The 112,637-nt window shown below is 71.9% G+C and carries 102 protein-coding genes and 1 pseudogene (1 of these 103 running past the window's edge); 53 read left to right on the top strand and 50 right to left on the bottom strand.

Annotation, left to right across the window (positions count from 1 at the left end; genetic code table 11):
• Both ACGFJ7_RS34110 and ACGFJ7_RS34105 read right to left on the bottom strand, forming a co-directional pair.
• Window positions 1-1,450, bottom strand: partial view of a diguanylate cyclase domain-containing protein gene (locus tag ACGFJ7_RS34110; protein ID WP_392645885.1) — the 5' portion only. It extends 413 nt beyond the left edge of the window; the window shows 1,450 of its 1,863 coding nt (coding positions 1-1,450); the start codon lies at window positions 1,448-1,450; the stop codon falls past the left edge of the window.
• Window positions 1,451-1,486: 36 nt separating this feature from the next.
• Window positions 1,487-3,079 carry a methyl-accepting chemotaxis protein gene (locus ACGFJ7_RS34105; protein ID WP_360257533.1) on the bottom strand — a complete coding sequence of 531 codons (1,593 nt, stop codon included), beginning with the start codon at window positions 3,077-3,079 and terminating at the stop codon, window positions 1,487-1,489.
• A 208-nt stretch (window positions 3,080-3,287) separates the two neighbouring features.
• On the opposite strand from ACGFJ7_RS34105, the gene ACGFJ7_RS34100 reads away from it, so the two are divergent.
• Complete coding sequence (locus ACGFJ7_RS34100) at window positions 3,288-3,878, top strand: TetR family transcriptional regulator (protein ID WP_360257535.1); 591 nt, start codon at window positions 3,288-3,290, stop codon at window positions 3,876-3,878.
• Here the strand turns inward: ACGFJ7_RS34100 and ACGFJ7_RS34095 are convergent.
• Window positions 3,850-4,644, bottom strand: coding sequence for an alpha/beta fold hydrolase (locus ACGFJ7_RS34095; protein WP_392645882.1), 795 nt, complete (start codon window positions 4,642-4,644; stop codon window positions 3,850-3,852). The genes ACGFJ7_RS34100 and ACGFJ7_RS34095 overlap by 29 nt on opposite strands.
• Before the next feature lie 191 nt (window positions 4,645-4,835).
• Between ACGFJ7_RS34095 and ACGFJ7_RS34090 the strand changes: the two genes are divergently transcribed.
• From ACGFJ7_RS34090 to ACGFJ7_RS34055, 8 genes are all read left to right on the top strand, one after another.
• On the top strand, window positions 4,836-5,081 hold the full coding sequence (locus ACGFJ7_RS34090) for a hypothetical protein (RefSeq protein WP_392645880.1): 246 nt from the start codon (window positions 4,836-4,838) through the stop codon (window positions 5,079-5,081).
• Between the two features lie 127 nt (window positions 5,082-5,208).
• Window positions 5,209-6,198, top strand: coding sequence for an efflux RND transporter periplasmic adaptor subunit (locus ACGFJ7_RS34085; protein WP_360257539.1), 990 nt, complete (start codon window positions 5,209-5,211; stop codon window positions 6,196-6,198).
• Window positions 6,195-6,875 (top strand): ABC transporter ATP-binding protein, encoded by a 681-nt coding sequence (locus tag ACGFJ7_RS34080; protein WP_392645878.1) that lies wholly within the window; start codon window positions 6,195-6,197, stop codon window positions 6,873-6,875. The genes ACGFJ7_RS34085 and ACGFJ7_RS34080 overlap by 4 nt, the downstream gene beginning before the upstream one ends.
• Window positions 6,872-8,149: an ABC transporter permease gene (locus ACGFJ7_RS34075; protein ID WP_360257544.1), complete on the top strand. Its 1,278-nt coding sequence runs from the start codon at window positions 6,872-6,874 to the stop codon at window positions 8,147-8,149. Before ACGFJ7_RS34080 ends, ACGFJ7_RS34075 begins: the two co-directional genes overlap by 4 nt.
• Before the next feature lie 401 nt (window positions 8,150-8,550).
• Window positions 8,551-10,812, top strand: a complete 2,262-nt coding sequence (locus ACGFJ7_RS34070; RefSeq protein WP_392645876.1) for a hypothetical protein — start codon at window positions 8,551-8,553, stop codon at window positions 10,810-10,812.
• 74 nt (window positions 10,813-10,886) lie between these two features.
• Complete coding sequence (locus tag ACGFJ7_RS34065; protein ID WP_392645874.1) at window positions 10,887-12,173, top strand: hypothetical protein; 1,287 nt, start codon at window positions 10,887-10,889, stop codon at window positions 12,171-12,173.
• A 66-nt stretch (window positions 12,174-12,239) separates the two neighbouring features.
• Entirely contained in the window at window positions 12,240-12,728 is a 489-nt protein-coding gene (locus tag ACGFJ7_RS34060) for an RNA polymerase sigma factor (RefSeq protein WP_392645872.1), read from the top strand.
• Between the two features lie 137 nt (window positions 12,729-12,865).
• Window positions 12,866-13,549, top strand: a complete 684-nt coding sequence (locus ACGFJ7_RS34055; RefSeq protein ID WP_392645870.1) for a hypothetical protein — start codon at window positions 12,866-12,868, stop codon at window positions 13,547-13,549.
• Window positions 13,550-13,600: 51 nt separating this feature from the next.
• Here ACGFJ7_RS34055 and ACGFJ7_RS34050 read toward each other — a convergent pair whose 3' ends face one another.
• On the bottom strand, window positions 13,601-14,983 hold the full coding sequence (locus ACGFJ7_RS34050) for a M20/M25/M40 family metallo-hydrolase (RefSeq protein WP_392645868.1): 1,383 nt from the start codon (window positions 14,981-14,983) through the stop codon (window positions 13,601-13,603).
• A 151-nt stretch (window positions 14,984-15,134) separates the two neighbouring features.
• Here ACGFJ7_RS34050 and ACGFJ7_RS34045 point away from each other — a divergent pair, with 151 nt between their 5' ends.
• The 3 genes from ACGFJ7_RS34045 to ACGFJ7_RS34035 all read left to right on the top strand — a co-directional run bounded on the left by ACGFJ7_RS34045 (window position 15,135) and on the right by ACGFJ7_RS34035 (window position 19,016).
• A complete protein-coding gene (locus ACGFJ7_RS34045; protein WP_360257559.1) occupies window positions 15,135-16,700 on the top strand; it encodes a diguanylate cyclase domain-containing protein in 1,566 nt (521 codons plus the stop codon).
• A gap of 143 nt (window positions 16,701-16,843) precedes the next feature.
• On the top strand, window positions 16,844-17,977 hold the full coding sequence (locus ACGFJ7_RS34040) for a hypothetical protein (protein ID WP_392645866.1): 1,134 nt from the start codon (window positions 16,844-16,846) through the stop codon (window positions 17,975-17,977).
• Between the two features lie 88 nt (window positions 17,978-18,065).
• Window positions 18,066-19,016, top strand: coding sequence for a serine hydrolase domain-containing protein (locus tag ACGFJ7_RS34035; RefSeq protein WP_392645864.1), 951 nt, complete (start codon window positions 18,066-18,068; stop codon window positions 19,014-19,016).
• Between the two features lie 3 nt (window positions 19,017-19,019).
• On the opposite strand, the gene ACGFJ7_RS34030 is transcribed toward ACGFJ7_RS34035, so the two are convergent.
• Window positions 19,020-20,213 (bottom strand): epoxide hydrolase family protein, encoded by a 1,194-nt coding sequence (locus tag ACGFJ7_RS34030; RefSeq protein WP_392645862.1) that lies wholly within the window; start codon window positions 20,211-20,213, stop codon window positions 19,020-19,022.
• Between the two features lie 214 nt (window positions 20,214-20,427).
• Here ACGFJ7_RS34030 and ACGFJ7_RS34025 point away from each other — a divergent pair, with 214 nt between their 5' ends.
• Both ACGFJ7_RS34025 and ACGFJ7_RS34020 read left to right on the top strand, forming a co-directional pair.
• On the top strand, window positions 20,428-21,054 hold the full coding sequence (locus tag ACGFJ7_RS34025; RefSeq protein WP_360257568.1) for a maleylpyruvate isomerase family mycothiol-dependent enzyme: 627 nt from the start codon (window positions 20,428-20,430) through the stop codon (window positions 21,052-21,054).
• Between the two features lie 70 nt (window positions 21,055-21,124).
• The gene (locus ACGFJ7_RS34020; RefSeq protein ID WP_392645860.1) at window positions 21,125-21,283 is read left to right on the top strand and encodes a hypothetical protein; all 159 of its coding nucleotides are present in this window, start codon (window positions 21,125-21,127) and stop codon (window positions 21,281-21,283) included.
• A gap of 3 nt (window positions 21,284-21,286) precedes the next feature.
• On the opposite strand, the gene ACGFJ7_RS34015 is transcribed toward ACGFJ7_RS34020, so the two are convergent.
• Both ACGFJ7_RS34015 and ACGFJ7_RS34010 read right to left on the bottom strand, forming a co-directional pair.
• Entirely contained in the window at window positions 21,287-23,221 is a 1,935-nt protein-coding gene (locus tag ACGFJ7_RS34015) for a protein kinase (RefSeq protein ID WP_392645858.1), read from the bottom strand.
• 13 nt (window positions 23,222-23,234) lie between these two features.
• Window positions 23,235-24,551 carry a cation:dicarboxylate symporter family transporter gene (locus tag ACGFJ7_RS34010; RefSeq protein WP_360257572.1) on the bottom strand — a complete coding sequence of 439 codons (1,317 nt, stop codon included), beginning with the start codon at window positions 24,549-24,551 and terminating at the stop codon, window positions 23,235-23,237.
• 108 nt (window positions 24,552-24,659) lie between these two features.
• Between ACGFJ7_RS34010 and ACGFJ7_RS34005 the strand changes: the two genes are divergently transcribed.
• Both ACGFJ7_RS34005 and ACGFJ7_RS34000 read left to right on the top strand, forming a co-directional pair.
• Window positions 24,660-26,135: a sensor histidine kinase gene (locus ACGFJ7_RS34005; protein WP_360257574.1), complete on the top strand. Its 1,476-nt coding sequence runs from the start codon at window positions 24,660-24,662 to the stop codon at window positions 26,133-26,135.
• Window positions 26,128-26,811: a response regulator gene (locus tag ACGFJ7_RS34000; protein WP_392645856.1), complete on the top strand. Its 684-nt coding sequence runs from the start codon at window positions 26,128-26,130 to the stop codon at window positions 26,809-26,811. The genes ACGFJ7_RS34005 and ACGFJ7_RS34000 overlap by 8 nt, the downstream gene beginning before the upstream one ends.
• 21 nt (window positions 26,812-26,832) lie before the next feature.
• Here the strand turns inward: ACGFJ7_RS34000 and ACGFJ7_RS33995 are convergent, their stop codons facing one another.
• Both ACGFJ7_RS33995 and ACGFJ7_RS33990 read right to left on the bottom strand, forming a co-directional pair.
• The gene (locus ACGFJ7_RS33995) at window positions 26,833-27,498 is read right to left on the bottom strand and encodes a class I SAM-dependent methyltransferase (protein ID WP_392645854.1); all 666 of its coding nucleotides are present in this window, start codon (window positions 27,496-27,498) and stop codon (window positions 26,833-26,835) included.
• Window positions 27,499-27,575: 77 nt separating this feature from the next.
• A complete protein-coding gene (locus tag ACGFJ7_RS33990; protein WP_392645853.1) occupies window positions 27,576-28,511 on the bottom strand; it encodes a LysR family transcriptional regulator in 936 nt (311 codons plus the stop codon).
• A gap of 171 nt (window positions 28,512-28,682) precedes the next feature.
• Here ACGFJ7_RS33990 and ACGFJ7_RS33985 point away from each other — a divergent pair, with 171 nt between their 5' ends.
• Window positions 28,683-29,744 (top strand): TDT family transporter, encoded by a 1,062-nt coding sequence (locus ACGFJ7_RS33985; protein WP_392645851.1) that lies wholly within the window; start codon window positions 28,683-28,685, stop codon window positions 29,742-29,744.
• 552 nt (window positions 29,745-30,296) lie between these two features.
• Here the strand turns inward: ACGFJ7_RS33985 and ACGFJ7_RS33980 are convergent.
• From ACGFJ7_RS33980 to ACGFJ7_RS33960, 5 genes are read right to left on the bottom strand one after another with little or no spacing between them, the layout of a single operon-like run.
• A complete protein-coding gene (locus ACGFJ7_RS33980; protein ID WP_392645849.1) occupies window positions 30,297-33,047 on the bottom strand; it encodes a DUF5682 family protein in 2,751 nt (916 codons plus the stop codon).
• On the bottom strand, window positions 33,044-34,156 hold the full coding sequence (locus ACGFJ7_RS33975) for an AAA family ATPase (protein ID WP_360257587.1): 1,113 nt from the start codon (window positions 34,154-34,156) through the stop codon (window positions 33,044-33,046). The genes ACGFJ7_RS33980 and ACGFJ7_RS33975 overlap by 4 nt, the downstream gene beginning before the upstream one ends.
• Window positions 34,157-34,167: 11 nt before the next feature.
• The gene (locus tag ACGFJ7_RS33970; protein WP_392645847.1) at window positions 34,168-35,448 is read right to left on the bottom strand and encodes a VWA domain-containing protein; all 1,281 of its coding nucleotides are present in this window, start codon (window positions 35,446-35,448) and stop codon (window positions 34,168-34,170) included.
• Window positions 35,445-36,773 (bottom strand): hypothetical protein, encoded by a 1,329-nt coding sequence (locus ACGFJ7_RS33965; protein ID WP_360257592.1) that lies wholly within the window; start codon window positions 36,771-36,773, stop codon window positions 35,445-35,447. Before ACGFJ7_RS33965 ends, ACGFJ7_RS33970 begins: the two co-directional genes overlap by 4 nt.
• Window positions 36,773-37,228 (bottom strand): hypothetical protein, encoded by a 456-nt coding sequence (locus ACGFJ7_RS33960; RefSeq protein ID WP_360257663.1) that lies wholly within the window; start codon window positions 37,226-37,228, stop codon window positions 36,773-36,775. Before ACGFJ7_RS33960 ends, ACGFJ7_RS33965 begins: the two co-directional genes overlap by 1 nt.
• Before the next feature lie 191 nt (window positions 37,229-37,419).
• Between ACGFJ7_RS33960 and ACGFJ7_RS33955 the strand changes: the two genes are divergently transcribed.
• Window positions 37,420-38,028 carry a hypothetical protein gene (locus tag ACGFJ7_RS33955; RefSeq protein WP_392645846.1) on the top strand — a complete coding sequence of 203 codons (609 nt, stop codon included), beginning with the start codon at window positions 37,420-37,422 and terminating at the stop codon, window positions 38,026-38,028.
• Here ACGFJ7_RS33955 and ACGFJ7_RS33950 read toward each other — a convergent pair.
• The gene (locus ACGFJ7_RS33950; RefSeq protein WP_392645845.1) at window positions 38,005-38,139 is read right to left on the bottom strand and encodes a hypothetical protein; all 135 of its coding nucleotides are present in this window, start codon (window positions 38,137-38,139) and stop codon (window positions 38,005-38,007) included. The two genes, ACGFJ7_RS33955 and ACGFJ7_RS33950, sit on opposite strands and share 24 nt — an antisense overlap.
• A gap of 1 nt (window position 38,140) precedes the next feature.
• Window positions 38,141-38,935, bottom strand: coding sequence for a hypothetical protein (locus tag ACGFJ7_RS33945; protein WP_392645843.1), 795 nt, complete (start codon window positions 38,933-38,935; stop codon window positions 38,141-38,143).
• 259 nt (window positions 38,936-39,194) lie between these two features.
• On the opposite strand from ACGFJ7_RS33945, the gene ACGFJ7_RS33940 reads away from it, so the two are divergent.
• Window positions 39,195-39,746: a VOC family protein gene (locus tag ACGFJ7_RS33940; protein ID WP_392645841.1), complete on the top strand. Its 552-nt coding sequence runs from the start codon at window positions 39,195-39,197 to the stop codon at window positions 39,744-39,746.
• 5 nt (window positions 39,747-39,751) lie between these two features.
• Here ACGFJ7_RS33940 and ACGFJ7_RS33935 read toward each other — a convergent pair whose 3' ends face one another.
• The gene (locus ACGFJ7_RS33935) at window positions 39,752-40,276 is read right to left on the bottom strand and encodes a GNAT family N-acetyltransferase (protein WP_360257601.1); all 525 of its coding nucleotides are present in this window, start codon (window positions 40,274-40,276) and stop codon (window positions 39,752-39,754) included.
• A 114-nt stretch (window positions 40,277-40,390) separates the two neighbouring features.
• Here ACGFJ7_RS33935 and aroA point away from each other — a divergent pair, with 114 nt between their 5' ends.
• From aroA to ACGFJ7_RS33920, 3 genes and pseudogenes are all read left to right on the top strand, one after another.
• Window positions 40,391-41,644: a 3-phosphoshikimate 1-carboxyvinyltransferase gene (gene aroA / locus ACGFJ7_RS33930; protein WP_360257603.1), complete on the top strand. Its 1,254-nt coding sequence runs from the start codon at window positions 40,391-40,393 to the stop codon at window positions 41,642-41,644.
• A 75-nt stretch (window positions 41,645-41,719) separates the two neighbouring features.
• Entirely contained in the window at window positions 41,720-42,058 is a 339-nt protein-coding gene (locus ACGFJ7_RS33925; protein WP_392645838.1) for a hypothetical protein, read from the top strand.
• Window positions 42,034-42,754 (top strand): annotated as a pseudogene (locus ACGFJ7_RS33920) (DUF6461 domain-containing protein). Before ACGFJ7_RS33925 ends, ACGFJ7_RS33920 begins: the two are co-directional and overlap by 25 nt.
• Before the next feature lie 134 nt (window positions 42,755-42,888).
• Here ACGFJ7_RS33920 and ACGFJ7_RS33915 read toward each other — a convergent pair.
• Both ACGFJ7_RS33915 and ACGFJ7_RS33910 read right to left on the bottom strand, forming a co-directional pair.
• Window positions 42,889-43,407 (bottom strand): DedA family protein, encoded by a 519-nt coding sequence (locus ACGFJ7_RS33915; protein WP_392645837.1) that lies wholly within the window; start codon window positions 43,405-43,407, stop codon window positions 42,889-42,891.
• Between the two features lie 41 nt (window positions 43,408-43,448).
• Window positions 43,449-44,153 (bottom strand): response regulator transcription factor, encoded by a 705-nt coding sequence (locus ACGFJ7_RS33910; RefSeq protein WP_360257611.1) that lies wholly within the window; start codon window positions 44,151-44,153, stop codon window positions 43,449-43,451.
• Window positions 44,154-44,202: 49 nt separating this feature from the next.
• Here ACGFJ7_RS33910 and ACGFJ7_RS33905 point away from each other — a divergent pair, with 49 nt between their 5' ends.
• Both ACGFJ7_RS33905 and ACGFJ7_RS33900 read left to right on the top strand, forming a co-directional pair.
• On the top strand, window positions 44,203-45,558 hold the full coding sequence (locus ACGFJ7_RS33905; protein ID WP_392645835.1) for a sensor histidine kinase: 1,356 nt from the start codon (window positions 44,203-44,205) through the stop codon (window positions 45,556-45,558).
• Between the two features lie 140 nt (window positions 45,559-45,698).
• A complete protein-coding gene (locus ACGFJ7_RS33900; protein WP_360257616.1) occupies window positions 45,699-46,931 on the top strand; it encodes a cation:proton antiporter in 1,233 nt (410 codons plus the stop codon).
• Between the two features lie 18 nt (window positions 46,932-46,949).
• On the opposite strand, the gene ACGFJ7_RS33895 is transcribed toward ACGFJ7_RS33900, so the two are convergent.
• Both ACGFJ7_RS33895 and ACGFJ7_RS33890 read right to left on the bottom strand, forming a co-directional pair.
• Window positions 46,950-50,609: a hypothetical protein gene (locus tag ACGFJ7_RS33895; RefSeq protein WP_392645833.1), complete on the bottom strand. Its 3,660-nt coding sequence runs from the start codon at window positions 50,607-50,609 to the stop codon at window positions 46,950-46,952.
• A 170-nt stretch (window positions 50,610-50,779) separates the two neighbouring features.
• The gene (locus ACGFJ7_RS33890; RefSeq protein ID WP_392645832.1) at window positions 50,780-50,977 is read right to left on the bottom strand and encodes a hypothetical protein; all 198 of its coding nucleotides are present in this window, start codon (window positions 50,975-50,977) and stop codon (window positions 50,780-50,782) included.
• Between the two features lie 129 nt (window positions 50,978-51,106).
• On the opposite strand from ACGFJ7_RS33890, the gene ACGFJ7_RS33885 reads away from it, so the two are divergent.
• Window positions 51,107-52,312: an MFS transporter gene (locus ACGFJ7_RS33885; RefSeq protein ID WP_392645830.1), complete on the top strand. Its 1,206-nt coding sequence runs from the start codon at window positions 51,107-51,109 to the stop codon at window positions 52,310-52,312.
• A gap of 56 nt (window positions 52,313-52,368) precedes the next feature.
• Here ACGFJ7_RS33885 and ACGFJ7_RS33880 read toward each other — a convergent pair whose 3' ends face one another.
• On the bottom strand, window positions 52,369-53,337 hold the full coding sequence (locus ACGFJ7_RS33880; protein ID WP_360257626.1) for a zinc-binding alcohol dehydrogenase family protein: 969 nt from the start codon (window positions 53,335-53,337) through the stop codon (window positions 52,369-52,371).
• Between the two features lie 74 nt (window positions 53,338-53,411).
• Between ACGFJ7_RS33880 and ACGFJ7_RS33875 the strand changes: the two genes are divergently transcribed.
• Window positions 53,412-53,777 (top strand): helix-turn-helix domain-containing protein, encoded by a 366-nt coding sequence (locus tag ACGFJ7_RS33875; protein ID WP_360257628.1) that lies wholly within the window; start codon window positions 53,412-53,414, stop codon window positions 53,775-53,777.
• Here the strand turns inward: ACGFJ7_RS33875 and ACGFJ7_RS33870 are convergent.
• Window positions 53,761-54,432, bottom strand: coding sequence for a carbonic anhydrase (locus ACGFJ7_RS33870; RefSeq protein ID WP_360257631.1), 672 nt, complete (start codon window positions 54,430-54,432; stop codon window positions 53,761-53,763). The two genes, ACGFJ7_RS33875 and ACGFJ7_RS33870, sit on opposite strands and share 17 nt — an antisense overlap.
• Window positions 54,433-54,499: 67 nt before the next feature.
• Window positions 54,500-54,952: a DUF6082 family protein gene (locus ACGFJ7_RS33865; RefSeq protein WP_360257634.1), complete on the bottom strand. Its 453-nt coding sequence runs from the start codon at window positions 54,950-54,952 to the stop codon at window positions 54,500-54,502.
• A gap of 477 nt (window positions 54,953-55,429) precedes the next feature.
• Here ACGFJ7_RS33865 and ACGFJ7_RS33860 point away from each other — a divergent pair, with 477 nt between their 5' ends.
• A complete protein-coding gene (locus ACGFJ7_RS33860; RefSeq protein WP_360257637.1) occupies window positions 55,430-56,791 on the top strand; it encodes a TrpB-like pyridoxal phosphate-dependent enzyme in 1,362 nt (453 codons plus the stop codon).
• A 43-nt stretch (window positions 56,792-56,834) separates the two neighbouring features.
• On the opposite strand, the gene ACGFJ7_RS33855 is transcribed toward ACGFJ7_RS33860, so the two are convergent.
• From ACGFJ7_RS33855 to ACGFJ7_RS33845, 3 genes are read right to left on the bottom strand one after another with little or no spacing between them, the layout of a single operon-like run.
• Entirely contained in the window at window positions 56,835-58,742 is a 1,908-nt protein-coding gene (locus tag ACGFJ7_RS33855; protein WP_392645827.1) for a TPM domain-containing protein, read from the bottom strand.
• A 9-nt stretch (window positions 58,743-58,751) separates the two neighbouring features.
• Entirely contained in the window at window positions 58,752-59,333 is a 582-nt protein-coding gene (locus ACGFJ7_RS33850) for a hypothetical protein (protein WP_360254770.1), read from the bottom strand.
• Window positions 59,330-59,863, bottom strand: coding sequence for a sigma-70 family RNA polymerase sigma factor (locus ACGFJ7_RS33845; protein ID WP_360254768.1), 534 nt, complete (start codon window positions 59,861-59,863; stop codon window positions 59,330-59,332). Before ACGFJ7_RS33845 ends, ACGFJ7_RS33850 begins: the two co-directional genes overlap by 4 nt.
• 1,117 nt (window positions 59,864-60,980) lie before the next feature.
• Here ACGFJ7_RS33845 and ACGFJ7_RS33840 point away from each other — a divergent pair.
• Window positions 60,981-61,382, top strand: a complete 402-nt coding sequence (locus ACGFJ7_RS33840; RefSeq protein ID WP_360254766.1) for a hypothetical protein — start codon at window positions 60,981-60,983, stop codon at window positions 61,380-61,382.
• Here the strand turns inward: ACGFJ7_RS33840 and ACGFJ7_RS33835 are convergent.
• Together ACGFJ7_RS33835 and ACGFJ7_RS33830 are read right to left on the bottom strand one after the other, a co-directional pair.
• On the bottom strand, window positions 61,373-61,768 hold the full coding sequence (locus ACGFJ7_RS33835) for a hypothetical protein (RefSeq protein WP_360254764.1): 396 nt from the start codon (window positions 61,766-61,768) through the stop codon (window positions 61,373-61,375). The genes ACGFJ7_RS33840 and ACGFJ7_RS33835 overlap by 10 nt on opposite strands.
• Window positions 61,769-61,770: 2 nt before the next feature.
• On the bottom strand, window positions 61,771-62,205 hold the full coding sequence (locus ACGFJ7_RS33830) for a hypothetical protein (protein WP_360254762.1): 435 nt from the start codon (window positions 62,203-62,205) through the stop codon (window positions 61,771-61,773).
• Window positions 62,206-62,461: 256 nt separating this feature from the next.
• Between ACGFJ7_RS33830 and ACGFJ7_RS33825 the strand changes: the two genes are divergently transcribed.
• Both ACGFJ7_RS33825 and ACGFJ7_RS33820 read left to right on the top strand, forming a co-directional pair.
• Window positions 62,462-63,073, top strand: a complete 612-nt coding sequence (locus ACGFJ7_RS33825) for a response regulator (protein ID WP_392645824.1) — start codon at window positions 62,462-62,464, stop codon at window positions 63,071-63,073.
• 105 nt (window positions 63,074-63,178) lie between these two features.
• Window positions 63,179-64,021 carry a GDSL-type esterase/lipase family protein gene (locus ACGFJ7_RS33820; protein ID WP_392645822.1) on the top strand — a complete coding sequence of 281 codons (843 nt, stop codon included), beginning with the start codon at window positions 63,179-63,181 and terminating at the stop codon, window positions 64,019-64,021.
• Here the strand turns inward: ACGFJ7_RS33820 and ACGFJ7_RS33815 are convergent.
• The gene (locus ACGFJ7_RS33815; RefSeq protein WP_360254756.1) at window positions 64,011-65,219 is read right to left on the bottom strand and encodes an alpha/beta fold hydrolase; all 1,209 of its coding nucleotides are present in this window, start codon (window positions 65,217-65,219) and stop codon (window positions 64,011-64,013) included. The two genes, ACGFJ7_RS33820 and ACGFJ7_RS33815, sit on opposite strands and share 11 nt — an antisense overlap.
• An 85-nt stretch (window positions 65,220-65,304) precedes the next feature.
• Here ACGFJ7_RS33815 and ACGFJ7_RS33810 point away from each other — a divergent pair, with 85 nt between their 5' ends.
• The 8 genes from ACGFJ7_RS33810 (at window position 65,305) to ACGFJ7_RS33775 (ending at window position 74,807) form a co-directional block, all read left to right on the top strand.
• Window positions 65,305-66,114, top strand: a complete 810-nt coding sequence (locus tag ACGFJ7_RS33810) for an ABC transporter ATP-binding protein (protein ID WP_360254754.1) — start codon at window positions 65,305-65,307, stop codon at window positions 66,112-66,114.
• Window positions 66,115-66,137: 23 nt separating this feature from the next.
• Entirely contained in the window at window positions 66,138-67,130 is a 993-nt protein-coding gene (locus tag ACGFJ7_RS33805; RefSeq protein WP_360254752.1) for an iron-siderophore ABC transporter substrate-binding protein, read from the top strand.
• Window positions 67,131-67,134: 4 nt separating this feature from the next.
• The gene (locus ACGFJ7_RS33800; RefSeq protein WP_392645819.1) at window positions 67,135-69,219 is read left to right on the top strand and encodes an iron ABC transporter permease; all 2,085 of its coding nucleotides are present in this window, start codon (window positions 67,135-67,137) and stop codon (window positions 69,217-69,219) included.
• 42 nt (window positions 69,220-69,261) lie between these two features.
• On the top strand, window positions 69,262-69,855 hold the full coding sequence (locus ACGFJ7_RS33795; protein ID WP_360254748.1) for a DUF4190 domain-containing protein: 594 nt from the start codon (window positions 69,262-69,264) through the stop codon (window positions 69,853-69,855).
• A 50-nt stretch (window positions 69,856-69,905) separates the two neighbouring features.
• Complete coding sequence (gene bluB / locus ACGFJ7_RS33790; protein WP_392645817.1) at window positions 69,906-70,547, top strand: 5,6-dimethylbenzimidazole synthase; 642 nt, start codon at window positions 69,906-69,908, stop codon at window positions 70,545-70,547.
• A gap of 360 nt (window positions 70,548-70,907) precedes the next feature.
• Window positions 70,908-71,396 (top strand): hypothetical protein, encoded by a 489-nt coding sequence (locus tag ACGFJ7_RS33785; RefSeq protein WP_392645815.1) that lies wholly within the window; start codon window positions 70,908-70,910, stop codon window positions 71,394-71,396.
• A 52-nt stretch (window positions 71,397-71,448) separates the two neighbouring features.
• The gene (locus ACGFJ7_RS33780; protein WP_392645813.1) at window positions 71,449-73,422 is read left to right on the top strand and encodes an AAA family ATPase; all 1,974 of its coding nucleotides are present in this window, start codon (window positions 71,449-71,451) and stop codon (window positions 73,420-73,422) included.
• A 29-nt stretch (window positions 73,423-73,451) separates the two neighbouring features.
• A complete protein-coding gene (locus ACGFJ7_RS33775; protein WP_392645811.1) occupies window positions 73,452-74,807 on the top strand; it encodes an NAD(P)/FAD-dependent oxidoreductase in 1,356 nt (451 codons plus the stop codon).
• Window positions 74,808-74,867: 60 nt separating this feature from the next.
• Here the strand turns inward: ACGFJ7_RS33775 and ACGFJ7_RS33770 are convergent, their stop codons facing one another.
• Window positions 74,868-75,254, bottom strand: a complete 387-nt coding sequence (locus ACGFJ7_RS33770) for a DUF4240 domain-containing protein (protein WP_360254738.1) — start codon at window positions 75,252-75,254, stop codon at window positions 74,868-74,870.
• A 688-nt stretch (window positions 75,255-75,942) separates the two neighbouring features.
• Between ACGFJ7_RS33770 and ACGFJ7_RS33765 the strand changes: the two genes are divergently transcribed.
• Window positions 75,943-78,393 carry a discoidin domain-containing protein gene (locus tag ACGFJ7_RS33765; RefSeq protein ID WP_392645809.1) on the top strand — a complete coding sequence of 817 codons (2,451 nt, stop codon included), beginning with the start codon at window positions 75,943-75,945 and terminating at the stop codon, window positions 78,391-78,393.
• 759 nt (window positions 78,394-79,152) lie between these two features.
• Window positions 79,153-79,611, top strand: a complete 459-nt coding sequence (locus ACGFJ7_RS33760) for a hypothetical protein (protein ID WP_392645808.1) — start codon at window positions 79,153-79,155, stop codon at window positions 79,609-79,611.
• 245 nt (window positions 79,612-79,856) lie between these two features.
• Here the strand turns inward: ACGFJ7_RS33760 and ACGFJ7_RS33755 are convergent, their stop codons facing one another.
• Genes ACGFJ7_RS33755 through ACGFJ7_RS33745 form a run of 3 tightly spaced genes read right to left on the bottom strand, consistent with a single transcriptional unit; the run spans window position 79,857 to window position 84,670 of the window.
• Window positions 79,857-80,759 (bottom strand): hypothetical protein, encoded by a 903-nt coding sequence (locus ACGFJ7_RS33755; RefSeq protein WP_392645807.1) that lies wholly within the window; start codon window positions 80,757-80,759, stop codon window positions 79,857-79,859.
• A 24-nt stretch (window positions 80,760-80,783) separates the two neighbouring features.
• Complete coding sequence (locus ACGFJ7_RS33750) at window positions 80,784-81,179, bottom strand: GNAT family N-acetyltransferase (RefSeq protein WP_360254730.1); 396 nt, start codon at window positions 81,177-81,179, stop codon at window positions 80,784-80,786.
• 59 nt (window positions 81,180-81,238) lie between these two features.
• A complete protein-coding gene (locus ACGFJ7_RS33745; protein ID WP_392645805.1) occupies window positions 81,239-84,670 on the bottom strand; it encodes a discoidin domain-containing protein in 3,432 nt (1,143 codons plus the stop codon).
• A gap of 208 nt (window positions 84,671-84,878) precedes the next feature.
• On the opposite strand from ACGFJ7_RS33745, the gene ACGFJ7_RS33740 reads away from it, so the two are divergent.
• Window positions 84,879-85,319 (top strand): hypothetical protein, encoded by a 441-nt coding sequence (locus tag ACGFJ7_RS33740; RefSeq protein WP_360254726.1) that lies wholly within the window; start codon window positions 84,879-84,881, stop codon window positions 85,317-85,319.
• A 2-nt stretch (window positions 85,320-85,321) separates the two neighbouring features.
• Entirely contained in the window at window positions 85,322-85,600 is a 279-nt protein-coding gene (locus tag ACGFJ7_RS33735) for a hypothetical protein (RefSeq protein WP_360254724.1), read from the top strand.
• Here ACGFJ7_RS33735 and ACGFJ7_RS33730 read toward each other — a convergent pair.
• From ACGFJ7_RS33730 to ACGFJ7_RS33710, 5 genes are all read right to left on the bottom strand, one after another.
• Window positions 85,588-85,785: a hypothetical protein gene (locus tag ACGFJ7_RS33730; protein ID WP_360254722.1), complete on the bottom strand. Its 198-nt coding sequence runs from the start codon at window positions 85,783-85,785 to the stop codon at window positions 85,588-85,590. The two genes, ACGFJ7_RS33735 and ACGFJ7_RS33730, sit on opposite strands and share 13 nt — an antisense overlap.
• A gap of 18 nt (window positions 85,786-85,803) precedes the next feature.
• Complete coding sequence (locus tag ACGFJ7_RS33725; protein WP_392645802.1) at window positions 85,804-86,097, bottom strand: hypothetical protein; 294 nt, start codon at window positions 86,095-86,097, stop codon at window positions 85,804-85,806.
• A gap of 82 nt (window positions 86,098-86,179) precedes the next feature.
• Window positions 86,180-86,497 (bottom strand): helix-turn-helix domain-containing protein, encoded by a 318-nt coding sequence (locus ACGFJ7_RS33720; RefSeq protein WP_360254718.1) that lies wholly within the window; start codon window positions 86,495-86,497, stop codon window positions 86,180-86,182.
• Entirely contained in the window at window positions 86,472-87,179 is a 708-nt protein-coding gene (locus ACGFJ7_RS33715) for a GNAT family N-acetyltransferase (RefSeq protein WP_360254716.1), read from the bottom strand. The genes ACGFJ7_RS33720 and ACGFJ7_RS33715 overlap by 26 nt, the downstream gene beginning before the upstream one ends.
• Complete coding sequence (locus tag ACGFJ7_RS33710) at window positions 87,176-87,478, bottom strand: hypothetical protein (RefSeq protein WP_360254714.1); 303 nt, start codon at window positions 87,476-87,478, stop codon at window positions 87,176-87,178. The genes ACGFJ7_RS33715 and ACGFJ7_RS33710 overlap by 4 nt, the downstream gene beginning before the upstream one ends.
• A 499-nt stretch (window positions 87,479-87,977) precedes the next feature.
• Here ACGFJ7_RS33710 and ACGFJ7_RS33705 point away from each other — a divergent pair, with 499 nt between their 5' ends.
• The 3 genes from ACGFJ7_RS33705 to ACGFJ7_RS33695 all read left to right on the top strand — a co-directional run bounded on the left by ACGFJ7_RS33705 (window position 87,978) and on the right by ACGFJ7_RS33695 (window position 91,381).
• Window positions 87,978-88,784 (top strand): alpha/beta hydrolase, encoded by an 807-nt coding sequence (locus ACGFJ7_RS33705; protein WP_392645800.1) that lies wholly within the window; start codon window positions 87,978-87,980, stop codon window positions 88,782-88,784.
• Between the two features lie 60 nt (window positions 88,785-88,844).
• Entirely contained in the window at window positions 88,845-90,752 is a 1,908-nt protein-coding gene (locus tag ACGFJ7_RS33700) for a BTAD domain-containing putative transcriptional regulator (RefSeq protein WP_360254711.1), read from the top strand.
• A gap of 113 nt (window positions 90,753-90,865) precedes the next feature.
• Window positions 90,866-91,381, top strand: coding sequence for a MarR family transcriptional regulator (locus ACGFJ7_RS33695; RefSeq protein ID WP_360254709.1), 516 nt, complete (start codon window positions 90,866-90,868; stop codon window positions 91,379-91,381).
• Between the two features lie 59 nt (window positions 91,382-91,440).
• On the opposite strand, the gene ACGFJ7_RS33690 is transcribed toward ACGFJ7_RS33695, so the two are convergent.
• The 3 genes from ACGFJ7_RS33690 to ACGFJ7_RS33680 all read right to left on the bottom strand — a co-directional run bounded on the left by ACGFJ7_RS33690 (window position 91,441) and on the right by ACGFJ7_RS33680 (window position 93,107).
• Complete coding sequence (locus tag ACGFJ7_RS33690) at window positions 91,441-92,310, bottom strand: alpha/beta fold hydrolase (protein WP_392645798.1); 870 nt, start codon at window positions 92,308-92,310, stop codon at window positions 91,441-91,443.
• Between the two features lie 52 nt (window positions 92,311-92,362).
• Window positions 92,363-92,860, bottom strand: a complete 498-nt coding sequence (locus ACGFJ7_RS33685) for a sigma-70 family RNA polymerase sigma factor (RefSeq protein ID WP_392645796.1) — start codon at window positions 92,858-92,860, stop codon at window positions 92,363-92,365.
• 70 nt (window positions 92,861-92,930) lie between these two features.
• The gene (locus ACGFJ7_RS33680; RefSeq protein ID WP_360254703.1) at window positions 92,931-93,107 is read right to left on the bottom strand and encodes a hypothetical protein; all 177 of its coding nucleotides are present in this window, start codon (window positions 93,105-93,107) and stop codon (window positions 92,931-92,933) included.
• Between the two features lie 127 nt (window positions 93,108-93,234).
• Here ACGFJ7_RS33680 and ACGFJ7_RS33675 point away from each other — a divergent pair, with 127 nt between their 5' ends.
• The 3 genes from ACGFJ7_RS33675 (at window position 93,235) to ACGFJ7_RS33665 (ending at window position 95,543) form a co-directional block, all read left to right on the top strand.
• The gene (locus ACGFJ7_RS33675) at window positions 93,235-94,548 is read left to right on the top strand and encodes a BTAD domain-containing putative transcriptional regulator (RefSeq protein WP_392645794.1); all 1,314 of its coding nucleotides are present in this window, start codon (window positions 93,235-93,237) and stop codon (window positions 94,546-94,548) included.
• 148 nt (window positions 94,549-94,696) lie between these two features.
• Window positions 94,697-95,287 carry a response regulator transcription factor gene (locus ACGFJ7_RS33670; protein WP_392645792.1) on the top strand — a complete coding sequence of 197 codons (591 nt, stop codon included), beginning with the start codon at window positions 94,697-94,699 and terminating at the stop codon, window positions 95,285-95,287.
• Window positions 95,288-95,345: 58 nt separating this feature from the next.
• Complete coding sequence (locus tag ACGFJ7_RS33665) at window positions 95,346-95,543, top strand: hypothetical protein (protein ID WP_392645790.1); 198 nt, start codon at window positions 95,346-95,348, stop codon at window positions 95,541-95,543.
• Between the two features lie 3 nt (window positions 95,544-95,546).
• Here the strand turns inward: ACGFJ7_RS33665 and ACGFJ7_RS33660 are convergent, their stop codons facing one another.
• A complete protein-coding gene (locus ACGFJ7_RS33660; protein WP_360254695.1) occupies window positions 95,547-96,275 on the bottom strand; it encodes an SDR family NAD(P)-dependent oxidoreductase in 729 nt (242 codons plus the stop codon).
• 861 nt (window positions 96,276-97,136) lie between these two features.
• On the opposite strand from ACGFJ7_RS33660, the gene ACGFJ7_RS33655 reads away from it, so the two are divergent.
• On the top strand, window positions 97,137-97,949 hold the full coding sequence (locus ACGFJ7_RS33655) for a hypothetical protein (protein WP_392645788.1): 813 nt from the start codon (window positions 97,137-97,139) through the stop codon (window positions 97,947-97,949).
• A 285-nt stretch (window positions 97,950-98,234) separates the two neighbouring features.
• Window positions 98,235-100,943, top strand: coding sequence for a helix-turn-helix transcriptional regulator (locus ACGFJ7_RS33650; RefSeq protein ID WP_392645787.1), 2,709 nt, complete (start codon window positions 98,235-98,237; stop codon window positions 100,941-100,943).
• Here the strand turns inward: ACGFJ7_RS33650 and ACGFJ7_RS33645 are convergent.
• Together ACGFJ7_RS33645 and ACGFJ7_RS33640 are read right to left on the bottom strand one after the other, a co-directional pair.
• On the bottom strand, window positions 100,937-101,647 hold the full coding sequence (locus ACGFJ7_RS33645) for an alpha/beta fold hydrolase (protein ID WP_392645785.1): 711 nt from the start codon (window positions 101,645-101,647) through the stop codon (window positions 100,937-100,939). The genes ACGFJ7_RS33650 and ACGFJ7_RS33645 overlap by 7 nt on opposite strands.
• Before the next feature lie 12 nt (window positions 101,648-101,659).
• On the bottom strand, window positions 101,660-102,862 hold the full coding sequence (locus ACGFJ7_RS33640; RefSeq protein ID WP_392645783.1) for a cytochrome c biogenesis protein/redoxin: 1,203 nt from the start codon (window positions 102,860-102,862) through the stop codon (window positions 101,660-101,662).
• Between the two features lie 107 nt (window positions 102,863-102,969).
• On the opposite strand from ACGFJ7_RS33640, the gene ACGFJ7_RS33635 reads away from it, so the two are divergent.
• Complete coding sequence (locus ACGFJ7_RS33635) at window positions 102,970-104,262, top strand: alpha/beta hydrolase family protein (RefSeq protein WP_392645782.1); 1,293 nt, start codon at window positions 102,970-102,972, stop codon at window positions 104,260-104,262.
• On the opposite strand, the gene ACGFJ7_RS33630 is transcribed toward ACGFJ7_RS33635, so the two are convergent.
• Window positions 104,259-105,863, bottom strand: coding sequence for a thiamine pyrophosphate-binding protein (locus ACGFJ7_RS33630; RefSeq protein WP_392645781.1), 1,605 nt, complete (start codon window positions 105,861-105,863; stop codon window positions 104,259-104,261). The genes ACGFJ7_RS33635 and ACGFJ7_RS33630 overlap by 4 nt on opposite strands.
• Before the next feature lie 150 nt (window positions 105,864-106,013).
• Here ACGFJ7_RS33630 and ACGFJ7_RS33625 point away from each other — a divergent pair, with 150 nt between their 5' ends.
• Window positions 106,014-106,772: a DUF3152 domain-containing protein gene (locus ACGFJ7_RS33625; RefSeq protein ID WP_392645779.1), complete on the top strand. Its 759-nt coding sequence runs from the start codon at window positions 106,014-106,016 to the stop codon at window positions 106,770-106,772.
• 6 nt (window positions 106,773-106,778) lie between these two features.
• Here ACGFJ7_RS33625 and ACGFJ7_RS33620 read toward each other — a convergent pair whose 3' ends face one another.
• The 4 genes from ACGFJ7_RS33620 to ACGFJ7_RS33605 all read right to left on the bottom strand — a co-directional run bounded on the left by ACGFJ7_RS33620 (window position 106,779) and on the right by ACGFJ7_RS33605 (window position 111,898).
• A complete protein-coding gene (locus tag ACGFJ7_RS33620; protein ID WP_360254679.1) occupies window positions 106,779-107,225 on the bottom strand; it encodes a VOC family protein in 447 nt (148 codons plus the stop codon).
• 92 nt (window positions 107,226-107,317) lie between these two features.
• A complete protein-coding gene (locus tag ACGFJ7_RS33615) occupies window positions 107,318-110,023 on the bottom strand; it encodes an AAA family ATPase (RefSeq protein ID WP_392645778.1) in 2,706 nt (901 codons plus the stop codon).
• A 1-nt stretch (window position 110,024) separates the two neighbouring features.
• Window positions 110,025-111,365 (bottom strand): dihydrolipoyl dehydrogenase family protein, encoded by a 1,341-nt coding sequence (locus tag ACGFJ7_RS33610; protein WP_392645776.1) that lies wholly within the window; start codon window positions 111,363-111,365, stop codon window positions 110,025-110,027.
• Window positions 111,366-111,439: 74 nt separating this feature from the next.
• The gene (locus tag ACGFJ7_RS33605) at window positions 111,440-111,898 is read right to left on the bottom strand and encodes a VOC family protein (protein ID WP_360254673.1); all 459 of its coding nucleotides are present in this window, start codon (window positions 111,896-111,898) and stop codon (window positions 111,440-111,442) included.
• A 202-nt stretch (window positions 111,899-112,100) separates the two neighbouring features.
• Here ACGFJ7_RS33605 and ACGFJ7_RS33600 point away from each other — a divergent pair, with 202 nt between their 5' ends.
• Window positions 112,101-112,610, top strand: coding sequence for a GNAT family N-acetyltransferase (locus tag ACGFJ7_RS33600; protein ID WP_360254671.1), 510 nt, complete (start codon window positions 112,101-112,103; stop codon window positions 112,608-112,610).
• Window positions 112,611-112,637 lie beyond the last annotated feature (27 nt).

Raw genomic sequence — 112,637 nt, 5'->3', positions numbered from 1 at the left:
GGGGCAGCTGGGCCTGCCAGGCGCGGCGGTTGGCCAGCCCGGTCAGCGTGTCGGTGTAGGCCATCCGTTCCAGGTGGCGCAGCAGCTGCTCGTGTTCGAGGGCCAGCGCCGTCTCGTCGGCCAGCAGGGCCACGGCCCGGGCCCGGCGGTCGCCCACGTCGTGCAGGCGGTGGGCCCACGACACGCACAGCACGGCGATGACCGAGCCGTCGGCGATGACCGGCTGCCACAGCAGCGAGCGGGCCCTGGTGAGCTCGAGCAGCGCCGGGGAGACGATCGGGTCGGCCGCCGGGTCGGCCCGGAATACCGGCTCGCCGGTGCGGTACACCTCGGCCGTCATCGAGGTCAGGGCCAGCGAGACGCGGGTGCCGACCAGGTGCGCGCGCGACGACGCGGTGACGACCAGCTCCTCGCTGCCGGTGGCCGGCTCCATCAGCATCACGCCGTCGGAACTGGCGAGCTCGCGGACCGCGTCGACGATGTTGGCGCGCGCGTCCTCCCCGGTGCGGATGCGCCGGGCGACTCCGGCCACGGCCGTCAGCAACCGCTCCGAGTCGCGGGTGGCCCGCTCGGCCTGATAGCGCGCGGTGACGTCCTGCATCTGCACGAGGGTCAGTTCGGCGTCGGTGCGGGTGAGCGTGATCCACACCCAGCGGGTGTCGTCGTCCGGCCGGCAGAAGCGAACCTCCATGCGGGCCACGCCGTCGGCGGCGGCCGCGATCCGGCGGGCGATCTCCTCGCCGTCGAAGCGGTCGTCCGGATGGGCGTACGCGAAGACGCCGGCCCCGACCACCTCGTCCTGGTCCCGGGCGAGCAGCCGGCACAGGGCCGGGTTGACCGTGATGAACCGGCCGTCCGGCCCGCACAGGCCGATGCCGGCCGGCGACGCCTCGAAGATGCCGCGGAAGCGCTCGGCCGCGGTGACCAGTTCGTCGCGCATGGCGCGGATCTGCCGGGTCCGGCGGACGAGGCTCGCCCGAAGCAGCGTGCCCATGGCCAGCGCGAGGCCGAACTGGATGGCGTAGAACGTCAGCTCGTCGGTGTGCGGGTCGTCTCGCAGCAGCACCGCGACGATCCAGCCCCCGACGGCGGTCGCGGCGGCCGCGACCGCGACGCCGGTCGAGGTCACGGCCACGCCCAGCCCCACCATGATCAGCATCAGCATGCTGGTCTGGTGCAGCTCACCGGTGACGAACAGCGGGGCCAGCCCGTTGAGGACCGGGATGAAGCAGAACAGGCTCAGTACGGCCGCCCGGCGTCCCGGCCGGGGCCGCCGCACAAGGGCCGCGCCGATGGCGAGGACGGCGGCGCTGCTCCCGGCGAACCCGGCCAGCACGACCTGTTGGACGCCGTCGAAGATGACCACGTCGACGACGGCCAGCAGGGTGAAGAAGGCGGCCAGGGACCCCAGCACCCACTTCGTGCTGCCGGCGTCCAGCGACCGCGTCACAACTACAAGGTCGGCCGGGGACCGGGCAATCTGACCTTAATAGCGGAACCGGGACACCAGGGCGCTCAGGTCGGTCGACATGGTGGCCAGTTCGGCGGTCGCCTCCCGGGACCGGGTGATGCCCTCGGTGGTGCGCCGGGCGGCGTCGGCCACGCCGGTGATGTTGTCGGCGATCTGGCCGGTGCCGGAGGCCGCCTCGGTGACGCTGCGGTTCATCTCGGCCGTGGTGGCCGTCTGTTCCTCCACGGCCGAGGCGATGGTGGTCTGGAAGTCGCTGATCCGGGCGATGACCCGGCTGATCTCCTCGATCGCGGTGACCGCTCCCCCGGTGTCGGCCTGGATCGTCTCGACCCGGGCCGAGATGTTCTCGGTGGCCCGGCCGGTCTCCTGGGCCAGATCCTTGACCTCGGAGGCCACCACGGCGAAGCCCTTTCCGGCCTCGCCGGCCCGGGCCGCCTCGATCGTCGCGTTGAGCGCGAGCAGGTTGGTCTGCTCGGCGATCGAGGTGATCACCTTGATCACGTCGCCGATCTCGGCCGACGACTCGCCGAGCTTGGTCATGGTCTGCGAGGTGCTGGCGGCCAGCCCGACCGCCTCGGTGGCGACCTGGGCCGCCTCGGCCGCGTTCTGCGAGATCTCCCGGATGGCGGCGCCCATCTCGTCGCTGCCGGCGCTGACCGCGTCGACGCTGCGGGAGATCTGCTCGGCCGCGGCCGACACCGTCTCGGCCTGCGCCGACGACTCGTCGGCGGACCGGGCGATATCGCCGCTGGCCTGCGACATCCGGTCCGAGGCGCTGCCCAGCGCGGCCGCCGAGGAGTCGATGGTCTTGACGGTCTCTCGCAGCCGGGCCATGGCCACGTCCAGCGAGCGGCCCATCTGGCCGGGCTCGTCGTTCGAGCTCAGCCCGGCCGTGCGGGTGAGGTCGCCCTCGGCCAGGCCGTCGCAGACGTGCTTGACCTTGGCCATCGAGCGCACGATCTGGCGGGCCACGAACCAGCCCATGGCCAGCGCGAGGACCGAACCGGCGACCAGCAGCGAGATGGTGACGGCCCGGCTGGCGCCGTACTCGGAGCGGGCTCCCTCGGCGTTGGTCTTGGCGTCCGCGTTCTCGGCCGAGCGCATCCGGTCGAGGTCGCCCGAGACCTCCTTCATCAGCGGGATGACCTCGCCGTCGCGGGCGTTCTGCCACGCGTCGAGGTCGTTCTTCAGCCCGGCCGGGAGCAGCTTGTCGACGACCATGGTGTGGTAGGAGTCGAAGTCCTCGCCGAGCTCGGTCAGTTCGTCCGCGGGCACGGCCGGGCCGCTGGACAGGTAGGCCGCGAGCGCGTCGGTCAGCGCCTCGTAGTCCTTGTCGAAGGCGTCGCTGTACTGCTGCTTCTGCGCGGCGGTGTCGGACAGCATGTGGTTGGTGACGTCCAGCCGGGACTGGGCCAGCTCGCTGCGGATCTCGCCGACCCAGTTCACGCCGGAGACGTTGCTGGTGTAGATCTGCTCGGCCGAGGCGCTGGTGTTGCTGAGCCCGACCAGGCTGCCGACGCCCACCACGACGGCGAGCACGATCGCCACGCACACGGCGCCCAGAATCTTCGTCTTGACGCTCAGGTCCGCCAGCACCGCGCTTGCCATGGACAAAAAATAGCGGTATTCCCGGCGAACCGTCACTAAACGTGAAACATAGGGCATGTACCGCCGCCGTCGGGGCCGCGGTGACGGCACCCCGGCCTGGCACCGATGTCCACGATGGACGCGACGGCCAGCACGCGGCTGGAGTCGCGGCTGGCCGGCGAGGAGCCCTCACGGGACGCTTCCGCTCGCTGACGGATAGGCTTCCGGCGTGGAAGCGCCCGAGCCAGCACCGCCGAAGCGCCGGGACGCGACCCGGACCCGGCAGCTGCTGCTCGACGTCGCGAAAAAGCGCTTCGCCCGCGACGGCTACTCGGCGACCACGGTCCGCGACATCGCCGACGAGGCGGGCGTCAACGTGGCGCTGATCAGCCGCTACTTCACGTCGAAAGAGGGCCTGTTCGAGGCGTGTCTGTCCAGCGCGGTCAACGAGCTGCGCCGCGACTCGGGCGCGATCGCCCTCGACGACGTGGCGGCCGACATCGCCCGGCGCATCACCACGTCCCGCGACGATCAGGGCATGACCGAGTCGATGCTCCTGCTGCTGCGCACCTCGGGCGACGAACGGGCCGAACAGATGCGCCGCGGCGTCATCCAGGCCATCAGCGAGCGGCTGGCCGCGGCCTGCTGCCCGTCCGCCGACGACGGCCTGCTGCGCGCGCAGCTGGTGCTGGCCACCTCGCTGGGCATCGTGGTGCTGCGCTCGTCGCTGCGCGTGGAGCCGCTGACCTCGGCCGGCGAGCGGGAACTGACCGCGCCACTGACCGACATGATCAACGCGCTTCTGCGCGAATCCTCCTGAGCCAGTCGGCGACCAGCGGGTTCACCACGTCCGGGCGTTCCAGGGGCGCGTTGTGCCCGGCCGCGTCCAGCACGGCGAACGTCGCCCGCGGATAGTCCTCCAGCACTCGCCAGGTGTCCCGGTAGCCGACGATGTCGTCCTGGCGCCCGGTCAGCAACAGCGTGGGACCGTCGTACCGGCCGCTTCCCGGTTCGAGCCGGACGCCGTAATCCGCCTCGATCCGCCGGGCCGCCGCCTCGTCCACCGCGAGGAGGCCGGGCAGCACGAACTCGCGGAACCGCTCCCAGTCCGCCGGCGACTCGACGACCGCCTCCGCCTGATAGAGCTCCCGCTCGGTGGCCGGCAGGGACGAGGTCAATTCAGGAGCTTGCTTGAGTACGGTACGAGGGGGCAGATCCCGGGCGCCGCGCTCCGCCACGATCGCCGGGCACAGCAGGCACAGCCCGAGCACCCGCGCCGGCATGCGGGCGGCGACCGCCCGGGCCAGCATGCCGCCCCACGAGTTGCCGACCAGCGCGAACGGCCGGTCGCCGAACTCGGCGCCGATGAACCGCACCAGCTCGCCGACCACGTCGTCGCTGCCACGCACGTCGTCGCGTCCCGGCGTACGGCCGAAGCCCGGCAGATCCGGATAGATCCGCTCCCAGCCCGGCTCCCCCGCGGCCCCTTCGAAGACCGCCTCGAGGGGCAGCAGGATCCGGTGGTCGACCCCGAACCCGTGCAGCAGCAGGACCGGCGTTCCCCGGCCACGGCGTTCCACGTACATCCGAAGATCGTAGACCGGGGTGTGAGCACGCCGTCGAGCTCGTTGCCGGTAGGAGTGCGCAGTTCGTCGAGGTTCGTTCCGTCTCCCCCGCCCGGCCGAGACCTTGAGCGAGCGTGCGGCGGGCAAGTCCCCGACTCGTCGTACCGCCTCGGGGATGCCGGATCGACGGCCAGCTCCGGAAGGCGCCGATCATGGTTTCCGGGGCGGCGTCGGCCGGGCCCGCGCCCATCCAGAGCGGGAAGTCGGCGAGCGGCCGGATCTCGTCGCGGTGGAAGGCGCTGAACGCCGCCACATCGACCGGCGGCGGATCGGGGCGGGGATCGGCGTGGTTCGTCCGGCGGGTCGAGGACATCGTTCATCGGGTCTCGTCTCTGGTCGTCGTTCCGACGTCGACGGTGAAGGTCACGTTTCCGTGGTGGGCGGCGGTCCTGGCGTGAAGCGCCACGTTCAGGATCTTCTGTGGACACTTACCGTGGCCGATGCGATACCGGGTTGCGTGATCCCGGTAAGGTTCGCCGCGCTGGGCGGGAATGTGCCCGGCCGGGGCGGAAAAGGGGACGTGGAGTGGACAGACGGGGGCTTGCGCTGGGCGGGGCGGCGGTGGTCACGGTCGCGGCCGCGCTGTCGGGGTGCTCGGCGAAACAGGAGGCCGCGCCGACGCCGGGGCTCGAGGACCGGGGCACGGTGCTGACCACTGTGAAACCGTCGCGGCAGAACCTGTCCAACCAGATCAGCCTGAACGGCAAGGTGGCCGTCAACCCGCTGTTCGGCATCGTCGCGCCGACCGGCGGGGAGATCCGCTACGTGCAGCGCAAGCCGAACAAGACGCCGGCCGCGCAGCCGCTGTGGGTGGCCACCGTGTGGGACGACGGCACGCCCCGGCGGATCAACATCCCGGAGGGGTCGATGCTGGCCGGCCGGCTCATGGACGACCGGGCCGAGGTCAGCGCGGGCATGCCGATCATCTCGGCCCGGCACGGCGGCTACGGCATCGTGGCCGACATCGACAGCGCGTCGGCCTACCGCATCTCCGGCGCCGCCAAGACCGTCACGGGTCAGATCAAGAACGGACCAGGACCCTTCCCCTGTACGGCGCTGGGCACCATCGCCGCGTTGCCGGCCGGCACGATTCCGGAGCCGCCCGCGCCCACCACCACGGCGCCGTCCGCCGGCCCGTCCGGTGAGCCCGTCCGCCAGTTCCCCACCGCCGGGCCCGAGGAGGGCAGCACGCCCGAGGGCTCCGAGCCGACCGGCATGCAACTGGTCTGCGCGCCGCCGGCCGGCGTCAAGCTGATCAACGGCGCCGACGTCACCCTGTCGGTCGTCACCGACCGGGCCGGCAACGCCATGGTGCTGCCGGTCGAGGCGGTGGCCGGCACGCAGGGCCGCGGCAAGGTCGACGTGCTCACCCCGGACCGCACCCGCAAGACCGTCGACGTGGTGCTGGGCCTGTCCGACGGCAAGGTCGTGCAGATCAAGTCGGGTCTGCGCGGTGACGAGGAGATCGCCGTGCCCGGCCCCGACCTGCCGGCGCCGGCCGAGGGCCCGAAGTGATCGAGCTGACCGGGATCACGAAGGTCCTCAAGGGGCAGTCCGAGCCCCGTACCATCCTCGACGGTGTCGATCTGTCGGTGGGCGCCGGGCAGAGCGTGGCCATCGTCGGGCGGTCCGGCTCGGGCAAGAGCACGCTGCTCAGCGTCATCGGCCTGTTCGACCGGCCCGACCAGGGCCGCTACGTGCTGGCCGGGCAGGACATCAGCCGGGTGCCGGAGCGCCGGGCGGCCACACTGCGCAGCTCGCACTTCGGTTTCGTGTTCCAGCGCTTCTTCCTGCTCAAGCATCTGACGGCCGCCCAGAACGTGGCGATGGCGCTGGTCAACGGCCAGGGCTGGCTGCCCCGCCGGGAACGCCGGGTCCGGGTGATGGAAGCCCTCGACCAGGTCGGCATCGCGCATCTGGCCAAGAACCGGCCGGCCAAGATGTCCGGCGGCGAGCAGCAGCGCGTGGCGATCGCGCGTGCCCTCGTACGCGATCCTCAGGTCCTGCTCGCCGACGAGCCGACCGGCGCGCTCGACACCGAGACGGGCACGCTCGTCATCGACGCGCTGCTCGGCGCCACCGAACGGGGATGCGCGCTGATCCTGGTGACCCACGACCGTGACCACGCGAACCGGATGGGACGCATCCACGACCTCGTCGACGGGGTTCTGAGCGAACGGGTGCGCGCATGAGGCGGCTCTCGGGCCGGTTCCGGTCCTCTCTGATCATCGGCGTGCAGGGCATCCGGGCCCGCAAGCTGCGCACCCTGCTGTCGATGGTGAGCCTGTTCCTGGGCGTGCTGGCCGTCGTGGTCGTGCAGGCCGGCGCCAGCATCGCCGAGCGGGCCCTGCTGGCCGACCTGGAACTGACGTTCGGCTACGACGGCACCCGCATGATCGGCATGCCGACGGAGCAGAAGGCGGCCGACGCCGTGCTCGCCTCGGTGAAGGGCAGTTCCAGCGCTGTCGCGTCGATCGGCATGCAGGGCATCATCGGCGAGCCCGGGGTACGCCCGGTCAACGAGGGCGGCTCGCCCATCGACCAGGACTGGGGCGGCTCGCAGGTCTGCTTCGCGGACGGGCACTGCGAGGGGCCGACCGGCCCGAAGGGTGCCGCGGTGGAGCTACGGCTGACCGCGCTGACCGGCGACATCCGGCAGTTCCGCCCGTTCCGCACGGTGTCGGGCACCTGGCTGGACTTCACCACGGTGCCGTCGATGGCGCCCCGGCTGGTGCTCAACAAGGAGGCGGCCAAGGGCTTCACGCGCTATCAGGTGCCGGCCGAGATGCGGGTGCGCGGCGCCAGCGCCAACCTGACGCCCCGGTTCATCGGCGTGGTCGACGACGGCAGCGGCGAACCCCGGGCCTACGTACGCTCGGACGAACTGGCCACCTGGCTGCCACCCGGCAAGCTGGTCGACCCGAACGTGGGCGGCGAGATCAACGTGATGCTCAAGCCGGGCTCCCCGGTCGAGCAGGTGCTGCGGGCCAAGCTGAAGGCGGCGGGCTTGGAGATGTACGTGACCGACGTGAACAACCGCAAGGAACAGGAGGACCAGCTGCGCCTGATGCGGCTGCTGTTCTTCTCGATGGCCGGCCTGGTGCTGCTGATCGGCGTGGCCGGCATCCTGAACGTCGGCCTGGCCACGGTCGGCGAACGGGTCGAGGAGTTCGCGCTGCGCCGCGCCGTCGGCACCCCACGCTCCCTGCTGGCCGGCATCGTCCTGGCCGAAACCCTACTGACCGGCCTGCTCACGGCGGCCGCGGCGATCGGGGCGAGCGCGCTGGCCCTGAAGGCGGTGGTGATGCTGGCCGGCAACTCCCACCCCATCCTCGACAACGTCCAGTTCCCGTGGCAGGCCGGTGTGGCCGGCATCCTCGCGGGCCTCGTGGCCGGCATCCTCGGCGGTTTCATCCCCGCTCTACGCGCGGCCGGCATCCCGATCGCCACGGTCATGCGCGCCTGACCACCTTCGTATCGAGCTCGATGAGTCAAGACGAACAGGATGCCGCACAGGATTGTGCGGCATTTTTGTTCCGGGGTGATTGAATTTCCGCCCGGATAGAGCTTATCGATCTCAACATCCGAACCGATCTCTGAAGAACCGAATTCGCATGTAAATGCCTTCCTGTCCGATTATTTTTTCGATTAGACCTTGATGATCTTGTGCTGTACCGTCCGCGATCGACACGCACTCAGGGAACTCACAGCTTGGGGGACCTGCGGCCGGGTGCGTGCGTTGTCCGGAATCGACCGGCACGGATCAGATCGAGACAGGGATACATGATCAGAATTCAACCGGATGAGGCGAAACGCCTCGCTCGGAGTCAGGTTTTCAAATCGGTGGCCGCGAGTACGGTCCTCACGATGGCAGTCGCGGCGGCCTCGGTACCCGCGCGTGCGGAGGCACCGGCGCCCGCTCTGGAACAGGCCGACGTGGCCTCGGCGATGACCGCCGCGAAGAAGGCGGGTGCACGGGTCAAGATCACCGACGCCACCACCGAAACGTCAGAATACTTCGCCACGCCCGACGGCAAGGTCACCGGAGTGATCTCCGCGGGCACCGTCCGATTCCGCCGGAACGGGTCGTGGGTACCGGTCGATCTGACGTTGCAGCGGCAAGCCGACGGCTCCGTGGCCCCGGCCGCGCATCCCCACCACCTGCGGATCTCCGGCGCCCGTGCGAGTGCCACCACGGACCTTGCGTCCCTGGGCGCCAACGCGGACCGCATCACTGTTGGCTGGCCGGGGGCGCTGCCGCAGCCGCGGCTGGATGGCGACAAGGCCACCTATGCCGATGTTCGCCCTGGTATCGACCTCGTCGTACAGGCCACCGCGACCGGTTTCGAACAGTTCACGGTGGTGAAGTCGGCCGCCGCGGCGAAGTACGTCAACGAGATCTCCCTCCCCATGCGCGGGGCCGGCGTCGCCTCGATCAGCGCGGACCAGCATGGCCGGATGCAGGTCAAGGGCGCTAAGGGACGACAGCAGGGCAAGCTCCCGACACCGATGATGTGGGACGCTCGCTCGGCTACCCGGGGCGGACCCCCCAAGCGCCGGCCGGTCACCACCGACGTCGTCGGCACCGCCACCGACGCCCCGGTGACGCTCAAGCTCAAGCCCGATACGAAGTGGCTGGCGAGTCCGGACACCGTGTATCCCGTGACCATCGACCCGTACTACGACTGGTCCACCACGGTGGCCAGCACCACGGTGGTCAAGGGCTACCCCACCGGCTGGCCCGACGCGGACTCGTTGTTCGTGGGAAGTTGGGACGCCACGGGCAGCGCGCGGTCGTTCGTCACCTGGTGGGCGACCTCGTTGCAGGGTATGCAGATCGATTCGGCCACGGCACACTTCGCCAACCCGTACTCGACGTCGTGTGACCCCAAACCCTGGGAGATGTGGAGCACCGCTCCCATCACGGACAAGACGTCCTGGGACAACCAACCGGCGTGGCTCCACAAGGAAGCCACGTCGACGGAGACGACCTGCCACGACGGCTGGGTGTCGGCCGACGCCACGAGCTTCTTCCGGCGCGCTGTCGCGAACAACGTCAGCACGCCGACCATGGGTCTGCGCGCGTCCGACGAGACGGACTACAGCCAGTACAAGCAGTTCTGGTCGCACAACTACAGGGACTCGTCGAAGGTCCCCTACGTCGAGGTGAACTACAGCAAGCCCGCGCCCGTCACGGAGTCGGTGGTGACCCTGCCGAACGCCGTGCTGAAGGCAGCGACGAACGACCCGGCGACGGCCACCGAGCGGGACGCCGCCGCCGACGCGTTCGTGGCCGAACAGGCTCAGTCGGGCAAGCTGGTGGACGCCGCGGAGACGAACGCTTCCGTGGTCAACGGAGTCGCGACGGTCTGGGAAGACGGCGTGGACCTGACCAGCGTGAAGGTCACCACCGCGGCCACCACCGGCTCGAACGACGTTGTCGCTCAGGGCTTCGAAGTCATCGGTACCGCCGACCCCAGTGACGAGGACATCTCGAACAAGGGCGACGAGGTTGTCATCGCCGACGATCGGGTGGCCTCGGGGCTCGGCCTGAGTGGACTGGCGTCGCCGAAGGGCGGCACGTTCCTCAAGGGAAACTGCACCACCACCGCGGCCAAAGGCAACAAGCTCACCAGCTGTTACGAGAAGTACAAGCTCAAGACCTCAACCTCGACGCGCGACTATTACTACTACGGCCGGTGGGGAACCGCGGTAGGCAAGGACTGCAGGCTCTGCCTCGATCCGAAGCCCACCCGCATCGACCTGCGGTCGAAGACGTGGAGCGGTTCTCAGGGCGCGGGCTTCGGGGCTCTGGTCGCCTATTGGCCCAAGGCGGGTGTCAAGAACTGCACCGACCACACGATCGAGATCAGCATCCTGAGCTTCGGCGGCAAGATCCCGATTCAGGACTGTGACGAGATCAACCCGGACCCGGGCAACACGTCCATGCGGGTCATCTACGACCAGGGCGCGACCTTCGGTGGCCGGACCCACGGCGTCGACATGGGCTTCGCCTACAGCACCTTCAAGGGTAAGAACCCGCAGCTCGCGGACTACAGCTACGCGAAGTTCTGCACGGGCACCTACGCGAACTGCGACGGTGTGGCGCGTCAGGACTCGGGTTGGTGAGATCGGCTCCAGTGGGCGGTGCCGCGGGGAATTTCTTCCCGCGGCGCCGTTCCGCCATCGCGGCGCTCGTTGTCATGGTGGTGCTTTCCGCGCTGGCCGGTTGCCGTTCCGGCACGACCAGCAAACCGGAGGACAACGCTGCCGATCCGCCTTCGGCGACGGCCGGCACATGCGCGGGCGTGCGTTCCCCCGAATGCCGGAGCGTCACTCTCGCATCGGGACGGCAGGTCCGGTACGCCATTCTGCGCCCAACGGCGGCCGGCCCGCAGACCACCGGTGCGGTCGTCGCCGACCTCGGCGGACCAGGTATCTCCCTGTTCGGCATGCACTGGCCGGGTGACGCCCTGCGTCAGCAGCTGCCGAAGCAGCTTCAGGCGTCGCCACTCCTGCTGATCGAGGAGCCGTGGGTCACGGCCGCCTACCCGCCCGAGTGCAAAGCTGCCGTCTCGTCCCTCTTCCACTCGGTGCACGTCCTGGCCACGACTGGGGAGACCGTCAGCACCTCATGCAAGTTGTACGACCACGACCAGCCCTGGGGGTGGACGCCGGAGACCTTCGCCGAGGCGGTGAAGGTCATCCTCGCCACCGAGGGTCTCCGCCTTGACGGCTATCTCGGGCTCTCGTTCGGCGGGCGCCGTCTCACCTACCTGCGAGACCTCGCGCCGAAGTGGGCGATCCTCGTCAATCCCGCGCCGCTGGACCTGTCCGCCCCTGAATATCTCTCCGGCCGGGTGAGCGCGCTGTGGCGATCGGTCGAGAGCAACTGCCCGCAGTGTCCGGGCCGCCAGGCCGGAACCCGCCTGATCGAGCAGGCGAGCAAGGCCCTGTCCGCCGCCCAGCCCGCGGTGCCCGGCCGATCGGTGCCGCTCGCCGGGGGCGACGTGGCGGCTGCGACGTTGGCGCTGAGCTACCGGGACACCGCCGTCATGCGTGCCTTCTTTACAGCGCTGTCCACGCCGGCGAAGGAAGCCAACCGCAAGCTCGTCGGCCGGCTCGCCGACGGGGTGTGGAGCCGGTACGGCACGGACCAGATCTCACCCGCGGTCCTGGCGTACTGGGCCGAGGTTTGCCCCAGCTATCCGGGCTGGCCGGCCACGCCGCCGGCGGACCCGCTCGGCACTTTCCTGACCGAATGGCACGGTCCCTGCACGGCGCTGACGCCGGCGGCCCGCCAGCGGTGGACACCCGGCCTGAACTCGAAGGTCGCGACCTGTGTGTCGATGCTGGCTGACGACCCGGTCGTGCCCGTCCAATCGGTGCGGACCTGGCGGAACGCGGGCGCCCAGGTGATCCAGCCGGCCAAGGGTGAGCATTCGGACCTCGCCGGAGCGCAGGGGTGCGCCGACCGTTTGAAGTTGTAGGGCCGACTTGTCAACCGGATGCGGTGCCCGCGCATCTGTAGTGCGAGCGTAAGGGCGGGGGAGAAGTTGAGTGACGACCGGGACGAGTTGGCGATCCTGTACGAGCGCGACTACGCGCGTCTGGTCAGGTTCGCGGCGCTCATGGTCGGCAGCGTGGGCGACGCGGAGGAGATCGTGCAGGACGCGTTCGTGGCGGCCTACCGATCGCTGTGGCGCATCCGGGACCAGGACAGGCTCGGGGCATACGTGATGCGATCCGTGATCAACGGCTGCCGGGGTTCGCTCCGGCGGAAGCGGCACGGCCGCCATCAGGTGATCTCCGAGGGGGTCGCCGGGCCGGACCAGTCGCTGTCGTCGGTGGCGGTTCGCCGCGACATGGTGGCGGTCCTGGCCAAGTTGCCGCAACGCCAGCGGGAGGTGATGTTCCTGCGGTACTACCTCGATCAGTCCGAGGAACGAATCGCGCGGGCCATGGGCATCACCCGTGGTGCGGTCAAGACCCACGCGGCCCGGGCCGCCGGAAATCTTCGCTCGCTGCTGGAGAGGGAGAAATGAAGCAGGTCGACGGCGGGCTGAGCGCCGCCGAGGAGCAGCAGTTGCGGACGCGGATCCACCGCCAGGCGGACTCGATACAGCTCAGCGGTGATGGATGGCAACGAATTGCGAAGCGAACCCAAGGGCGGAAGACAGTCATGCGGAAGCGTCTCCTGATACCGGCCACGGCGGCGCTGGGAGTGATCCTCGTGGTGGTCGCCGCGGTGGCGGTGAACCGCCGCGCGGACAGCGACGTACCGACGGCCGCGCCGCAGCCGACCGCGACCGCCGACTATCCCATCATCTGGCCGCAGGCCCTGGTGGGCGGGACGACCGGATCGGGACCGGCGGCCGGCGATCCGGTACCGACGGCCGAGAAGTTCCTCGGCGAACTCGGCGTCCCCACGTCCGGCCTGACCTTCTCGGCCGAGCCGGACGACGGGGGCGGCGCGCGGCTGGTCAAGGTCACGGCCCGGAACGGCAGCGTGCTCGGCACGATGAACCTGCGCCGGGGCGCCGGGGCGTGGGGCGTGCAGGCGATGCAGTCGCCACGTACCACCGTGCGCAACCCCGAGCCGAACGGTGCGGTCAACCCGCCGCTGTCGGTCAACTTCCGGACCGACAGCGACGGAACGGCGCGGGTACGCCTGCTGGACGCCCGCAACTCCAAAGAACTGACCAGATGGTCGGAGAACATCGACCCGAACCAGGACTGGCAGGCGAACGCCAACTTCACGAGGGAGCCGAACCCGTTCCCCGGATATCTGGTGCTGACCGTGCAGGACGGCGGCGGACGATTCAGCAGTGTCGTCGTGATGCCGCTGACCATCGGGGCAGCCTGACGGTCCAGGGCAGGAAGCGCGGCCCGCGTCGCCGGTGGGGCGGGCTGTCCGCTATCCCCGCACGGCCGTCGCGTAGGCGGCCGAGCCGATCAGTTCGAGCGACACCTGCAGCCGCTCCAGGCTGATGTTCTTGGCGATGGTGTCCTCGGGGCTGTGGTACGGCGGCTCCAGCAGCGCCGGCGACTCCTCGCCGCGCCACGAGAAGTTCGCCGCCGCGATGCCGACCTCCTGGAACGACTGGTGGTCGCTGGAACCGCGCAAGGTCACCGGCGAGATGCGCGGGGCGTACCCGAGACGTTCGGCCGCGGCCGCCACCTCGTCGGTCGCCCGGTTGGCCAGGCCGGTGTACGACAGCAGCCAGTACCGCGTCGCCGGATCCCAGCTCGTGGCCACCATGTCGTTCTGGAACACCGCCAGGATCCGGTCCCGCTCGGCCTGCGGCAGCTGCGCCACGTAGTACCGCGACCCGATCAGGCCCTGCTCCTCCGAACCCCACAACGCGAAACGCAGGCGCGCCTTCGTCGGCAGGTTCCGCAACACCCGGGCCAATTCCAGATTGAGTACGGTGCCCGAGCCGTCGTCGTTCGCGCCGGGCGCGCCGATGACGGTGTCGTAGTGCGCGCTCACCATGACGACCGGCTCGGTGCCGGTCGGCCGGCGGCGCGGGGCGTCCGCGATGACGTTGTGCGACGTCAGGTTGCGGTGCGCGCGCGTGGTGACGGTCAGGATCAGCCGGCGCTGGGCCAGCAGCTCCCGCAGCCGGTGCTTCTGGGCCTGGGCGACGCCGACGACCGGGATGGCGACGGCGGTGGCCAGGACCGGGCTGAACGCCGACGCGCGGCGCGGCTCGACCAGGTCGACCGGCAGGAAGACGACGGCGGCGGCGCCCTTCTCGACGGCGGTGGCCACCTGGGCGTCGCGGGACGCGGCCACGTAGTCGATCAGCACGATCTTGCCGGTGACGTCGGTGGTGTAGTTCTCCGGGGCGCCCGCGGCCACGTCGACCACCGAGGCACGCACCCGGGTGTCGAGACCACCCAGCGCCGACGCGCCGGCCTGCCAGTTCAGGTCGCGGGGCAGCCCGCTCGGCGAGTCGAGCTGGGCCAGGAACTTATCGGCGACCGGGAACGGCTGCAACGCGACGTCGTACCCCAATCGGTCCAGGGTCTTGGCGATGTAATCGGCGGCGATCTTCTCGGAGCGGGTGCCGCCGATGCGCGGGCCCAGGTCGACCGAGAGAACCTTGAGATGCCGCAGGGCACGCTCGGCCGACACCCGCCGGGCGACCTGGGTGTCGTGGCCGGTGAGCGCGGGCGGCCGCACGGCTCCGGGCCGCTGATCGGTGACGGCCCAGGCGGGGGCCGGCAGGGCCACGGTGGCCGCGCCGCCGAGCGCGACGGTCAGCATCCGGCGGCGGGTAACCGAGTTGTCCATGGGTCTCCTCCTCGTGGGGACGAGGACGGCGGCCTCGTGGGCCATCGTTCCCCGTTGCCGAAGAACCTAGGGGCAATATCAGCGATCTTCAATAGCTGCCGAAACCCTCAAGTAGCCCGCCCACTGCCGATTAACCCGGCAGGGAGGGCCGATGGACGACGTCACACGAGAGGCCATGCGCCTGCTCGAGGAGGCGCAGGCGGGCGGCACGCACGAGGCACTCGAGCGCGCCGAAACGCTGCTGCGCCAGGTCGGTGACCGCGCCTGCCTGCATTTCGTGCGCGCCGTCGCGTACGACGTGCTGGGCGATCCGGCCTCCTCCGAACAGGCCCTCGACGACATGCTGGCCGCCGCCGAACGGGAGAACAGCCCCGGCTGGCAGGCCTGCGCGCTGGGCACCCGCGCCTCCCAGCGGGCCCGCCTCGGCGAGACCCACGCCGTCGAATACGACCTCGACAGCGTCATGCGCGACCTGGTGCAGGCCGAGACGTACGCCGTCATCGAGACCGAGGCGGTGGCGGCCGTCCACGCCCAGGTCGCCATCGCCTTCGGCCTGATGGAACTGCGCCTGTACGAGCTGGTCGGGCCGCACTACGAGGCGGCCTACGAGATCTGCGCCCACGACGCCACACAGAGCGGCAAACGCGCCATGTGGCTGATCAACCTGGCCGAGCTCCACCTGCACTGGGCCCTCGAGCTCTACCAGGTCGGGCAGGTCAAGCAGGCCGAGGATCACACGGCACAGGCCGAGGTGTACGCCGTCCGGGCGGCCGCCGAGGTCAGCGGGCCGGCCGCCGACGTGTGGCGCAACTACGCCCTGCTCGCCGCCGCCTGCGCCAAAGCCGACCGGCACGACCCGGAGACCGCGGCGGTGGAGATCGCGCATCATCAGAGCCGGCTTCAGTCGTACGGGATGAGCGCCCTGGTAGTCGCCTTCTGCGAGCCCTTCCACGCGGTGGCGCTGCGCCGCACCGGCCGCCTCGACGAGGCCCTGGAACTGATCGGGCGGGCGGTCCGGGCGCTGCCCGGCGACGCCGGCGTGCTGATCACCTCGGCCACCCACCACACCCACGCCCTGCTGCTGACCGCGCACGGCTCGGCCGACGCCAAGGCGGCCCTCGCCTACGGCGCGACCCTGGCCGCCGCCCTGTGGCAGCAGCGGCAGCGCACCCTGCACTCGTTCACCACGATGAAGTCGCTCGACCAGCTGCGCCGCCGTCACGAGCAGGCGGCCCGCGCGGCCGACGTGGACGCGCTGACCGGCATCGCCAACCGGCGCGCCTTCGACGAGGCGGTCCGCCGCACCCAGGACGGCGACGTGGCGGTGCTGGTCATCGACACCGACAAGTTCAAACAGATCAACGACACGGCCGGGCACGAAGCGGGCGACGCGGCCCTGCGGGCAATTGCCATGACATTGACCGCAAACGTCCGCGACCAGGACTTCGTGGCCCGCCTCGGCGGCGACGAGTTCGCGGTCCTGCTCCCCGGCCTGGACACGGCGACGGCCTACGAAATGGGCCGCAGAATGGTCGACGCGGTACGGGCCCTACCGGATTGCCCGGCCACCCTGAGCATCGGCGTGGCGGGCGGCCCGGCCGGCGATCTGCAGCAGATCGTACGCCGGGCCGACGCGGCCATGTACCGGGCGAAAAGGCGCGGCGGGGACGACGTGGAAGAATGCGAGAACTTCGCCGAACAACGACCGGCGGCCTGACCGGATACCCGTGAAATCGGCGCCATAACCCATCAATCTTGCCCCAGGAACAACTTACGCCTAATCCGTTCGAGCACCGTATTCGAATGCGGCGGATATGTTGAGCTGACCGGGTCGTGACAAAGACCCGGGAGGAAAAAGAAATGCGTAAGACAAGCCGTCGCATGGCCCTGGCCGGCATGGGCCTGTTCACCGGTGCGGCCATGGCCCTGGCACCCGCGCAGGGCGCCCTCGCCAACGTCCCCGACGACCCGGCGGCATCAGCGGCCGGGGAGTACGCCCCGCCCCCCGAACACAGGTCCGGCATCTCCGGCATCGTGATCGCCATCTTCAACCTCGACGGCCTGCCCGGCCTCGACAGCCTCACCAGCTGGCCCATGCCGATGGGCGGCGCGGGCGTCCCGTGGACGGGCCAGCAGGCCGGCCAGCCCGGCGGCCCCACCACCACAACCGACCAGACCACCGCACCCACAACCACCGACCAGACCACCACCACTACCGGCACCGGCACCGGCACCACTACCGGCACCGGCACCGGCACCACTACCGGCACCGGCACCACTACCGGGACCGGGACCGGGACCGGCACCGGGACCGGCGCTACCGGCACGAGCACTGCCGCCACGGGCACGGGCGCTACCGGCGCCGGCACCACGGGTACCGCGACCACCGGCAGCGGGACCGGTACCACTGCGAGCGGCACCACCACCGGCACCACGGCTGGCACTGCGACGACCGGCGCCACCACGGGCGGTACCACCGCTGGTACCACGACCACCGGCACCACAACGACCGGCGCCACCGCGGGCGGCACCACCAGTGACGCCACCACTGGCACCGCCACCACTGGCACCGGCACCACCACCGGCGGCGCGACGACGAGCGCCACCACCGACACCGCGACGGGCGACGCCACCAACACCACGACCGGCGACGCGACCGCGGGCGTCACAACAGGCGACGCTACAACCGGCGCCACTGCCGGCGACACCACCGCCGACACCGGCACGGCCGCCGACACCACGACCGCCGGCGACACGACTGCCACCGATACCACCGCAGGTGAAGCCACCGCCGACACCACGACCGGTGACGAGGCCACCCCGGCCGACGCGACCGCCGGCGACTTCACCGTGGGCGACTCGACCGTTGACACCACCGCCGACACCAGCGCCGCCGGCGACGCGACCGTTGACACCACCGCCGGCGACGTGACCGCGGGTGACGCCACCGACACCGGCGCCGAGACCACCACCGGGACCGGCGAGACCGTCTGACCCGCCGCGCGATCAACCCGCTGCCCGCGCCGGGCAGCGGGTCGTCGCCGGTCCGGGGCGGCTTGCCCGAGCCACCCATCATGGAGCAATGACGGATCTTGGAAGCCTCGCTCAGCAGACCGCCGACGACCTGGTCCGTACCCGCGCCGGCGCCGTCGTCGCCGTCCTGTCCGGCGACCGCAGCGAGATCCGTGCCGCCGGCCGGGTGGTCCCCGGCGACGTCTTCGAGATCGGCTCGGTCACCAAGGTCTTCACCGCCCTCGCCCTGGCCCGCCTGACCGTCGCCGGCCTCGTCCGTCTGGACGAGCCCCTGGCCCAGCTGCTCCCGCCCGGCGCCACCGTCCCCTCCCGCGACGGCGCCGAGATCACCCTCCGGCATCTGGCCACCCACACCGCCGGCCTCCCCCGCCTGCCCACCGGCATGCTCAAGCGGCTGCTGCTGCACCCCAACGACCCCGACCCGTACGCCGATTGCACCACCGACATGCTTCTGGCCGCCCTGGCCCGCACCCGCCTGTCCGCCCCGCCCGGCAAACGCTTCCGTTACTCGAACTTCGGCGCCGGCCTCCTCGGCCTGGCCCTGGCCCGCCGCGCCGGCCTCCCGTACGCCGATCTGATCGTCCGCGAGACCGGCCTCCCCCGGCCCGACCCGTCCCGCCTCGTCCAGGGCCACACCCGCCGCGGCCGCCAGACCCCGCCCTGGCACCTGGCCGACCTGGCCGGCGCCGGCGCCCTGCACTCCACCGCCGCCGACCTGCTGGCCTTCGTGCGCCGCCAACTGGACAGCCCGGACGACCCCGCGATCCACCTGACCCGTTCGGTCCAGCACCGGACCAGCCCCGTCACCTGGGTCCACCTCGGCTGGATGGGCCGCCGGTTCCAGGAAACCACCCAGCTCTGGCACAACGGCGGCACCTCGGGCTTCACCTCGTTCGTCGGCTTCGACCCCGACCACCGCACCGCCGTGGTTCTGCTCAGCAACTCCCAGCGGCTCATGGACAAGGAGGCCGGCGACCTCCTGCGTACCCTCACGCCCTGATCGTCACCGCAGCGGCCGGAAGGCGGCGCGCAGCTGCTCCGCGAACAGTTCCGGCTCCTCCCAGGCCGCGAAGTGGCCGCCACGCGCGGCTTCGCCGAAGTAGTCGAGCGTGGGGTACGACTGTTCGGCCCAGCTGCGCGGCGTCCGCCAGATCTCGCCGGGGAAGGCGCTGAAGCCGACCGGAACCCGCGGATCCGGCAGCGGCGCGCGGCCGGCGGCGGGGGCGTCCGGCCCGTACGCCTCCCAGTACGAGCGGGCCGCGGAGGTGCCGGTCCCGGTCAGCCAGTACGCCGTGATGTTGTCGAGAATGTGGTCGCGGGTGAGGTTGCCCGAGACCTCGCCGCCGGTGAACGCGCGAGCGATCTTGTAGTACGCGTCGGTGTCGTGGTCGATCATCCAGGCGGCCAGCGCCACCGGGGAGTCCTGCAGCGCGTACCCGATGGTCTGTGGCCGGGTCGCCATCTCCACGAAGTAGCCGTTGCCGCTGCTCTGGAAGGTCTTGATGGCGGCCAGCGCGGCCCGTTCCGCGTCCGTGCCGTTCGGCAGCGACGCCGGATCGTTGAGCGCCGGCACGAGCAGGTTGGTGTGGATGCCGGCCAGGCCGTCCGGCCCGAGCCGGCCCAGCGCGTCGGTGACACCGGCCCCCACGTCGCCGCCCTGAGCCACGTACCGGTCGTAGCCGAGCCGGCGCATGAGTTCCGTCCAGGCCCGCGCCGTCCGTACCAGGTCCCATCCCTGTTCGGCCGGTTCACCCGAGAAGCCGTACCCGGGAAGCGACGGAAGCACGAGGTGGAACGCGTCCGCGGCGGTGCCGCCGTGCGCGGTGGGATCGGTGAGCGGGCCGACCGAGTCGAGCATCTCGATCACGGAGCCCGGCCACCCATGCGTCATGATCAGCGGCAACGCGCCCGGGTGGGCCGACCGGACGTGCACGAAGTGGATGTCCACCCCGTCGATCTCGGTGACGAACTGTGGAAGCGCGTTGAGCCGGGCCTCGACCCGCCCCGTGTCGTACTCGGTGGCCCAGTACTCCCGCAACGCCCGCACCACCGCCAGCTGCACCCCCTGGGACCGGTCCCCCACGATCTCCCGGGTCGGCCAGCGGGTCGCCGCCAGCCGCCGCCGCAGATCGTCGAGCGCGTCCTTGGGAATCTGAACGGTGAACGGCCGGACCGCTTGCTGATCGAGTGTCGTCATGCCTTCGAGCCTCATCCGGCTCGGCGTCGCACACACCGGTGAATCCCCCTGGTCGCCCGGTGGCCAGGGGAGCCCCGGCACGTCTCGTAAAGCGTCCTAGGAACCTAGCTTTCCGCCTCTCCAGGGCGACGGCGGGACTTTCCAGCGCGACGGCGGGACTTTCCAGCGCGACGGCGGGATCGAGCTGTGACGCCGATCTCAGTAGAGTCGGGTCATGACCATCGATGACCGGCTGACCACGCTCGACGCGCTCTGGTCGGTGTGGGCGGCGACCGGGCGCGGCCTGGACGACACGGACTGGGACCGCCCGACCCGCCTCGACGACTGGACGGTGCGCCACCTGTGGGCGCACGCGGCGCAGTGGCCCTTCGGCTTCGCCGTGCTGGTGGAGCAGTGGGTCACCGACGCCGCGCCCACCCACGCCTCGGCCGCGGCCCTGATGGCCGAGTTCAACGCCCCGGACGGCGTCGCCACCACGACGCGCTCCCAGGTGGCGACGGCCGGCCGCGAGGACTCGGCCAAGTACACCGTCGAGCAGATGGTGTCCCAGTTCGCCTCGACCGGCCCCACCGCCATCGAGGCCGCCCGCAAGCTGGGCCCGGTCCGCGTGAACTACTTCGGCCGGGCCGTCCTGCCCCTCGAGGAAGTGGTCAGCATCGGCGTCCTCGAGACCACGGTCCACCTGCTCGACGTGCAGCGCGCCCTCGGCCTCGAGCCCGACGTCCCACCGGAGAGCCTGCGGCACACGGCCGCCGTCCTGGCCCAGATCGCCCCGCCGGTCGACTTCATCGAGGCCACCACCGGCCGCGCCTCCACCGACCTGTTCCCCGTCCTGTCCTGACCCATGGCCGGCGGGTCCCCACTCACGCTGAGGGGGCCTCCAGGTCTTCCATCGGTACGATCCCACGACGGTGACCGAGCTCGGCGGGGTTATCCTCGGCCCCGGCCCCTCCCCCGAGGCGGCGGTACCGGGCTGGACCGACCCGGGAAAGCCGGCCGCCCAGATCCTGCGCGGCTGCCTGGACCGGATGGCCGGCCGAATGCCTGAAATGGGCGTCCGCTCGGGGTGACGGTCAGCCGCAGTGGCCGAAGTCGCTCTCGTAGTTGAAGTCGTCGATCGAGCCGCCCCACTTGATGCAGGTCTTGTCGGCCGACGCCTTGACCGGGCCGGCGAAGAAGTCGACCTCGCCGCCCTGGGTGTCGCGCTTCTTGTCCTTGACCTCGAGGAAGGCCGAGGCGTCGGCCTTCTCGTTCAGGTCGGTGCTGCGGAGCGTGACCACGCAGTTCTGCTTGTTGTCGCCCGAGAGGAGCAGGTAGACGCGGCCCACGGTGCCGGCGTCGCCCTTGAGGGTGGCCGTCTCGACGATCCGGTAGTCGCTGCCGCAGACCTGAGTCGCCGTGTACGGGTTGGTGACGTCGCCGGCCGGCGACTCCTCGTCCTCGGCCGGCTGGGAGGGCTCCTCGACCGGCTCGGTCTCGGGGTCGGTCGGCTTGGGGCTCTTCGTCTTCGCCGGCCTGGGCGACTTGGTCTTGCTCGGCTCCTCGGCCGGGGCCGGGGTGGCGCCCACGCCGGGGTCGACGGCGCCGTTGGCCACCGGGTTGTCGACGGGGTCGTTGCCCGAGCCGCTCGTGACGATGGCGAAGGTCACCGCGACCACGCCCAGAACGACGGCCGCGATGGCCAGGGCGATCACCGTGCCGCGCTTCTTGCCCTTCGAAGAGTCACCGGACGACGAGGAGCCACCCTCGTAGCCGCCCGTGACGACCGCGGCGGGCGGGCGGTTGCCGTAGCCGCCGCTCGATCCGGCGCCGCGACCCGGCGGGGACACGGACGCGGCACCGGCCGCGAAGCCGCCCGAGGACGGAACGGAGGCACTGCCCGAGGGGTAGGAGCCGCTACCGGACGGGTAGGAGGCGGTGCCACCCGGATAGCGGGCGGTGCCGCCCGGGTGACCCGGCGGCGGAACCGCGGCCGCGCCGGCACGGCCGGTCGGCCCCCCGGGGTAGGCGCCGCTCTGCGCCCGCCCCGGCGGGTAGGCCCCGGTTGCCGGGTTCCGGCCGGCGGGCGGGAAGGAGCCGGAGGCCGCGGCGCGACCCGAAGGGGGGAAGGCGCCGGAGTTCGCCGGCGGCTGCCCGCCGGGGCGCTGGTAGGGAGCGGTGGGCCCGGCCGGCCCGGCGCCGGGGCGGCCGGCGCCGCGGGCGGCCTGGGCCAGGGCGGCCGCGCTCGGGAACCGGTGCTGCGGGTTCTTGGCCAGGGCCCGGTTCACCAGGGCGGCCACCGCCGGCGGCACGTCCGGCGGGAGGGGCGGCAGTTCCCCGTACACCAGCTGGGCCAGAACTTGAAGGGGGTTCTCCCCGACGTACGGCGGACGGCCGGTCAGGCAGCAGTACGCGACCGCGCCCAGCGCGTACACGTCGGTCAGCCCCGACACCGGGTGGCCCTCGGCCTGCTCCGGCGCCATGTAGTTGGCCGAGCCCAGCACCACGTTCGTGCTGGTGATGCCGGTGACCTGGGTCGAGCGGGCCACGCCGAAGTCGACCAGCACCAGGGCGCCGTTGGGGCGGACCAGCAGGTTGGCCGGCTTCACGTCGCGGTGCACGATGCCCGCGTCGTGCGCCACCTGCAGCGCGTCGGCGACCTGGGCCACTATGCGCATCGTCTCGGCCGGGCTGAGCCGGCCCGCCTGCTGGATCTGCTTCGACAGCGGGGTGCCCTCGATGAACTCCATGACCATGTAGTCCATGCGGCCGCCCCCGACCGCCGCGTTCTCGCCGTAGTCGTAGACCTGGACGATGCCGGGGTGGCGCAGGGCGGCCATCATGCGGGCCTCGGAGCGGAACCGGGTGAGGAACTCGGGGTCGGCCATGAGGTTGGGCAGCACGACCTTGACCGCGATGGCACGGTGGAGCATGCGGTCGGTCCCGCGCCAGACCTCACCCATGCCACCGGCCGCGATGCGTTGAGTCAATTCGTAGCGCTCGCTGAGCAACGTCCCCGGGGAAAGCACCGGATCATGTTACTCAGACCGGCTGGGTGACCTCCGCGGGCCGATCGTCGAGCATCGTGGCCTCGTCGAACGGGTCCTGCCCGGCCAGCACGGCCGCCGTCTTCTCCCGGTCGATCTCGCCGGTCCAGGTGCCGATGAGCACGGTCGCCACCGCGTTTCCGGCGAAATTGGTCAGCGCCCGCGCCTCGGACATGAACCGGTCGATGCCGACGATGAGGCCGACCCCGTCGACCAGGTCGGGCCGGTGGCTCTGCAGGCCGCCGGCCAGCGTGGCCAACCCGGCCCCGGTGACGCCGGCCGCGCCCTTGGACGCGATGATCATGAAGACCAGCAGGGAGATCTGCTCGCCGATCGACAGCGGGTCGCCCATCGCCTCGGCGATGAACAGCGACGCCATCGTCAGGTAGATGGCCGTGCCGTCGAGGTTGAACGAGTACCCGGTCGGCACCGTGATGCCGACGACCGGCTTGCTGACGCCCAGATGCTCCATCTTGGCGATGAGCCGGGGCAGCGCCGACTCCGACGACGACGTCGACAGGATCAGCAGGAACTCGCGGCCCAGGTACTTGAGCAGCGCGAAGATGTTGACCCGGGCGAACGTCCACAGGATCAGCGCGAGCACCACGAAGACGAAGATGGCGCAGGTGACGTAGAAGCCGAGCATGATCTGGGCCAGGCTCTTGAGCGCGTCCACGCCGGTCGCGCCGACCACCGCCGCCATCGCGCCGAAGGCGCCGATCGGGGCCAGCCACATGATCATGGCGAGGATCTTGAAGACGAGCCGCTGGATCACCTCGACGGCCCGCAGGACCGGCTCGCCGCGGGTGCCCAGGGCCTGCACGGCGAAGCCGACCAGCAGCGCCACCAGCAGCGTCTGCAGCACCTCGCCGTCGGTCAGGGCGGACAGCAGGCTGGTCGGGATGATCCCGAGAACGAAGTCGTCCAGACCTTCCTTGGGCGCGTCACCGGCCGCCTTCTGGCCCGCCTCGGCGATCGACGGGTCCAGGTGCAGCCCGGCCCCGGGGTGGATGATGTTGCCGACGACCAGGCCGATGGCGAGGGCGACGGTCGACATGAGAAGGAAGTAGCCGAGCGCCAGCCCACCGACCCGGCCCACCTTGGCCGCCTGCCGGATCGAGCCCACGCCCAGCACGATGGTGCAGAAGATGACCGGCGCGATCATCATCTTGATCAGGTTGACGAAGGCGGTGCCGACCGGCTTCAGCTCCACGGCGAAGTCCGGGACGGCCAGGCCGACGGCGATGCCGGCCACGACGGCGGCGATCACCGCCAGATACAAATAGTGGGTACGGTCCCTCGGGGTCTTCATGACGGAGAATGTGGCCCGCGTCTCATCCCGGGGGCATCATTGCGTTCATTCTGTTTTCCGGCGCGTTTCGGTGACGATACGAGCTGGAGCATCGCGCGGCAGCTGTTCGTGCTTCAGGCGCTGGTCGTGGCAGCCCTGGTCGCCATCGGCACGGCCGGGACCGTCCTCATCGTCCTCGACGACGCCGAGCGGGCCGCGATCGACGACGTCGTGGACATCGCCGAGACCGTGGCCCGGTCCCCCATGGTCGTCGACGCGGTGCGGCGCCCGTCACCGTCGACGGTGCTGCAGCCGTACGCCGAAAGCGTCCGGGTCGCCACCGGCACCGACTTCATCGTGGTCATGGCCACCGACCGCACCCGCTACACCCATCGCACGCCCAGCCTGATCGGGCAGCCGTTCATCGGGACGATCGACAAGGCGCTGGCCGGCGGCACGGTCGTCGAGAAGAGCGTGGGCACGCTGGGCGAGTCGGTCCGGACCGTCGTGCCGGTGCGCGATGAGCAAAACCGGGTGATCGCTCTCGTTTCCGTCGGCATCACCACCGACGCCATCAATCACCGGCTTATCGGGCGTACGCCGGCCGTCGCCATCCCGACCGCACTGGCGCTGCTGCTCGCGGCGGCGGGAAGCTGGCTGCTCAGCCGCCGCCTCCGGCGCCAGACCCACGGGCTCGGCCCGGCCGAGATGACCCGGATGTACGAGTACCACGACGCTGTGCTCCACTCCGTACGCGAAGGGCTCGTGGTGGCCGACCGCGACGGGCACATCACGCTGATCAACGACGAGGGGCGGCGGTTGCTGGGCGACGACCTTCCCGCACCGGTACGCGATCTGATCGCGGCCCGGGCCGCGGTGGCCGACGAGCCGGTCCTCGCCGGCGATCGCGTCCTCGTGGCCAACCAGCGAGTGATCCATTCGGAGGGGCAGACCATCGGCACCGTACTGACTCTGCGTGACCACACGGAGCTGCGGGCTTTGACCGGAGAGCTTGATTCCGTACGCGGCCTGACCGATGCCCTGCGGGCCCAGGCGCACGAGGCCGCGAACCGCCTGCACACGGTGCTGACCCTGGTCGAGCTCGGCCGCACCCGGGAGGCGGTCGACCTGGCCACCGCCGAGCTGGCCGTGGCCCAGCAGCTGACCGACCGGGTGGTGGGCGCCCTCGACGAGCCGGCCCTGGCCGCCCTGCTGCTCGGCAAGTCGGCCCAGGCCGGCGAACGCGGCGTGGAACTGATCGTCGACGAGGCCTCCCGGATGGCCGGCACTCCCCTGCCGAGCCGCGACCTGCTCACGGTGGTGGGCAACCTGGTCGACAACGCGCTGGAGGCCGTGGCCGGCACGCCACCGCCGCGGAAGGTGACGGTCCTGGTGCTCTTCTCGGACGGCGTCGTCCTGGTCCGGGTCACCGACACCGGCCCCGGCGTCCCCGCGGGCGCGTTCCGCAAGGGCTGGTCGACGAAGGCCCCGGGCCGGGGCATCGGCCTGTCCCTGGTACGCCAGGTCACCGACCGCCACGGCGGCACCATCGAGGTGGCCGGTTCGGCGGTCACCGTGCGCCTTCCGGTGCCGCCTCATGACTGACATTCGCGTTCTCGTGGTGGAGGACGAGCCGCTGCTGGCGGAGGCCCACGCCGCGTACACGGAAAGAGTCGAGGGTTTCGCCGTCTCCGGCGTGGCCCACACCGGCCAGCAGGCGCTGGCGGCGCTGCGCTCCACCCCGATCGACCTGATCCTGCTCGACCTGCATCTGCCCGACATGTTCGGCCTCGACCTGTGCCGCTCCTTGCGCGGCGCCGGCCTCACCACCGACGTCCTGGTCGTGACCTCCGCCCGCGACCTGGCCGTGGTCCGCTCCGCGGTCTCCCTGGGCGTCACCCACTACCTGCTGAAGCCGTTCACCTACGCCGCTTTCCGGGAGAAGCTTCTCGGGTACGCCCGTTACCGAGCACAGGTGCAGGGCACAGCCCCCGTGGCCGCCCAACACGAGATCGACCGCGCCCTGGCCTCCCTCCGGGGCACGTCCCCGGTAACCCTCCCCAAGGGACTCGACCAGGGCACCCTGGACCTCGTCCTCGGCGTCCTGCGAGCCGGCGACGACACCACAGGCCTGTCCGCCACGGAGGTGGCCGCCCGCATGGGCGCCTCCCGGGTGACCGCCCGCCGCTACCTCGAACACCTGGCCGACACAGGCCAGGTGACCCGGACCCCGCGCTACGGCGGCCCCGGCCGGCCGGAGGTGGAGTACCGCCAGATCTGAGCCCCTTCTCGACCCTTCAGGTCATTCCCGCTGTCTCGGCACGAAGCTGAACAGCTGAGCCTGAGCGGTGAGCCGCCCGGGCGGCGGTGCGGTCGCGAGCCGGTGCAGGCCGACCCGGAACCGGGCATCGACCGGCCGGGTGAACGCGATCTCCTGGAACCCGTGGGCTTCGAGATCGGCCCGGACGCTCTCGCTCGGGTCCGCGTCCTGGCCGCCCCGGCCGCGCGTCCAGATCACGATGCCGTCCTCGGCCAGCAGCGCGGGCAGCGCCGCGATGGTCCGGCGCACATCGCCGTCACTGATGTTCCCGAACACTCCGCAAGCCATCACGATGTGTGCCGGTGCCGCATCGAGAAACGTGCCGGCGGAACCGGAGTCACCCGTTCGTACATCGACGCCCGGCAACCCCAGCCGGGTGGCCGTCGCGCGCGCCCTCGCCGCCAGCTCAGGGTCGAGCTCCGTCAACACGGCGTGCACCGCGCGTCCTCGATCGTGCCGAGCGAGAATCGGCAACACGTCTCGCCCGTCGCCGGCGCACAGGCTGATCAGCCGGCGGCGGCCGTCCGCCTCGGCGGGCGCCTCGGACAACGCACGCGTGAGATAGTCCCGAACGACCGTCAACCGTCGCGACAGCGACGAGTCCGGGTCGTCGTACTCGTCATGCCAGGCCAGCCAGTCAGTGGTCATCGGGACATGATGGCCCCCCGGCGCCGCCGGCCTTCGCATGCTGCTTCAGGCAGCCCGGGTGGTCGACGCCGGCGGTCCTAGGGGAGCGCGCCGATGTGGGCGAGGAGGGTGCGGACGCCGCCGGCCGGTGGGACTCGAGAGCCCGACCAGATGGCGCGCAGCGGACGGTGCAGGTCGAGGCCGGCGACGGGGACGGGGCGGAGGCGGCCGGCGCGGAGGTCGTCGGCGACGGCGAGACGGCTCAGGGCGGCTGGGCCGGCGCCGGCCAGGACGGCGGCGCGTACCGCGGCGGAGGTGGAGAGTTCCAGGGCTGGGTGGGCCGGCGTGTAGTCCCCGCCCAGGACTTCGCGCAGGGCGGCGGCGAGGAAGTCGCGGGTGCCGGAGCCGGCCTCGCGGGTGACCAGGGGCGTCTCCCCCAGTTCGGCGGCGTCGACACCGTCGGGGCGGCGGGCCCACCGGTGTGCCGGGGGGACGACCAGGACCAGGTCGTCGTGGGCGACCACGCGGCTGCGCAGGCCGCGCGGGGCCGTCGGTCCTTCGACGAAGCCCAGGTCGGCGGCGCCGGAGCGGACCTGCTCGATGACGGTGTCGCTGTTGGTGGCGGTGAGCACCACCTGCACCGGGGGCTCGCCGCGCCGTTCGGCGTCGGCCTGGAGGCTGACCAGCCAGCTCGGCAGCAGCTGCTCGGCCACGGTGAGGCTGGCGCTGACCCGGATGCGGCTGCGGCTGTCGTCCCGCAGCGACGCCAGCCCGGTGTCGACCTCGTGGGCGAGGGTGAGCAGCCGGTCGGCCCACTGCGCGACCACCGCCCCGGCCGGGGTCAGCTCGGCCCCGCGCGTGGTGCGGTGGGCGAGCCGGATGCCGGTCTGCGACTCCAGCGCCGCCAGCCGCGCCGAAGCCGCCTGCTGGGACACGCCGGTCTCCCGGGCGGCCGCGCTCAGACTGCCGGTCCGGGCGACAGCGAGGAAGAGTTCGAGAGCTGCCAGGTCGGGCATGCGCGCGCTGAGGGCCACAATGAGACATGGTAGCGGGGTACAACCCCAGGTTGTGAGACCACAAGATCAGGCCACCTACCGGCTGGTCCGGGCCGGCGTGATCGTGGACTCATGACTACAGCACCTTTGGTTGCCAGGCGGGCGGATGACGCCCCCAGGACGGTACCCGGCCGGCCTTTCGGGGCGCTGGTGGCGACTTTCGGGCCGAACTGGTTCGCGTCGGTCATGGGCACGGGCATCGTGGCGACCGCGGCGGTGTCGCTGCCGGTGCGCCTGCCCGGCCTGCGACCGCTCGCGGTGGGCGGGTGGGTGCTCGCGGTCGTCCTGCTGGTCGCCGTGACGGCGGCAACGGCCCGGCATTGGCGGCGGTACCCCGCCGTCGCCCGTCGCCACCACCTCGACCCGGTCATGGCGCACTTCTACGGCGCGCCGCCGATGGCGCTCATGACCGTGGGCGCCGCAACCCTGCTGGCCGGGCGGGACGTCATCGGCGAGACGGCCGCGCTCGCCGCGGACTGGGTGCTCTGGACGGCGGGCACCATCGGCGGCCTGATCACCGCGGTCGCCGTGCCGTACCTCCAGTTCACCCGCCACACCGGCGAGCGCGAGCCGTTCGGCGGCTGGCTCATGCCCGTGGTGCCGCCGATGGTCTCGGCGGCGACGGGCGCGCTGCTCATCCCGTACGCCCCGGCCGGCCAGCCCCGACTCACCCTGCTGGTCGCCTGCTACGCGATGTTCGGCGTCAGCCTGATCGCCTCGTTCGCCGTGATCCCGCAGATCTGGCAGCGCCTGGCCACCCGCGATGTCGGCCCCGCCCGCATGGTGCCGACCCTGTGGATCGTCCTCGGCCCCCTCGGCCAGTCGATCACCGCCCTCAACCTGCTCGGCGGCGTCGCCCACCTGGCCCTCCCCCACGAGTACGCCGACACGCTGCGCGTCCTGGGCGTCGTCTACGGCGTACCCGTGTGGGGCTTCACCCTGCTCTGGATGGCCTTGGCCACGGCCATCACCGTCCGCACGGCCCGCGCCCACCTGCCGTTCAGCCTGACCTGGTGGTCGTTCACATTCCCCGTCGGCACCTGCGTGACCGGCACGTCGGCCTTGGCCACGCACACCGGCTCGGACATGCTCGCCGGAGCCGCCGCGCTGCTCTACGCGGGCTTGCTGGCCGCCTGGACAGTGGTAGCCCTCCGTACCACCCGAGGCGCCCTCCGCGGAACCCTGTCCCTCCCCGCAGCACCGCAACGCTGAGACAGCTCCGGCGCACACCACAAGACGCCGCACCGCATCCGCCATGGACGCCCGCACCCCAGCTCCACACCCGCCGCACCGCCAAGACGCCCCAGACACACGCCGAGGGCCTGGCGCAAGCCGCCTCAGGCACAAGCCCGCAACGCTGAGGCGAGCCGCCCCAGAGCGTTGACGCACAGCCCCGGGCCACGCGGGAACAGTCCGCCGCGCAGCGATAGGCCAGGACGCCGCGCCGAGCAGAAGCACAGCGCGGCGCGGCGCGGCGCGGAGACACGGCGCCACGCAGAAACACAGCGCGGGGCGGCGTGAAGGCACAACAGCGCGGCGCGGAAGCACAGCGCGGCGCGGCGCGGCGTGAAAACTCAGCATGGCGCGAAGACTCAGCACGGCGCAGAAGCTCGGCACCGCGCAGAAGCTCAGCACCGCGCAGAAGCTCAGCGCGACGCGACGCGACGCGACGCGACGCGACGCGGGAGCACGACGCGACGCGGCAGCACGGCGCGGCGCGGCTCGGAGATGCGGCTCGGCGCGGAGATGCGGTGAGGGCTGCGGTCAACGTTCGCCGATAAGCGCCTCCACCGCGGTCGAGGACTCCGGGAACAGGGCGAGCAAGGCCGGGGTGGGCGGCGCGGAAGCCGACCACTCGCCCGCGCAGCCGAGCAGTTCGGCGACCGCGTCGGCCGTGGCGGGGTGGGACGCCAGCAGCGCCGCGGCCGGGCCCGCGCCGGGGCGGTTGGCCGCCCGTGCCGACGGCGGCGGCCGGTCCCAGGGTGGGGTCCAGGCGTCGAGGGCTTCCAGCGTGGCCGGGAACGTGCGGCCCGCCTCGCGGGTCAGGACCGGTACCAGCTCGGCCGCCTGGTCGCGCAGCGTGGTGATCAGGGTGGGCAGCCAGGGCAGCAGCACCGGGTCGGGCAGGCGGCCGAAGGCCTTGGACAGCGTCTCGACCACGAACGGGGCCAGGCGCGGCACCGGCTCCAGCGCCTGCACGAAACCGCTCACGTACTGCGGGACCGACGGCACCACCAGCGGATTGTCCAGCAGTTCCTCGACCCGCGAGCGCAGCTCGGGCAGCGGCAGGGCGCCGAGCTGGTGGCGGGCCGACCAGAGCAGGGCCAGTTTGGCCGGCGATTCCGGATGGGACTGGCGGACCGCCAGTTCGAGCTGGGCCCGGTCGCAGCCGAGCGACAGGGCCAGGCTCTCCATGCTGAACAGGAAGCCGAGCATCGCTCCGACCTGGCGCACCCCGGTCTCGTCGTCGACGAACGCGGTCGGCAGCAGGGTGCAGTAGTGCGCGTACCCCTGGGTGACGAACCGCTCGCACCAGGCCGGCAGCGCCGGGGCGGTGCTCCGGTAGTGGCCGAGCAGCCGCCGGACGCGGCGCAGGACGACCGGCGCCTCGTCGACCGTGCGCTCGCCCTTGAGCAGTTCGACCGCGCGGGCGCCCAGCTCGTCGGTGAGCCGGGGGCTGGCCAGGAACAGCAGCGAGTCCTCGACCGCCTTGAGCGCGACCGCCGCCGTGGCCGAGGAGTCCCAGGCGGCGCGGCGCAGCCGCTGTTCCAGCACCTGTTCGACGGTGACACCCTCGTACCCCAGCTCGATGATCGTCCGCTGGTGGCGGCCGAGGTCGAGGTCCCAGCTTTCCTGGAAGTGTTTCTCGCCCAGGCGGCGTGATCCCATGATGGGGCGGACCGCGTGGTCGGGCAGCAGGTAGCGCAACATCCACAGCAGCTGGGAGCAGGCCGCCAGTTCGGGCCGGGCGGTCAGGTCGAGCAGCGCCCGCTGGATCGTGCGCTGTTCGAGGTTGAGTTCGAGCGGGGCCAGCCGGTCGAACACGTCGCGGGCCAGCGGGGGCAGCGCGTCGTAGCCGACCTGGCCGATCCGGTCGCCGCCGAGCAGGATCTCGCACAGCCGCCGCACGTCGCGCCGCCCCGGCACGACGTCTTTCTCGATGCAGGTCACGGCGGCGTCGGCGAAGTCGTACGGGGTGGGCCGGGCCCGCCCGCGCATCCCGGCGAGCAGGACCGACGTCTCGAAGACGGCGATCGCGTCGGCCGTGCTGGCCAGGTATCCGTTGCGGCGGGCCAGCCGGACGATGTCGACGCACCAGCCGCGCAACTCGGCCTCGTCGAGCCCGTCGAGCGTGGGTGGCCCGGAGAGGTACCCGGTGAGCTGGTCGGCCGGCGGCGGGTCGGCCTGCGGCGGCGGCAGCGCCTTGCGGACCTTCTTGTTGCGGCCGCCTTTCTGCCCGTCGAGCTCGAACGGCGTGAGCCGGGACCTGGTCAGCCCTTTCTGCCAGGTGGCGGCCGCGATCGAGACCGAGCCGGGCGCGAGGCCGAACTGCGCCTCGATCGCCGAGTGGCTGGACGGGATGAGGCCGTAGAGCCAAGTCGTGCCGGTCCGCGGGCTGATCGCGAAGTCCGGGGTGCCGGGAGCCGAGCCGACCTCGGGGAGACGGCTCGCCGCGTGGAACGCCCCGCACACGTAGAGGCAGTCGGCCGGGTCGGTCCCGGTGGCGGCCAGGTGTTCGCGGATGCGCGTCCACATGTAGCGCTCGCGGTCCTCGTCGCTGCGCCAGCGGGCGCCGTCGTGCGGGGCCAGCCGCCGGAACAGACTGCCGATGAGGACCATGACCTGGCGGTACGTGTCGTGGTCGGCGCCGGCCAGCGGCTGTTCCACGTACTGGTCCCACCACTCCGACCAGTGCCGGACCCGGCCGTGGTGCAGCAGGTGCTCCTCCAGCTCGGCGAAGCGCGGCCGCAGGTCGCCGATCTCGACGCCGACCGCGTCGCCGTGCAGGTCCTCCTCGGCCGGCCCGGGCGGGGCCGGCTCGTCGCGCGGCGCCCACTGGAAGACGTGGTCGGTGGAGCGGTCGACCAGCACGAGCTGCACGCCGGGGGTCTCCAGGGCGTACGAGATGGCCTGGTATTCCGCCGAGCTCTCGGTGATCGGGGCGATGACGCTGAGCGGCGCCGACTCGACCGGGAAGCCCTCGAGCTCCGACGCGAACGCCTGCAGCGCCACCGGGAGCCGGCAGTTGCGCAGCTCGGTCAGGATCGGCGCCATGTCCTCGCACAATTCCAGGTAGATCACCCGGGGTTGTTTCTCCCGGAGCCGGCGCACCATGGCCAGCGCCGAGGCCGGCGAGTGGTGGCAGACCGGGAAGATCTCCAACGGCTCGCGCAGGGCGTGTTCGACGTCGTCGACCATGCCGGTGAGGATGTCGGGCAGGGCGGCCGGCCCGCCGGCCAGCGCCTCGGCCGCGCCCAGCAGCTGCGCCCGCAGCGGGTCGAAGGGCCCGCTCATGACAGGGTCGCGATCGCCTGGCGCCCGCCCTCGAGGAACCCGGTCCACTCGCCGCCGTCCTCCTTGCTGCGGGGCTCGATCACGCCGTGCCAGTACTTGTTCAGGATCGCCAGGTCTTCGGGGCTGCGCCGGGCCAGCGAGCCGACCAGCGATCCGGCCAGCGTCTCGGCGGTCAGCGTGGCGGCGCCGAAGAAGTTGCTGTGCAGGATCGCGTCCTCCAGCACGCCGATCTGCTCGGCGGTGGACAGCGCCGACTCCAGCTTCTCGTCGTCGCTGCCGGCCGAGCTCGCGGCCGCGCGCAGGTCGGCGAAGCTCTGCAGGAGCACGTCGAGCAGGGTGGGCGGCACCTCGAGCTCGATGTTGTGGCGGCGCAGCAACTCCTCCGTACGGAATCGGACGATCTCGGCTTCGCTCTTCTTGTTCGTCACCACGGGGATCCGGACGAAGTTGAAGCGGCGCTTGAGGGCCGAGGACAGGTCGTTGACGCCCCGGTCGCGGCTGTTGGCGGTGGCGATGATCGAGAAGCCGGGCCGGGCGAAGACGATGTTGTCCTCGTCGAGCTCGGGGATCGACACGTACTTCTCGGACAGGATCGAGATCAGCGCGTCCTGCACGTCGCTGGTCGAGCGGGTCAGCTCCTCGAAGCGGCCGATGACGCCACCCTCCATCGCCGTCATGATCGGCGACGGGATCATCGAGGCCCGGGACTGGCCCTTGGCGATGACCATCGAGACGTTCCACGAGTATTTGATGTGGTCTTCGGTGGTGCCGGCGGTGCCCTGCACGACGAGCGTGGAGTTGCGGCTGATCGCGGCCGCCAGCAGCTCGGCCAGCCAGCTCTTGCCGGTGCCGGGATCGCCGATGAGCAGCAGTCCGCGGTCGGAGGCGAGGGTGACGATGGAGCGCTCGACGAAGCTGCGGTCGCCGTACCATTTCTGGCCGATCTCGCGGTCGAGGCCGTCGGCGCGCTCGGAGCCGAGGATGAACAGGCGCACCATCTTGGGGCTCAGGCGCCAGGAGAAGGGTTTCGGCCCGTCGTCGATCGACTCGAGCCAGTCCAGCTCGTCGGCGTACTTGATCTCGGCCGGGGGCCGCAGCATCTCGCTCATCAGAAGTCTCCCTATGCCACGAAGTTCTTGAGCTCGACGACGAGCTTCTGGATTTTTCCGGAGATCACGGGGGTGCCGAGATCTTTGAAGCGCTGGCGGAACCACGGGTTCACGCTCTGGGTGCCGGAGCTGTTCACCGAGCCGACCGGGATGAAGCGCACCCCGGAGCGGTGCACCGCCTCGATGCCGTCGAACAGCGGCTGGGAGCGGTCGAACTCGTAGAAGTCGGAGATCCACACCAGCACCGTGTTGCGCGGATCGGCGATCTTGGGGCGGGCCATGGCCATCGCGACCGGCCCGTCGTTGCCGCCGCCGAGCTTGGTGCGCAGCAGCACCTCGAACGGGTCGTGCACCCACGGGGTCAGGTCGAGCGCCCGCGTGTCGTACGCGATCAGGTGCACGTCGACCTTGGGCAGGCCCGCGAAGATCGAGGCCAGGATCGTGCAGTTGACCATCGAGTCGACCATCGATCCGGACTGGTCGACCACCACGATCATGCGGGCCGGGGTGACCCGCTTGGCCGTCTGGCGGTAGAAGAGCCGGTCGACGTACAGCCGCTCGTCCTCGGGGTTGTAGTTGGGCAGGTTCTTCCAGATCGTGCGGTCGAGGTCGAGGTTGCGGAACACGCGTTTCGGCGGCACCGAGCGGTCGATCGTGCCCGCGCTGGCCTGCGCGACCTGGGTACGCAGGACCGCCGCCACCTCGTCGACGAACTGCCGGATCAGCCGCTTGGCGTTGGCCAGGGCGACGCCGTCCAGGTTGTTCTTGTCGCGCAGCAGCTGATCGATCAGGGACATGCTGGGCGTGAGCTTCGCGGCCAGGCGCGGGTCGGCCAGCACCTCGCGCAGCCGCATCCGCTTGATCAGGTCACCCTCGATGCCGGCCAGTACCTTGCCCTCGGCCCGGCCGCGCGACTGCCCCGGCTCGTGCCCGAGCGCCCGCTCGAACCAGCCGGCGTCGGCCTGCCAGCGCGCGAGCCGGCCGGCGCTGACGTCGCCCGTGCCGGTGTCGAAGACGTTGAGCAGCAGCTTGGACGCGAGCGCGGCCCGGCGCACCTCGCCCGTCCGATCGCCGTCCGGATCACTCATCAGGCCGTCGAGCTCGGCGGCCAGGTGGGGGTGGCGCTGCACCAGGTTGTCGATCGAGGTGCCCGGGTCGAGCAGCGCCGGCGGCAGACCGGCGTCGTCGACGATGGCGACGCTGGCCGACTCGAGCGCGGCCTGCTCCTCGGGGTCGAACAGGCGGGCCAGCAACCGCCAGTAGAGGACCTCGCGCCGGTTGTCCGCCGTCATTTGCGCAGCAGCCTTCCCGCTCGTTCCCGCAGCACCTCGACGGCGCCACCGGCGGCCGCCTCGGCCTTGGCCGCCTTGGCGTCGGTGGGACCGAGCGCCCAGTCGCCGCTGTGCGCCACGACCGGTTTCTTGCGCACCGTCGCCTGCACGGCGAGCGGCTGCACCACCCAGCGCACGCCGTCGAAGCGCAGCAGCCCCAGCACGGCGGAGGCCCCGGCGACCAGTTCCGGGGTGAGCGGCCCGGCCGCCGGCAGCCGGTCGGTGTCGGCCTCGAACTCGCCGCCCGCCAGCAGCACCGGCTCGGCGATCGCGGCCGGATGCCGGTCGAGCGGGGCCGTGGCCGACGCGACGGCGCCCGCCAGCAGGACCCGGGCCGTGGTGAACGGGTCGGCCGGCTCCCCCGGCGCCGCGCGGCTCTCGTCCCAGATCAGGTCGCCGCTCGCGGTGAGCGTCATCTGCGACACCTCGACGGAACGGTGCTCCGCGAGCGCGCCCAGCAGGATCGGGAAGGCGCCGAGCATCCGCCAGGCGGACGGGCCGCTGATCGTGTCGACCTTGGCCGCGGCCACGCTCGTGCGGACCAGGCGGACGCCGGCTCCGGTTTCCAGCAGGCCGTGCACCTGGCAGCGGAACACCGTCGGATGCTCGTGCAGGTCGGCGCCGAGGATCAGCAGCCGCCCACCGGCCGGGGCCGACGGCTCGGCCGGCAGGCCGTCCTGCGAGAGCACCAGCGCCCGGGTCCAGAGGTCGGCCCAGCGGCGGACCGGCACCCGCGGCAGCGTGGCCACCGGGGCGGCCGCCCGCAGCTCGGCCCCGAACCCGTCGAGCAGCACCGCCAGGCGGCGGCCGGACGGCTCGGCCAGCAACGCCCGCACCGTCGGGGCGCCGCCCGCGGCCAGCTCGTGGTCGACGCCACGCCAGCCCGCGATGGCCAGCTCGCGCAGCCAGGACCGGCTGCCCGCGACCGGATGGCCGGCCCCGGCCGGGCCGCCCGGGGCCGCCCAGGGCTCGCGGGCGCGGCCGCTCGCCGCGTCGAACCCGGCGACCAGCGCGTCGTGGGCGGCGCCGAGCAGCGCCACCCGGCAACCGGCGAGCGCGGCCAGATGGTCGTCGGTCACCGTACCGGCCACGATCTTGCCGATCGCGTCGGCGGCCCGGCCGGCCAGCGGTGACCCGTCGAAGGCGCCGGCCACGGCCTCGAGGGCGGCGGCCCGCTCGTCGTCAAGCCGGGCCAGCCCGTGCACGAGGGCGTCGTCAAGGCCGTCCACCAGGGAAAGGACCTCGTCGAGCCCGGCCGGGCGGGCCCGCAGCGCGTCGGACAGCATCAGCGCACCGCCGCACTGGCCGCCGGGAACCACTGGAGGTCGGGCAGCGGCTCGGTGGTCGGCGGCACCTCGAGGTAGGCCAGGTGGCGCAGGAAGCCGCTGAACACCTCGGCCGCACGCTGCGGCGCGGCCACCGGGCGCAGGGCGGGCCACAGGTCGGTCTCGCCGGACGGCGGCTCGACCTTGAGGTAGCGGGCCACGCGCTCCACCCCGTACTGCGCGACGGCGGCCTCGAGCAGCGCCTTCAGATGGTTGCAGGGGCGGGCGCCACCGCCGAGGCCCCCGCACGGACGGTTGTTGTTGGTGTTGCAGCTCAGCCCGTGCTCGGCCGCGGTGATCGACGAGACGTAGACCCTCTCGACGTCCGACCCGCTCGAGACCACACCCTGCAGCCGTCCCTCGGACAGCTCCACGAACGGCACCTTGGCCAGTTTGCGCGCCCGCACGGGCGCCATGACCGGGGCTGTGCTGCGCCGCTCGAACGCGGCGCCCTCGCTTGTCACAACCGATCCTCCTCACGAACAGGTGCGGTAGTTCTATCGGATGGGTCCGACAAAACCTCGCCACCAGGCTCAACTCGGCCGGCGAGCTGCCGATCTTCGCGGAACGGTCCCTCCCCCCGGGGCCGGTCTCGGAGGTACATGCCGTGAGCCTCGCTCGTTACGGCGCCCGCTCGGCCGGGTTCGCCCTGCTCTACCTTTTGGCCCTGTACGCCGGGCACGCGCTCGACGGCGCGCTCTGGCCGGCCGCCGCCGTGGGCGCGGTCTGGCTGGTCGCCCAGGGCGCGCACGGCCCGCGCCGCTTCGACGCCCTGGTGATGCTGGTGCTGGCCGCGCTCGTCCCCAGCACCGGCACCCTGCTCGACGGCGTGACCCAGGCAATCCCGCAGGTGGTACCGGCGGTGCTGTTCGCCTGGCTGCTGGACCGCTGGCTGCCGCTGTACTGGCACGGCGTCCAGGGCGATCTGAGCCGTCTCGTCGGCGCGTCCGCCGTCGCGGCGGTCGCCGGGGCGGTCCTGCAGGGCGTCATGTTCCCCGCCGACTTCACCTTCGGCACCGCCGGCTGGGCCGTGGTCCGCGACTTCCTGACCGTCGCCGTCACGGTCGTCGTGGCGAAAGGGCTGCTCAAGAAGGAGCCGCGCCAAAAGCCCGGCGAGAATTACCGCGAGACGTTGCGCCACCGCCTCGACGAGGTCTTCCACGAGGACGAGAAACCGGCGCCGCGCAAGCGTTCACATCTTCGGATCGTGAAGTGAGCTGACCACCGAAAGCGTCTCGTCGAGCCATCGGCGAGGCACGAAATGGCCGAACGTGTCGTTCGCGAAATAGGACACCCCGTCGATCGATCCGGCCTCCGCCACCAGCACCTCACGCTGATAGCGGTAGGTCCGCCGATCGTCGAGGTGCGTCCGGTACCAGTACCAGGGATCGACGAAAATCGAGCCCGAAGATGACCCGCGGCCCGCGGAGCGCCGCCTTGCTGCGCAAGTTCGGCACGATCTTCGTCCGCTCGACGATGACCGCGAAGGTCGACACCAGAACGGCGTCGAGATTGGCGTACGCCTCGTCGGTCATCCCCCACGCCGCGTGCTCGGTCTCCACGGGCCAGTAGGTGTGCATCCAATAGATGAGCCCCACGCCGATCTCGGCCCGCAGCCGAGTGAAGAACCGTGTGATGCCTTCGATCCGCTCCGGCGTGACGGGCGGCGCGTTCGACGGCCGCCAGAATCCCACCAGCCCGAACTGATTGCCCAGCAGTACGCCGTCGAGGCCGAAGTCGCTGACGAAGGCGCCGGTCTGTGCCGCCACGAAGTCCCCCGCCACGAGGCCGTCGGGAATGCCGCCGGGACAGGCGGCGTACTTGTGCGCATCGGCGGCCAGCGGCAGTGTCACGTCGATGACCCCGGGCACGATGTGCCCACCGGCGTCGGCCGTGGCAGCGGCCACCTCCGGGTGCCGTTCCGTCTTCCATTCGCTGCGGCAGAACTCGGGCCCCGGCTCCAGATATTCCAGCAGCCGCACGGAAAGCCCGCGCCGGGCCGCCGCCGAGCGGATCGCCGCGTAGATCCCCGCCAGCAGGTGGTAATCCATCTCCTGTTCGGAGAGGACGAACATCGGACCGGCCGAGTACGGGTTGTCCGACCGCTCGTCACCCTCGCGCACCCGCGACGCTGTCGTCGCCCGCGACGTTCTCGCCGCCGGTCGAGCATCCGGCCAAGGTCAGCAACCGGGCCGACGTGGCCACGGTGAAGCGTTTCATTCATTCCTCCGAATAGGGGGCCTCAGCCCTTCAGGCCGCCGGCGAAACCCTTGATGATGTCGGCCGCGTCTCCGAGGTCATGCTCGACCAGGCGGCCGCCCTGGCCGCCCGCCTCCGCGCGGAAGGCATCCGCTGACGTCCCCCGGCCCCTAGAGTCGAGCCATGGCCACCCCCGATCCCGCCGCCGCCCCCGATCCCGCCGCCTCCCCCGCCTCCGCCGCCGATCCCGCCGTCGCCGCTCGCGAAGCCGAGCGCGCCCGCCTGCGCGAGGCTCACCTCAAGCCGGCCGGCGCCCGGCCCGCCTCGACCGCCCGCGGCCTGCACCACACCGCCCTGATCAGCAGCGACGTCGAGCGCACCATCCGCTTCTACCAGGACGTGCTGGGCTTCCCCCTGACCGAGCTGATCGAGAACAGGGACTACCCCGGCTCGTCACACTTCTTCTTCGACATCGGCAACGGCAACCTCCTCGCCTTCTTCGACTTCCCCGGCCTCGACGTCGGCCCGTACGCCGAGGTCCTGGGCGGCCTGCACCACATCGCGATCAGCGTCGAGCCGGCCCGATGGCACGCCCTGGTCGGCCGCCTGACCGGGGCCGGCGTCGAGCACGAGGTGCACAGCGGCGTCTCGGTCTACTTCCGCGACCCCGACGGCGCCCGCATCGAGCTGATCGCCGACCCGCTGGGCGAGATGTACGGCCAGCACGTGCTCTGACCGGCTTACGGCGGCCGGGGCTGATCGCGCCCGACGGGCCGCCGCATGGTGACGCGGGGCCAGCGGTCGAGGCCGGCCGCGGCCTCGTGCTCCCGCACGGCCCGCAGGCCCGGCGTGAGCTCACCCTCGTCGACCACGGCGAACCCCCGCCGGCGGTAGTAGGGCGCGTTCCAGGGCACGTCGGCGAACGTCGTGAGCGTCAGCGCTTTCGCGCCGCACTCCACCGCATACTGCTCGGCCCGCTCCAACAGCGCCGAGCCGGCTCCCTCGCCCTGCCGGCTCGGATGGACCGACACCTGCTCCACGTGAACGTCGCCGTCGACGAGCCGCGCGAGGAGATAGCCGACCGGACCGCCATCGGCCGCGACCCACGCCCGCCCGGCCCGCTCGTAGTCCGTGAGGACCTCGATCGAGGGTGGATCGTCGTCGGCTATCGCGGCCATGCCGATCGCGCGGAAGCCCTCACCCGCGGCGCGCTCGATCTCTTGCAGGAAAGGAAGGTCGGCCGGAAGCGCTGCCCTGATTCGCATCGGGCCATTGTGGCGGCTCCGCGAAGATCATCGGAGTTGTCCACAGTTTCTCCGTTATCCACAGGCTGGGAAAATTTTCCGGCACGGCGCCGGCGATCCGGCAAGGATGGACGCGTGACCGATTCCCGCGCGATCCCGCCGCTCAGCCGTCCTCTCCACGCCGTCGTCCGCCCGCCGGGCTCCAAGAGCATCACCAACCGGGCCCTGCTCTGCGCCGCCCTCGCGCCCGGCACCTCCACCCTGACGGGCGTGCTGTTCGCCGACGACACCCGCGCGATGATGACGGCGGTGGGCGCGCTCGGCGCGTCGGTCGCGGTCGACCCCATTTCCCGTACGGCGTCGGTCACCGGCGGTGGATCGCCCGCCGAGGGAGCCGTCGTCGACGCCCGCCAGTCGGGCACGACGTCGCGCTTCATCCTTCCGGCGGCGGCCCTGTTCGGCCGCCGGACGGTCGTCGACGGCACACCGCAGCTGCGCGCCCGCCCGTTCGGCCCGGTGCTCGACGCGCTGCGCCAGGTCGGCGCGAAGGTCGAGGAGCTGGGCGAGCCCGGCTACCTGCCGGCCGCGGTCAGCGGCCCCATGCACGGCGGCCCGGTCCACGTCAGCGGCCACATCTCCAGCCAGTTCCTCTCCGGCCTGCTCATGGCCGGCCCGCTGATGCGCGACGGGCTCCAGGTGGCGCTCACCTCGGAGCTGGTCTCCGTTCCGTACGTGGAGATGACCAAGGCCGTGATGGCCGCCTTCGGCGCGACGGTGGAGGACCTGACCGTCCGCCCCGGTGGGTACACGGCCCGTGCCTACGACATCGAGCCCGACGCCAGCGCCGCCTCCTACTTCCTGGGCGCGGCCGCCATCGCGGGCGGCCGGGTCACCGTGAGCGGCCTCGGCACGGCGAGCCTGCAAGGTGACGTCCGCTTCGCCGACGTCCTCGAGCGCATGGGCGCGACCGTCACGCGTACGCCGGATTCCTTGACCGTGAGCTCCTCCGGCGCCCTGCACGGCATCGACGTCGACATGGCCGACATCTCCGACACCGCCCAGACCCTGGCCGCCGTCGCCGTCTTCGCCGACTCACCCACCCGCGTCCGCGGCATCGGCTTCATCCGGGGCAAGGAGACCGACCGCGTCGCCGCCGTCGTGACCGAGCTCCGCCGCGCCGGCGTCGACGCCGTCGAGGACGAGGACGGCTTCACCATCAACCCCGGCGAGCCGCGCCCGGCCACGTTCGAGACGTACGAGGACCACCGCATGGCGATGAGCCTGTCCCTGCTGGGACTGCGCGCTCCCGGCATCGAGGTCCGCGACCCCGGCTGCGTGGCCAAGACCTATCCCGACTTCTTCGCCGACCTCGAAGCTCTCCGGGACTAGCCAGGCACGAAGCATGGCTGGCGGTGACGCAGCTGACGATGCGTTCGCGCGGCGGGCTGTTCTATTCTCCGCCTCATGATTGAACGTGTTCAAGTATGGCTCCGGTGGGCGCGGGCGCACCCCGTGGCGGTCGGTTACGTCAGTGTCGCGTTCGCGTTGAGCGTCGCGCAGAACTTCGACATCAAGGCCCGGCTGGTGCTCTGGTTCGCCTGCGCTCCGCTGAGCGTGGTCTCCGGGCCGTACGAGCTGCTTGCCGTCTCGATCACGGGAGACCTGCTCGGCGACACCGTCGCGCGCATCGCGGACACCCTCTGGTGGGTGATGCTCGCCGGCCTGCAAGCGCTCGCCGTCTGGGGAATCCGGGCGCTCCTGTTGCAGGCCCTGGCGAAATGCCGCTCTACAGTTCAGCCGTGATCTCAAGGTTGGCGGGGACGGCGGTGCGATACAGCCGGAAGTTCCTGGTGACGGCCACGCTCGGCGCCGTTCACCTGCGCCGCTCGCGACCCTGGAGCCATGGTTTGATGATCGCCATGAACGACTACGGGTGGTTCGAGATCACGGGTCCAGGCCTCTCGGTGGGATCCTGCCTGACCTTCGTCAAGGGCCGCACCAGCGACGAGGTCGCACACGCTCTCGGCGGCTCGGTCATCGGGCGGATCGTCGGGCTTGACGATCTGGACGAGCACAACTTTCTCCGTGGCCGTCACCGAGCTGACGGGCGGAGCGCTGATCGTCGAGCAGTACAGCCAGCTCGGCACCGACGAGGAGATCCTCGAGACGCTGTCGCGGGGTACCGACGTCGCCACCGTGTACCACTCCGAGCACAACGACGAGCTGTTCATCTGGGCGAAGGACGGGGATGTCCGGGTTTCCTTCGATTTCCGGAACGCGTCGTGGCGCGAAGGCAGCGAACCGGACGCCCTTCTGGACGTTCTCCGGGCGATGGGATTCAACCTCGGTCCCGACGATCCGGACGATCCGGATTACGTGTTCGACGAGCAGGCCTCCGGGCGGGCCTTCGATCTCGCGGAGCACGTCACCGGTGTCCGCCTGACCGAGGCGGTGCTCACGTCCAGCTTCTCGCTCGTACGGGTTCCCGCGTTGGCGTGATGCAGTCGTCGAAGAGGGCGCCCACGGCCCCGCCCATCCCCCGGGCCGCTGTCGTCGCGCTCGCCCGTCAGGGCAACGCTGTCACGCGGTGCTCCAAGGCTTGACCCACCCAGCCGTCCACCTGCCCCATCCAGTCAACGGCGTGGGCTACGGTGAATGCCGGCGTCTTCGAGGGTCCACCCGAGGGTGCTGAAGGCGCCGATCGTGTTGTGGAGCAGGAAGCGGCGCCACGACATGGCGGTGATGCCGGCCAGGACACCGTTGAACTGGCGCAGGCCGTCCAGGAAGCGGGCGACCACCACCACGTAGCTGCCGCGCCGGGCGAAGAACGCCTCGATCTTGGCGAACCGGGGCGGGGTGAGGAACACGTAACGGCCCCACCGATGGACGGCTCGACGGCCGCCGCGGGCGCCGAGCCAGTAGCCGAGGTTGTCGCCGAGGACCGCCGCCGTGAAGGACAGGGCCGCGACCAGCCACACGTCGAGCCGGCCCCAGTGCGAGTAGATCGCGGCGGCCACCATCAGGGTCTGTCCGGGGGTGGGCAGGCCGAAGCTCTCCACGAAGATGATGACGAACAGGGCGATGTAGCCCCAGTTGTCGAGGAGCGGCGCGAGGTCGCGCAGCAGCGGCGGCAGGCCTTCGTGCGAGTGCATGACGGCCATGCTGAGGGGCCGAACCTAAGGATTGGCTGAATTCAGCGGCTCTTCAGGTCGCCGGCCGTAGCGTCCGCCGCGTGTTCAGCCACCCGATATCCGGCGCCGCGTACGGTCTCGATCCGCTCCCGGCCGATCTTCTTGCGCAGGTAGCCGATGTAGACCTCCACGATGTTGGGATCGCCGTCGAAGTGGGCGTCCCACACGTTCTCCAGGATCGCGGTCTTGGTCATCGCCTGCCCGGGGTGGCGCATCAGGAACTCGAGCATGGCGAATTCGCGTGGGGTGACCGAGACGGGCTGATCGCCGAGGCGGATCTGGCGTTCGGCCGGGTCGAGGGTGAGGTCGCCGGAGCGCAGCACGGCCGGGCGTTCGGGCGCGCCCCGGCGGATCAGCGCGCGCAGCCGGGCGATCAGCACGACGAACGCGAACGGCTTGACCAGGTAGTCGTCGGCGCCGAGGTCGAGGGCGTCGGCCTGGTCGTAGTCGCCGTCCTTGGCGGTGAGCATGAGGATGGGCGTCCAGACGCCGCGACCGCGCAGTTGCCGGCACACCTCGTAGCCGTTGAGCCCGGGCAGCATGATGTCGAGCATGATCGCGTCGTAGGCGCCGTGCGGGCTCTCGGTGGCCGCCCACAGGCCGTCCACCCCGTCGTGCACGAGGTCGACTGTGAAGCCCTGCGCGGCGAGCCCGTCGCGGATCGTGTCCGCCATCGTGACCTCGTCCTCGACCACGAGCACCCGCATCTCGCCTCCCTCAACCCGCACGATCAGCTTAAAAGCTAGCGTGTCCGCTATGCCCCTTTTCCTGAGGCTGCGGCGGCGGCTCGGCGTGCGGATGCGCTCCGCGCTGGCGGCCGGCGTCGTCGTGGCGGTGGCCTCGGTCATCGCCGGCGGCATCCTGCTGGTCACCGCGCGCGGCCTGCTGCTGGAGGACGTCCGCGCCGCCGCCGACGACCGGGCCGATCAGGTGGCGGCGGCGGTGGCCTCGGGCGACAGGTTCGCGCTGCGGTTCGCGCTGCGGGAGGACTCCTGGGGCAGCCGGGTCCAGGTGGTGGACCCGACCGGCACGGTGATCGCCCGGTCCGGGGTCTCGCGCGTGGCGATCTCCACGCTGCGCCCGGCCGCGGGACACGACGCGTACGAGAAGACCGCGAATTTCTGGATCCAGGCGACCGGGGTCTCGACGCCGTCGGGTGAACGGATCGTCGTGGTCGCGGTGTCGCTGGAGCTGGTGCGCTACGGCACGCGGGCCATCCTGACGGCGCTGCTGGTGGGCCTGCCGATCCTGGCGGTCCTGGTCGGTGTGGCGGTGTTCTTCTTCGTGGGCCGTACGCTGCGGCCGGTGGAGGCGATGCGCGGGCGGGCGGCGTCGATCACCGCGACGAACCTGCACGCTCGCCTGCCGGTGCCGGTCGCCGAGGACGAGATCGCCGCGCTGGCCCGCACCATGAACACGATGCTCGACCGGATCGAGGCGTCGGCGACGGCCCAGCGGCGGTTCGTGGCCGACGCCAGCCACGAGCTGCGCAGCCCGCTGACCACGATCCACGCCAACGCCGACCTGCTGGCCGGGGTGGCCGGGCTGGGCGAGACGCCGGCCCGCTCGGTGCGGCGCATCCACCAGGAGAGCGCGCGGATGTCGCGCCTGGTCGACGACTTGCTGCTGCTCGCCCGGTCCGACGATCAGGAGCTTGCGGTACGCCGGGAGGACGTCGACCTCGACGATCTGGTCTACGCCGAGCGGGACCGGATCGCCGTCGAGCATCCCGGCCTGCACATCCAGGGCACCGTCGACCCCGCGCGCGTCTGCGGCGACCGGGATCAGCTCGCCCGGGTGCTGCGCAATCTGACCGACAATTCCCTTCGGTACGCCCGGAGCACCGTCACCGTCAGTTCGGCGGCGGGCCGGGACTTCGCGGAGATCGTGGTCGGCAACGACGGTCCCCCGATCGCGCCGGAGAACCGCGAGCGGGTCTTCGACCGGTTCGTCCGGCTCGACGACAGCCGGTCGCGGGGCAGCGGCGGCACCGGCCTCGGCCTGGCCATCGCCCGCGAGATCACCCTCGCCCACGGCGGCACGCTGGAGGTGCTGGACCTGCGGGAGGGCGCCGCCATGCGCGTGCGCATCCCCACATTCAACGAATCTTAAGGTCGGCCTCCCTACCGTCTCGGCCATGACTGTCTCGACCACGACGCGGCCGCTCATGAACCAGCCGCTGACCCTGTTCGTGCCGCCTCGCCGGCGGACTTCGGCCCGGAGCCACGTCTGACCATGCGACGCTCAGCTTCATGATCGCGACCCTCGTGGTGATCGCGGCGGTCACCGGCGCGTGGTCGCTCGTGGCCGGCCGGCTCGAACGGTGGCACGTCCGCGTACCCCTGGTGATGGTCGTGGCCGGCATCGTGACGGCGATCTTCACCGACGCCTTCACCGGCACCGTGAACTCGACGGTCGCCCAGCACGTGGCCGAGGTGATCCTGGCCGTCCTGCTCTTCGTCGACGCCACCGAGGTGCGCGGCGGCCGGCTCTTCGGCGACGAGCCGGGCCTGGCCGCCCGCGCCCTGCTGATCGCCATGCCGCTGAGCCTCGGGCTCGCCGTGCTGATCGGCTGGCTGCTGCTGCCGCCCAGCCTGTCCTGGGCCGCCCTGCTGGTGATCGCCTGCATCGTCGTGCCGATCGACCTGGCCCCGGCCGAGTCGCTGGTCCGCGACCGCCTGGTCCCGGCCCGCGTCCGCGAACTGCTCAACGTCGAGAGCGGCTACAACGACGGCATCATGTCGCCCGTCTTCCTGTTCGCGCTGATCCTGGCGGGTACGTCGTCGACGGCGGACACGCCGCTGGAGGCCCTGGGCGCGGCCGTACCCAGCGCGATCAAGGCGATCCTGGCCGGGGCCGGGCTCGGCCTGCTGATCGCCGCGCTGATGAACCTGGCCGACCGGCACGGCTGGACCACCGGCCAGTCCCGGCGCATCACCGTGGTGGCCGCCCCGCTGCTGGCCTACACCGCGACCGCGGCGATCGGCGGCAACGGCTTCGTGGCCGCCTTCGTCTGCGGCCTCGCGTTCCGCTACCTGCGCCACGTACGGCCGAACCATCCGGTCAAGCACCGCGCGCAGACGCCGGACCTGCAACTGCTCGAGGACACCGCCGCCATGGCCACCATCGCCATGTGGTTCTACCTCGGCAACGCCGTCGTCCTGACCGTCCGCTACGGCGTCGGCTGGCAGCTGGCGGTCTACAGCCTGGCGGTGCTCACCGTCGTCCGCGCCGGCCCGATCCTGCTGTCGCTGCTCGGCTCCTCGATGACCTGGCGTGAAAGACTCGTCGTGGCCGCCATCGGCCCGCGCGGCACCACGTCGATCGTCTTCGGCCTGCTCGCCTTCAACGACCTCCCGGACGGCGAACTCGCCGAGACCGCGCTGGCCACCATGACGATCACCGTCCTCGCCAGCGTCCTGCTGCACGGCCCGGGCGCGGTGGTGGCCGGCCGCCTGCCCGGCCGGCGCCGTCCCGCGCTCTAGGGTCTGTCCTGCCGAGGGCTAACTCCGCAGGTATTTCGCGCGCTCCTCCGGCGTGAAGTCGCGGGTGGTGCGCTGGGCGGCCAGCGCCAGCACCTCGCCGATCGGCCCGCACACCTCGCACGGCGTGATCCGCAGGTGGTCGTCGTGCACGGTGATCAGCTCGCGTCCATCCGCGCTGAAGGCGAGATCCCGGGCGTCGGCCGGCGGGGCGAAGGTGAGGGCTTCGCCGCTGCCGTCGGTGTTCCACACGCGCAGCACGTCGTCGGTGCCGATGCCGGCGATCAGCCGGCCGTCCGGGCTGAAGCCGATCGCCGTGGTCTGCCCGGCCGTGCCGGTGAGGACGACCGGGCCGGCGTCACCGGCGACCGTCCACACCCGGATCGCCCCGTCGTCGCCCGACACCGCCAGGAGCCGGCCGTCCGGGCTGAACCGCGCGTGGTCGGGGTTACCGCCCGGGATGCTCAGCGACCGCACCACCCGGTCGGCCGCCGGGTCCCACAGCACCACGACCGGGCCCTGCTGGATCAGCGCCAGCCGAGTGGCGTCGGGACTGATCGCGATCGGCCCGTTGCCCTCGACGCTCGCGGCGGGTTTCGGGTTCCCGGCGTGCCACACGCGGACCTCGTAGTCGCCGCAGTCGAGCGCCAGGACCCGCCCGTCGCCGCTCAGGGCGGCCGTGTACCCGATCGGTCCCGGGGGCTGGGGTCCACAGTCGACCGGCCCGGGTGGGCCGCCGTCCCCGGCCGGCCACCAGCTGAGCCGCTCGCCGGCGCGGGCGGCGACGGCGCGCCCGTGCGCGCCGACGGCCAGGATCCGGGTGTCCGGCCGGGCACCGGGCAGCGTGGTCGTGGTGCGCGGCGGGTGGAACCCCAGGACGGAGACGGTGCCGGGATTCACCGACGCCACGGCGCTGCCGTCGCCGCTGAGCAGGGCCGGGCCGCGGGACGCCGGAAGGGGTACCGCCTCGGGGTCACCGGCGCCCGTGACGTCCCAGACGCGGGCGGTCGCGTCGTCGCTGCCGGAGACGAGGCTGCGGCCGTCCGGAGTGAACTGCACGTCGCGGACGGCCCCGTGGTGGCCGCGCAGGATCAGGCCCCGGCTGCCGTCGGCCACGTCCCAGATCCGGACGGTCCGCTCGTACGCGCCGGCGGCGACGCGGCGCCCGTCCGGGCTGAAGGCGACGCTGATGTACGTGAACTCGGGGTCCAGCAACGTCTGGGGCATTCCCCGCCCGTCGGCCGACCGGACCGTCACCTTCCCGCTGCCGCCGACGGCGATCCGGCGGCCGTCGGGGCTGAACGCCACCGCCGCCGGGAAGCGGTCCCCGGGCTGGCGGATCACGACCGGTGGCGACGTCGTGGCGACATCCCAGATCCGTACCGTGCCGTCGTCCGAGGCGACGGCGAGCCGCCCGCCCGGGCCGAAGGCGAGGCCGCCCGGAACGCCCGTGAAGGGCAACGACCGCAGCACACCGTCGCGGGTGGTGTCCCAGACGTACGCGTGGGAATCGTCGCCGAGCATGGCGGCCCAGCGCCCGTCCGGGCTGTACGCCACGGCCATCGCCGACGCGGCGATCGCCGGGTGGAGCGGCCGGGCCGCCTCCCCGGGCTTCCAGAGCACGACCTGATGGCTGCGGGTCGACGGATCGCTCGTCGCGATCGCCATCCGCCCGTCGGGCCCGAAGTCGGCGTACGTGCCGCGGACCGGCGCGGTCACCGCCGGGGACCGGCCCCGCGGGTCCCACACCTTGAGGTCGCCGGACAGGTCGGCGCTGACGGCCTGGGATCCGCTCACGCCGACCGAGTAGATCTCCGTTCCGTGCGCGTCCATCGTGTACGTGGTGCGGGTGTCGGCCGTGGCCTGCCGCAGCACCGACTCGGTCTCGTCGTCCGGGTGGAGCCGGTAGGCCCGTGAGGCGAGCAGCAGGGCCAGCTCGGGGTCGGTCATCCGCTCGGCCCGGGCGCCGGCCGCCAGCTCCCGGGCCACCGCCCGGTCGCGTTCGGCCGAGGCGCGCCGCGCGGACAGGACCGCGCCGGCGGCGAGAACGCTGACGACGGCCAGAACCGCGACGAGCCCGGCGAACAACCGGCGGGTACGGCGCTGGCCGAGCCGCGCCTCACGGTCGCGTAACGCCCGGCTCGCCTCCAGGAACTCCCGTTCCGGGCCGGTCAGGCCGACGGTCTCCGCGTCCAGCGCCTCCACCGCGTTCGACAGCCGCAGACCCCGGTAGAGCGCGCCGTCGTCGCGGCCCAGCGCCTCCCAGGTGGCGGCGGCCTCGGTCAGCCGCCGGTGCTGGCGCAGCCCGGCCCGGCTCTGCTCGACCCAGCCCCGCAGCCGCGGCCAGGCCCGGATCAGAGCCTCGTGGGCGATCTCCACGGTGTCCCGGCCGGTGCTCACCAGCCGGGCCCCGGCGAACGCCTCGACCACGGCCGGCGCCCGCTCGATCCCGTCCAGTTCGGCCCGGTCGAGCCGGCGGCGGATGATCACCCCGTCCGGCCCGACGTCGACCATCCGCAGCAGCACCCGCCGCGCGGCGGCCCGCTCCGGTTCGGACAACCGGTCGTACGCGGCCTCCGCGGTGTGCGCCACGGCCCCGGCCACCCCGCCGGCCGCCTCGTATCCGGCCAGCGTGACCATCGCGCCCTGCCGGCGGCGCCACGCCTCGCGCAGCGCGTGCGCGGCCAGCGGCAGGGCGCCCGGCGAGCCGGTCACCTGGGCCACGATCGTGGCCACCAGCGCGCCCTCGACCCGGGCGCCGCGCCGCTCGGCCGGTTTCGTCACCGCCTCGCGCAGCTGGGCCGGGCTCATCCCGCCGATCAGCACCTGGGCGTCGGTCAGCGCGGCCAGCAGCTCCGGATGCTCGGCGAACCGGGCGTAGTGGTCGGCCCGCACGGCCAGCACCACCCGGGCCCGGCCGTCCGGTTCCCGGCACATCGCCAGCAGGGCCGCGACGAAGCCGGTCCGCTCGACGGGATCGGCGCCGCCGGCGAACACCTCCTCGAACTGGTCCACCACCACCAGCAGATCACCGGCCGCCGGCAACCCCTGTCGGACCAGCAGAGCGGCCCGCCCCGGGTCCGCGCGCAGGTCGTCCAGCACCCCGCCGGCCGCCACCCCGGCCCGCCGGGCCAGGTGCACCGCGAGTTCCGCCAGCGGGTGGGTCCCCGGGGTCAGCACCACGGCCGGTCCACCCCAGGCGGGCACCAGGCCGGCCCGTACCACCGACGACTTGCCGGCGCCCGACGCGCCGAACACGGCCAGGAACCGCCGCTGCCCGAGGCGGGACACCAGGTCGTCGACGAGCGCGTCGCGGCCGAAGAACAGGTCGGCGTCCTCGGGCCGGAAGGTCGCCAGCCCCGGGTAGGGCGACCGCCCGTCCCCGTCGGCGGCGGCCGGCTCGTCGGCCGGCGCCACGGTCAGCCGTTCCGCCTGCCGCCAGCGCCGCTCCCAGTCCCCGGGGTCACCGTCACACGCGGCGACGTACGCCAGTGTCACCTCCAGCGTCGGCAGCCGCCGCCCCGACGCGGCCGCCGACAGGGTGGCCACCGAGTAGTTGACCCGCGCCGCCATCTGCCGGTACCCCGGCTTGCCGGCCTTGTCCCGCAGCAGCCGCAACTCGGCCGCCAGCTCCTCGACCGGGCCGCCTCGCCCGTCCAGCGGTCGTTCCGGCCTCGGCATCCTCCGGCCCCTCTCCCCCGCGAACCCCACGGTCCATCGTCGATTGTCGCCGCGTTGTCCAGCGTTGTTTGTCTGACGGCCGCCACCAGGGGCCAGACAACGCGCGCCCGGCTAGACAGGTAGGCAGTGACGCGGGGATCCCTGGACAACGGGGGGAGGGATCCCCGCGCTCATCCGGCGGTGACGTAGGCCGGCGCGAAGCCGGCCGCCGGGATCCCGAACAGCACCGGGACCATGACCAGCTGCGGGGTCAGCGTGGAGCGGGGCACCACCAGATCGAGCGCGGCGCAGCCGAGCGAGACCGGCCAGAACCAGGGCCGCGACACCGCCACGGGCAGCGCGGCGGGCCGGTGCGACAGCGTCGTCATGCTCCGCATCGTCGGCCCCGGCCCCTGTGCCGTCGCTGAGAACGCCGTGCGGGAAATGCCTGGCGGGCATGATGGAGGGGCTGACATCATCCGCCGGTGCGCGGGTTCGCGCGCGGGAGAGGATGATCCATGGCACCACCTGCCGCGAGCCGACGGGCGTGGGCGGCCGTCGTCGCGCTGTCGCTGGCCGCGCTCGCGTTCGTCACCACCGAACTGCTGCCGATCGGCCTGCTCACCCTGATCGCCGACGACCTGGACCGGTCGCGGTCCCAGGTGGGGTTGCTGGTCACCTGGTACGCCGCGGTGGTGGTGCTGTTCTCGGTGCCGCTGACCCGGCTCACCCGCCGGATCCCGCGCCGGAGGCTGCTCGGCGTCACCCTGGGGGTGTTCGCCGGGGCCAACCTGATCGCCGCGTTCGCCCCGTCGTTCCCGGTGCTGGCCGGATCGCGGCTGCTGATCGGCCTGTGCCAGGCGCTGTTCTGGTCGATCGCGGCGGCCGCCGTCAACGATCCGTTCCCGCCCGCCGCCCGGGGGCGGGTGGTGGCGCTGTTCTCGGTCGGAACGGCCCTGGCCCCGGTGATCGGCGTCCCGGCCGGCACCTGGCTGGGCCAGCAGGCCGGCTGGCGGGCCGCGTTCGCGGCGGTGGCCGTGGTCGGCGTCCTGGTCGCGATCGCGGTGGTCGTGCTCGTCCCGTCCTATCCGCCGCAGGCCGGCGGCGCGGCCCGGGGCAGCGCGCCGGACCGGGCCGCCTTCCGGTGGCTGGTGGCCGCCACCACGCTCGGCGTCTGCGGTTATCTGACGTTCACCACGTACGTCGGGCCGTTCCTGCTCGACGTCACCGGCCTGAGCGAGGGCACGCTGGCGCCGGTCCTGTTCGCCTCGGGCGCGGCCGGGGTGCTCGGCACGATCATCGTCGGGCAATTCCTGGACCGCCGGCCGGTCGCGGCCCGGCTGACCCCGCTGGCGGTGGTGGCGTTCGCGTTGCTGGCGCTCTATCCGCTGGGCGCGCTGCCGGTGGCCGCGGTGGCGCTGATCGCGCTGACCGGCGGCGGCTACTCGGCCTTCCCGGCGGCCGCACAGCACCGGATGCTGCAGGTGGCGCCGGCCAGCACCGACATGGCGTCGGCCTGGCTGAGCACGGCCTTCAACGTGGGGATCGCCGGCGGGTCACTGCTCGGCGGGGCGGTGTTGCCCGCGGCCGGCGCGCGGCCACTGGCCCTGATCGGCGGACTGCTGGTGCTGGCCGCGCTGACCGTCCTGACCGTCACCGCCCGCTCCGGCCGGGACCGCCCCGAGCGTCACACAGAGGCGAACACCGCTCGCATGACGCCATGAGCTGGCCGGTGCCGGCGGCGCGAGCGGCTTGCTGACCTACCGCCTGGCGCGCCGCCTCATTCGGGGCGCTTGACCACGACTGTCTTGCCGATGGCGGAGCCCGCCTCGACGATGGCGTGGGCCTCGCGCAGGCCGGCGGCGTCGATGCCCTCGACGCGCGTGGTCAGGGTGGTGTGCAGGACGCCCTTGTCGACCAGTTCGGCCACCTGGCGCAGGATGTCGTGCTGGGCGTGGCTCGTGGGGTCGTAGAGGGAGCGCGTGAACATCAGCTCCCAGTGCCAGGCGATGCTCTTCGACTTCAGCGGGAGCAGGTCCAGGCCCTCAGGCTCGTCGATCGCGACCACGGCGCCGAACGGGTGGACGATGTCGGCGAACGTCTCGACCATGCCGGCGGAGTGCGGGGTGAAGACGTAGTCGACGCCGTCGGGCAGGGCCGCGCGCAGGTCACCATGGTGGTCGACCACCCGGTGGGCGCCGCGGTCGAGCACGTACTGCCGGGATTCGGGCCGGGACGCCGTGCCGATGACCTCGAGGTTCGTCAGTTGCCGGGCGAGCTGGACGAGGATCGAGCCGACGCCGCCGGCCGCGCCCATCACCAGGATCGAGCCGGTGCTGTCCGCCGTCAGGCGCAGCCGGTCGAACAGGGCCTCCCACGCGGTCAGCGCGGTCAGCGGCAGGGCGGCCGCCTCGCCGAAGTCGAGCGAGGCCGGCTTGGGGCCCACGATCCGCTCGTCGACGACGTGGAACTGCGCGTCCGTGCCCTGGCGGGCGATCGAACCGGCGTACCACACCTGGTCTCCGGGCGTGAACAGCGTGACCGCCGCACCCACCGCGACGACGACGCCGGCCGCGTCGTACCCGAGCACGCCGGGGCCGCCGCCGCGGCGCACCTTGACGTCGACCGGGTTGACCGAGACGGCCTCGATCCGGACGAGCAGATCGTGCTCGCCGGGCTCGGGAACGGGCAGGGTGATGTCCTCCAGGACGTTGTCGCGGTAGCCGACCGCGCGCATCGTTTCGCTCATGACGAGGACGGTATTCCGAAGGCCCTAGTTACCGGCAAGGGATCTTAGTTCCCTTTGGGTACTACGATGGGGCCGTGACGACCGATTCCTGCTCCCGCCAGCATGACGTCTACGACGCCTCGTGCCCGTGCCGCCAACTGCTGGATCTGCTGGCCAACAAGTGGAGCGCCCTCGCGCTGGGCGCCCTCGAGGACGGCCCGCGGCGCTTCGGCGCGCTGCGCGACCGGCTCGACGGCGTCAGCCCGAAAGTGCTCACCGCCACACTGCGCCGCCTCGAAGAACAGGGGCTCGTCGACCGTACGGTCTACCCGTCCGTCCCGCTGCACGTCGAGTACGAGCTCACCGCGCTCGGCCAGGACGCGTGCGCGCCGCTGGCCGCCCTGCGGCAGTGGGCGGTGGCCAACATCGACCGCTTCCCGGCCCTCACCGGAGCAGCGTGACCCGGCCGCTGTCGAGGTCGTAGCGGGCGCCCACGACCCGCAGCTCACCGGTGGCCACATGCCCGGCGATGAGATCGCTGCGCGCCGTCAGCGCCGCCACCTGCGCCAGCACGTTGGCCCGGACACCGCGCTCGACGACGTCGCCGGGTCCCCCGGCGAGCGGTTCGACGATCGGGCGCAGCGCCTCGACGATCGCGCCGATGTGGCCCGGCGCCGTGCCGCCGCTCTCGATCGCGTCGACGGTGGCGCTGATCGCGCCGCAGCGTTCGTGGCCGAGCACCACGATGAGCGGGCAGCCGAACTCCTCGACCGCGAACTCGATGCTGCCCAGCAGCAGGTCGTCGACGATGTTGCCGGCGACCCGGTTGTCGAAGACGTCGCCGAGGCCCTGGTCGAACAGAACCTCGGGCGGCACCCGGGAGTCGGCGCAGCCGATCGTGACCACGAACGGGTGCTGCCCGGCCGCGACCTCGTGCAGCCGGTCGAGGCTCTGATGCAGATGATAGGCGCGCCCCGCGACGAACCGCCGGTTGCCGGCCAGCAGCCGCTCGAGCGGATCGTTGGGGTGAGCGGCGGCGGACGTGGGCACGGCGGCCGCCCCGACCAGGCCGGCGACGGCTCCCGAGATGAGCAGGGAGCGACGAGAAAGATCCATGAGCCTCGACATTAGCCAGCGGAGGCGATCGATGCTCGGACCCGTCAGGTGTCCGACACCCGGGCGGTCATCTCGCGCCGGTCGGTGCGACCGTGCGGTTGGACGCGGCCACCTGGCACTCCTCGTTGACGATGGTGATGAAGCGGCGTTCGCGCCGGTTGGCCTTCGTCGACCAGCCGTCGCTGACCTCGGTCCACCACTTCTGCGCCTCGGACTTGCGGAACAGGTCGGCGAGGTTGAACCGCAGTGCCTTCTCGTCCATCTGTCCCATGTGCCACAGCGTGTTCCAGTGCGCGACCCAGATGCTCATGCCGATGGCCGTCATCCGATCGTCGCCGGCCGCCCGGCCGGTCGCGTTGTAGTCCAGTTCGGGGTGATCCAGCATCAGTTTGATCAGTTCGAAGTGCCGTTCGCGGATGTCGGTCATCTGCGTGGCGCGGATCTGCTGTTGCTGGGCCGCGAGGAAGATCGCGACGGCGAGCAGTGCGGCGATCGACGCGATTGTCGGTAGATCGATCATCTCGACTCTCTGTTCGTTCGGGCGCCGTGCGGCCCCGTCGTCCGGGTCTCCGGCTGACGCGAACGGCAAGTCACGGCTGGGGGACCTCGACGGAAACTCTCACGCGATCGAGGTCGCCACAAGCCGTTGTCGCACACCCTGTCCGTCACCCCCGGCCTGACTAGCCTTCGGCAGTCAAGTGCTTGATTGTGTACGGAGCGTGCGCGAACCGGACACTGTCGGCTGAACGACACCCAGCTCATGCTCTCGCCGCTCAAGCTCCACAGTAGACAGACCGGACACCTGTCTTCCGGCGCGATCGCACCGGAGGTCTGTTCCGGTAACCGTAAGCCGGGGATAATGGCGAAGTACGCTATAAGGACTTATAGGACTTCCGAGGCGTAGCCTTCGAGGCTAGTTAACCTCACGCAAGGTGACCCTGTAAACACATTGGGTGAATGGCTTATGGGAACGGGCGCGGCCGGGCAGAATCCGGGCATGACCGACACGAAGATCCTGTTGTCCGAATCGGAGATGCCGCGGAACTGGTACAACCTCGTGCCCGATCTGCCCAGCCCGCCGCCACCGGTGCTGCATCCCGGAACGCTGCAACCGGTCGGTCCCGGCGACCTGGCCCCACTGTTCCCGATGGCCCTCATCGAACAGGAGGTGACCACCGAACGGTACGTGCCGATCCCCGACGAGGTGCTCGACGTCTACCGGCTGTGGCGGCCCTCCCCGCTGTTCCGCGCCCACCGCCTCGAAAAGGCCCTCGGCACCCCGGCGAAGATCTATTACAAGTACGAGGGTGTGTCGCCGGCCGGCTCGCACAAGCCGAACACCGCGGTGCCGCAGGCCTTCTACAACGCCGCCGGGGGCATCCGCCGGCTGACCACCGAGACCGGCGCCGGGCAGTGGGGAACGGCCCTGGCCTTCGCCAGCGCGCAATTCGGGATCGAATGCGAGATCTGGCAGGTGCGGGCGTCGTACGACCAGAAGCCGTACCGCAAAATGATGATCGAGACCTTCGGCGGCACCATCCACCCCTCACCGTCGGTCCTGACGTCGGCCGGCCGCGCCGTGCTGGAGGCCCATCCGGATTCCCCGGGCTCGCTGGGCATCGCGATCAGCGAGGCGGTCGAGGTGGCCGCCCAGAACGCCGACACCAACTACGCGCTCGGCAGCGTCCTCAACCACGTGCTCCTGCACCAGACGGTCATCGGTGAGGAGGCCCTGCTGCAACTGGCCAAGGCCGGCGCGACGCCGGACGTGATCGTCGGCTGCACCGGCGGCGGCTCCAACTTCGCCGGCCTGGCCTTCCCGTTCCTGCGCGAAAAGCTGGCCGGCCGCATGAACCCGGTGATCCGCGCCGTCGAGCCGGCCGCCTGCCCGTCCCTGACGAAGGGCGTCTACGCCTACGACTTCGGCGACACGGCCGGCATGACCCCGCTGATGAAGATGCACACCCTGGGCCACGACTTCATCCCCGACCCGATCCACGCGGGCGGCCTGCGCTACCACGGCATGTCCCCACTGATCTCCCACGTCTACGAGCTGGGCCTGATCGAGGCGGTGGCCAAGGACCAGCGCGAGTGCTTCGAGGCCGGCGTGACCTTCGCCCGCACCGAGGGCATCATCCCCGCCCCCGAGCCGACCCACGCCCTGGCCGCCTGCGTCGAGGAGGCCCTGCGCTGCAAGGAGACCGGCGAGGAGAAGGTGATCCTCACGGCCCTGTGCGGCCACGGCCACCTGGACCTGCCGGCCTACGGCCGCTTCCTGTCCGGCGACATGGTCGACCACGAACTCTCCAGCGACGCCGTCAAACAGGCCATGGCCACGCTCCCCACCATCCCCGCCTGACCCCGCGCGGGCGCGCTGCCGGCCGGCTTCGGTGTGGTGGCGGTCAGAAGCGGCCGCCTCCGCCTCGGCGGCCGCCTCCGCTGGAGTGGCCGCCTCCGCCGCCTCGGCGGCTGCTGCCTCCGAAGCCACCCGGGGAGCGGCCGCCGCCGGCCAGGATGCCGCCCAGGACGGCGCCGGCGAAAGCGCCGGCGTCGAAGCCGCCCGGGCGGCCGTAGGGGCCGGCGCCGCCCCAGCTCTGGACGTCGACGCGGGCGGACTGGCCGGCTTGGGAGGCCAGCTGGTGCGCCTGCTGGGCCTCGGACAGGGCGGTCACCGGGTCGGAAGCGGCCAGGCTCTCGGCCCGGGACAGGTGGCGCTGGGCCTCGGAGAGGGCGGCGCGGGCGCTGTAGTCGACGGCGCCGCGGCGGGTGGTGATGAAGTCGTTGGCCGCGAAGACCTCGGCCCGGGCCACCGGCAGGGCCTGGGCCAGCATACTGCGGGCGTGGGCGCTCCGCTCGGCGGCGTCGCGGGCGGCGGCCAGCGCGGCGTCCAGGGCGGCGTCGGCGCTCTGCAGGCGGGCCACGGCCGCGACCGGGTCGGGGCGGTCGGCGGCCAGGGCGGCGCGCACCTCGGCCAGCACCTGCTCGCCGCCGGTGACCGCGGCGGCCAGGCCCGGGGGCACCTCTCCCCCGCCGGTCAGCGCGGCGCGGCCGGCGGCGGTCTCGGCGGTCACCTCGGCCAGCAGGCCGTCGGCGGCGGACCGGGCCGCGGGCAGCTCGGTGGCGGCCCGCTCGATCGCCCGCACCAGGTGGTCCGCCTGATCGACGGCCTGCTCCCCGCCCCGTACAGCAAGCGCCGCCTCGGGGTTTCTGCCCTGGGTGAGAGCCTCGCGGGCCTGGCGCGCGGAGTCGGCGGCGAAGGCCAGGCGCTCGCGGATCTGGTCGGCGTTGCCGGTGATCGCGGTGACGGCGCCGCCGGAGAACCGGGCCTGCAGGTCGCGCACGGTCGCCTCGGCGCCGGGCACGGCCGCCTCGATCCGGGCGCGGCGGCGGTCGACCTCGTCGGCGACCTCGGCCGCGCGGGACTCCAGGTCGCGCAGGCGATCGAAGGCGTCCGACTCGTCGTCGAGGCGCTTGTCGGCGGCCTCGCACAGCTCGATGATGCGGGTCAGCTTGGAGCGGTCGCCGGGGGTGGGCTTCTCGTCGAGCGTCATCCGCAGCTGGAAGGCCTCGCCCACGTTGCGGCGGGCCTCGTCGAGGGCGGACCGGAACTGTGCGGTGGCCGGCTCGCCGTACTGAGCGGTGGCCAGTTCCAGTTCCCGCTCGCTGGCCCGCAGGTCGTCGTCGAGCTCGACCAGCAGCGCGTTGGCCCGGCTCGACAGCTCGGCCTCGGTCGGACCGGCCGGTGCCGGCGCGGGCGCGGCGGCACGGCGGCGGCGCCGCAGGAAAACCCAGGCCAGGCCGGCCACCACGACGAGCAGCACGATGAGGACGGCCCAGATCAGGCCGCTGCCGCCGGAGGCGGCGTCCTGGTAGCCCTCGGCGGCGGCCACGACGGCGCCGGACCAGTCACCCTTCCTGAGCGCGGGCTCGATGTCCTTCTCGGCGACCTCGGCCAGCTCTTTGTCGGAGATGCGCGCGTCGTCGGGGAACGAGTAGGCGTACGACCGGTCCTCGACCGCGATCGCGAGAAGCGCGTCCCGGTCGCCGAGGTCGCTGAGCCGCGCCGTCTCGTCGGTCCAGCTCTGGGCCGGGGTGCCGTCGAACGAGTCGACGAGCACCACCCAGAGCTGGATGCCGGTCTTGTCCTGCAGGTCCTGGACCGCGTTCTCGGCCGGCGCCCGGTTGTCGATCCAGCCGGAGGCATCGGTGAACTGGTTGTCGAGCCGCTGCGGCGCCTCGGCACGGGCCGGTGACGCCGCCAGCAGGACGGCCAACAGGGCGATCAGGAACGAGACGGCACGGCGCGGCATGCCTCCAACTTAGGCGAACGCCCGGTCGTACAGGCCCTGGAGGCCTTCGGCGTCCGCCTCGCCGCTGTAGCCGCAGATCAGCATGCTGGTCTCGGCCGACGCGACCAGGTACTTCTTGCCGTTCTCGAACTTGCCGCTGCCCATCATCTGCTCGGAGGAGTCGCCGGCCTGCGCGATCCGCACCTGGTCGGCGGCGGAGCCCCGGTAGACGCGGGTGACGTCGAGCGTGACGGTGGTGCCCTCGACGGCGGTGACGGTGCCGGCGAAGGCGAAGTCGGCCTCCTCGGCGAGGACTTCGGCGGTGGGTTCGACACACTTGGCCTGTACGCCCGTGGCGGTCAACTGGACGGTTCGCAGTTCCTGGGTGGTCACGGTCGGTGTCTCCTCGGGTCGAAGCGTCAGCCAGCCGATGCCGGCGGCCACCAGCACGAGGGCCGCCGCGGCCAGCGCGATGAGCGGGCGTTTGCGGGGCGGCGCGGGCGTGGCGGTGGTCATGATTTCCTCCAGCGGGAAGCGGTGCGGGGAGGCCGGCGCGATGTCCCGGGCCGGATCGGCGCGGCGCAGTCGCGCCCGCAGCTCGTCGTCGGTCATGGCCGGCTCCCCTCTGTCTCCCCCTCATGTCCGGCCGCCGCCGCGGCCTTTCGCAATTCCTCGCGCAGTTTCTCCTTGGCCCGGTGCAGCCGGATGGAGGCCGCGTTGGCCGAGACGCCGAGCACGACGCCGATCTGCGGGGGCGTGAGGTCTTCCCAGGCCCAGAGCCGCAGAAGCTCGGCGTCGGCGTCCCGCAGCCGCGCCATGGCGGTGGCGAGCTCGTCGTCCTCGGGCTCGGGCCCGTCGGTCACCGGCCGGGGCGGATCGATCGTCGCGATGCGCGCGAACAGCCGGGCCTGCCGCCGGCGGCTCCGCTCAGCGTTGGCCAGGCAGTTACGGGCGACCCCGTACGCCCACGGCAGGTGCTCCTCGGGCATCTCGTCCAGCCGCCGCCAGCACACGAGCAGCGTCTCGGACAGCACGTCGTCCGCGGTGGCCGCGTCGGTGCGCCGCACCAGATAGCGCCGCACCGCCTCGATCACCGCGGGGGCCAGGGCCTCGAACCGCCGCCGGCGCCCCTCCACGTTCACAGGGTCCACCCTCACACATGTCCGGGAGCCCCCGGCCCCTTTCACGATCGCCGAACGCGACGGTAGACCATCGGCCACGAGACACAGCGGAACCCTCGGATGAGCCTCCGAGGGTTCCCGCGTTATGTCTTCTCACCCCCGTTCCGGCCGGGGCCTCGTCCGCGCCTGCGCGCGGCCTTCGGGGGTGGTAACTCTTCCTGCGTGGAGACCGTCGACGCCGCACCGCTGGCGTCGACAACTAACGGTTGGTCGTCATCCCTCTGGGCGGAAACCTGACCAAGGTTCCCTGGCTCTATGTGGAATTCGCCTTGTTTGGTGACCCTGACATACGTCTTTACGCCTTTCCATGCCGCGAAGACCATCGCAACGACGCAGAGCAGGAAAAGCGCGAGCAATGCCAGGAGGGATGAGGCCGCCACTGCGATTATGGTCCACAGGGTGATCTCTCCCATTCCCGCTTAGAGCTAGATGGCGATGTTCGCCACGCCGCATCCTTTCTTTGGCAGTCGAACCTGACACGAAGTCGCGTGACCCTCTCGCGTATGGGATCGCCAAGTACGAGCGAGCAGCAATCCTGCCGGCGGATCGATGACGCCGCGATGAAGACGCCTGACTCGACCGGTCAGCAGGGCACGGCAGTCAACGAAGACGATCGCGTCGCCTTCGAACACTCCTGCCGATCATCTCGCCGAGCCAGTTGGTGGCGGATGACGTCGAAAGTCTAGGTGATGATCACCGCGGCCGGCTCGATCGTCACCCGTTCGTTGGCACGTATCCGTGATTCGCCGGGGGCGGTGAGCCGGAATGCTGACTCGGGCAAGAGGAACCCACGGGGAAGGACATTCCGATGCGTCGTCTCGTTCAGATCTTTGGTGCTACCAGCCTGGTCGTCCTGGCTGCCGCCTGCAGCGACACCACAACGCCGAGCGGGCAGGCCGCTCCCACGACTCCTGCCTCGGCTCCTGCTTCGGCGCCGGCCACGACTCCGGCCACCGAAGCTCCGGCGGCCACGCCGACTGGCCGGCCGACGGAGACCGGCCAGCCGACGGAGGCGGGGCACACCGATCCGGCCAAGTTCACGATTCGGCCGGATCGGATCGGGCCGTTGAAGGTGGGGATGAGTTTGAAGGCGGCCAAGGCGACCGGTCTCATCGTCGTCAACGCCGAGCAGCACGGTTCCGGGCCCGACGCCTGCGTCTCCGCGCACTGGAAGGGGCAGTCGGACGAGGACTGGATGATCTTCAACGGCAAGTACGGGCTGCGGGCGATCGACTCGTTCGGCGGCCAGAAGACGGCGGAGGGGATCAAGCCGGGCAGTACGCTGGCCGCGGTGCGCCAGGCGTACCCGCAGCTCACCTGGCGCGGCGACGGGGACGAGACGCCCCCGGCCAAGCGCACCGCCGGTGACGCGCTGGTCGACGTCGTGAAGGGCGACGGCGCCCACTACCGGATCAACATCGAGAAGAGCAAGGTCGTCTACGTGCAGGTGGAGAGCGACCGGCGCGGCTGCTACGAGTGACCGCCGGCGGCGTAGGCGTCGAGGCCGATCTGGACGACGCGCGTCAGGCCCGCGCGGTCGGTGGCGCGCAGCGTGCCCGGCGGCGGGCCGGACGCGAGGCCGAGGGCGACGATGCGCCGCGCGGCCCGCGTGTCGCGGCCGTCCAACGACGACCAGTCCAGTGACTCGTGGGACAGCAGCGCGTAGGCCACCCGGCGCCCGGCCGAGCGCAGCGCCTCCGGCACGAAGCCGTGGGCGGTCAGGTGCCAGGCCAGGCCGCCGGGGCAGCGGTAGACGGTGACGGTCTCGCCGTACGCCCGGGTGTCCTCGGCCGCGGCGGCGAGCGCCGCTTCCTCGTCGCGGTAGCGCTTCTTGCCGCAGGAGCAGTTGTAGCGCCGGCCCGCCATGGTCAGCGGCGAACCAGGGTGACCAGGAACTGGCCGGCGCCCGGGTCGACGGTGGCCGACACCGGCCGGGTGGGCAGCAGGCGGGAGAAGCGGTCCACCAGCCAGTCGGCGGTGGCCTGGGCGTCCTTCCGGGTCGGGCACCGGGCCACCAGTTCGCGGCCGCCCTTGCGTTCCAGCCGGTCGGCCACGGCGATCAGCGGGGCCGGCTCGGTGACGTGCAGGTGGCCGGGCCAGGCGATGGTCACCTTCACCGCGCCCTTGCGGGTGTTGCAGGCCCGGTGGGCCAGGCGCTCGGGAATCTTCGCCTTGCGGTCGGCGGTACGGGCGTCGACGCTGGGCCCCCGGGGGTCGTTCACCGGCATGTCGGGGTCCACCGGCTCGTCGCACACCCAGCAGCGCCAGCCATCACGGGCGGCCACGTCCTCAAGCTGACTCATCGCACCAAAATACCGTCGTTCGAGTCCGCTTCCCGTCGGGGCGGTTCCGGCCGCGCCACCTTCGGCGTATCAAGGGCGGAGCGGCGGCGGTGACCGATGTGTGCCGTCACTCCGGTGCCCGGTCGGCCGTTGGGCGGCTGGTGGTCGAGGTCGGTGATGACGGGCGGAGGCGGACCCATTGCGTACGGCCGGGGGTTGGGCTGACATCCATGCGGGACGGAGCCGAGAGGCCCTGGCCCGCGCGGGAGGGACTGCGGTGACGGAGCCGATCCGGGCGCTGATCGTGGACGGCCACGCGGCCTTCCGACAGGGGCTGCGGGCGCTGCTGGAGACGTCCGAGGACATCGAGGTGGCCGACGACGCGGCCAGCGGTGAGCAGGCCCTCGTCATGACGCCCCGGCTGCGGCCGGACGTCGTGCTGATCGACCTGGCCATGCCGGGGACGGGCGGTGTCGCCGCCGCCGAGCGGCTGGTGCGGGCCGTGCCGAACGTGCGGGTGCTGGTGCTGAGCACGGCCGATGACGACGACTCGGTGTTCGCGGCGATGCGGGCGGGCGCCCGCGGCCACGTGCCCAAGGGAGCCCGCAAGGCGGAGCTGCTGCGGGCCGTACGGGCGGTGGCCGCCGGGGAGGCGATTTTCGGGGCGGCTCTGGCCGTACGGCTGATGGGGTACTTCCCGGGACCCGATCGGCGCCAGGAGGGGGCGTTGCCGGAGCTCAGCGACCCGGAGCGGCAGATCTTGAGCCTGGTCGCGCGGCATCTGACCAACCAGCAGATCGCCGAGCGGCTGGGGCTCAGCCCGAGGACCGTACGCCATCACGTCTCCAGCGTCGTCGCCAAGCTCCAGGTCGCCGACCGGGCTCGGTGAGACCACCCGAACGGTGTCCCGGGGCGCGTGGGTCACGGACCGGGTGGAATGCCCCGGCACTGTAGAGTGGCCGTGTCGTCACTCTCGGTGAATCTTGGGGATGGGATGCGTCGCTGGCACCTCGCCGTACTCGCCCTGCTCGGTGTGTTCGCGCTGGCCTGCGAGGAGGGCACGGGCGCGGCCGATCCGAAGCCGACCGGCTCCTCGAAGTCCTACCCGTCGTCGATGGCCGCCCTCGGTGACTCGATCACCGTCGGGTTCGCGAGCTGTTTCGCGCTGGTCGCCTGCGAGCGCCGGTCCTGGGCGACCGGCAGCGACTCGGCGGTGGACAGTCACTACCGGCGCATCCGGGACAAGAACGCGGCCATCAAGGGCAAGGCCTACAACTTCGCCCAGTCCGGCGCCGACTCGGCCGACCTCGCGGCCCAGGCCCGCAAGGCGGTGAACGTCAAGGCCCAGTACGTGACGATCCTGATCGGCTCGAACGACGCCTGCGCCGCCAGCGTGCCGGGCATGACCCCGGTCGCCACGTTCCGGCAGCGGGTCGGTGCCGGGCTCGACCGGCTCAAGAAGGGCCTGCCCAAGGCGCGCGTGCTGATGGTGAGCATCCCCGACCTCTACCGGCTGTGGGACGTCGGGCACGGCAACGAGAAGGCCGTACGGGCGTGGAACGCCGGCATCTGCCCGTCCCTGCTGGCCCGTCCCACCTCCACGGCGGAGGCCGACGAGAGCCGTCGCCGCCAGGTCGCCCGGCGCATCGACGGGTACAACGACGCGCTGGCGGACGCCTGCCGGGCGTACGGGAAGAAATGCCGTTGGGACTCGGGAGAGGTGCACAACGTGCGCTTCGACCTCGAGCTGGTCAACCGGATCGACTACTTCCATCCGAGCACCGAGGGTCAGGCGCGGCTGGCCGAGGTGAGCTATCCGGGACGTTTCACCTGGTGAAGGCGGCCATGTCCATGAGGTGGCCGAGCACGTCCTCGCCCGAGGTGCGCAGGCCGTCGTGCTCGTGCTCGTTGGTGATCCAGGTGCGGACGTTGCCGACCGCGGCCGCCGTCTCGAGCGACAGGCCCAGGTCGACGTACATGTCGTCGGCGTAGACGGCCGCGTAGACCGGCACCTCGTTGGCGGCCAGCATCGTGGGGTCGTAGAGCAGCGGCCAGTCGTCGACGGCGGCCAGCTGTTCGGCGACGGCGGCGTAGGGGCGCAGCGCCCGGATCTGCTCGAACATCCAGGGGTACATCATCTCGCCGGTGAACAGCAGCGGGTCGGCGCCGGCGGCGAATTCCGGCCTCGTCGCGAGAGCGCGGGCGGCCGCCCAGTTCGTGGCGCCGGAGCCCTGACCGTAGATGTACTCCTGCAGCGCGTACAGCGGCTGGCCGACGAAGCCGGTGAGCTGCATGACCTCGTACCGGAAAGAGTCGGTGAAGGCCTCGTCGAGCAGCCAGTGCACCTGGGCGTAGCCGTAGCTCATGCCGAACGCGCTGCCCAGCGTCCGGAAGCGCTCGACGGTGAGCCGGTCGCCGTCGGGCAGCCGGACGTCCTCGGCGGCGAGCCGGTCGGCGATCGCCCGGACCTTGGCCCGGTCCTCCGGGAACGCCCGGTAGTACTCGGCGTTCTTGGCGGCCACCCGCGGATACGTGCGGGCGTAGACCTCGTCGGCGGTGGCGGTCAGGCCGGGCAGGCCGCCGGTCACGTAGGCCGTGCGGATGCCGTGCGGCGCGTGCGACAGGTAGGTCATGGTGACGAAGCCGCCGTAGCTCTGGCCGAGCGTGTCCCAGCGCTGCCCGCCGGCCAGCCGGGCCCGCAGGATCTCGCAGTCGGCCACGATGCTGTCGGCCCGGAAGTGCTTCACCGAGTGCGTGCCGAGCGGCGTGCTGCGGCCCGTTCCGCGCTGGTCGAGCAGCAGCACCCGGTGGGTCTTGACCGCGCGGGCGATCCAGCTGCCGGAGCGCGGCGGCCGCGGTGACTTGCCGCCCGGACCGCCCTGCAGGTAGAGCAGCCAGGGCAGGTCGTCGGCGGCCTTGTCGGAGGCGACGACCTCGCGGGCGAAGACCTCGATCGTGCCCCGGCCGGCGTCGCTGTGGTCGAGCGGCACGGTCACGGTGTGGTCGGTGAAGCGGAGCCCGGGGTGCGCGATCATGACCTCACCCTAAACACATACATGATCTTGATTCGTTATGACCCGTGATTCGAGCCGCGCTCGGATTTAGGTTAGCCTCACCTTCATGACCAGGGATGCGGCGCTCACCGGAGCCGATCTGACGCTCGCCTACGACGGCCGGACCGTCGTGCACGGCGCGGGCATCGAGTTGCACGCCGGCACCGTCGTGGCCCTCGTGGGGCCCAACGGTTCCGGCAAGTCCACCCTTCTGCGCTCGCTCGCGCGGCTGCACACCCCGCAGTCGGGCACCGTCGCGCTGGACGGCGCCGACGCCGCCGCCCTCAAGCCGAAGGACTTCGCGCGGCAGGTCACCCTTCTGACGCAGTCCAGGCCGACACCCGGAGGCGTTTCCGTACGCGACGTGGTCGCCTACGGACGGCACCCCTACCGGGGACGCTTCGGCTCGGGTGACCCCGACGGCCCGGCCCATGTGGACAAGGCGATGGCCATGACCGGCGTGCACGCCATGGCCGACCGCGCCGTGGACGAGCTGTCCGGCGGCGAGCTGCAGCGCGTCTGGCTCGCCACCTGCCTGGCCCAGGACACCGGCGTGGTCCTGCTCGACGAGCCCACCACCTTCCTCGACCTGCGCTACCAGGTGGAGATCCTCGACATCGTCCGTGAACTCGCCGACGAGCACGGCGTGGCGGTCGGCGTGGTGCTGCACGATCTCGACCAGGCGGCCGCGGTCGCCGACCGGATCGTGCTGATGTGCCAGGGCGTCGTGCGCGCCGACGGGCGGCCGGCCGAGGTGCTCACCACCGACCTGCTCAGTGACATCTACGGCCTGCGCATCGAGGTGTCCGTCGGCGACGACGGCCACGTCCGCACACGCCCCATCGGCCGGCACACCAGCCGGTCGCTCGCCTCCTGATTATTGAAAGGGACATTTTTCTCATGGCTCTCACCCGCCGAGCTTTCGCGGCCGGCGTCGCGTTCAGCGCCCTGCTGATCACGGCCGCCTGCGGCACCACCGAGGACCCGGCCGACGAGGCCGCCGCGGCCCCGGCCGTCTCGAGCGGACCGGTCGACCTGACCGACGAGCGCGGCGCCGTCCACCTCGACGCGCCCGCCAAGAACGTCGTCTCACTGGAGTGGGGCCTCACCGAGAACCTGGTCGCGCTCGGCGTGAAGCCGGTCGGCCAGGCCGACGTCAAGGGCTACAACAACTGGGACAAGAGCGCCCCGATCGACGCCTCCACCCCGGACGTCGGCCAGCGCGGTGAGCCCAGCCTCGACTCCATCGTGGCCCTCAAGCCCGACCTGGTCGTCACCACCAAGGACCTGCCCGAGAACGTGATCGCCTCGATCGCCAAGCAGGCGCCCGTCCTCACCCTGCGCGGCTCGGACGGCGCCGACCCGATCGGCTACATGCGCAAGACGGTGAACACCCTCGCGCAGGCCACCGGCACCCAGGCCAAGGCCACCGAGCTGCTGGCCGGTTTCGACGCCAAGGTCGCGGCCGGCAAGGACGCGCTGGCCAAGGCCAACAAGTCCGGCGCCGCGTTCGCCATGGCCGACGGCTGGGTCGACGCCGGCACCGTCTCGCTGCGCTTCTACACGCCGACCTCGTTCTTCGGCGCCATCGCCAACGAGCTGGGCCTGAAGAACCAGTGGACCACCGGCGGCGACAAGGACTACGGCCTGGCCCAGACCGACGTCGAGGGCCTGACCAAGCTCAAGGACCCGTCGACCGCCTTCCTGTACGTGGCCAACGACGCGGACGGCGGCGACTTCACCGACTCGCTGAAGACCAACGCGGTGTGGAAGCAGCTCCCGTTCGTCACCGCCAACCAGGTCAAGCGCGTCCCGGACGGCATCTGGATGTTCGGCGGCCCCGCCTCGGCGAACGCTTACATCGACGCCCTCACCAGCGCCCTGACCGCCTGAGTCGATGACCAGCACGATTTCGCCGGTGACGGCGGCGCCGCTGAAAAAGGTGTACGGCGTGGTGGCGGTCTTCGCCGTGGCGGTCGTGCTGCTCGCCGTCCTGGCCGCGGTGCACCTCACGCAGGGCACCGCGGCCATGGGCGTGGGCGAACTGCTCAAGGCGATCAACCCGTGGGCCGGCGAGAACGACGAGGCGGTGGCGGTCCTCGTGGCCAGCCGCCTCCCCCGGCTCGCGGCGGCCCTGCTCGTCGGCATCGCGGTCGGCGTCGCCGGCGCGGTCCTGCAGTCGGTGGCCCGCAACCCGCTGGCCTCCCCCGACACCCTCGCCGTGAACGCCGGCGCCTACGTGGCCGTGGTGGCCGTGGCCGCCTTCGGGGTCGCGGTGCCGTTCGTGGTGGGCGGGCTCGTCGCCTTCGTGGGCGGCCTGCTCGCGGCCGGTGTCGTCCTGCTCGTCTCGCGGGGCGGCGCCTCCGGGCCGACTCGGCTGGTGCTGGCCGGCTCGGCCGTCGCGCTCGCGCTGAACGCGCTCACCTCCGTACTCCTGCTGCTGTTCCAGCAGAACACCGTCGGCCTGTTCGCCTGGGGCAGCGGCACGACCGTCCAGTCCGGCAGCGAGAACGTCAAGCTGACGGCGCCGGTGGTCGCGATCGGCGTGCTGGCCGCACTGCTGCTGGCCCACCGGCTCGACGTGCTCGGCCTCGGCGACGACTCGGCCCGGGTGCTCGGCGTCGACGTCCGCCGCACCCGGGTCCTGTCGGTCGTCACGGCGGTGCTGCTGGCCGCGATCTCGGTGACCGTGGCCGGCCCGATCGGATTCGTCGGCCTGTCCGCCCCGGTGATCGCCCGGCTGGCGGCCCGGCGCGTGCCCGGGCTCGGCCGGCACCTGCTGCTGCTGCCGTTCACCGGGCTGTGCGGCGCCCTGATCGTGGTCGGGGCCGACGTGCTGCTGCGGCTCGCCCTGCCGGCCGACGTGGCCATCTCGGTGCCCACCGGCATCGTCACCACCCTGGCCGGCGCCGTCGTGCTGGTCTGGCTGGCCCGCAAGCTGCGCGACGGCGGCCCGGCCGCGGCGCCGGCCCGCGGCGCCCACGGCACCGTCCACTCCCGCCCGTGGGTCGTCACCGTCTCCGTGCTGATCGCGGTGCTCCTGGTCGCCGCGCTGATCGCCGGCCTGCTGCTCGGCGACCGGATCGTCCTGCTCGGCGACGTCCTGAACTGGATTAGCGGCAACGCCGGCCGGCAGGTCGGCTTCGTGCTCGACCAGCGCTGGCCGCGCGTGCTGGCGGCCCTGCTCGGCGGGGCGGCGCTGGCCCTGGCCGGCGCCATCGTGCAGGCGGTCTGCCGCAACCCGCTGGCCGAGCCCAGCCTGCTCGGCGTGACACCGGGCGCCAGCGTCGGCGCGGTCGCGGTGGTCCTGCTCTTCCCCGGCATCGGCGCCTGGCCGGTGATGGGCGTGGCCACGCTCTTCGCGCTGGGCACGTTCGCCCTGGTCTACTGGCTGGCGGCCGGGCGCGGGCTCGCCTCCGACCGGATCGTGCTGGTCGGTGTCGGGGTCAGCGCGGCCGCCACGGCGATCACGACCCTGGTCGTGGTGGTGATCTCCCCGTGGAACGTGAGCACGGCGCTGACCTGGCTCGCCGGGTCGACGTACGGCCGCGGTATCGGGCAGGTCGTACCGGTCGCGCTGGTGCTGCTGGTCGCGCTCCCCCTCACCATGGTCTCCAGCCGTACGCTCGACCTGGTCTCCCTCGACGAGGACGTGCCGAGGCTGCTCGGGGTGCCGCTCAACCGGGCCCGGCTCGGCCTGCTGACGGTGGCGGCGGTACTGACCGCGGCCGCGGCGACGGCGGTGGGTGCGCTCGCCTTCGTCGGCCTGGTCGCCCCGCACGCGGCCCGCGCCCTGGTCGGCTCCCGCAGCGCCCGGGCGGTCCCGGTCGCGGTGGGCCTGGGTGCCGTGCTGGTGAGCGTGGCCGACACCCTCGGGCGTACGGTCATCGCGCCCTCGCAATTGGCGGCGGGACTGGTGACGGCGCTGATCGGCGCCCCCTACTTCGTCTGGCTGCTCTGGCGGAGCCGTCCCACCAGCTGATCGGGGCAGCGCCGGCCGTCGATGGCCGGTACGGTGGCGCCGGTGGATCTTCAAAGCCCTCCGGCGCCGCCGCGCACCAACGGTTTCTCCATCGCGGCGCTGGTCCTGTCGCTGTTCGGCTGCGTCGGCCTGATCAGCATCATCCTGGCTATCGTGGGCCTGCGGCAGAGTCGGCGCAACGGCGACAGGCGCGGCCGGGTCATCGCCATCGTCGCCCTGTGCGTCTGCGGCCTGTGGCTCTCGGCCATCGCGGTGTTCGCGGGCATCGCCATCGCCCGGGACGCCGCCGACGGCCCCGACCGTGACGCCACCGGCGTCCTGCGCGGCGAACGCAGCATCAGCACCCGCGACCTGCGCCCCGGCGACTGCCTGAAAGACCTCGACCAGTCGTCGGACGACTACGTCACCGCGGTGCCCTGCTCGGCCTCGCACGACAGCGAGGTGTTCGCCACCTTCGGCCGGTCCACGGCCACCGCGGAGCAGGACGACCTGACCTGCCGGGACAAATTCACCGCGTACGCCGGCCATCCGCGCCCGGCCGACGCGGACTACCTGCTGTTCACCGCCCGCCTGGAGTCCCGCGTCCTCTGCCTGGCCGTCACGACCGAACCCGGCACGGGATCGCTCAAGGGCTGACCGGTAGCCTGCCCGGTGGCACGAACTCGGAGCGAGGGGCCCCGCCGTCCATGAACCTGTACGACGTCATCCACACCCGCCGCGACGTACGCGGCCAGTTCACCGGCGCCCCCATCGCCCCGGAGACCCTGGACCGCGTGCTGGCGGCCGCCCACGCCGCCCCCAGCGTCGGCCTGTCCCAGCCGTGGGACTTCATCATCGTCCGCGACCCTCTTGTCCGCCAGGCGTTCCATGCCCACGTCCAGAGTGAGCGCGACGTCTTCGCGGCCACCCTGGCCGAAGACCCGGAGGCGGCGGCCCGCTTCGCCCGCATCAAAATCGACGGCATCCTGGAGTCCACACTGTCGATCGCGGTCACGTACGACCCGTCCCGGGGCGGCCCGGCCGTCCTGGGCCGCCACGCGATCGCCGACGCCGGCCTGTACTCGGTCTGCCTGGCCATCCAGAACCTGTGGCTGGCCGCCACCGCCGAGAAGCTGGGCGTCGGGTGGGTGTCCTTCTACCGCGAGGACTTCCTGAGCGACCTGCTCGGCATCCCGGCCGGCGTACGCCCGGTCGCCTGGCTCTGCCTGGGCCCGGTCACCCACCTGGAACAGACCCCGGACCTGGAACGCCACGGCTGGCGCACCCGCCGCCCCCTGCACCTGGCCCGCCACGAGAACCGCTGGACCCCGGCCTCCTCCACGGACTGATCACCACGGTTCGACAGCATCGGCCGGCCGAACACCAAGACGAAGCGAGCTCGGAAAGGCCGCGGTGCCACGACCGCCCAGCCCGGCGCCGCCGCTCGACCTCGAATGCCGGCCCTCGTGCCACTGCCGATGTTCGACTCCGAGCCGGAGTAAGCGCGGCGGCGGCTCCCGAAGCGACGCGGGGCCGCCCAATTGGGCGACCGTGGACGGCAACGCGCCGCACGGAGGAGGTCGCCGGTTTGACGACCCCGTACGGGATCGGTCGGGTTGGTGGTTTTGTCGGGCATTTACGGTGATGGTGCGAGAAGGGCGATGGTTCCTACGGTGAGGCGGTCGTAACCCCTTGTCGGAGGAGCACGCATGCTCAGGAAAATTGGTGTGGCCGTGGTGGCCGCCGTCGTGATGGTGCTGGCTGTCGCGGTGCCGGCCCAGGCCAGTACGGCCCGCTACTACAGCGGGAGTGATGTCGATCAGATCGTGGAGAACTTCGCCGAGGCGTCGGCGGCGGCGAAGATGCACTGCTTCGTGTCGGATGCCGTCAAGAAGGTGAAGAAGGCCAAGAAGGCGGGCGGGCTGGCCGGAGTGGCCGCGCTGTCGGCGGAGATCAGTGCCAAGGTCGCTGACACGAAGGGCGCCTGCAAGGGGGTCTGGCAGTTCCTCGGGGCGGCCGTCTACACCGCCTATCTTGGGCAGGGCGGACGGTCGGTGTGGATCGAGGACGCCTCGTACGCCGACGATTGCGGCATCATCAGCAAGAAGCTCAACTTCATCTACCGGATCGGGCCGTCGCCGGAGCAGACGACCGAGTTCACCGGTGGGGTCAAGGTGATGTGCACGTTCTCCTTCTAGACCTGTCGGGTGGGTGACGGCGGCCCGCGCCGCGAGCCCACAGACTGGCGGGATGCCGAAGCTCGGCGATGTCGTCGAGGACGTGCGGTGGCGGAGCTTCGCCGGGCGGGACACCGAGGTGGCCTGTTTCGACGAGGCGCTCGCCGGCCGCACGTCGCGGCGCGTGCTGTTCGTGTACGGGCCCGGCGGGATCGGCAAGACCACCCTGCTGTTGCATCTGCGGGAGCGCGGGCGGCGGGCCGGGCGCCGGGTGGTCTACGTCGACGGGCAGGATCTGCGGCCCACCGCGGAGGACTTCGTGGGTGCCGTCGGCGGAGCCGAGCCGCAGGTCCTGCTCGTCGACGGGTACGAGCATCTGGCCGCGCTCGACGGCTGGCTGCGCCGCGACCTCGTGCCGGCGCTGCCCGACGACGGGATCGTCGTGCTGGCCGGTCGCGACCCGCCCGTCCAGGCGTGGCGGTGTGATCCGGGCTGGCGCGGCGTCGTCGCCGTACATCAATTGTCGGCTCTTGATCCGAACGCCAGCGCCGACCTGCTCGAGCGGGCCGGCGTCGCGGCCGGGAACCGCGAGGCGATCATGCGGCTGGGCCGCGGGCATCCGCTGGCCCTGGCGCTGCTGGCCGATGTGGTGTCGGCCGGCGGTGACGTGCCCGGCAGCCTGGCCGAGGCGCCCGATCTCATCTCGGCCCTGACCGCGTCGGTCATGCGTGACGCCCCGTCCGAGGCGCACCTGCTCGGGCTCGCCACCTGCGCCAAGGCTCAGGTCACGACCGAGGATCTGTTGCGCCGTACGGTCGGTGACGCCGACGCTCCCCGCGTGTGGCAGTGGCTGCGGGACCGCCCGTTCGTCACGGCCCGCCCGCAGGGGCTGTTCCCGCACGACCTGACCCGCGAGGTGCTCGACGCCGAGTTCGAGCGCCGCTCGCCCGACCGCTACCGCGAACTGCACCGGATCATCCACGACTATGTGGTCACCGGCCTGCGGTCGGCGACCGGCATGCACCGGCAGCTTCTGGCCCAGCAGCTGGCCTATCTGCATCGGCGCGGGCCCTTCAGTGCCGAGTTCCGGGCCGTACGGGCACACGGATCGATCGCCGTGGTGCCGGCCCATCCGGGCGAACTGGCGGCGGTTGCCGTCCACATCGGGCACCAGCTCGGACCGCGTTCCGAGGCGCTGGCCCGGGAATGGTTCGCCGCCCGCCCGGAGGGCGCGAGCGTCATCGCCGGCGGGTCCGGCTTCGCTTACCACGCGCTCGTGCCGGCCGGTCTCGCTCTGGAACGGGAGGACCCGGTCGTCCGGGCGATCCTCGAGCACGTCGGCCGCACCGCGCCGCTGCGGCCGGGCGAGCAGGTCGACATCGCGCGGTTCCTGCTCGGCGAGGACGGATCGCAGAGCGACCGGAACGCGGTCTTCGCCGGCTCGGTGTCGTCGATCGCCGAATGGTGCGGGCGGCCGCTCGCCTGGGCGTTCGTGGCCACAGTGGACGACCGGTTCTGGGGCCCGTTCTTCGACTATCTCGGCTTCCGCGAGCTGCTGTCGGTCGACTGCGACGGGCGGCGGCATGTGGTCTACGGCAACGATTGGCGGCGTTTCCCGGTCGGCGCCTGGCTCGAGATGATGAACGAGCGCGAGCAGACCGGTGGCAGCGGGCCGCCGCCGGCCGAGCTGACCCGGCCGGCGCCGATGGGCAGGGACCAATTCGCTTCGGCCGTACGGGCGGCGCTGCACCGGGCCGACGCCGGTTCCCTGGCCGGCACGGCGCTCGGCGGCGACCCGGCGACGGTCCGGGCGGCCCTGGCCAAGGCGGTGGACGCCCTGGGCGAGGAACCGAGGGGCGAACGTCTGCGGGCGGTGCTTCACCGTACGTACCTCAAACCGGCGGCCTCGCAGGAAGCCGCGGCCGAGGCGCTGGGGTTGCCGTTCAGTACCTACCGCCGGCACCTGGCCAAGGCGGTCGAAACGCTGACCGACCGGCTGTGGGAGGCCGAGACCGGGCATCGATTGGGCAGCGAACGACCTGGCTAGTGAGCAGTCCCCGGGCGCAGTCTGCGGGCATGGCGAACATGACGATCCTGGGTGCCGGCCTGGCCGGCCTGAGCACCGCGATGATGCTGCGCGGCGACGGCCACGACGTGACCGTCCTGGAACGCGACCCGGCCCCGCCCGGCTCACGGCTGTGGGAGACATGGCAGCGGCCGGGCGTGAACCAGTTCCGTCTGCCCCACTTCATGCTCCCCCGGTGGTGGCAGACACTCTCGGCCGACCTGCCGGCGGCGGCGGCCGAGGTGCTGGCGGCCGGTGGAAGCCGGTTCAGCCTGGTGCCGCCGTCCCAGCGGGAGGGCGACGCCCGATTCGAGACGGTCACCGCCCGGCGGCCCGTCCTGGAGGCCGCGATGGCCCGGGCCGCGGAGAGATGCGGGGTCGTTCTGCGTCGAGGGGTGCGGGTTTCCGGCGTACGGCTGGAAAGCGAGACCCGGGTGATCGGCGTGACCACCGACGGCGACCCGGTGAGCAGCGACCTGGTGATCGACTGCTCCGGGCGCCGGTCGGCGATGCCGGCCTGGCTCGCGGCGGCCGGAGTCACGCCGCCGGCCGAGGAGAGGGACGACGCCGGTTTCGTGTACTACTCCCGGCACTTCCGGGGCGACCGGCCCGGCCTGCGGGTGATGGTGCAGCAGCAGTACGCGTCGGTGACAGTGCTGACCCTGCCGGCCGACGACGGCACGTGGAGCGTCGTGCTGATCGGCAGCACCCGCGACCACGCGCTGCGCGTCCTGCGCGACCCGGCGACGTGGACATCGGTGGTGCGGCGCTATCCGCTGGCGGCCCCGTGGATCGACGCCGAGCCGATCACCGGCGTCGACGTGATGGCCGGCATCGAGGACCGCCTCCGGCACTACGCCCCCGGCGGCGCCCCACTGCTCACCGGCATGGTCCCGCTCGGCGACGCGTGGGCCTGCACCAACCCGTCGCTGGGCCGCGGCGCCGCCTTCACCCTGATCCACGCCCGCGTACTGCGCGACACGCTGCGCGACACCGACCCGGCCGACCACGACAAGGTGGCCCGCCGCTTCCACGAGGCCACGGCCCGCACGGTGCTGCCCTTGTACCGCGCGACGAACGGCTTCGACAAACACCGCCTGGCCGAAATGGACGGCGACGTGACAGGCGCCCCGTACCAGACTGACGACCTGCGCTGGATAGGGGCGAAGGCTTTGTACGCGGCCGCCCTGCGCGACCCGGACATGCTGCGCGCCTACCTGACGGTGGCGGGCTTCCTGGAGACCCCGGACGAGGTCTTCGCCAAACCCGGCGTCCGCGACCGCGTCCTGGCCCTTGGGGTGTCGGCCCCGCAGTACCCACTGCCGGGTCCGGACCGCGCCGAACTCCTCCGCCTCTGCACAGCCTGACCGCGGACGCCGGCCTCCCCTCAACGCGACGGCGGCTCGACGCGCTTGCCGGAGCCGCCGTTAGCGTTGACATGAGCCTCGATCATCGCCGAGGTCTCCCCCGGCTGCGACGTTGCTGCCCGTCTCGTAGCTGAGCGGCGACTCGTGCTCCCACAGCAGGCCGGTGGCCCGCTCGTAGGCCTGCCTGCACACGGTCAGCAGCACCTCAGCCTCCCCGTCCACGAACCCGCTCAACGCCGACGGTGTGCGGGCCACCCGCTCGTACGCCTTTCGCCCGGCGGCCACCACGGCGCAGCGCACGTGGAGGAACCCGTCCCCACCGATCGGCCGCGCGGCCGCGAAATGCGCCGGCGTGTCGAGCGCCCACAGCAGCGCCGCCAACCGGTCCTCGAAGCCGGTGATGTCGACCTCCGGCCGCTCGGCCAGCCGAGCCGCAGCGACCCGCACACGCCCCTGGCAGCACGCGACCATGCGGCTCCGCGGACGTCACGCTCCTGCCGGCAGTACAACCACCACTGCCGTTTCGTCGCCGGGCCATTCCAGGCGCACTGGATAGGTCTTGCCCATCCGGGACGACTCGGTCAAGGCATGACGGCGCCGTGGATCATCGATGGTTCGAGCTTGCGCAGCGTCAGGTCCGGTCAGCGATAGACGGTGGATTTCCTTGCCGCTCGCGGCGTCAAGGGCAAGGAGCTCCTGTGTGTCGGCCAGCCTGACCCCGAGGACGCCTTCGGCGTCGAGGTGGACGTCGAGGTCATCTTTGAGGCATCGCCGGTGAAGCGATACCAGGCGCTTCGCCAGCCGAGTTTCCCGGTGACAACCCAACCCAGCCCGAGCATGAACGATACGGCAGACCGCCGAGCGAAGGCCTCCACCCGGCATCGGCCCTCAGCCACGACTGCGAGGGCGCGCCTTGAATCGCCCCGGCCGCGCTCGTGACCGGAATCCGGATGGCCGGAAACAGGGCAGCGGCCGGGACGCGTCGTTGATAAGTTCCCGTGCTGCAAAAGATCATCGATTTACGGGGAGCAGTGTGACCATCTTTCTTCGGCGCGCTTTGACGGCCGCCGCCTGTCTCGTGCCCAGCCTTGTGGTGATACCTCTGTCTTCGGCTCCGGCCCAGGCTGCCTGCGGCGTGCCCACGACCATCCCGGCCGCGGCCGGTGCGCCGTGGCCCGCCGGGCCGGTGCTGGCCGCCAACGGGATCTACACCTTCCACTCCGGGGGCGCCGGCAATGCCCCCGACGCCTCCGAGGTCATCGCGGCGCAGCCGCGCGGATTCGGGGTCGACGTCGTCAAGCGTGACCCCAGCACCGGTGCGGATGTCCAGAACAAGCAGATCACCGTCACGTATTCGACGCACCGCGATGTGACGAACGTGAAACAGACCTACAAGGCCTTCGTCTCGGGCGATTCAGGTGCCACCTTCGCTCCGGACGACAACATCGGCCAAGACGACTTCCTCGAGGTCGGACAGCTTCTCGACGGTCGGCTCCTCGGTGTGCGGTTCGAAGCGAACACGGACTTTATTTTCAACAGCGCCAAGACCGCCATCACCTTCGATCTCATCCTCAGGACCTCGGCCGACAAGGGCAAGACCTGGGTCAGGCAGAGCGCCGTCACGACCATCACCGACAACGACCTGCCGGCGAACCTTCCGACGCGCAAGGTCGAGTCGATCTTTGGTGTGAACGCGATCGGCCGGCCCATTCAGATGACCAACGGGGCCGTGGTGCTGCCGATCTCCTTCAACATGGGTGCCGTCTCGTTCCAGTCGGTCATGGTGGCCACACCGCCCGCCGGATCCGGTTCGTCGGGCACATCGGCGCCGTGGGTCTTCACCATGCGGCCCGTGACTTCCCACGGGACCTACTCGTTCGGCGAGTCCGCGGTCGTCGAGCGCCAGGACGGCGCGCTGCTCGCGGTCGCGCGCGGCGACTACGGCAGCATGACCAGCAAGCTGTCCTATAAGGTCTCCACCGACCTCGGCCAGACGTGGTCGCCGTTCGCCGACGTCACCTTCGACGACCAGCCCGGCTGCGCGGTCTATGGTGTGTCGCCGCGTCTCGCCTTGATGCCCAACGGCCTGCTGGTGCTCAGCAGCGGCCGGCCGGACAACTGGATGGCCATCTCGACCGACCCGTCCGGTACCAAGTGGACTCAGGAGCAGACGACCTACCGCAACCGCAACAACGCCACAGCTTCAACGAACTGGTGGTGGGGCTCGTCCGGTTACACCTCGCTGGTGACGACCGGAGCCAACAAGCTGGTGCAGTTCACCGACAACTGCGCCGCGCCCAACGCCAAGACCGGCGGCAGCAACGGCTGCAAGTCCAACACCAGCGCCGATTACGACCGCACCAACGTGTACCGCCTCGTCAACCGGCAGATCTCCACCCTCACCCCCGATCTCGGCAAGATCGATCTGGTGACGAAGCTCCGCCGCGGTACCGTGAAGCTGACCACCGACATGACCGGTGCGCCGCCGGCGACCGCGGTCACCCCGCCCACCCCGTACGGCCAGGCGCCGTCGGCGGACGACGCGACCCGCACCAACTACTGGTCCAAAGCCGAAGGCGCCACCGACGGCAGCAGCGCCTTCTGGTCGGGCGCGCTTTCCGGCGCCGGCGACGGCACCGGCACCTACCAGCTCGAACTGGACCGGACGTACACCTTGACCAAATTGGGCCTGGCCCTGCTGCCCGGCGCCCGTACCGGAGCGCGGGTGGAGACGTCGGCCGACGGCGCCACCTGGACCCCGGCCACCTTGGACTACCCCACCGGGGTCCCCGCCTCGAGCACTCCGGGCCGGATCGACACCCCCGGTGACCGGGCCCTGCGCTACTACGGCCTGAACGCCACGGCCCGCTTCGTGCGGATCACGACCGACGCCACGACGTGCGCCGTGGCCGGCGGACCAGACAAGTGCAGCATGATCAATGAGCTCGAGCTGTACTCGACCGTCAACTCGTTCGAGAACGACGCGGCTACCCCGCACGGCATGTCCGACGTGACCTGTGCGCGCTTGACCCAGCCGGCCGGCACCGGCGACCCCTCGCACGACAGTCAGTACGCGATCCGGATCAAGGACCAGATCGATCCCGGCAACTGCGACGGCGCGAACAAGAAGGCCGGCTTCACCTATCCGGGTCCCGGCGTGAACCTGCCCGCAGAGACCACCCGCACCCTGCAGGCTGGCATCTACCCTGTCAGCAACGTCAACGGCCTGCTCGTCGACATCTTCGGTAAGCGTGCCGACGGTGGCACCGGCACCGTCTACCACCTCGGCATCAACAACGCTGGTCGCTGGATTGTCCACTCCGGGGGCGTCTGGACCGGTCTTGGCGGCGCCGTCGTCGGGCTCAAGACGTGGACGACCTTGAAGGTGGTCGCCACGACCACCGGGGCGACGCTCTACACCGTCGGCGCCGACGGCCAGTCGACCCGGATCGGCACACTGCCGCAGGAAGACGCCACCACGTCCTTCAGCGCCATCACCGGATACGCCTTCACCAGCGGATCCAGCCCGCGTACGGGCGACGAGGCGGTCATCGACGACATCAGCTTCGACCGACCTGACGCCTGAGCCCTGACGGCCCACCGGACCGCTTGGGTGCCGTGAGCCGTCGCAACACCCCAGTTGAGGGGAGGCGATGGACTTCGAGATCCCGGACCGGTCGGTTATCCCGGGCCGTCGACGTCTGACCCGCGAGCGCGAGGCATATCTTGCGCTCGTGGGTCAAGGCGTTGGAACAGTAGAAGCGTGCCGGATCGTCGGGATCAACGTCCGGACCGCCCGACGGTGGCGTAACGGTCGTACCCGACCGGCCGCGAGACAGCGGAAGCGCCGATGACGACCGGGGCGTCACCGGCGGCGCCAGGCCGGTAGGCCGAGCCGTTGTCCGACAGCACCCGATCGACGGTGACACCGCGCCCGTCGACGTGCAGCGGAGCCGGTCCATGCGGCGGCGGGTAATACGGCGTGCATGGTCGAGGTGACCAAGTCGAATTGATCGACGATCGGAACCGGGCCGAAGCGGTGTTTGCGGCGTACGTGCACCATCTTGCGCACCCTCAGCGCATCGGTGCGGTTCGGCTGCCGATGCGGTTGTGACGAACGGTGCCCGCTTCGGGCCACGCTCGCCACCTTCGTCGCAACCCAAATGGTCCGAACGGTGGCTGTCCGCCGCACGATGCAGGATGTGAACTCCCACCTCGGCCCCATGGTCTTCGCAAGCACCGTGCTCCAACGCGCGCCCCGGAGGCGATGCGCAGGACGGATACACCGTCGATGCTGCGGACCAGGGTCCGGGAAGCGGACAGAATCAAACTTCTCCTACTCGACATGCACTGGTTGCTGACTTCCTCATCGAATCCCGCTCTGATAACGAGTGTCGCTCCCGTGGTCACGGTTAGCGCGACCGGCGAACTCGACTTTTCTGGCCCGGTACTTCTCCCGGAGCTGCACGAGGTACACATGCCGGTCACCCCCTCAAGGTTGCTCACCATCACACCCATCCAGCCCTTGGGCGCCTCACCGGCCGTCCTAACCACCGAGCAGACCACGCTCGTGAACCACGCGATCGTGCGCAATTGCTGGGACATGCTGCCGCGTCCGCCTGCGATGCCGTTTCCAGCCGACTTGCTTCTTCCACGTCAACGGGCCAGCGTCAGGCAGCTGAGAATTACGGTCCGAGCAAACGAAGGTCAGCCTGCTGCGTCCCTGACTTTCCCGCCGATTGTTGATGCGGCCTTGGCGGACGCCCTGAATATTTTGGGCGGAGATCCCGCAACGCCCGTATGAAATGGACTGCAAAAGTCATGCAGGAAGGCACGTTCGTGCACTCACATCGACAGAAGAGTGCGCTTGATCTTGGGGTTATGCATCCCCCATGACCGAAAGTGGCCAGCGATACCCTGGGACGGCGGCGTGGTGGGGCAACGCCTACGTTACGGCGAACGTGGAACTTGAACGGGCGGTCCAGACGGCAGCCGACGTGACGGGCCACGCCGGCCGGCCGTTGGCGTGCTGCCGAGGTGTTCGACGAGCTACGCGCGGCCGCCCGGCGTTCGTGACGGGTTGTGTCCGAGGCCGTAGGCTGCGTGGATCTCCAGAGCGGTCACTCCGAGGGCGTCGAGACCCCTATTTAGGGCACGGCCGGCGCTGAACTCTGCCGTCACGTACTGCTCGCCTTCGACCGCGGTCACCGGAGCCCAGCCACTGCGGCCCAACGCGGTCATCGCCGTCTGCACCGCCACCCACGGCCGCTGTTCGGTGACTCCGACCAGCGCGTACACCCGGGTGAAGGACACCGGACGGCTCACCTCGACCGGGCCGGGGGTGTCGCCGGTTCGCCGGCCGACCCGTTCGGCCAGCTTGGTGGCCACCTCGACGGCGCGCCTGGCGTCGCTGTCCGGCATGTCGACGACGAGAGCGACGCGTACGGTCTCCTGTTCCCGGATGGCAACCAGCAGCCCTTCGGGAAGCTCCTCCAGCTCGTCGTCAGCGTCGGCGCCGGGACCGCTCCCCGCGCTGAGTTGAGGGCCGGTCGCCGCGCCGGAACTGGGGCTGGTCTCCGCGTCGGGTTCGGTCGCCGGCTCGGCGTTGGTCGCCGCGTCGGAGTCGCGCCACAGTCCGGTTTCGCGGAAACGGCTGGCGGCGTTGCTCCAGGATAGGTAGGCCGGATCGGTGGAGGCGGCGGACTCCGGCGGGGGCGGCTCGCTGCCGGACAGGAAACCGCGGACGAAATAGCGGGTCTGCTCGGAGCAGTCCCGGATCTCCGCTTTGGATACTCGGGTTCGGATGCCCTGTTCGGGGCAGTAGGCGTCCATGCGCCCGGGGAAAGTGTGCGGGTTACCGTCGAGCAGGTAGTGCCGTCCGCATCGCTCGGTGTCGAACCACAGGTCGGGGTCGACGTCGGGCGGCAACGGCGGATGCTCGGGGAAAGTCACCGGACGACGGTAACGGGATCCCGGTCATCTCAGGGCGATGAGCCCGGCCCGGGTCGGGCGGAACCCGCAGCGGTCGAGGTAGAAGTGCGCCAGGTGGGGCTCGAAGTCGACGTGGAGCCATTCGCAGCCGGCTGCCCGTGCTTCCGCGGTGGCCGCCTCGACCAGCGCGACCCCGATCCCCCGATGCTGGTGGGCCGGGTCGACGGCAGTGTCGAGGAGGAAAGCGTGGCTGCCGCCGTCCCAGCAGACCTGGACGAAGCCGATGAGCGCGCCGCTGTCGAAGGCGCCGATCCAGGTCAGGGCGTGACGTTCGAGCCGCCGCGCCCATGGTGCCTCGGAACCAGTGCCGAACGCGCGGGCGTGCAAGGCGTTGAGGGCGCCGTCCTCAACCGGGAATCGGGGTATCAGCTCGATCGTCACCTTGTGACATTAGGGGCCGCGGCCGGCGCTCGGGGGGCAAGGCGCCGGCCGCGGGGCTTTCAGGAGTTGTACGCCGTGGCCGTGACCTTCAGGCCGTGCGGGCGGCCGAGCCGGGACGGCCAGGTGACGGCCACCTTGCGGGATTCGCCGGGGAGCAGCCAGAAGTAGTTGTCGCTGTACTCGGCCGGCAGGACCCGCTCCCCCGCGCCGTCGCGCAGGGCGACCCGGACCAGCGCCGCCACCACCCCACCGCGATTGGCGATCGTCGCCGTGAGGCCGCAGCCGGATGGGCTCGTGCGTACGTCGAGTGTCGTACTCGCCATTGTCGACAGGGCCCGCATGTCGGAGGGTTTCGTGTACCGCCAATAGGTGTTCTCCGACAGGAGTTCGCCCTTGGCGGTGCGCATTTCCAGCCGTACCACATGAAGCGGTTGACCCTGCGGCGCGGCAACCGTGAACGCCGGAGTTGTCGCGGAAGCCGCCACGGACAGTGTCTGCTTTTGCTCCCGGCCGAGCGTCTTTCCCGCCAGGTCGTACGCACGCGCCGTCACCGTCACGTTCGTCAACGCCGACGGAGTGTGGTTCACCGCCCGCACCCGCCACGTACCCGGATCCGCCTGCACGTGACGCGGCGCGCAACTCTTCCGAGCGCCGTAGTACGCGCCATTGACATCCAAGTCATAGTCATACGTCTGCCACACCGTGCTGTACCAAGCCGGATGCGACATCCACAGCAACAACCCGGACGCGTTGTCGAACAACGACGAGTTCCACGCCTCGAACATCGCCCGATGGCTCTCGTAGTTCACGAACTGAGCGCGAGCGCTGAACTCCTCCAGCGACGACGCCACCCCCAGCCGCTCCTCGATCGCCTGCTGGTAACCGCCGACGTGCTGGTTTCCGCTGGTCGCCCAGTCGTGGTAGCCCCACACCTCGCCGATCGGCCAGGCCGGTTCGGCGCCGGCCAGGTTGCGCATCGTCTCGGCGTGCGGGACGACCGGCATGCCGATCTCGGTGTGGAAGCCGAGGGTGCCGGCCTCGTAGATGTCCGGGTCGGCGTACGTGGCGGGATCGATCCAGTGCCATGGGCCGTTCCCGCTGACGATGCCGGCGTTCGACGACGGCACGTACGCGATCTCCGGGTCGAGCTCGGCCACCGCCCTACGCAGGCCGGCGTCGATCGCCGGCGGCGGGAACTGCTCGTTCGCCCCACACCACACCGCGATGCTCGGATGATGCCGATACCGGCGAATCGTGTCGGCGACGATCGCGTCGTACGTGGCCGACTCCTCGATGAACGGCCCGGCCTCCCAGAAATCGTTCCAGACCAGAATCCCGTACTCGTCGCAAGCCGCGAAGAACTCCTCACGGGTACTGCTGCCGATCCAGTTACGAATCATCGTGAAGTTCATGTCCCGATGCATCGCCACCGCCTCGCGCAGCAAATGCGGCTGAGTGCGGCGCAACAACTCGTCCCAGCCCCAGTTACCGCCACGGCAGAACACCGGCACACCGTTCACGCTGATCTTCAGCTCCGTGGCACGGTTGTCGACCGCCTTGACGTCCTTCCACGCCGAGCCGTCCGGCGACGCTTGGATCACAAAGTCTTTGGCGTACGCGGTCTCCCACACCACCTTCACCCGGTCGAACGTCGCGGCCGCGCCGAGGTCGACCTGGATCCACTGGCCGTCAGCGTGCTCCGCGGAGGCCCACCGGGTACGCGGGTTGCCGTCGGTGACGTTGCCGGGCGGGTTCGACGACTCGCTCGAGGAGGCCGTCGCCGGTTTGCCGAGGGCGAGGTCGGTGTCGCCGTTCAGGACCGAAAGCGTCCACAGCGACACGCCCCCGCCGGTGGCCCCGCGGCCGGCCTGGAGGCGGACGTAGCGCGCGGTGGCCCGCGGGACGTCGACGGTCTGCGGGCCGTACCCGCCCAGCGGCGGCTCGGCCGGCGGGCTGATCACCACCGGCTGGAACGTGTCGTACGAGAACTCGCGCAGGCCGTAGCGGACCTGGCGGGAGTCACTGACCGTACGGTCGATGGTCGCCGTGACGGTGAGGTCGTGCAGATGCGGTTCGCCGTACCCGTTGGGCCACCACAACTGAGGGTCACGCAGGTGGACGGTGGCGAAGACGACGTCGGTGGTCGCGCCCGCGGCCACGGTGACCGTTTCGGATCCGCCGAGCGAGGTCGTGAGGGTCACGGTGGTCGCGGTGGCGGCGGCGTTGCGGACCGGGACGGTCACGGTCACCTCGGCCGTACGCAAGTCGGGCACCTTGGTCGCGATGTGCGGGTCGCCGATGACGATGTCGCCCGTGCTGCGCAGGCGGACGTGGTTCCAGATGCCCGAGGCGCGGTCGCGGACGGCCGGCATCCAGTCCCAGCCGGACACCGCGAGGTAGGTCGGCGAATCCTTGTACATCGAGCCGCCGTGCAGGAACGTCCAGCTCGCCAGCGACTTGTCGCCGGGCGTGCCCGGGTGCGGCATCGGCGAGATCTTCACCCGGACGGTGTGCTCGGTACGGCCGTTCAGCGCCTCGGTGATGTCGAAGGCGGCCCGCGCGAACGGGTGCGTCACGGTGCCCACCTCGACCCCGTTGACCCAGGTCGTGGCGGCGTGGTTGACGCCGTCGAACTCGAGCCACACCCGGCGCGAGCCGTCGAAGCCGGGCGGCAGCTCGAACGCGCGGCGGTACCACCACGCGTGCCGGGACAGCGCCTCGGGAATGCGCAGGTTCTCGAAGCCGGCGACCGGGTCGGGCAGGTGGCCCTGCTCGACGAGACTGGCCAGAACCGTACCGGGAACGGTGGCGGGCACCCAGTCGCGCGGGTCCGAGTCGGCGAAGTCGTCCATCGTCAGCGCCCAGCCGGATTCCAGCGGGACGGTGCCGTCCGCGGCGACGCTGAGCGCGGGCGCGGGCTCGGTGTTGCCGCCGGCCCAGTCGGTCCAGCCGGTTGTCGCGGGCCGGGGGCCGAGCTCCCGCCCGTACACCTGAAAGCCGTTGAGACCGGCCGGATTGGTGTTGTGCTGCTTCAGCACGCTCAGCCGCACATGCCGCGCCCGCACCGGCTGCGCGAGAGTGATCTGCTGGACGCCGCCGGCGCCCTCGACCGTCTCGTAGGCCCCTGCCCAGCTTTCGCCGTCAGAGCTGACTTCGATGGTGTACGCCGTGGCGGCACTCGACTGGATCTCGTCCCCGTCGGTCGCGTTGTACTTGCCGTCGAACGGCTCGTCGGCCGGCGTCGCCTCGAAGGTCAGGGTGATCCGCTCGATCTCGCAGGGCCCCTGCAGATCCACGGCGATCCACTGCGCACCGTCGTCACCGGCTCGCCAGCCCGACCCTTGAACACCGGTCTGCGCCAGCCGGTCGACGGCGAACGAGGGCTGGGCCGGCCCGTACGCGGTGGACGACGCGGTGACCGGCCGGTGCAGGGCGAGCTCGCCCTGATTCCCCGGAACCTTCTCGCTGGAAACGTTCCTTGAATCGGCCATGATGACTCCAGAGACGATGACAACGTTGTCATCCAACGGTTCGCCTCCCCTCCCGTCAAGACCACGTTTCGGGACCTTTACAAGCCGCGTACGGGGACTCCCGGCCGGTAGCCGCGCCGGAGCGGTGGGTCAGCGCTGGTCGCGGACGGCGACCCTCGACCGCTCGCCTGCGTGATCGGCCGGGAATCCAGCGCCGTAGATTGACGCCGTGGCTCTGACCAACGTGGTGCTCGCCTCCGGCCGCGACATCGACCTGTCCGACATCCATCTGAGTTCGACCTACGGCGGCCTCATCGAGGGCTACCCCAACGCGCGGATCAACGACTACATCGTCGAAGGGCTTGCCCGCCGGGCCGGGCAACTGTTCCCGCTCGGGCCCGTGCACGTCGTCACGCCGGCTCGCACGGAGTCCGAGGTCGATCCGGGCGAGCGGTGGCCTTTCGGGCCGCCGCAGCGGCTGCAGCCGGTCACCTGCGTCGGGCTTTTCTCGTCGCATCCGGTCGATCCGGAACTCGACCCGGTGCTGCACTTCTCGCGGCTCGTCGTGGCCTGGTTCCAGGACGACGTGTCGCTTCCGGCCGGTGATCTGGCGCCGGCCGGCCTGCGGCAGCTGCGCTGGGACGACCTGGCCACGGATGGTGAGGTGTAGGCATGGGGCTTCTGCTGATCGCCGTCGTGGACATGGCCGACGGGCACGCCGCGGCCGGGCGGGCGTACGAGGACGCGGTTCTGGCACTGCTCGGGCGGCACGACGGCCGGGTCGAGCGGCGCTTCCGGCAGGAGGACGGCGCGGCCGAGGTTCATGTGATCCGGTTCGCGGAGCGGGCCGGGTACGACGGTTTCATGGTCGACCCCGAGCGGCTGGCCCTGCGGGAGCGGCTGGGTGCGGCCGCTCCGGCGACCCGGGTGCTGGAGGTCTACGAGGTCTGAGCCTCGCGGGCGACCCGGGCCGCGATGCGGGCGACCTCCTCGACCGTGATCGCGATGATCGGCTCGTCGGGGCCGCCGGCGGCGAGGCCGCGCTCGACGTGCGGAGCGTGGATCTCGGCGGCGACCCGCTGGTCGAGGGTCTCGTGCAGGCGGTCGGCGATGAGCTTGGCCAGGTCGTTCGTCACGGACGCCAACCTAGCCGATCAGGCGGCGACCGCCTCCCTCGCCGCCGGTGAGGTCGCCGCCGGTGAGGTCGCCGCCGGTGAGGGTTCGTAGACGGTGACGACGACCCCGCGGGCCCAGCGCATGCGCGTGGCCGCGTTCTCCGGGTAGTCGCCGTACGCGGCGGCGAGGTCGGCCACGCAACCCCGGGTGCCCCGCGTGCGGACGGCCCGGGCGATGGCGGCGTCGACCGCGCCCGGCGTGGGGCGGGTGCCGGACGGCAGGTCGCTGCTGAACAGCGCGGCGGCCCGGGCGGCGAGCAGCTGACTTCGCATATCGATCATCCCTCACGGTGTGGTATCGACTCAGGTACTCAGAGTGAACCCTCGATGCCACTTCCCGCCTCAGGAGATCTACCTAGGGCGAGTCCGAAAACCGACGGAAGGCGTTGAGGACCATTTCCGCGTACCGCTGCCCCTCGCCCTCCAGCGCGGCCCGGGTCCGCTCCGCCAGCTGCCGGAACTGTTCCCGCGCGACCGCCACGACCACGTCCTGCTTGGCCGGGTAGCTGCGGTACACGGTCGCCTTGCCGACTCCGGCCCGCTCGGCCACCTGCGGAACTGTCACCCCGAGGCCCTGCTCACTGAAGAGCTCCCGGGCCGCGGCGATGACCCGCTCGTGGTTGCGAACGGCGTCCCGCCGGCGGCCCTCATGCACGCTCTCGGTCTGACTCACGCCGATTTCCGGGTACGCGGGCGGCCAGGAACCCGGTGGTGGCGCGCTTGCTGAACCCCATCTGCTCGTACAGCCGAAGCGCCCCGGCGTTGCCCTGGTTGACGTGCAGGAACGCCTCCTCGCCGCGGGCGCGGATCAGCCCGATCAGCGCCCTGACCAACCCCGAGGCCAGCCCTTGACGGCGGTACGAGTCGTCGGTGCACACCGTGCCGATCTCGGTCCAGCCCGGCACCCGGATCCGCTCCCCGGCCATCGCCACGAGCTTGCCCTCGCGCCGGACGCCGAGGAACGTGCCGAGCTCGACCGCGCGCGGCGCGAGCGGCCCCGGCTTGGTGCGCTCGACCAGGTCCAGCATGTCCGGCACGTCCGCGGGCGCGAGGCGCTCCATCCCGTCGAGGCCGGCGGCCGCGACGCCCGAGGCGGTCATCTGATAGCCGTCGCCGCCACCGAGCGACGTCCAGGTCGAGGGCACCCGGGCGCCGACCCCGGCCAGGGTCACCACCGCGCCCGGCCCGGCCAGCGAGGCCAGGTCGTCCCAGGCCTGCTCGTCGCCGAAGTCCCGCACCGCCACCAGCGGCGAGTATCCGGGCCGGTAGCGCCCGGCCCCGCCGCGGATCTCGGCGAAGTCGTGCTGCGGGCCGGTGAGGGCGGCCCAGACCAGGTTGTCCGGTACGGAGTTCATGCCGTGGTCCTTTCCGAGTCGACGGTGTCACCCGCTGCGACGCCGGCGGCGAGGGCGGAGTTCACCCGTGGGATGCGGGTCGCAACGATCGCCGCCAGCAGCGTCGCCACGGCACCGAAGACGAAGGCCGGTGAGACGGCTCCGATCCCGGCCATCACCTGCGTGCCGACCGAGGAGCCGACCGAGCGGATCAGCGAGCTCACCCCGGCCATCTCCGCCGCGCGCGCGGCCGGGACGGCCTCGACCACGATGACCGGGATGACCGCGAGCGCCAGGCCGACCCCGAACAGGGCCAGCAACGACCAGGACCGCCGGCCGCACCAGCAGACCCAGATCGACCAGCGGACGCGCGGTGCGCCGCTGGGCGAGGCCGAACACGGCGAGCACGACCAGGCCGGCCGCGATCAGCCCCAGGGTCAGCGGGGAGGTCCAGCCCCAGACCGACCCGCGTCCCACCGCCGGCAGCGGCAGCGTCACCCCGGCGCCGAGCAGCAGCCCGAGGCCGCTGCCGACGCCGAACACGGTCGAGATCAGGCCGGCACCGATCGCGCTGAGCACGGATCCCGCCGCGAACAGGGCGAGGACCACGACGAGCAGCCGGCGCCGCCCGTAGAGGTCGCCGAGCCGGCTCAGCACCGGGGTGAGGACGGCCGAGTCGATCAGATAGGCGGTCAGCGTCCAGGTGACGGTCGGCCGGTCGGTTGTGGCGGCGCGCACACGTGGCCGAGACCACGCACAGATTCGCCACTAGATGTCCACTGGCGATTTCTAACTTCGGCTCGAACGAAGGAGAAGGCAATGAACAAAAAGGTCCTCAGTCTCGTCGGTGCCGGTGCGGTCTTCGCCGCCGGTCTCACCGGCACCGCCGCCTACGCGGGCGGCAACCACCACGCCGCCAAGAAGCCGACCGTCGTGCTCGTGCACGGCGCGTTCGCCGACTCGAGCGGCTGGAACGGGGTCGTGCAACGGCTCCAGAAGGACGGCTACCCGGTCGTCGCGGCGGCCAACCCGCTGCGCGGCGTCGCCTCCGACGCCACCGCCGTGCGCGCCCTGCTCGACAGCATCGACGGGCCGATCGTGCTGGTCGGTCACTCGTACGGCGGCAGCGTCATCTCCAAGGCGGCGGCCGGCGACAAGAACGTCAAGGCACTGGTCTACGTCGCGGCCTTCCTGCCCCAGGCCGGCGAGAGCGCGGCCGACCTGTCCGGCAAGTTCCCGGGCAGCACGCTCGGTGACACGCTCAAGCAGGTGCCGCTGCCCGGCGGCCACGTCGACCTGTACATCGACCAGGCCAAGTACCCGCGGCAGTTCGCGGCCGACGTCCCGCTCAAGGACGCCAAGCTGTCCGCCGTCTCGCAGCGCCCGATCGACCAGGCGGCGCTGGCCGAGGACGCGGCCGGCGCCCAGGCCTGGCAGACCATTGCGAGCTACGACCTGATCAGCGGGGCCGACAAGAACATCCCGCCGGCCGCCCAGCAGTGGATGGCCGAGCGGGCGCACGCCAAGGTGCGGACGGTCAAGGGCGCCTCGCACTCGGTCTTCGTCTCGCACCCCGGCACCACGGCCTCGTTCATCGAGAAGGCCGCGCGCGAGACCGTACGGTAAACAAGGAGAAAGACCACCTGAACCGGGTCGACGGCGCGGCGCCGGGGTTCAATGGCGAACGTGGCTGCGACGACGTTACGGTTCAGCGTTCTGGGCCCGGTGCGGGTCCGCAACGGCACGGTGGACCTCGAGCTCGGCGGGCGCCAGCAGCGGTTGCTGCTGGCTCTCCTGCTGGCCCGGGCGGGCACGGTGGTCGGCCTGGCTGAGCTGGTCGACGCCATCTGGGGCGACGACCCGCCGGCGAGCGCGGTGAACAGCATCCACCGCGCGGTCGGCACGCTGCGCCGGCTGATCGAGCCCACCCTGCCGGTACGGGCGGTCGGTGAGCACCTGGTGCGGCACTCGGCCGGTTACCGGCTCGAGGTCGACGAGGACGCGCTCGATCTGCTGCGCTTCCGGGCCCTCGTGCGGCGGGCGCGGCAGGCGGCGGGCGAGGCCGAGGCGGTGCACCACTACGCCGAGGCGCTGGCGCTGTGGCAGGGTCCGCCGGCGGCCGGGCTCGAGCCGGTGTCCCGTACTCACCCGGCCTTCATCGCCCTCGAGGCCGAGCTGGCGCAGACCGTCCGTGAGGCGGGCGACGTGGCCCTGCGGGCCGGTCACGCCCGGCTGATCCTGCCCACGCTGCGGCGGATCGGCGGATGGCGGCCGTTCGACGAGGCACTGCAGACCCGCGTCATGCTGGCCCTGGCCGCCGAGGGCCGCCAGGCCGAAGCCCTGGAGGCCTTCCAGGAGATTCAGCGCCGCCTCTCCGAGGAGCTGGGTCTCGATCCCGGCCCCGAGCTCCGCGCCGCCCGCGACCGCGTGCTGCGCCAGCAGCCGGCCGCGGCGCCCGCGCCCGACGATCGGGCCGCGCCGCCGCGGGCGTTCGTTCCGGCTCAGCTGCCGGGCGACCATCCCTACTACACCGGCCGGGCCGACGTGCTCGCCCGGGCCGAGGCGATTCTGGCCGACGACCGCCGGCAGGGCCGCCCGACCGTGGCGCTCGCGTTCGACGGCATGCCCGGCGTCGGGAAGACCACCTTCGCCATCCACCTGGCCCATCGGCTCGCACCGTCCTATCCGGACGGGCAGCTCTACGCCGATCTCCGCGGCTTCGCCCCGGAGGGACCGATGACTCCGATCGAGGCCGTGCGGGGGCTGCTGAGTTCCCTGGGGGTACGCGGTGACGACCAGCCCGCCGAACTCCAGGCCGCGGCCGGGCTCTTCCGGAGCCTGCTGGCCGGCCGGCGGATGCTGCTCGTGCTCGACAACGTCCGCGACTTCGAGCAGATCCGCCACCTGCTGCCGGGCACGCCGGGCAGCCTCGTGCTGGTGACCAGCCGGGCCCGGATCACCGACCTGATCACGGCCGGGGCCCACCCGCTGCCGATCGAACTGCCCTCCACCGCCGAGGCCCGGGAGAACCTGGTCAGCCGCCTCGGCCGGGCCCGGGTCGGCGCCGAGCCGACCGCCGTGCAGGCCCTGATCGAGCGCTGTGGCCGGCACCCGCTGGCCCTGGCCATGGTGGCGGCGCGGGCGATGGCCCGGCCGGACACCCCGCTCACCGAGATCGCGGCCGACCTGGGCGTGAGCCCGGACCACCTGGACGGCTTCGACGACACCCTGACCGCCGTCTTCTCGTGGTCGTACCGGGCCCTCTCCCCCGCCGCGGCGGCCCTGTTCCGCCTGCTGCCGCTCTATCCGGGCCCGGAGATCACCGTGGACGTGGCGGCCGCCCTGGCCGGCACCGGCGAGCGGACCGCCCGGTCGCTGCTGGGCGAGCTGGCGCAGCAGATGCTGACCCAGGTCCGCGGTGGCCGCCACCAGGTGCACGACCTGCTGCGCGCGTACGCGGCCGATCTGAGCGCGGCCGAGGACACGCCGCGGAGCCGGGACGCGGCCGCGTCCCGGCTCTACGAACACCTGGGCTGGATCGATCAGCCGCGTCGCGTGCCCGCTCGGCGAGAAGCCGCCCGGCCGCCCGGATGATGCGCCCCCGCGTGTTCCCTGCCACGGTCCGCACCTAAACGACCCCTTTCCTGAACCCGGGCGGGACAACCACCGTCGTATGGGTGACTGTGCAAAAAGAAAGGACCGGGACAATGGCCGATAATTGGCTTCCGCAACGCCAGGGACCGCGGGTCGCCGAGCAGGCTCTGTCGGCCGAGGAGATCGCGTTCCTCGACGCGTTCCTCAGCGCCGCGGTCACCGTGCAGCGCAACCTCGACTCCGACCTGAAATGTGAGCAGAACCGCACCCTCAGCGAATACATCACGCTGCGCCGCCTCGGTGACGCGCCGGATCGCCGGATGCGGATCAACGAGCTCGCCGCCACCGCCTTCCTGTCGCTGAGCCGGATGAGCCGCATCGTGGAGAAGCTCGAGCAGCAGGGCCTGGTCACCCGGGAGCAGGTGCCGGACGACCGGCGCGGCTGGAACGCGGTGCTCACCGAGGCCGGCCTCGAGTGGCTGCGGCGCGGCGACCGGGCGTACGCGGCCAGCGTGCACCGCCACGTCCTGGACCAGCTCGACCAGCGGGACCTGCCGGCGCTGACCAGCGTCGCCCGCGTGCTGGCCAACCTCCCCGACCGCAAGCCGGCCTTCATGCGCGCCGCCTGAGCGTTCCCCCCGCGAGAAAGGGCCGGCGCAGCGCCGGCCCTTTCTCGTGAAGCGGGCTACTACTCCCGGTGGGCGGCGATGAACTGCAGCACGCTGTCCTGGAAGCGCTCGGGCTCCTCGACATTGCCGAGGTGACCGCTGTGCTCGAGGATGACCAGCCGCGAGCCCGGGATCAGGTCGTGCATCTCGCGGGCCCAGCGCTCGCCGCAGATGATGTCGTAGCGCCCGGCGATGACCAGGGCGGGCACCGCGATTCCGGCCAGCAACTCCCGGTCGTCGATCGGTTCGGCGTGCCCCTCGGCGTCACGGCCCGAGATGTAGTTGACCCGGATGTGCTCGCGGAACGGCTCGAACTCGGCCTCCCGGCCCCAATAGTCGGCCAGGTACGAGGGCAGCAGCCCGCGCAGCGCGAGGGTCAGCTGCGCGTCGTCGGTGATCGAGCCGACCGCCTGCAGCGACTGGAGCACCGCCGGCACCTCGGGGTTGCCCTCGTTGCGCTTGACGAACAGCTCGACCTGGCGCCCCACCTCGGCGCCCTGTTCGGCCCCGGTGACCGGGGCGCTGTCGTACAGGATCACGCCGGCCAGGCGCCGCGGGCGGGTGGACGCGTAGTACTGGGCGACGAAACCGCCGTACGAGTGCCCCAGCAGGAAGACCTTGTCGGCGCCGAGGTCGTCGACGATCCGGTCGATCGCCGCCGAATAGAGCTCGCGTGTGTAGCCGTCCGGGTGGGTCGGCAGCCGGCCCGACTCGCCGGTGCCCAGCGCCTCGACGTACGCGACCCGGGCGTGCTCCTCGACGGCCGGGATCCGCAGGTAGTCCCAGAAGACGCCGGGGCCGCCGGGCATCGCCACGACGACCGCCGGCCCCCGCCCATACACGTGATATCGCTGCTCGACGCCGTTGACGTCGACGGTGTGAATGGCCATGTCCGGTACAACGCGGCGGCCCCGGACCAGCTCACCGGTGTGACCGGCGGCATCACGCCAGCGCCTCGCGCAGCGACCGCAGGGCGTAGTGCGCGCGCGATTTCACCGTCCCGGCCGGCACGCCCAGGCCGCGGGCGATGTCGGCCACCGAGCGGCCCTTGACGTACAACTCGTCGAGGATGGTGCGATGGGCCTCGCTGAGCGCGCGCAGCCCGTACCGCAACTGCTGAATCGCCACCGCCGTCTCCGCGGTGTCCTCGGCGTCCGGCATGGCGGCCAGGTCGAGGTTCTCCACCTCGGCCGGGCGGGCTTTGCACATCCGCAGGGCGTCGATCGCGGTATTGCGCGCGACCGTGTAGAGCCACCGCCGCGCCGACTCGCCGTCCGCCGGCATGGCGTCCATCCGGCGCCAGGTGCGCAGCATCGTCTCCTGGAGCAGATCCTCGGCGAACGACCGGTCGCCCCTGGTGAATCCGCGCAGATAGCTCAGCAGGGCGTCACCGTGTTCCGCGTGCAGCGCTGTGAGCCGGGAACTGTTCTCGTTGGCCACGAGACGAAAGCTAGGTCGTGGCGATGGAGAAACAGTGGGGTTCGAATGGGCCGGCCGCGGCGGCGGAGGTTCAGTCGCCGCGACGGTAGAGGTAGACGGTGGGCCGCTCCGGCGCGGGCTTGCTGTCCGGGCCGGGCGCGGTGACGGCGGCCGCGTCGGCCGCGGTCCGCTCCTCGCCGCAGGCCGACGCGAAGGCGAGGCCGAAGCTCGCGACGATCGCTAGGGGTGCTATCCGGGCGAGACGCATGGTGGAACTCCTTCGATAGGTGCCGTAACTCCTCCACAACGGCTCGGGAACGCCCGGGTTCACCGGGGGCGACTATCTCTCAGAAGAGTTCGGTACGCCCGTACGGGCCGCTATCTTTGGCGCCGTTGTGAGCCAGAACCCGATCCGATTCACCGTGCTCGGGCCGGTACGGGCGTTCAGCGGTGACCGCCGCTACTCCGTCTTCCTCTCCATCGACGCCGAGTACGCGACGGTGGCCCGGGACGCGGCCCGCGCCGCCGTCGCCTTCGACCGCGTCGGCCAGATCCTGCCCGCCGTGCGCCGGGCGGCCGAGAGGAACCCGCTGGACGAGTCGCTTCAGGCCCGGCTGATGCTCATGCTGGCCGCCGACGGCCGGCAGGCCGACGCGTTCGCGCTGTTCCAGTGGGTCCGCGACACGCTCGCCCGGGAGCTGGGCGTGGACCCGGGAGCGGAACTGCGGGCCGCGTACGACGAGGTGCTGCAACCCCGGCCGCGGGCGGCCGAGCGGGCGGCGCTGGACGCGATCGTCGAGGCGTGCGGGCGGTTGCCGGCCGCCCTGACGGCGGTCGCCACCGAGACCTGTAGGCGCCTGGACGGACTGGCCGCGCGCCTGCGCCGGGACAGCCTGGACGCCCTCGGTGGGCTGCGGACGGCCTTCGCCGGGTCGTACGAGGCGTTGCCCGAACCCGCGGCCCGGCTGTTCCGCCTCCTGTCGCTGCACCCGGGGCGCGACCTGACCCCGGCCGCCGTGGCGAGTCTCGCCGGGCGGCCGGAACGGGAAACCGTACCCGTGCTGGCCCGTCTCACCGGCGAGAACCTGCTCCTGACCACACCGTCGCAACGACTCGCCTCGCATGCGCTGCTGACGGCGTACGCGAAAGAACTCTCGCCCAAGCGGGACCAGCCGGCCGAGCTCGACGCGGCGGAAACGCGCCTGTTCGCCCATTACCGCCACACGGCGTACGAGGCGAACCGGCTCCTCTGCCCTTTGCTCGAACCCCCGGATCCGGGTGTACGGCCGGAGGGCGTGACCGTCGAGGAGTTCGGCGACCACCGCGGGGCGTTCCGGTGGTTCCGCACCGGGCATCGCGTGCTGCGGGCGCTGATCGAACGCCGGGACGGGCCGGGCGTGTGGCAGTTCGCCACCACGATGGTGCCGTTCTATCAGGGCAGCGGGCTGCGGCACGAATGGCTCGCGCCGGCACGGGCGGCGCTGGTCTCGGCCGAGCGGACCGGCGACCGGCTCGGCGAGGCCCACATGCAGCGCTGCCTGGCCGGCTGTCTGCGCCTCGGCGACCGGCGCGGAGTGGCCGGCTGCCTGCTCGGCCTGGGCCAGCTGCGGCAGCGGCCGGTCAGCCCGAGATCGCGGCCGGCCCGCTGCGCCGCTCGGTCGAGCTGCACCGCGAAGCCGGCCACCGGGCCGGGGAGGCCGAAGCCCTGATCGCGCTCGGCGACGCGCTCACCGGCGGCGACGCCCACCCGGCGTGGCGCGCGGCCCTCGACATCCCGGCCGAACTGCGGCTCCCGGCGATCCGGGACGTGCAGCGCCGATTGCACACTGGAAGGGGAAAGACATAGAAACCGTCGCCGTGGTCGCGGCCGACCCGATCGTCCGGGCCGGCCTGACCCGCATCCTGACGTCGTCGCCCGGCCTCACCGTGCGCCACGAACTGGCCGACCTCACCGCCCTGCGCGCCGTGCCGTCGCCGACGCTGGTCGTCGTCGACCTGGACGAGCGGGTTCCGCCCGCATCCTGGCAGCGGCCGCGCGTCGTCGCGCTGGTGCGCCCGCCGAGCCCACCGGACCTGCTGGCCGCGCTGCGCGGCGGCGCCATCGGCCTGATCACCCGGCGCAGCGCGGCCACCGACCTGGGCCTGGCCGTGGAGGCGGTGCGCCGCGGCGGCGCCTACGTGGCGGCCGAACTGCTCACGGCACTGCCCACGCCCAGCCACGAACCGCGGCTGACCGACCGTGAGGTGGAAACCCTGCGCTGGGTGGCGCAAGGCCTGACCCACAGCCAGATCGCCCGCCGCATGGGCCTGACCGAGTCGACGGTCAGCACCTACGTGAAGCGGATCCGGACCAAACTCCAGGCCGGGAACAAGGCGGAGCTCACCCGGCGCGCCATCGAACTCGGCTTCCTCACGCGGTTTCCCCAGGGTCCCGGGTCACACATCTGAACACGCACGGAGGGGACGCGTTCAAGCGGTGAGGAGCCACGTTCGTAAGGAGACCGACATGAGCCGCTGGACGCTCTACCTGTGGCAGGCGCTGGCCGCGCTGGGCGAGGCCGACTACCCGATGGACCGGGTCACCGCCGAGTACGAGAGGGAACGCAACCGCCGCTTCGAGGTCGACCTCGACGACGACCGGTCGGTACGGGCGGCGTTCCGCTCCATCATGGAGTGGGAGTACGGGCCGAGCGCCTTCAAGTGACGGCTACATCCGTCCCGGCAGCGTGGCCAGCGCCGCCGACCGCTGCCGCACCAGATCGTCGTACGTGCCGTCGCGCTCGGCCCACCGGTGCGTGAGCACGCCCTTCACCAGGACCTCGTGCGGGGTCGGGCTCTGGCCGAGCTGCTCCAGGACCTCGTCGAGGAACGGCTCCAGATCGAGCGCGTGCGGGTTCAGCCGCTTCGCCTCGGGCACAGTGGCGACCGCCGGCGGAACGAGCTCGGCCACCTCGACGCCGGTGCCGTCGAGCTGCGCCCGAAGCGCTTCGGAGTAGGCGTGCACCCCGGCCTTGGACGCGGCATAGGTGGGCATGAGCGGAAACGGCAGAAAGCCGATCCCCGACGTCACGGTGACGAAGGCCCCTGCTCCGCGCCCGATCAGATGCGGGGTGAAGGCGTCGACGACCCGGATCGTGCCGAGCAGGTTCGTCTCGACGATCGCACGGGCGGTATCAAAGTGCGCGGGATCCCGCAGATCCTCGGTCGCCATGAGCCCGGCCGAGACGACGACCAGGTCAAGCCCGGGGTGGCTGGCCAGCACAGCATCGCGGGCCCGCAGAACCGACTCGGCGTCGGTGATGTCGATCGTCACATCCGCGTCCTTACGGGCGGCGGTGACAACGGTGCTGCCGGCGGCGGCGAGGCGCCGCGCCAGCCCGGCCCCGATGCCCGTACTGCCACCAACGATGAGAGCGGTCCGATTCATGATGTCCATGGAGCCAATCTCCGTCCGGACGGCCACCCCAGTAAGGGCCCCACCGATCCTGGGACCGGCAGGACCACTTTCACGCGGCATCACCGACGTACGGCGCAAGGCCCGACGCGTGGCTCAGAATCGCGCTGGTCCTCGATACGCGACTTCGCCCGCCTCGGTAGCGGATCACCTTATAGGTGTCCGCGAAGGAGCGGGCATCACCTCAACGACGAGGAGGCACCCCGTGTACTCACGCGAATGCTTCTGCCTCCGCGACGCTGATGCTGCTTCAACAGCCGCCTATTTCGCCGGTCAGGAATAGCCTATGATTGGCATGATCCTTCCTTTGATTTCGATCTTCGGGGTGCGAGATAATGCTTTATGGCACAGCTGGAGTTTTTCTCGAGGTCGGTAGTTTCTAGTATGCGGGATTGGACTAGGGCGCGGAACTACTCGCCGTCCCAAGCTGGTTTTCGGCGGGATCAAGCGGACCGTCGGCGGTGGGGACTCAAACGGCGCCATGCGTCGAAGTTGTGTCAGTTACATGGTTGTTCGCGGGCGTGCGGGGAGGTGGGCCTGCATGATCCGGTCGAGCGCATACCTCCGCTGATCTGGGACGACGAGGCCCCTGGCCCGCCGGCGCCGACCGGCGAGGCACCCTACGACCACGCCCAGTGGCCAGGTCCATGCGGCCCGGCTGACCGAGTGACGCCTGCTCGCCAGCTCGAAGGCCCAGCGCAAGCCGCGCCCGCGCGTTCCGCCAGGAAGCCGGCCCACACCGACCCGACGCCCCAGGCCGAACCGGCGACCAGGCCCGAGCCTATTGCCGAGCCCAAGCCTGATCCGGCAACCGAGGCGGAACCCGTAGCCGAGGCCGAACTGATGCCCAAGTCCGATCCGGTGACCGAGCCTGGACGCAAGCCCGAGCTGGCAGCCGAGCCCAAGCCCCAACCTGGACCCGAGCCGACAGCCGAGCCGACAGCCGACGCCGAGCCGACAGCCGAGGCCGAGCCGACAGCCGAGGCCGAGCCGACAGCCGAGCCGACAATTGGGGCCGAGCCGGTAGCCGAGGCATTGACCCAGACCGAGCCAGTGGCCAGCGAAAACTCGACGATCGACGCCCAACCAACGGCCCAGACCGAGCCGGTGGTCGGAGCCGAGGCGCTGGCGGAGATCGAGGCGTTGGTCGAGACGGCCGCCAGCGCCAAGGCGGGGGTCAAGACAGAGGCGACAGCCGATGCCAAGGCGGAGGTCGAGGCCGAGACGGCCGCCAGCGCCGAAGTGAAGGCCGAGGCCGAGACGGCCGCCAGCGTCCAAGAGAAGGCCGTGACGGAGGCGACGGCCAGCACCCAGGAGAAGGCCGTGACGGAGGCGACGGCCAGCGCCCAGGCGGAGGTCGAGGTCGTAACGCGGGCTGAGGCGGCGGCGGTTCGGGGCGAAGCCGAGACTGTCTTGCCAGGTTTCTCAGCGGCCGGTGATGGCGATCGAGCGTTGGCTATGACAGTGCCGTTCGCCGCTTACTTGTTCTCGCCGTCGCGGTGGCTACTGGGAATGTCGCGCAACAATGGCATTACGGAGCGATCGTCGGCTGCGGCGCGAATATGGCGATATCCGTGCCGCGCGTTATGCAGGTTGCGCCATACGAAGACATTCTCGAGTAACGAGCCAAGGGAGCCGCGCCCGAATACACAATAGCTAATCCGGTTGGCGCTGGGCAATGGCGGCGCTTGGTGGCATCGGGTAGGGCGATAGGAAGTCGCGCGGAGGCATGGATTGGCCACTGTCTCGAAGCCAGGCGCGCGTAGAGGGACTCACCGTCGGGATGGCCGGGCGGCGCGCGTGCTGCAAGGTGGCTCCGGTTGGGAAGCGAGGGCGTAGAGGCCGACCGGGTGAGGGGCCCAGGCCCAGCTCAGCAGGTAGTTCGGTTGGGCGCGCTCCCACGTTTCCGGTGTACGCTCCGGCACGGACTAGGGGGAAGACGTGCCGGGTGAAGTGATGTTGCGTGGGCGCCGGCGCGAGCAGGAGACGCTCGACCGGCTGGTGCGTGACGTCCGTGCGGGGCAGAGCCGGGTGCTGGTTCTTCGGGGTGAGGCCGGGGCCGGCAAGACCGCGCTGCTGGATCACCTGGCTGAGCACGCTGATGGCTGCCGGGTGGTGCGGGCGGCGGGGGTCGAGCTGGAAAGTGAGATCGCCTACGCCTCGCTTCAGCAGCTCTGCGCGCCGCTGCTCGGGTACCTCGACGCCGTGCCGGAGCCGCAGCGGGATGCTTTGTCTGTCGCGTTCGGGCTCCGCGGCGGCAACCCGCCTGAGGCGCTGGTGCTCGGGCTGGCCGTTCTGCATCTGCTCGCTGAGGCGGCGGCCGAGCGGGCGCTGGTATGCGTGGTCGACGACGCGCAGTGGGTCGACCGGATGTCGGCGACCATTCTCGCCTTCGCCGCTCGGCGGCTTGAGGCCGAGTCGGTGGCGCTGGTCTTCGCCGTTCGGACCCCGGCCGATGACCAGACGCTGCGCGGGCTGCCCGAGCTGAGGGTCGACGGGCTGGCCGACGCCGACGCCCGGGCGCTGCTCGACTCGGTGCTTCCCGGGCCCGTCGACGACCGAGTGCGCGACCGGATCGTCGCCGAGACCCGCGGCAATCCCCTCGCCCTGCTCGAACTGCCTCGGGGGCTCACCCCGGCCGAGCTGGCGTTCGGCTTCGGCGGGCGGGGCAGTGCCCCGCTGGCCGGGCGGGTCGAGGAGGGCTTCCAGCGGCGCATCGCGGCCCTGCCCGCCGACAGCCGCCGGCTGCTGCTCACCGCCGCCGTCGAGCCGGTCGGGAACGTACCGCTGCTCTGGCAGGCCCTGGAACGTCTCGGCATCGGGCCCGAGGCCGCGGCCGCCGCCGAGTCGGCCGACCTGATCGAGGTGGGCGCGCGCCTGCGGTTCCGGCATCCGCTGGTCCGCTCGGCCGCCTGGCGGTCCGGGCACGCGGCCGAACTGCGCGAGGTGCACCGGGTGCTGGCCGAGGTCACCGACCCCGAGCAGGACCCGGACCGGCGGGCCTGGCATCGCGCGCACGCCACCCTCGGCTTCGACGACGAGGTGGCGGCCGAGCTGGAACGTTCGGCCGAACGGGCGCTGGCCCGGGGCGGCCGGTCGGCCGGCGCCGCCTTCCTGGAACGCGCGGCCGAGCTCACCCCCGACCCCGGCCGCCGGGCCGACCTACTGCTGCGGGCCGCCCGGTCCCGGGCCGACGCCGGCTCCCCCGAGCTCGTGCCGGCCCTGCTGGCCACCGCCGAGCTGGCCCCGCTGACCCCGTTGCAGCAGGCCCGTGTCGAGCGGCTGCGGGCCCGCGTCTCCTTCCTCACCAATCCGGGCGTGTCCAGCGTGCATCCGCTGCTGGCGGCCGCCCGCAAACTGGAGAAACTGGACGCGGACGGGGCCCGGGAGACCTACCTGATGGCGATCGGCGCGGCCATGTACTCGGGACGTCTCGGCGGGGCCGGCGACCTGCGCCTGGCGGCCGAGTCGGCGCGCGGCCTGCCGCCCAGCCACAGCTTCGCGGGCCGGTTCCTGGCCGCGCTCACCACCTGGGCGGTGTCCGGGCACGCGGTGGCCGCGCCGGAACTCGTACAGGCGCTGGAATCGATGAACGACCGTGAGGACCTCGGATTGTTGTGGCTGGCCGCGCCGGCCGCGCACGAGGTGTTCCGGATCGACCTCGCGCGGCGGCGGGCCGAGCAGGCCATCACCTTCGCCCGGCGGATCGGCGCCCTGTCGATGCTGCCGACGGCGCTGAGTTTCCGGGCCGGCAACCTGATCATGCTGGGGCGGTTCTCGGACGCCTCGGGTCTGCTCGACGAGTGCGCGGCCGCCGCGGCGGCGACCACCATCCCGACGATCCCGTCGGCCGCGCTCACGCTGGCCGCCTACCGGGGCCGCGAGCGGGAGGCGGCCGAACTGTTCGAGCGGACCCGGGCCGACGCGCGGGCGCGGGGTCAGGGCCGGCTGATCGGCCTGACCGCGTACGCCGAAGCCGTCCTGCGCAATGGTCTCGGCCAGTACGAGGCGGCGCTGGCGGCGGCCCGTGAGGGCGTGTCCTATCCGGACCCGGCCGTCTACCAGTGGACGCTGGGCGAGCTGGTCGAGGCGGCGGTCCGGGCCGGTCAGCGCGCCGTCGCCGCCGAGGCCCGCGAGCGGCTGGCCGTGCGGACCGCGGCCGTCGGCAACGACTGGGCGCTGGGGGTTCAGGCGCTGGCCGACGCGCTTCTGGAGCCCTCCGACGAGCTTTTCCGCGAGGCCGTCGCGCGTCACGGCGCAGCCGCGATGCCGGTGCCGCAGATGAGGGCCCGATTGCTGTACGGCGAGTGGCTGCGCCGCGACAACCGGCGCGCCGAAGCGCGGGTCGAGCTGCGGGCCGCCCACGAGGCGTTCACCACCATGGGCGCCGAGGCCTTCGCCGAGCGGGCCGGCCGCGAGCTGACGGCCACCGGTGAGACCGTGCGCGCCCGCACCCCCGGCGCGCCGGCCGACCTGACCGCCCAGGAGGGCCAGATCGCCCGTCTGGCGGTGGCCGGCCGGACCAACGCCGAGATCGCCGCCGCGCTGTTCCTGAGCCCGCGCACCGTCGAATGGCACCTGCGCAAGGTTTTCACCAAGCTCGGCATCGGCTCACGCCGCGAGCTGGCCGGGGCCTTGGGCGATCACTGACCCGGGATCAGCGCGGCGATCGCCGCGGGGTCGGCCAGGTGCGGGAAGTGGCTGCCCGGCATCACGGTCACCGCGACCGACGGCAGGGCGGCGGTGAGCCAGCCCAGGTAGGGCAGGGGCGGCTCGCCGGCGGTCACCCAGCGGTAGCCGACCTCCCGTTCGCGCAGGGCGGCCAGGTCGGTCTGGCGCTCGGCCCGGATCGCCTCGTCGGTGTGGTGCAGGAGCTCGTCCCAGTAGCCGAGCAGCAGGTCGGGCCGCGGATCGGTGTCGTTCTCGACGATTTTCCGGGCCTCCGGCGGCAGGGTGCCGATCGCCATGCCGGCCAGCATCCGGTCCCAGAACTGGCGCCAGTCGGGACCGCGCAACAGCGGCTCGGCCTGGCGGACGGTGGCCCCGAACGGGCCGGGCAGCAGCGGCTGGTCGAGGTTGATGACGGCCCGGGCCGGGTAGAGGGCCGCGTACTTGGTGGCGATGATCCCGCCGATGGAGTGTCCGATGAGGACCGGGTCGGTCAGGCCGGCCGCGGTGACCTGGTCGTGGATGATCCCGGCGACCTCGGCCATCCGGTACGTGTCGCGGCGCGGGGCGTCGCCGTGGCCGGGCAGATCCGGGGCGAGCACCGGCCGGCCGGCCGGGAGCACCCGGCGCAGCGGGTCCCAGTGCCGCTTGTCGAAGGTCAGGCCGTGCAACAGAACGAGCGACATGGAGTCGTCCTCTCAGGGTGTGGTGAGCAGTTCGCGGATGAGGCTCTCGGTCTCGTCGTAGCCGCCCTCGCCGACCGCGATGTGCCGGACCTGGCCCATGGCGTCGACCAGGAAGAGCGAGGGCCAGGCCTGGACCCCGTACGCCTGCCAGGTCTGGTAGTCGTTGTCGACGGCGACCGGGTACTCGATGCCGTACCTGCCGACGGCCTTCCGAATTCCGGAGTATTCGTGCTCGAAGCTGTACTCGGGGGTGTGCACGCCGATCACCTCGAGGCCCTGGGCGTGGTAGTTGGCGTACCAGTCCTCGATATGCGGGATGACGTGCCGGCAGTTGACGCAGTCGAAGGTCCAGAAGTCGACCAGCACGACCTTGCCGCGCAGCTGGGCCAGCGTGACCGGGTCGCCGACCCAGTTCGTGATGCCGGTCAGGGCGGGCGCGGGCCCGCAGTCCTGGGCCCGGTCCGAGGGCGCGGTGTAGAGCGCCTGGCTGACGCACGCGGCCAGCACCGGCGGGGCGTCCGAGCCGGTCGGCACGCTCGCCGGGAGCAGACGCTGGATCTCGTGGTTGACGGCGGTCCCGTAGTCGGGCAGGTTCACGTTGAAGGTCAGCCCCAGGGCGAGCAGCACCACGGCTACGCCCGAGGCGACCCGGATGGCCCGCTGGCGGCGGCGGAACGCGGCCACCCGGGCGGTGACGGCCCGCCCGGCCAACGCGAAGATCATCAGCGTGACGCCGGTGCCGACGCCGAAGCCCACGGCCAGCGCCACCGTCCCGACCCCGACCCGGCCGGTGGCGCCGGCGACCGTGATGGCGGCCAGGACCGGGCCGGCGCAGGGGACGTAGACGGTGCCCAGCACCAGCCCGAGCACGAAGCCGCCGCGGTCGCGGCCCACCCGGCCCCGCGGCAGCCGGGCGAACGGCGCCTCCAGGATCGCCGCGAACCGCGGCACGATCAGCCCGGCGCCGAGCAGCAGGAGGGCCGCCAGCCCGGCCCAGCGGATCGCCCCGGGCGGAATGGGCAGGGCGGCCAGCAGCACCGCTCCCAGCAGCGTGAGCAGGCTGAAGCTCGTCACCAGCCCGGCCACCACCGGGTAGGGCCGGCGGTTCTGATCCGCGCCGGACAGGAAGATCACCGGGAGTACCGGCAGAATGCACGGCGACAGGGCGGTGATCACCCCGCCGACCAGGCCGATCAGTACGAGAGCGACATCCACACCCACCTACGACGCGCTTCGGCCGTCCGATCTCACGGCTGTGACCCGCGTTATAGGCGCCCCGATTCCTCAGCCGCCTCACAGCGCACCCGGACAACGCTCGGGCCGTGTCAATCGGGGAACTTGTCGTCGTGCTGGGCTCGGTCGCTCTCGTGGTGAGCCGCTGGCTGCCGTCCGCCGCCCGCCGTCCCACCGCCGTCGCGGCGGTCGTCGTGGTACTGGCCGGCGTCGCGGTCGGCCTGCCGGAAATACGCTGGCCGGTGATGTCGGTGCTGGCCGCCGACCTCCTGGCCGCGGCGGTGTGGCTGCTCCGCCGGCGCCGGTGGCCGGCCGTGTCCGCGTCCGTGGCGTGTCTCGCCCTCATCGCCGCGGGTGGTGGCGCGGCCTGGGCGCTGCCCGTGCCGGAGTTCCCGGAGCCGTCCGGGCCGGCCGCGGTCGGCACCTCGGTCATGCAGTGGGCCGACCCGGCCCGCGACCAGCGCCCCGTGGTCGTCCAGCTCTGGTACCCGGCGCAGTCGGTCAGCCCCGGCGCGCCGCGCGCGCAGTACCTCGGCCGCACCCGGCGGGAGGCGAAGACCGTCGCCGCCGCCGAGGCCGCCTACCTCGGAGCGCCCGCCTTCGTGCTGGACGGGCCGACCCGGGCCCACAGCCACGCGGTGGTCGACGCGACCCCGGCCGCCGGCCGCTTTCCGGTCGTGCTGTTCTCTCCCGGCCTCGGCGGCGTCCGCACCCAGAACACCGCCTGGGCCGAGGATCTGGCCAGCCGCGGCTACCTGGTGGCGGGGGTCGACCACCCGTACGACTCGGCCGCCGTCGTCCTGGCCGACGGCCGCACCCTGCGCACCCGGGTCACCGCCGACGGCGACCGCGCCGCCTGGGTCGCGGCGCGGGCCGCCGACCTCCGCTTCGTCCTCACCCGGCTCGGTGGTGTCGGCCCGGCCGACACCACCCGGGCCGCCGCGACCGGGCACTCCATCGGCGGGGCGGCCGCCATGCGCGCCGCCGAGCAGGACCCCCGGTTCACCGCCGTCGTCAACCTCGACGGCGGTCCCGACCCGGACCAGGGCCCGCTGCGCCAGCCGGTGCTCGCCCTCACCCACGAGCTCAAGGACCGGGCCGACACCGACTACGTCGCACTCCTGTCGAAGATCCTCGAAGGCGGCTCCGCGACCAGCTACCGGCTCACCGTGCCCGGCAGCGCCCACCTCACCTTCACCGACGCCCCGCTTTTCCTGCCGCCCGTCCCGTCCCTGGCCGGCTCCCTCGGCCGTACCGCAAGCGTGCGAATGACCGTCGAGACCACCGCCGCGTTCCTCGACACCACGCTGCGCGGCAGCACGGCCGACCTGCCGGCCGCCCTGTCCCGCCACGGTGAGCTCCACACGATGCCGGCGGGTTAGGGCATGGGGGTCATGTGCTCGACGTCGAGGCGCAGGTCGATCAGGAGCGGGCCGCGGCGGTCGGCGATCACCTTGGCCACGTGGTCGAGGTCGTCGCCGTCGTGGACCGTGAAGCCCTCGCCGCCCGCGGCCGTGGCGACCGCGGCCAGGTCGGGCCAGGCGAACAGCGACAGCGACGGGTCCAGGCCGCGGCGGGTGAACTGGATGTGTTCGGCGCCGTAGCCGCCGTCGTCGCAGACCACCACGATCAGGTCCTGCCCCTCGCGGACGGCGGTGGCGAACTCGGCCACGCCGCCGTGCATGAAGCCGCCGTCGCCGGTGACCATCACGACCGTACGGGTGGGGTCGGCCGCCGCGGCGCCGATGGCCGTGCCCATGCCGAGCCCGATCGAGCCGAAGTTCGCCGGGAGCACGAAGTGGCCGGGGTCGGTGTGCAGGTAGCGCAGCGACTCCATCATGAAACGGCCGCCGTCGCTGACCACCAGGCGCCGGGCCGGCAGCACCTCGTCGAGGCGGCGCAGCGCGGTCGGCGCGTCGACGGTGCCGGGCGCGGTCCGCGGGCTCTCCCCCGGCTCGTCCTGGGCCGCGAGGGCGGCCGCCATCTCGGGCGTCCGGAACGCCCGCGCCGGCGTACCGCGCAAGTCCACAGCGTCGACCAGGGCGTTCGCCACCGCGCCGGCGTCTCCGACGAGGATCGTCCCGGCCTCGGCCGGTACCGCCTCGGGCCGGGTGTCCACCGCGATCACCTTGCCGCCGGCCAGCAGGGAGCCACGGCGGGTGGTGTACGAGTTGAGCCCCGCGCCCAGGCTGACGACCAGGTCGGCCGAGTCGATGATGTCCCGGGTGGCCGGGCCGCCGAGGCTGCCCGCGATGCCCAGCGCGAACGGCTCGCCCCGGAACAGGTCACGCGCCTTGAGCGTGGTCGCCACCGGCGCTCCGATCCGCTCGGCCAGCCGCAGCACGGCGTCGCGGGCGTTCATCGCACCCCGCCCGGCCAGCACCACCGGGCGTTTCGCGGCCGCGATCCGGGCGGCCGCCCCGGCCACCGCGACCGGGTCGGGGAACGCCCGCTGCTCCTGGGGCAGGCGCAGCGGCACGTCGCGGTACTCGACGTCGGCCAGCATGAAGTCCGACGGCACGTTGAGCACCACCGGGCGGCGTTCCAGGATCGCCCGGCGCAACGCGACGGCCAGGTCGTCCAGGGTGCTCTCCGGCGTGCGGGCCTGCTCGAACCCGGCGCCGGTGGGCAGGACCACGTCGCGCTGGGCGATGTCCTGGATGTTGCCGCGGCTTCCGGTGGCCGTGTCGCCGGCGATCAGCAGCATCGGGGCCCGGCCCCGGACGCCCTCGACCAGCCCGGTCAGGGTGTTCGTCAGCGCCGGTCCGTGGGTGACGGTGACGACGCCGGGCCGGCCGGTCAGGTCGGCGTATCCGAAGCCCATGACAGTGGCGCCCGCTTCGTGGGCGGCGCCGATGTACTTCCCGTCGTACTCGTGCACGAAGCTGTGCACGAGGAACAGGTTCGCGTCGCCGATCAGGCCGAACATGGTGTCGACCTGGTGGGCGGCGAGGGCGCGTGCGAGCGCGGCGTGCAACTTCATCTCGAAACTTCCCTTCTCACCGTCCTTCCCGACGGATAAGCACCTTTCGTGTTCAAGATCCGTCCTGTGTCGAGTCTCATGCAATGCAACCTCGGCCACACACCCCAGCCGTCACATGAGGCAGGCTCGTACGGCGGAAAGGGGACGAACATGTACCGATGGGTGATCGCGGGGTTGCTGTGCGCCTCCGTGGCGGCGTGCGGAACCTCGAACCCTCCCGTCGAGGCGACCGTGCACACCCCACAGGCCCCGGCCCCGGCCACCGCGGCGCCGCCGTCGCGGCAGAAACTCGTCACCTACCCGGCCCACGGGGCCGCGAAGTGGTTCGTGGCGGCCGGGCAGGAGACGCCGGCCGCGGGCACAGGCGGGCGGCTGCTGCGCTATCGGGTCGCGGTCGAGACCGACATCCACAACCTGTCCACGCCGGCCTTCGCCGAGGCGGTCACCGCCATCCTGTCCGACAGGCGCAGCTGGGTGGGCGGCGGCACGCTACGGCTGCGACGGGTCGGTCCCGGCCAGCCGTACGACTTCACGATCTTCCTGGCCACGCCGGACACCCGTGACCGGCTGTGCGGCGACATCGCCGACGGCTACACGTCGTGCCGCAACGACGACGCCGTGGTGCTCAACGTCGCCCGCTGGGTCAAGGGCGTGCCCGGCTACGCGGCCGGCCTGGGCGTCTACCGGCAGTACATGGTGAACCACGAGGTCGGCCACCGCCTCGGGCACGGCCACGAGCTCTGCCCGGGGCCCGGCAAGCCGGCGCCGGTGATGCAGCAGCAGACCCTGGGCATGCACGGCTGCCGGCCCAACGCGTGGCCCTACCCGTCGGGGAGCAAGCTCTACCACGGGCCGTCCGGGCAGTACGACGACCAGCCGCCCCACCGCGACGAGGGCCGGCTGTCCTAGCCGGATTCAGCGGCCCGGGTAGCGTTCGGTGACCTCCTGCAGGAGGAAGCCGTTGCCGTCCGGGTCGCTGAACGAGGCGAACGAGCCGTACGACGCCCGGCCCGGGTAGAGCCCCGGCACCCGCTTGTCGGTGCCGGCGTGGTGGAACACGCCGTCCTCGTCGTGGAAGATCTCACTGACCTCGACGCCCCGGCCGAGCAGCTCGGCCCGGGCCTCTTCGATGTCCCGCACGGTCAGGTGGATGTTCTCCACAGTGCCCGGTGCGGCCGTGCCGATGCCGATGCCGACCGCTATCGAGCAGGGTGAGCCGGGCGGCGTGAAGTGCACGACCCGGAAGTCCTCCCCGTCGATGTAGTCGAGGTCCTCGCGGAATCCGATGCGCTTGAAGAACGCCTTGGACCGGTCGACGTCGGTCACCGGCAGAACGATCAGCTCGAGCTGGTAGTCCACCATCGTGCACTCCCCTTGGTGTGGAATCGGATCCCACGATCCCGCGCCGGGCGCTCCGATCGCCCCAGGGTGACACCCTGGGTGTCCCCCGTAAGTCACCGGTCACCGAGCGCTCGGGCGAGCTCCCGTCGCGAGGTGATGCCGAGCTTGGTGAAGATCTTCCGCAGGTGCCATTCGACGGTGCGCGGGCTCAGGAACAGCACGGCGCCGATCTCCGGGTTGGTCCGCCCGGCCACGGCCAGCCGCGCGATCTGCGACTCCTGGCCGGTCAGCGAGTCCGGGGCGGCGCCCGCGGTACGGGAGCGGACCGTCTCGCCGGTCGCGGTCAGCTCGCGGCCGGCGCGTTCGGCGAGGGCGACCGCGCCCATGGTGGTGAAGGCCTCGTGGGCGGCCCGCAGCTGGACGCGGGCGTCGGTGCGGCGGTTCTCGCGGCGCAGCCACTCGCCGTACAGCAACCGCACCCGGGCCACCGCGAGGCCGAGCCGCGACGCCGGCAGAAGCCGCAGCGCCTCGCGGAACTGTTCCTCGTCCTGATCGGCCAGCGCGCCGGCCAGGGCCAGCTCGCCGCGGGCCCACGCCGTCGGATTAGCCTCGGTCAGCTCGGCGATGCGATCGCGGGTCGCGGCGGCCGTCGCCGCGTCACCGGAGCGGGCGGCCGCCTCGACGAGCTCGTTGAGCGCCCAGCGGTGAATGCCGAAGTCGGGATGCTCCAGCGAGGCCTGGGCGGCCGCCACCGCGGCCTGGTAGCGGCCGTGCTGATTGTGCAGCAGCGCCCGGTGGTACAGGACGTGGCCGACGACGCGGCCCTCACCCCGCTCGGCGGCGGCCTCGGCGGTCGCGTCGAGCAGGGCAAGCGCCTCGTCCTCGGTCTCGCGGTAGACCACCAGCGACAGTTCGGCGCCCGGCGGCGCGTACATCCCGGTCGCCTGATGGAACGCCCGGGCCTCGTCGACCAGCACCGACGCGTCGGCGAAGCGCCCGGCCTGCAGCAGCGCCCCGGCCCGGAAGGTCAGCGCCGCGGGCCGGCCGGAGAGGGCGGCGACGCCGTCGCGGACGAGCTTGACGGCGCGTTCGGTGAGCCGGTGGAAGGCCTCGTCGTCGCGGGCCTCGTGCAGCGCCGGCACGGCCATCCAGAGCGAGGCCAGGTCCTCGTCGTGGACGAACGCGGCGACCGCGCGGGCGATCAGCGGGATGGCCGGGACCGGGCCGTCGAGGGCCCAGCTGGTCATGCCGGTCAGCAGCAGCCCGGCGGCGCTGTCGTCGGCCGGCACCGTGCGGGCCTCGGCCGCGACCCGGCGCAGGTCGTCACCGCCGAGCCGGCCGGCGTGCACGGCCGCGCCCGACGCGGCGAAGTAGGTGCGGCTCGCGGCCGCCGGGTCGAGGTCGACGAGCCGGCGGGCCGCGCCCAGCAGCGGCTCGACGGCCGCGCGGCCCGGGTTGAGCGCGAACGCCAGCTGCGAGCGCAGGACCTCCACGTCGGCCCGCTGAAGCGGGTCGAGCGGGCCCAGCTCGGCCGCGGCCAGCAATTCCGGGACTTCGGCGGGGGCGCCGGCCGCGAACTGGGCCCAGGCCGCGGCCAGGGCCCGGCCGGCGCGCGGTTTCGGGTCGGGGGTCAGCTGGGCCGCCCGCTCCAGGAAGGCCGCGGCCGCCGACCGGCCGCCCCGGGCGAGGGCCCGGCCGGCCGACTCCTCCAGCTCGGCCGCGACCTGTTCGTCGGGGCCGACCGCGGCGTGCGCGCGGTGCCAGGCCCGCCGGTCGGGCTCCTGGGCCGGGTCGGTCACCTCGGCCAGCGCGGCGTGCACCCGCCGCAGGCCGGCCAGCGGCGCCGACCGCCAGGCGGCCGAGCGGACCAGGGGATGCCGGAAGCGCACCCGGGTGCCGATCTCGACCAGGCCGGCGGTCTCGGCCGGGCCGGCCGCGTCCACGCCGACGCCGAGCCGGTCGAGGGCCCGCCACAGCAGCGGCACGTCGCCGATCGGCTCGACCGCGGCCGCCAGCAGAACCGTGCGGGTGTCCTCCGGCAGCGCCGCGATGCGCCGTTCGAAACCGGCCTGGACGCGATTGGCCAGCGGCGCCGTGCCGGGGGCCCCGAAGCCGAAGGCCAGCTCGGCCGCGCTCATCCCGCGGGGCAGCTCCAGCAGGGCCAGCGGGTTGCCGCGGGTCTCGGCCACGATCCGGTCGCGGACCCGGGCGTCGACCCGGCTCGGCAGGACCGAGTCGAGCAGGGCCCGCGCGTCCGCGTCGGGCAGGCCCTCCACGCGCATCTCCGGCAGCCCGCCGAGGAGCCGTTCGTCGCCAGGGCTGCGGGCGCCGAAGACCAGCGCCACCGACTCGGCGTCGAGCCGGCGGGCCACGAAGGTCAGGATCACCTCGGACATCCGGTCGAGCCACTGCACGTCGTCGACCACGCACAGCAGCGGCTGATCGGCGCCGGCCTCGGCGAACAGCCCGAGCACGGCCAGCCCGACGATCAGCGCGTCCGGCGGGTCGCCGGCGGCCAGCCCGAAGCCGGTCTCCAAGGCCTGGCGTTGCGGTTCGGGCAACCGGTCCAGGTAGGTCAGCAGCGGCGCGCAGAGCTGCTGAAGCCCCGAGTAGGCGATCTCGGTCTCCGGCTCGACCCCGGCCGTGCGGGCGACCCGCTCACCCGTCGCCGTCTCGGCCAGGTAGTCGAGCAGGGCCGTCTTTCCGGTGCCGGCCTCGCCCCGCAACACCAGCACGCGGCTGCGCCCGGACCGGACGTCGCGCAGCAGCCGGTCGAGTTCCTCCTGTTCGTGGCGCCGCCCGCGCAGAAGCGTCTCCATCTCAGATACCCAGGGCGTTGAACAGGTTGAGCCAGATCTCGCTGCGGGTCGGGAAGGCGGGGATCGCGTGCCGCAGCCGCCGGACCGGCACCTCGCCGACGATCGCGATGGTGGCCGCCTGGAGGAAATCGGCCACCGCGGCGCCGGTGATGGTCACACCGACCAGCACGTCGCGGTCGGTGTCGATGACGAACCGGCTGGTGCCGCCCGCGCCGCCGGAGAACCGGCCGCCCGCGTTGCCGTCGGTCTCCACGTCGACCACTCGGACTGTGAGGCCGGCCTGTTCCGCCGCCCGCGCCGTGTAGCCGACCGCGGCCACCTGGGGCTCGGTGAAGATGACCCGGGGCGAGTTCGGGCCGTCGGCCAGGTGCTCGGTGACGATGCTCCGGCCCAGGATCTCGCCGGCGGCGATGCCGGCCTGGTACTTGGCCATGTGCGTGAACAGGGCCTTGCCGTTCAGGTCGCCGATCGCGTACAGCCAGTCGCGCCCGGGTACCCGCATGCGCTCGTCGACCTCGATGTAGCCGTCCGTCTCCAGGCCCAGGTCGCGCGTCTGCGGCGTCCGCCCGGTCGCCACCAGAACCTCGTCGGCCCGCACCGAGCCGCCGTCGCTGAGGCCGACAGTCACGCCGCCGTCGTCACGGCGTACGGAAATCGCCATGGCTTTCTCATGGATCTCCACACCCTGTTTCCGCAGGTACGCCGCGACCTGCTCCCCCGCGAAGGGCTCCTCCCGGGGCAGCAGGCCGTGGTCGCCGACGATCACCGTGACCCGCGAGCCCAGCGAGGAGTACGCCTGGCTCAGCTCGGCCCCGACCACACCGCCCCCGATGACGATCAGCGAGGCGGGAACCGTCCCCGCCGTCGTCGCCTCCCGGTTGGTCCACGGCCGCGCCTGCGCCAGGCCCTCGATGTCCGGCAGCGCCGCGCGGGTGCCACCGGCCAGGATGACGGCCCGCCGGGCCTCGATGATCTCGTCGCCGACCGCGACCCGCTTCTGCCCCGCGAGCCTCCCCCAGCCCCGGATGAGCGTGATGCCACGCTCGGTGAGCCAGGGCACCTGGTAGCCGTCGTCGAGGTGGCCGATGAGCTCGTCCCGGTTGGCCAGCACGGCCGGCACGTCGAGCGGACCGGCGAGGACACCGGCCGTCGTCCGTGCCTCGGCCAGCAGCTCCCCCGGCCGCAGCAGCGCCTTCGACGGGATGCAGGCGTAGAACGAGCACTCCCCGCCGACCTTGTCGCCCTCCACGATCGCCACACTCAGACCGGCCTCGGCCAGCTTCCCGGCGGCCACCTCGCCGCCGGGACCCGCACCGACCACCACCACGTCGAAACTTCGCATACCCCGATCTTCGTACACCGGGGCACCCGGCAGGCCCCCGTGGCGAACCCTGGTACTCCGGGACCAGGGTTCGCCTACTCGTCCCAGGTGCGGCCGGGATGCCGGGTGGTGACCTCCTGCACGAAGAAGAGGTTCCCGTCGGGGTCGGCGAAGGAGAACCAGGAGCTGTACGACTTGCGCTCCGGATGCGCCCCCGGAAGGCGGTCGCCGGTGCCCGCGTGGTGGAAGACACCACCCTTGTCGTGGAACACGTCGCTCACCTCGACCCCCTTGCCGGCCAGCTCGTCGCGGGCCTCGTAGATGTCGGACGTGACCAGCGTGATGCTCTGCGCGGTGCCCGGCTTCTCCTGGGTGACGGCGTTGCCCAGCATGATCGACGCCGCCGACCGGGGCGGGGTGAAGGCGACCAGCCGCAGGCCGTCGGCCCCGGTGTAGTCGGTGTCCTGACGCCAGCCCAGGCCGGCGAAGAACTCCTTGGACACCTCGACGTCGGCGACGGGCAGGACCACGACCTCGATCTTGAAATCAGCCATGACCCCAGCGTCGCCGCCGTCCTACTGGTCCCGCCCCGGTCGCGGTCCCTGGCTCGGCCACTGGCCCTCTTCTCCCCCGCGTGGTCGGCGAGCGGACGGAGCGAGAGAATGGCGGCGACAGGTGACGCCGGGCCGGACGTCGTGTTCGACGGTGTCGACGCCGAGAGCGGAAATCGGTTGACCGGGGTCGCATGCTGGCGGCATGGACGACAGACGAGAGCGGGCCCGGGCCTACCGCCGTCATCACGGCGGCGCCGTCGACGGCCTGTTGATGCTGGCCGTGGCGGCGCACCCGCCGGCCCGGTGGCCGGCCGGGGTCGAGGTCGACGTGGTGGACCACGCCTCGCCGCCGGCCCTCATCCGGGAGAACCTCGACGTCAACGAGCAGGGGTTCGATCCGATGGCGGCGCCGGTCGGCGACGAGCAGGCCGAGGCGTTCCGGTACGAGCTGGAAGGCGCCCGCGCGGTGACCGTGCGGGCCGGCGGGCGGCCGGTCGCGGCCGGGATGGTGCTGCCCGTCTGTGCCGGGGTCACCGAGGTCGCCGGTGTGGCCACCCTGGAGCCGTACCGCCGGCGTGGCTACGGGCGGATCGCCACCGAGGCCCTGCTCGCGGCCGCCGCCGGGCTCGGCGCCGACCTGGTGGTGCTCAGCACCGGCGAGCCGGTCGCGCGGCGGCTCTACGAACGGCTCGGATTCACCGCCGTCGAGTGACCCTCGTTCACCACGTACGCGCCCGTG

Source organism: Actinoplanes sp. NPDC048988 (genome assembly GCF_043197815.1).
GTDB lineage: Bacteria > Actinomycetota > Actinomycetes > Mycobacteriales > Micromonosporaceae > Actinoplanes.
Note: the sequence above shows the minus strand (reverse complement) of the source record. Positions and strands in the feature narration are given on the sequence as shown.

Bases quoted from the DNA above. Each gene is read 5' to 3' on its own strand.
- ACGFJ7_RS34105 (WP_360257533.1), bottom strand. From the start codon at position 3,079: ATGGCAAGCGCGGTGCTGGCGGACCTGAGCGTCAAGACGAAGATTCTG.
- ACGFJ7_RS34095 (WP_392645882.1), bottom strand. From the start codon at position 4,644: ATGTACGTGGAACGCCGTGGCCGGGGAACGCCGGTCCTGCTGCTGCAC.
- ACGFJ7_RS34090 (WP_392645880.1), top strand. From the start codon at position 4,836: ATGGTTTCCGGGGCGGCGTCGGCCGGGCCCGCGCCCATCCAGAGCGGG.
- ACGFJ7_RS34075 (WP_360257544.1), top strand. From the start codon at position 6,872: ATGAGGCGGCTCTCGGGCCGGTTCCGGTCCTCTCTGATCATCGGCGTG.
- ACGFJ7_RS34070 (WP_392645876.1), top strand. From the start codon at position 8,551: ATGGCAGTCGCGGCGGCCTCGGTACCCGCGCGTGCGGAGGCACCGGCG.
- ACGFJ7_RS34065 (WP_392645874.1), top strand. From the start codon at position 10,887: ATGGTGGTGCTTTCCGCGCTGGCCGGTTGCCGTTCCGGCACGACCAGC.
- ACGFJ7_RS34055 (WP_392645870.1), top strand. From the start codon at position 12,866: ATGCGGAAGCGTCTCCTGATACCGGCCACGGCGGCGCTGGGAGTGATC.
- ACGFJ7_RS34050 (WP_392645868.1), bottom strand. From the start codon at position 14,983: ATGGACAACTCGGTTACCCGCCGCCGGATGCTGACCGTCGCGCTCGGC.
- ACGFJ7_RS34045 (WP_360257559.1), top strand. From the start codon at position 15,135: ATGGACGACGTCACACGAGAGGCCATGCGCCTGCTCGAGGAGGCGCAG.
- ACGFJ7_RS34040 (WP_392645866.1), top strand. From the start codon at position 16,844: ATGCGTAAGACAAGCCGTCGCATGGCCCTGGCCGGCATGGGCCTGTTC.
- ACGFJ7_RS34035 (WP_392645864.1), top strand. From the start codon at position 18,066: ATGACGGATCTTGGAAGCCTCGCTCAGCAGACCGCCGACGACCTGGTC.
- ACGFJ7_RS34030 (WP_392645862.1), bottom strand. From the start codon at position 20,213: ATGACGACACTCGATCAGCAAGCGGTCCGGCCGTTCACCGTTCAGATT.
- ACGFJ7_RS34025 (WP_360257568.1), top strand. From the start codon at position 20,428: ATGACCATCGATGACCGGCTGACCACGCTCGACGCGCTCTGGTCGGTG.
- ACGFJ7_RS34010 (WP_360257572.1), bottom strand. From the start codon at position 24,551: ATGAAGACCCCGAGGGACCGTACCCACTATTTGTATCTGGCGGTGATC.
- ACGFJ7_RS34000 (WP_392645856.1), top strand. From the start codon at position 26,128: ATGACTGACATTCGCGTTCTCGTGGTGGAGGACGAGCCGCTGCTGGCG.
- ACGFJ7_RS33995 (WP_392645854.1), bottom strand. From the start codon at position 27,498: ATGACCACTGACTGGCTGGCCTGGCATGACGAGTACGACGACCCGGAC.
- ACGFJ7_RS33980 (WP_392645849.1), bottom strand. From the start codon at position 33,047: ATGAGCGGGCCCTTCGACCCGCTGCGGGCGCAGCTGCTGGGCGCGGCC.
- ACGFJ7_RS33975 (WP_360257587.1), bottom strand. From the start codon at position 34,156: ATGAGCGAGATGCTGCGGCCCCCGGCCGAGATCAAGTACGCCGACGAG.
- ACGFJ7_RS33970 (WP_392645847.1), bottom strand. From the start codon at position 35,448: ATGACGGCGGACAACCGGCGCGAGGTCCTCTACTGGCGGTTGCTGGCC.
- ACGFJ7_RS33965 (WP_360257592.1), bottom strand. From the start codon at position 36,773: ATGCTGTCCGACGCGCTGCGGGCCCGCCCGGCCGGGCTCGACGAGGTC.
- ACGFJ7_RS33960 (WP_360257663.1), bottom strand. From the start codon at position 37,228: ATGGCGCCCGTGCGGGCGCGCAAACTGGCCAAGGTGCCGTTCGTGGAG.
- ACGFJ7_RS33940 (WP_392645841.1), top strand. From the start codon at position 39,195: ATGGCCACCCCCGATCCCGCCGCCGCCCCCGATCCCGCCGCCTCCCCC.
- ACGFJ7_RS33935 (WP_360257601.1), bottom strand. From the start codon at position 40,276: ATGCGAATCAGGGCAGCGCTTCCGGCCGACCTTCCTTTCCTGCAAGAG.
- ACGFJ7_RS33925 (WP_392645838.1), top strand. From the start codon at position 41,720: ATGATTGAACGTGTTCAAGTATGGCTCCGGTGGGCGCGGGCGCACCCC.
- ACGFJ7_RS33915 (WP_392645837.1), bottom strand. From the start codon at position 43,407: ATGCACTCGCACGAAGGCCTGCCGCCGCTGCTGCGCGACCTCGCGCCG.
- ACGFJ7_RS33910 (WP_360257611.1), bottom strand. From the start codon at position 44,153: ATGCGGGTGCTCGTGGTCGAGGACGAGGTCACGATGGCGGACACGATC.
- ACGFJ7_RS33905 (WP_392645835.1), top strand. From the start codon at position 44,203: ATGCCCCTTTTCCTGAGGCTGCGGCGGCGGCTCGGCGTGCGGATGCGC.
- ACGFJ7_RS33900 (WP_360257616.1), top strand. From the start codon at position 45,699: ATGATCGCGACCCTCGTGGTGATCGCGGCGGTCACCGGCGCGTGGTCG.
- ACGFJ7_RS33895 (WP_392645833.1), bottom strand. From the start codon at position 50,609: ATGCCGAGGCCGGAACGACCGCTGGACGGGCGAGGCGGCCCGGTCGAG.
- ACGFJ7_RS33890 (WP_392645832.1), bottom strand. From the start codon at position 50,977: ATGACGACGCTGTCGCACCGGCCCGCCGCGCTGCCCGTGGCGGTGTCG.
- ACGFJ7_RS33885 (WP_392645830.1), top strand. From the start codon at position 51,107: ATGGCACCACCTGCCGCGAGCCGACGGGCGTGGGCGGCCGTCGTCGCG.
- ACGFJ7_RS33880 (WP_360257626.1), bottom strand. From the start codon at position 53,337: ATGAGCGAAACGATGCGCGCGGTCGGCTACCGCGACAACGTCCTGGAG.
- ACGFJ7_RS33870 (WP_360257631.1), bottom strand. From the start codon at position 54,432: ATGGATCTTTCTCGTCGCTCCCTGCTCATCTCGGGAGCCGTCGCCGGC.
- ACGFJ7_RS33865 (WP_360257634.1), bottom strand. From the start codon at position 54,952: ATGATCGATCTACCGACAATCGCGTCGATCGCCGCACTGCTCGCCGTC.
- ACGFJ7_RS33860 (WP_360257637.1), top strand. From the start codon at position 55,430: ATGACCGACACGAAGATCCTGTTGTCCGAATCGGAGATGCCGCGGAAC.
- ACGFJ7_RS33855 (WP_392645827.1), bottom strand. From the start codon at position 58,742: ATGCCGCGCCGTGCCGTCTCGTTCCTGATCGCCCTGTTGGCCGTCCTG.
- ACGFJ7_RS33850 (WP_360254770.1), bottom strand. From the start codon at position 59,333: ATGACCGACGACGAGCTGCGGGCGCGACTGCGCCGCGCCGATCCGGCC.
- ACGFJ7_RS33840 (WP_360254766.1), top strand. From the start codon at position 60,981: ATGAGTTTGAAGGCGGCCAAGGCGACCGGTCTCATCGTCGTCAACGCC.
- ACGFJ7_RS33835 (WP_360254764.1), bottom strand. From the start codon at position 61,768: ATGGCGGGCCGGCGCTACAACTGCTCCTGCGGCAAGAAGCGCTACCGC.
- ACGFJ7_RS33830 (WP_360254762.1), bottom strand. From the start codon at position 62,205: ATGAGTCAGCTTGAGGACGTGGCCGCCCGTGATGGCTGGCGCTGCTGG.
- ACGFJ7_RS33820 (WP_392645822.1), top strand. From the start codon at position 63,179: ATGCGTCGCTGGCACCTCGCCGTACTCGCCCTGCTCGGTGTGTTCGCG.
- ACGFJ7_RS33815 (WP_360254756.1), bottom strand. From the start codon at position 65,219: ATGATCGCGCACCCCGGGCTCCGCTTCACCGACCACACCGTGACCGTG.
- ACGFJ7_RS33810 (WP_360254754.1), top strand. From the start codon at position 65,305: ATGACCAGGGATGCGGCGCTCACCGGAGCCGATCTGACGCTCGCCTAC.
- ACGFJ7_RS33805 (WP_360254752.1), top strand. From the start codon at position 66,138: ATGGCTCTCACCCGCCGAGCTTTCGCGGCCGGCGTCGCGTTCAGCGCC.
- ACGFJ7_RS33800 (WP_392645819.1), top strand. From the start codon at position 67,135: ATGACCAGCACGATTTCGCCGGTGACGGCGGCGCCGCTGAAAAAGGTG.
- bluB (WP_392645817.1), top strand. From the start codon at position 69,906: ATGAACCTGTACGACGTCATCCACACCCGCCGCGACGTACGCGGCCAG.
- ACGFJ7_RS33785 (WP_392645815.1), top strand. From the start codon at position 70,908: ATGCTCAGGAAAATTGGTGTGGCCGTGGTGGCCGCCGTCGTGATGGTG.
- ACGFJ7_RS33780 (WP_392645813.1), top strand. From the start codon at position 71,449: ATGCCGAAGCTCGGCGATGTCGTCGAGGACGTGCGGTGGCGGAGCTTC.
- ACGFJ7_RS33775 (WP_392645811.1), top strand. From the start codon at position 73,452: ATGGCGAACATGACGATCCTGGGTGCCGGCCTGGCCGGCCTGAGCACC.
- ACGFJ7_RS33760 (WP_392645808.1), top strand. From the start codon at position 79,153: ATGCACTGGTTGCTGACTTCCTCATCGAATCCCGCTCTGATAACGAGT.
- ACGFJ7_RS33745 (WP_392645805.1), bottom strand. From the start codon at position 84,670: ATGGCCGATTCAAGGAACGTTTCCAGCGAGAAGGTTCCGGGGAATCAG.
- ACGFJ7_RS33735 (WP_360254724.1), top strand. From the start codon at position 85,322: ATGGGGCTTCTGCTGATCGCCGTCGTGGACATGGCCGACGGGCACGCC.
- ACGFJ7_RS33725 (WP_392645802.1), bottom strand. From the start codon at position 86,097: ATGCGAAGTCAGCTGCTCGCCGCCCGGGCCGCCGCGCTGTTCAGCAGC.
- ACGFJ7_RS33715 (WP_360254716.1), bottom strand. From the start codon at position 87,179: ATGAACTCCGTACCGGACAACCTGGTCTGGGCCGCCCTCACCGGCCCG.
- ACGFJ7_RS33705 (WP_392645800.1), top strand. From the start codon at position 87,978: ATGAACAAAAAGGTCCTCAGTCTCGTCGGTGCCGGTGCGGTCTTCGCC.
- ACGFJ7_RS33695 (WP_360254709.1), top strand. From the start codon at position 90,866: ATGGCCGATAATTGGCTTCCGCAACGCCAGGGACCGCGGGTCGCCGAG.
- ACGFJ7_RS33690 (WP_392645798.1), bottom strand. From the start codon at position 92,310: ATGGCCATTCACACCGTCGACGTCAACGGCGTCGAGCAGCGATATCAC.
- ACGFJ7_RS33680 (WP_360254703.1), bottom strand. From the start codon at position 93,107: ATGCGTCTCGCCCGGATAGCACCCCTAGCGATCGTCGCGAGCTTCGGC.
- ACGFJ7_RS33665 (WP_392645790.1), top strand. From the start codon at position 95,346: ATGAGCCGCTGGACGCTCTACCTGTGGCAGGCGCTGGCCGCGCTGGGC.
- ACGFJ7_RS33660 (WP_360254695.1), bottom strand. From the start codon at position 96,275: ATGGACATCATGAATCGGACCGCTCTCATCGTTGGTGGCAGTACGGGC.
- ACGFJ7_RS33655 (WP_392645788.1), top strand. From the start codon at position 97,137: ATGCCCAAGTCCGATCCGGTGACCGAGCCTGGACGCAAGCCCGAGCTG.
- ACGFJ7_RS33645 (WP_392645785.1), bottom strand. From the start codon at position 101,647: ATGTCGCTCGTTCTGTTGCACGGCCTGACCTTCGACAAGCGGCACTGG.
- ACGFJ7_RS33630 (WP_392645781.1), bottom strand. From the start codon at position 105,863: ATGAAGTTGCACGCCGCGCTCGCACGCGCCCTCGCCGCCCACCAGGTC.
- ACGFJ7_RS33625 (WP_392645779.1), top strand. From the start codon at position 106,014: ATGTACCGATGGGTGATCGCGGGGTTGCTGTGCGCCTCCGTGGCGGCG.
- ACGFJ7_RS33620 (WP_360254679.1), bottom strand. From the start codon at position 107,225: ATGGTGGACTACCAGCTCGAGCTGATCGTTCTGCCGGTGACCGACGTC.
- ACGFJ7_RS33615 (WP_392645778.1), bottom strand. From the start codon at position 110,023: ATGGAGACGCTTCTGCGCGGGCGGCGCCACGAACAGGAGGAACTCGAC.
- ACGFJ7_RS33610 (WP_392645776.1), bottom strand. From the start codon at position 111,365: ATGCGAAGTTTCGACGTGGTGGTGGTCGGTGCGGGTCCCGGCGGCGAG.
- ACGFJ7_RS33605 (WP_360254673.1), bottom strand. From the start codon at position 111,898: ATGGCTGATTTCAAGATCGAGGTCGTGGTCCTGCCCGTCGCCGACGTC.
- ACGFJ7_RS33600 (WP_360254671.1), top strand. From the start codon at position 112,101: ATGGACGACAGACGAGAGCGGGCCCGGGCCTACCGCCGTCATCACGGC.